This is a genomic window from Tenacibaculum sp. XPcli2-G, assembly GCF_024124505.1.
Classification (GTDB): domain Bacteria; phylum Bacteroidota; class Bacteroidia; order Flavobacteriales; family Flavobacteriaceae; genus Polaribacter; species Polaribacter mesophilus.
Map to the genome: position 1 here is coordinate 1 of NZ_JAMXSH010000006.1, position 107940 is coordinate 107940.

Sequence of the window (107940 nt, forward strand, 5' to 3'; positions counted from 1 at the left end):
CCCATAGTTTCTTTTTTTTGGGTTTAATAATTAATTTTAAAATACTTTTTAGAGCTTTCTCAATAAAAAAAGAGAAAGCTTTAAACAATATAAAACCTTCTCTTTTTTTATTTTTGGCGCCATTCTAAAAGAAGAAAGAAGATAACAAATATTGCCTTGTGTGGTGTAAATTTATACTATAGTTTTCTTACTACCAAATTTTTATGTAAATAAATTGTTACTTTTCTTAAAGTATTTTCTCAAGAAATCTTAACAATCTTAGCTAAACAAAGACTACTACTGATTAAATTGACTTTACGCTCTTTAAAGTTATTGGGCTTTTGAAAAGTGTTTTATTTTAAACCCCATATTTTCATATAAAGTAATGAGTTCATCTTTATCATTATAATCTTTAATATCTTTTACTTTCCAACTAACTTTTTCTTTTGTGGCTTTATCAATCAAGTTAAATAAATGCATCATTGCAACTTCTTCGAAGCCCTTGTTTTTTCCATTTCTATCTTGTAAAAAAACTTCTTTACTTCTCATTTTGTCCCACATCTTCACCCATAACCCAGATTCTTTAACTGGAGGCGTGTTCATAGTATCAATATCAAAAACTTCTATTTCGTTTTCTTTAGAGTTTATTGCTACTAACACTTCTACACCTTTATTAGTTGTTTCTATTACACATTTTACTTCTTTACCTACTCGTTCATCTAATAAATACTTAACTTTTTTTAAACGGTTTCTTTCTAGCTCTATTCCTTGTTCTTTCTTTTTTAATTCTTTTAATTTTTTTCTAAATATCAGTTTAAAAATCATACATATAAATTTAATTGAAAAACTGCTACTAACACGTTTATAATTATAATGAAGAAAGAGTTGTATTAAATTTTAATTTGGTTACTACCATATTGTAATTTTGTAGTAGCTCTTTTTTCTTCTTCAAAATATAAGAATGTTAGATTTATCCTTTCTTTTTTAGCAGTTAAGCAAAAGTAGTAAGTTTTTTATATTGACTGACAGTAATTACTAATAATATACTTATGTAAGAAGTAAAGAGATTAAAGTTTAGCAACTAATTACAATGGTTCACCTCAGCAAAAACTAATCTTGCAGTATTGTTACCTCAGGTTTTTTAATATCCAGAGGTAATTTTTGTCCCATAATAATACACTTTTTACAGAGTTATCATTTCTTTCTTCTAAGTATGCCTTATCATTTTTACAAAAGCTATTAGAAAATAGTTTTATTTACCCTTCAAAACCTCCACAGTCACGAGTTTCTAGTTTACTCAATTCTTTTTTAGTTATAAAAAATGTATTGATTTTAAAATCTTCTATTTCTTGAAAATTTATATTTAACACATAATTATAAATCGGAACTTCTTATGTTTTTAGCTATAAATAATCTTATTTTTTTATTTTATTAAAATAACCTTGGGTATCTATTTTATACTTATTTATATATGTTACTTTTTCAATTTCTTTTTCTTCTTCTATATCGTAACAAGATTGTTTATCAATGATTGTAATTGTATAATCTTTATCAATTTCAAAGCTTCTATCCCATCCACATTCATAATTCCTTCCTCCCACAACTATAAGTTTATCAACAGTTTTGTTATTATTATCTATAGTCTGTAACTCAAAATATGGTAAATAATAATCTTGTTCTTTATTTGAATAAATAAAGAAAAGTACTTTATACTTATTTTTATCTGGAAACCTCTTATAAAAATATCCTTTCCCTTTATAAGGATAACTATCTTCCTCTTTAGCGTATAAATCCTCTTTTAATTTAAACTCAGTTTTATCCGAGAATAAAAAATTCAACTCAGATTTCTCTTTTATTTCATTTTTCTGTTTTAGGCTATCTATAAGAGCAAATAAAAAATCATTCTTATAATTATAAGAATACGTATAAGGTAACTTTTTAATAGAAATTGCATCTAAACTTTTATTCCCTTCTACCTTACATTGAATTAAAACAGTAGAAAAAACAAATAAAACAGTTAATGTTTGTTTAAAGTACATTGTTAATTTTTCAGTATCTTATTTATTTCTCTCTTGATTACATCAATTTCTTCTTGCTTGACCAACAACTCACCTTTAGACAAATGTCTATCTTTTATAAAAAGAATTTTATTTTCTTTTAAAAAAATAGTGTCTTTAACTAAAGTTACCTCAGACTCATCTTCGATATTATAATTAGTAATAGTATTAATTATTAAAAAAGCATTATCAAGATTATCTAGATAAAAAGAATATGAATTCGACTCTCTTATATCTTTATTATCAGAACTAATTGTATACTCAATATTTTTATCTCCTGTTTCCATTTCTTCTAAAACTTCGACAAAAATAGTTTGATCTCCTTTTTCTAAATCTCCTCCTCCATTAGGCTCAAGGTTTTCAGACATCCTTATTCTCTCTGCTTTTTTTATACATTCTTCTGAAACTTTCTTTTTATCTATATTTATTATAGAGTCATTTTCAACAATAGCATTTATACTATCAGATGACTTTAAGTTTGTTCCTCCTCCTAATTTACAATTAATAAAAAAATGTAGTGTTACTATAAAAAGCGTTATAAACTTATATTTTGACATAAGTTAAACTTTGTTAATTAAAAAGACTTCTTTTTATTAACTCAAACTTCCCTTTATTAATTCTATATTCATTCCATTCATCGCTATGAATCCCTTCTTCATCTTCATTAAATTTATACACAAATACCCTATCATTTTTCACATAGAAATAAGCTCCTTTAGTTACCAAGGCTTCAATATAATTTTCATAACTATAAACAATTAAAGAATCAATATTTTCTCCATCTTTTTCTGAACATAAACCTACAAACTTGTAATCGTCTGCGTCTGATTTTTTATTAGCTAAATCTAAAGAATATACAATCTTATTTCTTCTAAAAAATTGTTCTTTTTCCTCAACTCCTTTTAAAACACTATAATCATGTGTTATTTTGTAAAACCTACATCTACTATTAAAATCTTCTCTTTGTTCTTTATTATCTTCTAGAACTCCTTCAGTCCTAATACAACTATCTTCAATACTTTTAATAAACTTTAGGTCAGCAATTAATGAATCTCCTTCCTGAATATCCTTACTTTTTAAAACAACATTATCTTCCTGTTTATGATGGATTTTTTCAGGGACTATTTTTTTACAACCTAAAGGCAATATGGCTAAAAATAATATCAATGAATATCTCATGTATTTCTATCCTTCAAAATCTCCACAATCATGAATCTCTAGTTTTTCTAATTCTTTTTTTGTTATATAAAATTTATTGATTTTAAAATCTTCTATTTCTTGAAAATTAGCATCTAACTCAAAATTATAAATTGGAACTTCTTCTACTTTAGTTATAAATAACTTTATTCTTTTGTTTTCTTGAATAAAAAGTATTTCATATGTTTTCCCTTTTTTAACAATACTTTCTACCTCGAATTTTTTTTTCCTTCGAATCTTCACAAATATTAGTTAAAATTACTTCTTTGTTATTAAATTTAACATTAGCTATATCACATGAATAACAGGCTCCTGAAACATCATACGTATATTTTTTTAACACCTCTTTCTCTTCCTCATCTAGAGATAGTCCTATCATATCTTCGTTCAAAACCTCTTTAATATCAAACTCTAGTTTTTTTACATTCTCTATACTTTCTGAAGTATCTTCTTCTGTATCATTATGATTATTTCCCTCTACATTTACTGATTGTATCTCCTTTTTTTCTTGTACTACATCAGCATCTTGTTTTGTTGTTATTTTACAACTTATAAAAAGTAATAGAATAATTAATTTAGTGTATTTCATATTGAAATCTATTTTAGTTTTTTACTAATCTAAAATATTCAAGACTCTAATTCCTCTCCTAGTTGGAAACTTCTACTTTTGCTTTATTTTCATGAAACATTCCATCTTCTTTTAACATTATTTCTCTTCTTATAAATATAGATTCATCCTCCATTGAATTATAACTATAAACAATAATATTATTAGAATCTATTGTAAAACACTCATGATAAGAAACATCCTCTAACCCAATCCCAGATGTAATTAACCTTACTCTATCTATTAATTTATTCTGAATGTTATTATAAGTGAGTAATTCTAAATTGTAACCTATAGGGCTAATGTCTCCTTCTATAGTTTCATCAAATATTTTATTTAACAGTATAAAAAAGTCAATCTCTTTATAATTAGATTTTACTCTTTCATATAGATAGTTCTCTGAAAAAAAAGTCCTTTTAATGTCTTCATCTTTATTTTCCAACAAAAAATAATAATAAGAAGGCTGGTACTTTTTAGTTGAACTATTAATTTTTTCTATTGTTGTTTTATATAATAATCTATCTTCATCAGGACTTAAAACATTTAAACTATCAGTATTTAATTGAATATAGTATTCAATATTTTTAATAGTATTTTGCTCTTCTACAATATCTTTATCACAGTTATTTTCAAAAATTTTATTTTCTATAAACTTTACTTTATAAGCAAAACTTTTATTACCACTTTTCTTTACTTCCTCTTTATTAGCGTTCCCTTTATCTTCTTTTTTATTTACATTGGTAGTACATTGTGTTAAAAAAAGAAGCGAAAGAATAAATATACTTTTCATCATTTTTTATATTTTATTTTAACCCCTTGAATATGTAAGTGATCTTTATGATGTTTATCTGACTTACAATGATTCAAATCTTTATTTTCATGTGTTTTATTTGATAGATTTTTAATGGTATCCCCCCATCCAAACTTATGTAAAGCATCTAAAAAAGTATTTTGTCTTTCAATATCTAAATCTTTATTATTTACATAAATTACTGGAATTTTATTCCCTTTTGAATCTTTATCTATTTTAGCCCTTTTCTTATCTTTTCTTAAATATTTAAAATCCATATTAAACCCATTAAAGTGGCTAACACTATAAGCTCCCGTACCATCTGTTGCAACTGAACCATTAGAAACAACATCTACATAATTAACATCTGCCAACGCTCCTATTAAAGTAGCAAAAGCCTCTGGATTGAAATACTCTCTTGAAGTATCTTCATATAAAGCAAAATTGATATTTTTTGAATCTGAGTATTTAAAAACCTTCGGGCTACCTTTAAAAGGGGTTATTAATGGATTTTTTAAATTTCCATCTTTTTTATAATAACGAGTTCTTGCCCCTATTGTCACTTTTTTCCATTCTCCTCCTTTCTTTGTTTTCCACTCATGTTTTGTCCCATCAACCCACCTTTGAGACTCAATAACATCAAAGTTCCCTAAACTATGTTTGCCTCCTTCTTTATCATGATAGATATAACTCACTTCTTTCAATCCTTTAAAATCTAGTTTACTTATTTCTCCCGTATGATAAATATTTATGATATTTTGATTTATTAACTCAAACCATTTACCTTCCCCATAATACCAAAGATTAGGACGGTTATCAAAAAACTCTTCGTATTTTACTTCAAACCAATTTTGATTTTCAGGCTCTGCATCTACAACCATAAACAGCTTCGTTTTTTTATCTGTTGTTTTATTTAGAGCTTCTCTGTATTTTTTCTGATCTTTCTCATCCTTAGGTGATAGTGTAACTGCGTCTATCGCGAAGTTTCTAAAATCTTCGGCATTTGATATGTTCTTTTTATTTTGCTCTGCAAATCTGCTTACATACGTTTCTACAACACTAGTTTTTTACCATCCTGTTGTAAAACAATAGAACTATCTTTTTCTACTAAACATTTTTTTTCGGCTTGTTTTAAACTTAACTTTATGCGTTTATTAGCCATATTTTCGGTTTCAACTACCATATACACCTCATCTCCTAAATTAGCATTAGCTAGTTTTGTAAGCTCTATTTTTGGCAGAATTAAAGGAATATCAATACAATCTCTTTTTGTATATGAGTCTTTTTTAAGTACCTCTACTATGTGAGCAACTGTTGTTTGCTGTTGCTTTTTTTGTAAACCTCCTTTAATGTTTTTATAAATAATTGTTGCTATCTTTTCCTTACGAGCTTTTGTACTTGTATTATTGCTCCCTTTGAAAGTATAACTTTCAGTTACTCCTGTTTTCTCAGTACCTTTGATCTCTTTTTTTGCCAAATAAGCTTTTTTTACTCGTTGGGTTTTAATTTTCAGAGCATTACTTGGTTTTACAGTTAATGTTGCCATAGCTAATTAATTTTGTATTGTTTCTCTTTCTCCTTCTTGTTGAACAACTACACGTAACTTCAATTTATGTTCACTACTAGTTACCTTAAAATCTTTTATAATATCGTTTTCTATAACCTTGTCATTATATACAAAATCTTTGGTGTGGTTACTTAAATCAATATCTATTGTTTGTCCTATAGCATTTTCTGTTTTCAATACTAAGTACACTTCTTCTCCTGTATGTGGCTCTGCTTGTTTATTACCTTCAAGGTCGGTATAGTAACAAGTAAAGCGCGGTGTTGTATCTTCTTTAGCTTTGTATGGTGCAGCTTCTTTTATTGGTATAAAACTTTCTTGCCAGTGTTTTATATAGCGTGGGACTCTGATTTATACTAATTAGAGCTGTTATTAAAATTATTTTAACCTAACAATCTTTTTAAAGCTTTCTGTTAAGTATGGAGTAAGCTCGTTTATGGGTATTATCACATTTAAATTTGTGTCATGTTTTGCACCCCAATCTTTTTTTATTGCCCCTTTTCTTTCAATAAGCCTTAATTTTTCTTTTCTTTCTAAGCTTTTTAACGCTTCATCTTCTTCTACACCTATCATCATTTCTTTTTTAATTTTTTGACTTAAAAAACTTAAAAAGAAGTTATTATCCTTTAAAAAAACATCTTTAAAACTTAATATTTTCATTTGCTTTAAATCAATATTTATATAAGATATAGAAAAATTATAACCAGCAGAAGATATTGATGTACATGTTGTTTTTACACCTAATAATGAGTCTTCTATAAAACTTTTTTTCCAATTAATTTCTATTTCATCAGAAAAAAAATCTAATTCATTTTCACAATTCTTTTTTATTTTTTTTCGGAATAGTTTTAACTTATCTTTTATCGATATGAACTTTGTATCATCCTCTATAAAGTATAGAATACCATCCGCATCTAATTCATTTAGTATTTCATTATTAATTTTCTGTTCCTTTAACTTATTTTTATCAATTAAATAAGGAAGATTATACTTTAAAGAGAAATTAAAAGATTTATCACACTTAATAGAATCTTTTAATGTAAGTACTTCTAATTCTTTAGCTAGGACAGTTTGGCTTTTACAAGATTGAAAAACAATTAAAAAAATTGTTAAAATATATGTTCTTCTTAAAATAAGCATTATTCAACACCTACTTTCATTTTAAAATCTTCCTTTAAAAAAGGTTTAAGTTCTTCAAAAGAAAAAAACACATTAAATACTGAACTAAAATTTAGGTTAGCCCAACTGCTATCGATCAAAATATCTAATCCTTTTCCATTTTCATTTTCATTTGTTAAAAAAAAACGTTGTGATAAATTAGTTAATAAGCTTTTCTTTATAATCAATTGTTTTTCGTTTTCAGTCATTTCTTCTTCAAAAAAATCATTTAACTCAGATTCTATTTTATTATTTAAATAGTTTAAAAGTTCTTTTGACTGACTCTTGAAAATATCTTTTGAAGTAATCTCTAAGCCTGAGTCCAAGAAAAAATTATAATAATATTCTTCAACTCTAAGTGAACCTGAATATATCTCAAAAAACAACTTTAAAGAAATTATATTTTTGCTAGCTTCACCTATTTCATAATAAGAAGTAACAAAAGGAGCTAAAGAGTTTTCATTACATTTCTCTTCATTAATTAAAATAAATAAGTTTAAATTTTCTTGTAGGCCCTTCTCTTTATTGAATGTATCAAACCAATCAATATTAGCTTTAACATCTATTAAAATTCTATCATTTATCTTCTTAGAAGAAATTTTATCACCTAACTTAACATAGGGTAAATTATACTTTCTTTCTATTTTATTATTACAAACAATAGAGTCTTTAATGTTTAAAATTAAATCATCTTTGATGATTTTTTTTTGACTTTTACAAGATTGAAAGACCATCAATAATATTAAAATATATGTTCTTCTTAAAATAAACATTATTCAATATCTATTTTCCTTTTAAAATCTTCTCTCAAATATGATTTTAATTCTTCAAGTGGAATAAAAATTTCATAAAATAAATTAGGACTAGAGTTAATAAAATACATTCCTTTTTTACTACCTCGTTTATCTAAAAACCAAGTTTCAGGAAAATAATCTATTTCTAATTCTTCAGAATTAACAGAGTTTACTTTTCTTTCTAAGAACTTTAAAAACTCTATATCTTTAATAAAAATAGTTTCTGATTTTAAAAAAACTAAATTTTCAATATCATAATTATAAAAATATGAAAAAACCTGATTATAGGCGGTATAAGTTTCTATCAATATACCAAAGCTCACTATTTTATTATTATAAAAATAAACTTCAGATTCAGAATTATTAAATGAATAACATTTAGTACCACAACAGTTATCAGTAGAATATTGTACAAATTTTTTTAATCCTATTTTCAATCCATTGTTTAATATGAAATTTTCATTTTCACCAGAAAAAACATATTGATTTAACATTTTTGAGATAGAATCATTAACTATATCGCTTGATTCATCATTTATAAAATTAAAAAATGGCACAGAATATTTATTAACTATTTTTCCATTACAAAAGATAGAATCCCTAATTATTTCAATTGAATTGTTTGTATTATCATAAATTTTATCTTGACTTTTGCATGATAAACATTCAAATAATAAAATACTTAAAATTAATATTCTAATTATTTTATTCATTTCTTATAGGAATTAATTTTAAATCTGATTTTATTTTGAGTTGAAGTCCTCTAGGCTTTATACTATTAACTGGTTTTACCTCTTTCAGTTTTTTTAATAATTTCTCTGCCTCTATGTCTTTTAGATTGACATATATTTTTACGTTTTTCTTTTTTTTATGATCATATTTTGTTTGTTTAATACTCGTATCTTTAGATATGTTTACTAATTGATTCTCTATTGATTCTTTTTCTTCTTTACTACCTTTTTTATGCTTCTCTTCATAATGCTTATATACTTTAAATCCTTTTTCTGCTCTGGCTTTAAAAGTTTTATCTCTTCTATTGTCTAATCCATTAGTCCCTCCATTAATTCTTCTAGAGACACTTTCTATATCATCCTTCTCAGCATATTTATAAATAGCTCCATTACCTTCTATCCAAAACCATAAAGCCGACTGAACAGCATAAATAACATTACTGGTATCTGATATTAGATCAAAGTTTCCTTTATGATTTATAGTATCTGTGACTTTGGTAAAATCAATATAACCTTTGGGGTCATCAGGAAAAGGATTCTTTTTTCTAAAATTGGAAAAAGAAATATAATTGGTTTTTCCTGTAATTTGTTTTACCCCACGTCCACAAAACATAAAACCTTCTCTAGACAACTCATTACCATTGCCATTTCTGTCTGCATAAGCTCTAGATAAAAGTTCCTTACCAAAAGCCTTATGTTTCTTTAAAATGATATTGAACTTAACAACTTCTTTTCCATCTTTATTTTTATCTTTTTTTATAAATATATTCTCTTCTTTCTTCAAACTCTTAGTACTAGCATATAGTTTGCTTATTTTTATTTTAAGTTCACTTTTATTATCATTAATTATTTTCTTTATTTCGGAATTAGTTTTAGGTAAGATTTTGTTTTTATTATCTGTAATCTTAAAAATATCATTTAATTTATTTTCAATAGAATTAAGAATAGTATCATCTATAGTTTCAGATCCAAATCTTTTTTTCGCAGTTACCGAAAGGCTCAAAATTCCTATATAATTATAATTTGGGCTTTCCTTAAAATACTTTTTCCAAAACTTCATTTCAGCTCCTAATTGAGCAATAAAATGAGCTTTTCTAAGACAGGTATCTAATTTATAATCTTTTCTATACTTGTTAAGATAAACTAGTATTTTTTCGGTAATTTCCTTTTCCGCCTCAGGAACCACATGTTTAACTTGTTCAAAAGTTATTTCCTCTTTACAGTAAGGACAAAGTTCTGTTTCTTTTACTGTTAAAGGTGTTTCTTTATGGTTTAATAATTCTCCTCTGTAGTAAACTTTGGGAATATATATTCTTGACTTTTGAGTTTTTTCTTTTTTCATAATTTATTATTTTAACATTACTTCCCCTTTTTCATTAACAATTCCTTTTAGTTCAACATTACTAGCTGAGTTATCATCTGAATCTTCTAAAATTATTTTCACCTCTTCCCCTTCGTCTATATTAATCACCTTTATATACAATACAGAATTACTATTTACTTCTGCTTCTTTGATAGACTCTCCTTCTTGATTTCTCCACTCTTTTCTTATAATTCTTGGTGTTGTATCTTCTTTAGCTTTATATGGTGTAGCTTCTTTTATTGGTATAAAACTTTCTTGCCAGTGTTTTATATAGCGTGTGGTACTTTTTTTACTCCAGCTAGAGTTGTTAAAAAATCGGTAGTCTTGCATTGCTGGAGATATGGTCAGAGTTACCTGCATACCTGACTGATTACAAAACTTTTCATGGTAATTGATGAGTGTACCATCTTGAAAGTTGTATTCAAAAATTTCTAATCCGTCATAATCATCTTGATAAAAAACAATTTTACCGTCTCTTAACTGATATAAGTCAAAAGGATATGGTATTTTTTTGTTTTCGGTTCTGTCTGCGATTATCCACTCTAAAAAACTATCATCATACATTTGCGATTCAAATGTAACCGAGATGGTTCCTCCCATTAAGGCAGAGGTAGGTTTTCCGTTCCAATCAATAAGTCGATTGTAATTTAAATTTGTATTGAAAAGTTCTCGTTCTTCTCCACATACAAATAGCTTTGCTTTAACATTCATTTTTAGGCAATTTTCGGGGTTCTTCCTAACTATTAACTAGGGCAATAGTTCTAAAGGTATGAAGTACACTTCACTTCTATAACCTTCTTCTACTTTTTGCAACTTATTTTTTAAAAATAATTCTTCTAATTTATCTATTTTTTCATATTGTTGAAAATAAAACTTTTCAAAACCATTTTTTCCTACTCTTTTTCTTGGCAATTTATATATTCCTAAACAGTAATATCCTTCATGATTTAAAGGAATTCCTGATTTAAAGTAAAATAAATCTGCTATTGTTGCTTTTCTACTTAAAACATATCTATAGGCAGCTTTGTTTAATATTTTTATTTGTTTTTGGTACAATCGTTTTATTACTCTTCGCTTTTTTCTTGTAATGGGTTTTGCCATTTGAGGAAATGTGCTGCGATAATTTTCTATTAATTCTATAATTTCATCTTTATCTAAGACATAGCCTTTTTTTATTATACTATCGTTAAGTAATGATACTTTTTGGTACAATACTTCATGTAAATTGTTTCTGCTTAATTGAAAAAGACGTAAGCTGTCTGTATTTAACTCTTTATATCTTGTTTTTATCGTTGTGCTTGGTTCACTTCTTAAAACTCCTAGTTTTTTATTAAAGTAATTTAACGAGGATATAAGCTTATTATTTGTTAATGTAGATCTTTTTAAAACAGTATCTATCGCTTTTTCTAAAGATAGAGGAGTTAATGAACTTTCTATTCTTGGAAAAATAACGCCTCCATTAAAAAGGCTATTATCTGGAGCATCGTACACATAAATATTATCTTCATCTGCAGGCATCTTTTTTAAGATATTGTTTTCTACTATAATTTCATTATCCACAATAAAATTCTTGATAAATTCATTATAATATTTTCCTGTTTTATACAAAAACTCTTTGCTTCCTAATATATAATTCTGAGATCTTACACTTTGATTATTGTCTAATTGTGCAAAAATAATTTTAGGTGATTTTTTAGCTATTTTTTCAAAAAAAGTATCTTTTTGCCTTTTAATATCATTCGTGTTTTCTTTGCTTGAAGCAATGATGAAGAAATTGTTTTCAAAACGCTTATTTTCATCTGAAAAATTATCTATTACATAATTTACTGCTTTGGGAATAGACATTGTTTTTTCAACGTATTCTACAGCTAAATTGTTTTGATTACTTTCTATAAAAGATTCAACAAAGCTAATCCACTCTGAAAAAGAGCTTGTTTTTTCTAATATTGCTGTTCCTTTTTTATCGACTAAAATTGCAGAAAAACTGTATTGAGCTTCAGTAGGTTCTTGAAATAAGGTTATGTATAAACTTTGTAATGAGTTTAATATTTTTTTTAGATGTTCGCTTTCCTCATTTTTAGAAATAAAATGGAAGTTTACTACCTTCGACTCCTCTTTCATAAATTTTATTTCTTTTGTATAAAAGCTATTTCCTTTTACATTAATAAGTTTATTTTTATCATGATTCCAAACATGTACTGGAGCTATCAAGTCTTTAGTAACATCTGTTTTTAAGTTTTTATATCCTGTATATAAGTATTTAGACAATACATCTTCACCTGTAAGTTGAATTGTATCTTTATTACTAACTGCCAATAAACTATCAGTGTCATTTATAACATATACTTGACTTTGTCCAATACGTGTAATTAAGTTTGATGGTATCCAACCTACTGTTTGAGAAATAGAGTCTTTTAAAACGGGTTTATCTGACACAAATACTGCTTTCCCTTTTTCATCATACTTATAAGGGTATACAATTTGATTAGACACTAACTTTTTGTTTGACTTTGTTCTAAAAAAGGGATCTTTAAACACATTTACAGAGTCTACTTCCATATATGGTTTCAAATCAAAAAGTCGTAACGTTTTATCAGTACCTACTTTATATTTTATTGGCTTATTATTACACGTCTCTAAAAATGAATGATTATACTCTATTACATTACTTGTAGGAATCCATCCTAAATATTCTACTTGCTCTGAATCTTTAAAGTTAAACTTATCTCCATAGAACATAGAAAACAATCCTTTGGGCTTTCCTATTTGATCTGGGTTGGCTACTACTACTTCATACGAGTTTTCTTTTTCATCAATTACATACAACGGAGTAAGTAGTCCTTTCTTCTTAAACTTTTCTTGCACATATGGTCCTTTATAAAAAGAGTTTTCCTCTCTATCTGAAAAGACCATTTTTAACGAAGCATCGTGCTTCGTTTTTGCTTTTTTTAGATAGTTAAACCTATTAGTTTTTACTTCTTTTACTTTTTCATATTTTCCTATCGTTTGTGATACAATAGGGAAGGAATATAGCGACAGCAAAAAAATAAAAAGTGTTATTTTTTTTTGCATTATTATCTTAGTAAACTTTGTGTTACGTTTAATCTTTTGAAACATTTAATTGTATCTATTTCAACTTTATTTATAATTATTTTGCTTCTTTTTTTATTTTCTAAATAGTGTAAACCTTGGCAGTAACTAAAAAAGTCATTATACCTTCCTCCGTTAACAATTACGAGTATATCTTCTGCTTGATTACATGTATAGTTATTTTTTATATAATTTAAGTTTTTATAAAAAGTTCCTCTATCTGTAACCTTGCTATCTGCTATTGCTTGAAGTCTTTTTCTAATATCATTTTGCACAACCCCTAAAGAGTCTACTTTTTCTAATTCCTCAACTTTTTCAAATCTTGGTAAAATCTTTATATTATGAAATATTGGGTATTTTAATGTATTTGTTTGAAGTTTTACCCTGTAGTCTCCTGGTTTACTATATCTGTAAATTACTTGTTCTTCATAAGCATCAACTGTACCTGTTTCTCCAAACTCCCAATACCAGGTATTTATTCCTTTTCCCTCGGTAAAAAACACTAATTCTTCTCCTACATAACCTTCATCTACGCCATGCAATGTTACCAAAGAGTCTCTAGGTGATAGTTTTGGTAAAGAAACTATACCTATTTGTTTTGAAACAGTAAACTTATCATTTATTTTTATTGATACTAAATACTTACCTTCTTTACGGTATTTATAATCGATATTTCCTGGTTTTACTATAGAATCTCCATTTCCCATATGCCACACCACTTTTCTTCCTTCAACTAAACTCGTATCATTTAAAAGGAAAAACAGTTTTTCACCAACCTCAAACTGGTAATTACTATTAGATTCAGACACGTAAAAATCTAAATTACTGAGTCTTGATTTATAAGGTGCAAATATGGCCAGTATTAATACTAATAAAGCTATAAAAATTAAAGCTGATAATTTAAATTTATTAGACATATTCTTTTATTTAAATATTAGCTTTACATTCTTCTAAATTTTCTTTCAGAACTTTATTATTCCTTTTTAAAGCATTGTATTCTTCACTCAAATCGAAAAACATTTTAAGCGTTTTTGATGATTGAACTCCGAATATATATCTATTATTCATATCGTTATCTCTATAAATTTTTTTGTATTGTTGAATTTCCTTATCTAACTCGTCTAATACCTGAATTTGAATAACATCAAAAGGTATTTCTTGAATTTTTTTATGTGTATTTTTTATTTTTTTTGTGTATTCTTCCTGAATATCAAAAATTTCTTCTGAAGCGTCAATACTATTTAGCAGCTCTTTACTTTCTACTACAGGCACTTTAAATATAAATTTAGTTAGTATTATAAACACTACTGTAGAAATTATTATAAACAAAAGAGAAAACCTTATTTTTTCCCAAAAAATCTCATGTTTATCCATAGCTTACTCTTTATTTAAATTTTTATTTAAATCTTTATATTTCTCTCTGCACTTTTCTAATTGTTCTTTATTAGCTTCTCTTGTATTAACTTCTTTGTTATAATTTTCAAGAAGTGATTGTATATTCCTTATTTCAGACAAAAACTCACCGTAAATTTTGTAATAGTTGTTTTCTTTTTTTGTACTATCTATACTTTGTCTTATTTCTACTCTGGTGTTAGTTATAATCTTCTGCATTTGCCTATACTCTCCAATATTCCTTCTTTTATTTTTTAAACTATATAGGTTTTTAAAAAGCTCTTCCATTTTAAAATTTAACATAGCTTGTTTTTTAAAAACTTCATTGTAATGAGATTGTTTACTCTCAATTAAAACAACCCCTTTTTCTGCTATAATTAAAGTGACATATAAACAAAAGAATACGACTACTGCTGTTAAAGAGAATGATGCAAAAAACTTAAGTATTTGTTTTCTCCTTTCTTTGTGATTTAAAGCTTTCATAAGAAATTTATATTAATCAATTATACTCCAAGTACTATTTTTACCTCTATTTCTATTGAATTGCGCTCCAGACTCTTCATTAATTACGATATTATCTTTTCTTTGTCCTATATACTCTAGTTCACTCATCTTTTTAAATACGCGCTCCAACATAACTACAAACCTATTTAGCACATCAAACGTTTCTGCTATCTCAATATGGTTGTACTTAACGTTTACAGCATCAACTATTGCATCAAGGAAAACAGAAGGCTTAATGTCTGTCCATTGATAATAATATTGTAGTAATTGCTCTTTCTCTTTATCATCCATAATACTCAAGCAAATAGAAAGCTTATTTGCTAACACCACTAACCTATCAACCAAATACATAGGTGATCTACTAGTAGAAATATTTTCTAAATTAAAAATATTATCACTGTAGTACTCTTGCAGTTTACTGCAAATTGAAAAGGTATTGGCTACTAATTTATTACTGCTTTTTTGCCCATTATTTTTTTTGAAAATTTTAATCGAATAGTTTTTAGACTTAATAAGCATTTGTAATAACCCTTTTCCAAATCCTTCTAACCTTTCATTAGATGTTAAATTAACAACAGGAGGCACATAACTTTCATCAATAGAAAACAATCCATTTGTCCATAACACCTTTCCTATAACCAAAAAGTGTTCTTTTAAAAAGCTAGTATTAATTTTTGAAACTGGAAGTGTATGTAGTTCTAATTTAGGTAATACATTAGGATGATGTAAAGGTATAACTTCAGGGTCTGGAATACCTACTGGTAAATACTCAAATGGAGATAGCGAAAGCATTATATAAAACTCCTCGCTTTCTGTTTTATCAAAATCAGATGTTTTTAATGTTACTGATGGTGAATTTGCCCCATATAAATCTCGGTGATACATAATCCTGTATCCTTTTTCTGTGATCGCGTTACAAGATTTCAGTTTTATTACTAAAGAGTTATCTCCATCGTTTAAAACATCTAATTGTAGGTTTTCAAAATTAGTTCCTCCATCAACTAATCCATATTCATAATTTTTAAGAGAAACCGAATTGTAGTCTTTTATGGTTTCAATTGTGTTGTTATAATTTTTAAAAAAATGTTCTGCAGATATTTTTACTCCGTCAGTCCAATTTATTGGTAAGTAATTCATTTTATTATTTTTCTTATTCATTTTCAATGGTGTTTAATGCAGTTCTTCTTATATATATAGTTTGTTTATTCCTTATTTTATTAAACTTCCCGTCTTTTTCAGCGTCTAAGACTTTTGTAAAAAGAGGAAAATTAAACCATTTGTTTGTGTAAAAAATCCAACCAATTGGCTCTCCCTCCAAATAAGTATCAATCATTCTATCAGGAAATCTAAAGTTTTGATCTTCTATAAATCGATTAAACCACATACCTACTGATACCTCCATGGGTAACTTTACTGAAAAAGAACTGTAGTTTTTATCTTCTGGATTTCTTTTAATTTTTACTGTTACTTGTATTAATTTAAAAACGTCTACATTATCCCAATACATATCACTAACTCCATTATCTGAAACATTCCAGGCTTTATAAAATGGTTTTGATATGTTTAAAAAGTATTCTAAAGACATTGTGTATAGTAATGGTAACACAAACCAAATTATTGATAACATTGCCCAAAGTGCGTAAGGTAAATTACTTATTTTTTCAAAAATTAGATAATACAGCCACCCTGAAAGAAGCATTACTATAAAAGCAAAAAATAGTGTATGGAATTTATTATCTAGGCCTATAGATTTGTAAAACTTTGTATTTTGAAAAAGCATGAAAAACACACCTATAAAAAGATAACACAAAACTGTGAGTATCAACCCTACCCAAACAAATTCATATTTTAATAAACTAATTAAAACTGGGGCTACTAGAACTATAGTTAGCAATAAAACCAAGACTATTGCCTTTTTTATATTAAACGATTTTTTTGCCTTTACTATGTTATTTAATACCATTAAAGAAACAATAGCTATTAATGGTGCTAAAAGAAATTTTAAAAAATATACTATTATTATGTTCATAACTTTTTCTTTTCTTATTTAGTTAAATATGAATCATACCCTAAAAATCTTTCTGATAAAACAAAAGATTGATCAGAGTTTGTTTTATAAGTGATATGGATTTTTCTTGAGGAAATTAAAAAGAAGTTTAACACTTCCTTTATTTGTAAAACACTTTTTTCTAAAACTTTAAAGTTTTCTACTTCTTTTTCTAATACCACAACTACTTTAACATCATCTATCTCACTATAAACCTCACCACTTAAACCTAGATCTACTCCTAAAACAGCATCTCCTAAACTTAAAAAAGGAGATTCTTTTATAGCACAAGGTATATAACTAAGCTCTACTTTTAAGCCTAAAACAATTTGTATTAGTTTTTCTAACTCGACTAAATTCTCTTTAAAAAACTCAGACTTACATAAATTAAGAAATAGTTTATACAATGACTCATCTGATATTTCTATATCAAAACCTATAATTTGTTTAAAAATATTTAATAGGTTTTGTTTTGATTTTTTGTCTGAAAAAAAGTTTAAGCTTCTATTATTAATCCTAACTCTTTCTTTAAATATTTCTGTATCAAATAGTGTAAAAAAATTAATATCTCCTTTTTCTTTTTCCCTATTTCTACGAATTGTATCAACTACTTCTTTCTTATTATCTGAATTAACCCCTAAGGAAAGAGGGTAAAATAATATTTCTGGTAACTGATGATATATACTATTTCTACTTAAATTTACTACTAAGTTCTCTTCAAACCCTGTGTCTTTAGCAATAAAATTTGAATTAATAGACAAAACATCTTTAGATTGAGCTCTAGTATTCATACCGTGATTTTTCACAATTAATACTTCTGAGACATCTTTTTTTAATAAAAACTCTAATTCTTCAATAAAAACCTCACCTATAAAATTAGATGTCATATTACGAACAAGCTCGTCTATAACGGTATCATTTTCATTTACACTAGCTCCCATACAAGATTATTGTTTTTATAATCTAATAGTACATGATCTCCTTTATTTACCTGTTCAGAAACTATCATTTTAGATATTATCTTTTTCACGTATGTTCTTACAACTCCTGCAATGGGTCTGGCTCCATACTTTTGAGAAAATCCTTTTTTTGACAAGAACTCTAAAGCTTCATCAGAAATATCTAACACTATTTGTTTTTGTTGTTCTAATTGCTTTCTTAGTTTATTAAAGTGTATTACTAAAATATCTTGTGCTACTTTTTGATTTATTGGCGCAAATGGAACTACTTCTGTTAACCTCCCTAAAAATTCTGGTCTAAAGTGTTGTGCCATTACCTCTATTAACTCATTTGAGGTCGGAATTTTTCCTCCTGTTATTTGCTCAGCAATCCATTGACTACCTATGTTAGATGTAAAAATGACAATCGCATTAGAGAAATCTCCTTCTCTTCCTAATTTATCATGAATTACTCCTTCATCCATTAATTGTAGAAAAACATCATACACAGAACTGTGAGCTTTTTCAATTTCATCAAATAAAACTACTGAATATGGACGCTGTCTAATTTTTGTTACTAACATCCCTCCTTCTTCATATCCTACATAACCCGGAGGAGCTCCATAAAGTAGTGCTGCTGAATGTTCCTCTTTAAATTCAGACATATCAAAACGAATCATTGCTGTTTCATCATCAAATAGTAACTCTGCTAATGATTTAGTTAATTCAGTTTTTCCTGTTCCAGTAGGCCCTAAAAAGAAGAAAGAACCAATTGGTTGTTTAGGGTTACTAAGTCCACTTCGCGATTCAATAATAGCATCAGAGAGTGTTTGAATAGCGTTTGACTGCCCTTTAACTCTTTCTTGTAACTTTTTATCTATATTTAAAAGACGTTCTTTTTCTTCTGTTTGAATTTTTCCTAAAGGAATACCTGTAATTTCAGAAACAACAGCTTCAATATCTATTTCACTTACAGTATCGATTGGAGTCTTAGCTAGCTCTTTTAGCATAGATAAGAATTCATCTACCTTAGATATTTCTTCTTGTAAATCTGGATTATCAGATACTAAATTAAATGACTTGGTTACTTTTGAGGTTTGAATTACACTAACTTTTCTGTAAATGGTATTATAGATTAATTGTAAATCTGAAAATTCAAACTTTTCCGAGTCCTTAACTTCATTAAACTCTTTTTCTATTTTTCTAACCTCTGTTAATACCGTAGCGTTGCTCATCTTTACAGCTGCCACAGTTTTATCTATTAAATCTATTGCACCATAAGGTAACTTCTTTTCCTTAAAATACCTTTTTGAAAGATGTATAGATTCCTCAATTGCTCTATCTGAAATTTTAATATCAAAATGTAGTTCCAACCTTTTTTTATGTCTATGTAAACACTTTAACATCTCTAGGCTACCTAATTCCTCTAGCTTCAATATTTCTAACTTACCATCTATAGGGTGTCTTTCAAGATTTTTCCTGTATGAATCTGAATTAATTGTAAAAATCATATTAATACGCCCTTCACTTAATTGAGCGTTTAAAATATTAACAATAGCATTGGTTTTTCCTGATGCGTTTTCAAGCAATACATGAAGATCATCAATAACTAATATGGAAGGAGCATCAATAGACTCTAATTTCTCAAATAGTTCTGATATTTTCTTATTTACATCATTTTCAGAGCTTGCTCCTGCTAATAATTTTGGGACATTGAGTTTGAATACTAAGTGACTTTTCAAATACTCATCTGTACTATTACTCAATTCTCTTACAAAGTAGTTTACTGTTGCTGTTTTTCCTATGCCTGAATCTCCTACTAAAATAACTCCCTTGCTTTCTGATCTTTCAAAATTTTCTAAAATCAATCGAACTTCTTTTTCTCTACCTAAGATTAAGTTTCCTTTTTGTATTACCTCTTCTGTTTGAAGGTCTTCGATATAGGAACTTATTGCAGAAATATTTTCCTTAACATTTGATTCTAAAAAAGTAGGAGTATTAGCATTGTAATGATTTAAAATATCTTGTTCTGTTATACCTAATGTTTCTATTTGTTGTCCAGAATACACAACTCCCTCTCTTACAACTGCTGTAAAAATACATAAGGCATCAATATTTTCCGTTCCTAATTTAATTTTTGAACGTTCAGACTCTTCGAAAACCTTAGCAACTTCATGGTCTGGATTTACATCTCCAGAAGCTTTTAGCGGAGTTGACTTATACATTTCTTTCATTACCTCAAACCACTCAAGAATATAGTTAGCATCTTTACCCATGCTATCAATAATCTCTTCTAAACCAGTTGGTTCATTAATTAGCGATGTTATTAAATGACTAACACCATAGGTACTTTGATTTTCTCTGTAAGCAATACTTTTAGCTCTTTTTATGCTTGATAAAGCACTTGAACTGTAATCTTTTTCTATCATTTTTTTATAAAAAATACTTTATATGTTATATTTGATATTGATCTTTTTTCTAATTCTTTTTCAAGATAATAACTGAAAAGGTTTTGTTTTTCTTCAGAAATTAACTCTCTCTTAGTTTTTATGTATATATCTGTAGTTCTAATTAATCCTTTTTTCTTTTCTTTTGATATTGCAACACCATCTTTTATAGAAAGGCTCTCAACAAAATGCCCTATTTTATTGTTTATAAAACTTTTTACATCTTCTCTAGTTACAATTCTTTCTCTAGTAAGTAACCCATAGCGCAGTCCATTTATTTTGTCGTGCTCCTCTTTTCTTATATGCCCACCTATTGTATCTGTTTTGAGTTTTATTTTACTATCAATAAACTTACCTGTTCTATACTGATTAAAAGTATAACTAGTATTAATATCATTTGCGTGGTTTGCATTAGTTAGCCAATACTGAAATTCATAATTAAAGGCATCTTTATGTGGATAGGTTAACAAAAATGTTTTGTTATTATTTGCATTAACCTCACCAAATTCTAAATGAATTTTCTTATCAATCTCATCTAGTTTTTCATGCAAATCATCTAAATATGCTTGAATAATATCATACCCTATTGCAGAAAAAGCACTACCTTCTTCTCTTACAGTTTGAGAAGTTTTACTTAACATCATCTTAGCACTTCTTGTATCAAACCTTCCTATGTCTCCAAAGTAGAGAGAATAACCTCCTTCAAGACTTTCTGTAGAGTTTTCTATAACGTTACTATAACTATTTCCTTTATCATCACTTAAACTTTCTATATTTAAAAAGTAGTTTTCACCTTCACTCAGTACCGATAAGATCCTTCCATTTTTTCTAAAGTTATGTTGTTTATACTCTAACTTTCTGTTAACTACTGGAAAAGTATTTAAACTTACCTCTATTCCTTGTAGTTTCTCTCTAGAAAAAACTTCTGGTAACTTTACTTTAAACCATAAAAGCTTTTTATCTAAATCTTCAGGCTCAATAAAAAAATCCGTTTGCTCTCCAAATAATTCATTTATTGTTTTTTGTTGTCTACAAGACTCATTTAAATTTAAAGTATAAAAACAATCTTCATAAAAAGAAATTACATCTTCAAAGTAGTGAACTTCTTTGTTGTTATTTATTAAAACTTCCTTATCTAGAAACATTTCATTCTCATCAACATCATACACCTTCATTGTTTTTAAAAAAGGTAAAAGCGAAGTATCTTTTAGTATAAAACAAAGAGATAGATTATTAGTTTCTTCCAATAAATCATCTAAAATTTCAACACCAAACCAAAGTTCGTAATCTTTAATTTTCTTTTCTTCAGATAAATAAAGAGCATCCTCCATGTTACCAAATCGGTTTTCACAAACCAACAACTTATCATCGTACCCTAAATATTTAACAGATGCATTTATTAGCTTTTTTGTAATAATTGGAGTAAAAAAAACATCTAACTTATCTTCTCCAAATCTTCTCTTTGAGCAATAAAAATGATCTGAAACATTTAATTGTGTCGTATCGTCTTCCGGCTGAGCTTTTAATAAAGCATGTGAAGGTGATGGTAAGGACCACTTGTTACTTACCAAAATTCTAGATAACCTATCTAATAATTCTTTATCTGAAACATCTATTTGTTGGTGTAATTTTGATATTTCATAAGCAAAAGTATGTAAAAGCAAGTCTAAAATAGGATCTACACTTCTTTTATCTTTAATGCCCCATAATTCCATCGAACGCAATAGCATTCGATTTTTAATTTTCATAAAATATTCGTCTCTCATTGCTATTTTTATTTTTTTTATTGTGATAAAGGACTAATGTAAAAAAGTGTAGCAAAATTAAATGGCGCATCGGTTTCTATAATTGTACCAAATACTTTAATTTCTGCTTTTCTTCTTACATGAACATCCGTAGTCTCAGCATCATCATCTATTTCAGATAACCTTACACTAACTCTAATATCCTTGAGTCTTGGCTCATACTCAACAAAGGCATAATATAAAGAATCTTTAACTTTTTCTTCCCATTTATTAATTTTAACCAATTGGTTAAATTCTAAATCCCAAATATCGGAACCATAATTCGGTCTTCCAAAAACCTCACCTTGTTTTGAAGTAGCAATTATCATGAGGTGTTGAGCTATGGATTCTTCAAGTGTACACCCCAATCTATTATTTTCTTTATTTCTTTTTGTTATACTGGAAAAGTCTAGGGGGATCTTCAAATAATTCATTTTTCCTTAATTTTTTTCTGTAAAAATAATTTTTTTTATCAAATATTTAATAGATTCGTAGCAGAATAAAAAAAATTATTATGGCAATGTACAATTACGGAATTGGAGGCAATGAAGTTAAAGTTGATGCTAATGAATCAATCGCAAACATTTCTTCCAACAAAACTTTATTAATCCAAAAACTTACCGACGAAGCTCCTGCAACCCCCGAAGCTATCTATGGTTTAGACACAATCGAAGCTGTATTCGAGAAGTTTTCACCTTCAGTGAATCTTGAACACACCGATGAAAATGGCGCCGACGTTAAAGAATCTTTAAATTTCAACAATTTAGGTGATTTTAATGTTGAGAACATTAAGGCTAATAGCTCTTTTTTAAATAAGCTAGATATAGAAAAAGACCAGTATCTAAGAATTTCAAGACAACTATCTTCTAACAGAGCGCTAATGAAAGCACTTAGTAACCCTGAAACAAAAGATACCTTTATCAAAATTTTAGAAGAGTCAATTAAAGAAATCGAGCAAGCCGAACAATAAAACCAAAAAAAAACATAATTAGCTATGTCTACAAAAGTAAAAACGCAGCAATCGGAAGTAGTTAAACAACAATCCCCTAGTCAAGAAGTAGCTAACGCTATTGATGGCATAAAAGAGTACGGTGGTTTCTCTTTTATCGAAAACATCGTTGATGGTTACTCTAACTTGAACCCAAAAAGAAAAGCTAGAAAAAGTCTATTTTTAAACGACGAGCAGTGGAAAGGAGAAAGAAAAAACTTAAAAAACAGACTTTCTGTTTGGTTAGAAATTCTTAAAAGTAGTGACAGTATCGAATCAATGTGTGATACTGCAAAAGAAAAATCTACCAGCATAGAAAGTGTTTTAAATTACAATCTTAAGAAAACCTTAGAAAAAACAAAAGAACTAGAAACCTCTTATAGATCAGTAGCTTTATTCTACAAAAACACCGAAAAAGACAAAGTAAAAAACATCACCATCTTAAATGCCGATTTAAGTCAATTAAAAGATTTAGAAAATCCTCTTTTTATAGACTATGTATCAAATGAGTTTAAACAAAACTTTGATAGATTAGATTTAAAAGACAACTACTCTATATTAGTAGTTCCTGGTTATTTAGGATCTAACGTAGTCTTAGACAAATGGTCTAAAATAGCACATGACAACAAAGCTGTTTTATTAACAGACTTCCAAGATCTTGAAACACCTGACGACATTGTTGACATGTTCTCAAATGCAAATCACTCTGGTGGCGAAATTCACAAATCAAACACTTTAATGACTTGTAACTGGCTACTAGGAAGAAAAAAAGAAGATGCCGTGGGTGAAGAAGACAACCTATACGTTCCGCCATCTTCTGCTTTGGCTGGTAAAATATATCACACATTAATGTCTCAAGTAGTAGCAGGTAAAAAATTTGGAGGTATTAATGAGGTAGAAAGTGTACGATTCGATCTTAAAAAGAGTGAAATTTCAGAAATTGAAAAAATGGGACTTGTTCCTATGGTTAACGAATATAGTAAAGTAATGGCTTTTTCAGCCAAGACTTTATTTAACGGAGACAACTTAGGTTTACAAACTTACTCTGTTGTAAGAGTATTCGATCACATAACAAAGGTTTTATTTGACTTTTTAAATAGAAGAGCTTTTGAAAACTGGAGCTCTAGAACTGAGGCTGATTTACGTCGCCAAATAGTTAAATTCTTAGACGATATTCAAGGACCTACTAAGCTAATTGAGCGTTTTAAGGTTATAAAAATAGAACAAGATCAAAATCAAAAAGACCGTGTTTTATTAGATATTCATATCACTCCTTATTTTCCTGCTAAAAGCTTTGTTATCCAACTAGATGGACACAAAGGAGATGGTCCTGAAGATGCTGTTTGGCATAGTGAATACGTTCAACAGTAATTTTATACTACAGAGAAAAATAAAAAAGCAAAGGTTTTTAACTTTTGCTTTTTTTATTGAAAATATTTTAGCTATCACATAACTTTAAACTCATTCTTTTTGAAATTGTATCGTCTTTCACAAAAAAACACTTAAAACCTCTTGTCTAAGCTATAAAAAATAAAATTCAGTTTTTTATCACAATCCTTACAACTATTTTTGTAAGCTTTAAGCACTCTTTACGAATAAGATAAAAAATATTTTCATGAACATACAAGAACTAAAAAACAATATAGACTTAATAGTTAGTAATAATTCTTCTAAAGAAGAAAAACTACAACAAATCTGCGATTATTTAGCTTCAGAAATCTCTTACTATGACTGGGTTGGTTTTTACTTTAAAAATGGTGATAAAAACGAGTTAAAACTAGCTCAATTTAACGGTGAACCTACAGAACACACAATCATCCCTTTTGGAAAAGGTATTTGTGGACAAGTAGCAGTTAGCAATAAAAACTTTGTTGTACAAGATGTTAGTGAACAAGACAATTATATTTCATGTGGTTGGAAAGTAAAATCTGAAATTGTAATTCCCATCTTTGTAAACGGCGAAAACATCGGTCAAATAGATATTGACTCTCATACTGTTAACCCTTTTACTAAAAACGACGAAGATTTATTGGAATATATTTGCAAAAAAATAGCTAATTTTGTATAATTATTTTATAATCACTTGATTATTAAGTTTTTTTTTACTTTATTTGATGTGATTTTAAACAACCCCATTAATCCCCTTAAATATGAGCAATAGAGAACATCCTTCTTATGCAGCATTAGGCAGTGCTAATGCTCGTTCAAAATCTCAACAATCTTTAATAGAAAAATTCACAATCTGGTTTCGAAACTTCTTAGAAACAGCAGAGTAATTTATATTTATAGTTTTGTTGTATTAAAACACCACCAAAGAATATTTTTGGTGGTGTTTTCAATCTTAAAAGCTAAAAAAATATTGTGTGTCGACTACTCTTTTACTAGCTTTGCAAGCTTAACAACACAACAATAATGAACAATATAAAAACTATTAAATCAGCGTTAATTTCTGTTTTTCACAAAGACGGATTAGAGCCTATTGTTAAAAAACTTAATAATCTAGGTGTTACTATATACTCTACGGGAGGTACTGAAAAATTCATCAAAGACTTAGGTGTTAATGTAGTACCTGTAGAAGATGTTACTTCGTATCCTTCTATCTTAGGAGGAAGAGTAAAAACGTTACACCCTAAAGTTTTTGGCGGCATCTTAAACAGACAAGATCACGAAGGCGATATTACTGAGATGGAAGAATATAACATTCCTCAGTTAGATTTAGTAATTGTAGATTTATACCCTTTTGAAAAAACAGTTGCTTCTGGAGCTTCAGAGCAAGATATTATTGAAAAAATTGATATCGGTGGGATTTCGTTAATCCGTGCAGCTGCAAAAAACTTTAAAGACACTGTTATTATTTCTTCAATGGAACAATATGAAGATTTCTTAACTATTATTTCAGAAAGCAACGGAGAAACTTCGTTAAACGATAGAAAAAAGTTTGCTGCTAAGGCTTTTAATATCTCCTCTCATTATGACACTGCCATTTTCAATTATTTCAATGAAGATGAAGTTGTATATAAAGCTAGTGAAACTACATCTAAAGTATTACGTTATGGAGAAAACCCTCATCAAAAAGGTTTTTTCTTTGGCGATTTAGATGCTATGTTTGATAAGCTACATGGAAAAGAATTAAGCTATAATAACTTATTAGATGTTGATGCTGCTGTTAATTTAATAGAAGAGTTTAAAGGTGAAGATCCAACATTTGCTATTTTAAAACATAACAATGCATGTGGTTTTGCTCAACGTAAAACAATTCATCAAGCTTATATAGACGCTTTAGCTGGTGACCCTGTTTCTGCGTTTGGAGGGATTTTAATTTCTAACACGAAAATTGATAAAGCCACTGCCGAAGAAATTCACAAATTATTCTGTGAAGTAGTTATTGCTCCTGCTTATGATGCTGATGCTTTAGAAATTTTAAAAGGTAAAAAGAATCGAGTAATATTGATTCAAAAAGAAATTGAATTACCTAAACAAACAGTTAGAACTGCTTTAAACGGAGTATTAGTTCAAGATAAAGATTATATTACAGACAAATTAGATGATTTAACTTACCCTACTAACAATAAACCATCAGAAAATGAGTTAGAGGATTTGTTATTTGCATCTAAACTATGTAAAAACACTAAGTCTAATACTATTATTTTAGTAAAGGACAAGCAATTATTAGCTGGGGGAACAGGTCAAACAAGTAGAGTTGATGCTTTGAGACAAGCTATTGAAAAAGCTAATAGTTTTAACTTTGACTTAAACGGAGCTGTTATGGCTAGTGATGCTTTTTTCCCTTTTCCTGACTGTGTAGAAATAGCAGATAAAGCAGGTATAAAAAGTGTAATTCAACCAGGGGGATCTATTAAAGACCAATTAAGTATTGATTATTGTAATGATAATAATGTAGCAATGGTTTTTACTGGAACTAGACATTTTAAACATTAATTATATTGAGTGTAAAATACCCACAGATTTTTATTAGATTTGTGAGAATACATTAAAATTAAATATAAATAACGAAATCTTTATGGGTTTTTTCGATTTCATGACAGAAGATATTGCAGTAGATTTAGGTACTGCAAATACACTTATAATCCACAATGGTAAGGTAGTTATTGACAACCCCTCTATTGTTGCTAGAAATAGGCTCACTGGTAAAATTATCGCTACAGGTCACGAAGCCAGTAGAATGCAAGGAAAAACCCATGAAAACATCAAAACTATACGCCCCTTAAAAGACGGTGTAATTGCTGATTTTCAAGCTTCTGAAGAAATGATCAAGGAATTTGTAAAACAAATTCCTGCTATAAAAAAGAGATTATTTCCACCATCATTACGAATGGTAATCTGTATTCCTTCTGGAATTACTGAAGTTGAAAAACGAGCAGTTATTGATTCTGGTCGTCACATGAATGCTAAGGAAATCTATTTGATTTACGAACCAATGGCAGCAGCTATTGGTGTTGGTGTTGATATAATGGAGCCTAAAGGAAACATGATTATTGATATAGGTGGTGGTACAACTGAAATTGCTGTTATAGCACTAGCTGGTATTGTCTGTGATCAATCAGTAAAAGTTGCTGGAGATTTATTTACCAGCGATATTATGTATTACATGCGTACGCAACACAATTTATATGTTGGGGAAACTACTGCCGAAAAAATAAAACTACAAATAGGTTCAGCTACAGAAGATTTAGACACACCTCCTGAAGACATGATGGTTCAAGGACGTGATTTATTAAGTGGAAAGCCTAAACAAATACAAGTTTCTTATCGTGAAATTGCAAAAGCTCTAGATAAATCAATTTTACGTATTGAAGATGCCGTAATGGAAACACTATCTAAAACACCTCCTGAATTAGCTGCTGATATTTACAATACAGGTATTTATTTAGCTGGGGGTGGATCAATGCTTAGAGGTTTAGATAAGCGTTTATCTAGAAAAACAGATTTACCAGTATATGTTGCTGAAGACCCGTTACGTGCTGTAGTTCGAGGAACAGGTATTGCACTTAAAAATTTAGAAAAATACAAAACTGTATTAATCAAATAAATTTGAATGATTATTTATGCAACAGCTTATTTATTTCTTACAGAAGTATAAGTATTTCTTATTTTTTCTATTCCTAGAAGTTATAGCTGTTGCATTAATCATTAACAACCATTCTTTTCATAAAAGTAAATTTATTAGCTCTACTAATTTCATTACAGGTGGGCTATATCAAAAATCATCTAACATATCGGGGTATCTTGACTTAAAAGAAACAAACTCTGTACTTGTTGAAGAAAACTTAGCGTTAAAAAATAAATTAGAAAAAATTAACACTTATCTTGATAGTGTTTCTGCTAATCAGATAATAGATACAATAAATCTCTATCAAAATTTCAACTACATTTCTGGAAAAATAATTAAGAACTCTTTTCACAAAGCTGACAACTTTTTAACAATTAACAGAGGTAAAAATTATAATGTTTTTCAAGAAATGGGAGTAATAAATAGCAAAGGGGTTATTGGTATTACTGACAATGTTTCTAATAAATTTGCTAGAGTACAATCTATTTTAAATTCAAAAAGCAATATCAACGCTAAGTTTAAAAATAACAATCATTACGGTACATTAACATGGGACGGTAAGGATTACAATATTGTACAACTAACCGACATTCCACGTCAGGCAGCTTTTAAAAAAGGTGATACTGTAGTTACTGGAGGAAGATCTACCATTTTTCCAAACGGGATACCTATTGGAACAGTCGTAAAAGTACCTGAAGAATTATCTGCGGTTAATAGTATAAACATTAAACTCTTTAACGATATGTCTAACTTAAGTCATGTTTATATAATAACCAACCTAAATAAAAAAGAAATAAAAACTGTAGAAAATAACAATGAATAAAACAGTATACTTAATATTTTTATTCGTTTTCCTCTTGTTACTACAAGTGTTGATTCTAAATAATATTTTATTTTTAGGCTATGTAAACCCTTACATTTATATTGTTTTTATTTTTTTATTCCCTATTAAAGAAAACAGGTTTTCTCTTTTATTAGTAGCTTTTTTATTAGGTTTATGTGTAGATGCTTTTTCTAACTCTGGCGGAATTCATGCTTTTTCTACTGTATTTATGGCTTATATCCGTCTATTTGTTTTTAAGGCTGTTTTCAAAAAAACATCATCAGATTATCTGCTCTTTAACCTAAGACATGAATCTTTTGATAAAGTATTTAATTATACAGCAATTTTAACATTAGTTCACCACTTCATTTTATTTAGTTTAACTAACTTTAGCTTTTATAACATTTCAAATGTGCTTATCAATACACTTTTTTCTAGTGTTTTTACGTTACTGTTGTATTTTTTAGGAAGTTTTATATTTAGGAAAAAACTCACATGAAAAGAAGTTTCTTACTTATATTTTTAATTACTCTTATTGGAATTGTTTATATCTGTCGACTATTTCAATTACAAGTAGTACACGGAGGTGAACAAAGCCTAACCAATAGTGCTACCATAAAAATTGAATACGATTATCCTGAACGTGGTTATATTTATGATCGTAATGGAAAATTGTTAGTCGCTAATCAATTATCTTACGATGTAATGATTACTCCCAAAGAAGTAGAACCTTTAGACACTTTAGAATTCTGCTCTCTTTTAAAAATCGACAAGGAAGATTTTATAAAACGTTTTAAAAAAGCTGAAAACTATGCGCGATGGCTTCCTTCGGTATTTCTAAAACAACTAGCCAAAGAAGACTATGCTTTTTTACAAGAGAAACTACCTAAGTATAAAGGATTCTATATACAAAAACGTATTATCCGAAACTATCCTATAAAATCTGCAGCCAATGTACTCGGATTTATTAGCGAGGTAAACGAATATGTAGCTAAGAATAGTGATTACTACGAACAAGGAGAATTAATTGGTAAGCTTGGTGTTGAAAAACAATATGAGAAAGAATTAAGAGGTATTAAAGGGAGAAAATACTTTAAAAGAAATAACCTAAATAAAATTACTGGTTCTTATAAAGATGGAAAATATGACACACTTGCTGTAGCTGGTAAAGATTTGACATTAACTATTGATAGTGAGTTACAACAATATGGAGAATTATTAATGTCTGGAAAAAGAGGAGGTATTGTTGCAATAGAACCTCAAACAGGCGAGATTTTAGCATTAGTAACCGCTCCTTCATATGACCCGAATTTATTGGTTGGAAGGCAACGCTCTCCTAACTCTGTAAAACTTTTTAACGACAGTATAAACATGCCAACTTTTGATAGAGGGCTGCAAGCAATGTATGCTCCTGGTTCGCCTTTCAAAATCCTAACCGGTTTAATTGGCTTACAAGAAGGTGTGATTGATGAAAACTCAGGCTTTTATTGTAATCACGGATATCGCTACGGTAAACGACCAAATGCTTTTATGGGATGCCACTGTAGAATTGTTGGACGACCTGTACGTCTAAAAACAGCTATTGCTAAATCTTGTAATACTTATTTTGCTAACACCTATAGGAAAATTATAGATAACTATGAAAACCCAACAATAGGAACTAATGCTTGGAGTGAACATGCAAAAAGCTTTGGGTTAGGTAACTATTTAGGTTACGATCTTCCTTCTGGTCAAAAAGGAAGAATACCAAATGGAAGATTTTACGACAGAAGTTATGATTTTAGATGGGGAGCTACTACAACAATTTCAAATGCCATTGGACAAGGTGAGGTAGAAACCACACCTATTCAGTTAGCAAACATGACTGCAGCTATTGCTAACAAGGGCTATTTTTACACCCCTCATATTGTTAAGAAAATTGAAGATAAACCTAATCTTGATTCAATATATACAACTCCTAGAAAAACAACAGTTTCCCCTGAACATTTCCCTATTGCTATTGAGGCAATGTATGAAACATTTACCAGAGGTACAGCTAGATATAGTCAAGTTAAGGGAATAGATATTTGTGGGAAAACAGGAACGGTTGAAAACTTTATTAGAGTAAATAAGAAAAAAGTTCAGTTAACAGATCACTCTATTTTTATAGCCTTTGCTCCAAAAGAAAACCCCAAAATAGCCATAGCTATTTTTGTAGAAAACGGAGGATATGGATCTACAATTGCGGCCCCTATTACCAGCTTACTAATTGAAAAATACTTAAACAAATCTATATCAAGAAAACATCTTGAAAACCGTATGATTAACCTAAGTCTTCAAGAAAGATATGACAATCAATTATTAATTCAAAAAAGCGATACTATTGCGACAGGAACGAAATAATATTTTTGCTGGAGTCGACTGGCTACTTGTTTTTCTCTATATACTATTAGTTGGTTTTGGATGGGTTAATATCTATGCTGCATCTTCTACAGAAGAATCGAGAGAAATTTTTGACTTTTCTACAAAATATGGCAAACAATTAATTTTTATAGGACTTAGTTTGCCAGTTATCATCTTCATCCTTTTTTTTAATTCAAAGTTTTACGAACAATTTTCCAGTGTTATGTACATTTTTTCTCTGGTTTTATTAGCTGGAGTACTTGTATTTGGTAAAAAAATTAATGGGGCTACTTCTTGGTATAATTTTGGAGGTATAGGATTGCAACCTTCTGAATTTGCAAAAGCTTTTACCGCACTAGCATTGGCTAAGCTAATGAGTGATCGTCAATACAATCTTAAACTAATAAAAAATCAGGCCAAAGCTTTTATAATTATCTTTTTACCAGCTTTTTTCATCGCATTACAACCCGACATGGGATCCGTACTAATATATTTCGCTTTCTTTTTTGTTTTAAACAGAGAAGGGCTTACGTTAGCATATATATTATTCGGAACAATTTCTATAATTCTATTCTTACTAACTATATATTTTGGAGCAAAGTGGGTTCTTATTTCATGTTTACTTGTAATAACACTTGTTGTTTTTTATGGAATCTATAGAAATAAGCGATTTTTTCGCTTCAATGTTATAAAAATAATTGGTTCTTACCTTTTTTCTATTTTTTTTATTTTGGGAATTAGTTATACTTATAATAATATATTAGGTCAACATCAAAAAGACAGGTTTGATATTTTATTAGGAAAGATACAAGACAACAAAGGTATTGGCTATAACTCTTATCAATCTGAAAAAACAATTAGTTCTGGTGGTTTTTCTGGAAAAGGCTTTTTGCAGGGAGATAGAACTCAAGGCAACTTTGTTCCTGAACAACACACAGATTATATATATAGTACAGTTGGTGAAGAATGGGGCTTTTTAGGGAGTTCTCTTGTCATAGTTTTATTTATGTTTTTGCTCTATAGGATAATCTACTTATCAGAAACACAAACTAATAAATTTGCAAGAATATATGGCTATAGTGTAGCTTCTATTTTCTTTTTTCATATTATTGTTAATATTGGTATGGTAATAGGGCTACTACCTACTGTAGGAATACCACTACCCTTTTTTAGTTATGGAGGATCATCTTTATGGGGATTCACCTTACTGCTATTCATTTTCATTCGTTTAGATGCTCATAAAAAATATGATTGGTAAATAAATTAAAACCATCTTTTTAAACATTAAAAAGAGAAATTGTAGTCTTTTTACTTACTTAAAGAATAAAAGTCAAATAATGGATCTCAAAAGTTGTTGTGGACTTGGATTTATAACATTATTTTTATTTCAAACGGTTCCAATAAAGAAGTCATAATTCAAACTTTCACTTTTCGTGTAAGCGTGTTTATTTACATATTAGGGACTAACGATAGATAGAAGAGATCATCTTAATAAATCGTGCATCAGAATTAGGATTTTGTAGTATAGGGAACTCATAGAAAAATAGAATTAGTTACTTTTTTAAAAGCACTTGTTTACCACATCAAGGATTACTACTCCATAGCAAATACGATAATTATTAATTATAATTTTATAAATAGGATTACCTAATGCTAGGACTAAATCTTTTAACACTAAAATAAAAGCGTTAAAAACATAATGTAGAGAGGTAAAAAAACAAAATTCTTCCTTTATAAATTAATAACAATCTTTGTATAAACACAATAATTGTGAATGCTACTAAATGGCTCTTTGTATTTAATATAAAATAAAAACGCTTCGATATTTTTATCGAAGCGTTTAACTATTAACTAACCTTAAAACTCTTATAAAGCGGCAACATGCTTAGCCAATTTAGACTTTAAATTTGCTGCTTTATTCTTATGAATAATGTTGTTCTTTGCTAACTTATCTAACATAGACACAACAGTCGAAAACATTCCTTCTGCTTCCTTCTTATCTTCAGTAGCTCTTAATTTTCTTACAGCATTACGAGTTGTTTTATGCTGATATTTATTTCTTAAGCGCTTTGCTTCGTTACTTCTAATTCTCTTTAATGCTGACTTATGATTTGCCATTCTATTAATACGTTAATTGTTTATAAAAAACTTGTAGTCCGTACGGGAATCGAACCCGTGTTACCAGGATGAAAACCTGGCGTCCTAACCCCTAGACGAACGGACCAAAACAATCGTTCTGATTGCGGGTGCAAATATACAATTCTTTTTGTTATCTGCAACTAAATTTATTTTTATTTTATTTATTTCAAAAAAAACAAATAAAAAGAACTTGTAGTCCGTACGGGAATCGAACCCGTGTTACCAGGATGAAAACCTGGCGTCCTAACCCCTAGACGAACGGACCAAAACAATCTTTTTGCGATTGCGGGTGCAAATATAAAAACTGTTTTTTATTACACAAAGCTTTTTTTTATTTTTTTAATATGCTTTTGCAAAAAATACTCTTTTTGTTGATGGTTTTCCTGTTAACACACATACTCCATTCTCTTCTTTTACATCATTAGGAATACATCTTATTGTAGCTTTTGTTAACTCCTTTATCTTATCTTCTGTTTCAATTGTACCATCCCAATGTGCTGATACAAACCCTCCTTTATTTTCTATCACATCTTTAAACTCTTCAAAAGAGTTTACTTCCGTAATATGATCGTTTCTGTAAATTAATGCTCTATTATATAAGTTCTTTTGAATTTCTTCTAATAAATTAGCTACAATATCTACCACCTCATCTCTAGAGACTGTTTGTTTCTCAAAAGTATCACGACGCGCTACTTCTACTGTTCCATTTTCTAAATCTCTTTTTCCCATTGCAACTCGTACGGGAACACCTTTTAATTCATACTCAGCAAACTTAGCACCTGGTCTAAAAGTGTCTCTATCGTCAAATTTTACTGATATTCCTTTAGCTCGTAATTCTTTTACAATTACATCTACTTTTTCAGAAATAGCATTTAATTGTTCCTCTCCTTTATATATAGGTACAATTACAACTTGAATTGGCGCTAGCTTTGGAGGTAGTACTAAACCAGCATCATCAGAGTGTGTCATTATCAATCCACCTATTAAACGTGTTGATACCCCCCAAGAAGTAGCCCATACATATTCTTGCTTTCCTTCTTTCGAGGTATACTTTACGTCAAATGCCTTAGCAAAATTTTGTCCTAAAAAGTGTGAAGTTCCAGCTTGTAATGCTTTACCATCTTGCATTAAAGCTTCTATTGTTAAGGTATCATCTGCCCCAGCAAAACGTTCACTCTCACTTTTAGCTCCTTTAACAACAGGCATTGCCATAAAGTTCTCAGCAAAAGTTGCATACACCTCTTGCATTTGCTTTGCTTCAGCTATTGCTTCTGCCTTTGTTGCATGTGCTGTGTGACCTTCTTGCCATAAAAACTCAGCAGTACGTAAGAATAAACGTGTACGCATTTCCCATCTTACAACATTTGCCCATTGATTTACTAGCAATGGTAAATCTCTGTGTGATTGAATCCATCCTTTATAAGTATTCCAAATAATTGCTTCAGATGTCGGTCGAACGACTAACTCTTCTTCCAATTTAGCCTCAGGATCTACACGTAGCTTTCCTTCATTATCTGGGTCATTTTGTAATCGGTAATGTGTAACTACCGCACATTCTTTTGCAAATCCTTCAGCATTCTTTTCTTCTGCTTCAAACAAACTTTTGGGCACAAAAAGAGGAAAATAAGCATTTTGATGTCCTGTTTCTTTAAACATTCTATCTAATTCTTTTTGCATGTTCTCCCAAATTGCAAATCCGTAGGGCTTAATTACCATGCAACCTCTTACTGCTGAATTCTCAGCTAAATCAGCTTTTACAATCAATTCGTTATACCATTTAGAGTAATCTTCGGCTCTTTTTGTTAAATGTTTGCTCATAATCAAAAGTTTGGCATAAATATTGTTATTTTTTATGCGTAAATTGTATCTGCAAAACTACATTAAAAAGGTAACAAGCCCAACAAAGAACTAATTTTTTGCAGCTCATAAAAAAACAATTTACTTTAACATAAAATAAAAAGTCATGAAGCTACATTACACCAAAACCAAACTCTCTTTTTATACCTTATCATTTTTGATAGCAGCTACCTTTATATCTTGTGGTTCTGCGCAAACGGTTACTGGTAGTGATGACGGTATTTATGCTGATGAAATAGAACAACCACAAAGTAAAGTAGTTGTTACTGATGATCGTGCATATGATAAATATCAAGAAAATTATTTTACCAAAGAAGTGGAACGTTTAGACGCTTTAAATGGTACTGATATTTTTACTGATATAGAAAATTATAAGTCTGAAAACGATGATTCTTATAATGATGAAGATATTATTTATGAAGAAGAACCTGAAACAAGAATTACATACAATGGTAATGAACCATGGGGTTATTCTGACAATAATGATGTAGTTATAAATATTAATACTTATCCAAGATGGGGTTATTACAACGATTGGTATTGGAATTATGGCTATGATTATTACAGACCTTGGTGGAGGCCTCGTTACTATGGTGGTTGGGCATATAACTCTCACTGGCACCCTTACCACTGGAACTCTGGGTTTTATGTAGGTTTAGGAGGAGGTTTCTATAACTCTTACTGGAACTCTCCGTATTACAGGTACAACCATTACAGACCATATAGATACTATAATAATCGCTATTATAGACGTCCTTACAGAGGTGCCAACTACTATAGAAGTCACAGAACTGCAACAACTTCTAGAAGAGGTTATACTACAGGTCGTAGAGGAACTACCACTTCTAGACGCTCTTCTGATGTTTACAGAAGAAGTGATAGTAGAACTTATCGTAACAACAGAAATACTCGTTCTACAAGAAATACGAGAAGCTATAATACTAGAAGAGGAAGCAACTCTAACAATAGAAGTATAAAACGATCAACTAGAACAAGAAGTTATAATTCTAACGGTAGTAGATCTACCCGTAGTTATAGAAGTACGCCTCGCTCAACAAGGAGTTCAAGAGGATATTCTACTAGAAATCATAGAGCTTCTAATAATGACGGTGTTCGTAAATCTTCATCAGTTAGAAATTCTAGAAGCTATACCAAGAGAAACCAATATTCTAATAGATCTGTTAGAAAGTCGTATTCTCCAAGAAACTCTAAAAGTTATTCAAAACCTTCTAGAAATTCTCGTAGTTACTCTGCTCCATCAAGAAGTACAAGAAGTTCTTCTACCAGAAGCTCAAGAGGAAGTAACAGAAGCTCATCAAGAAGCTCTAGAAGATAATCTTACATCAAAATTTCAAGATAAGTTTTAACGAATTAATGAAAAAATGAAAAGAATTTTAACTTTCGCGATAATTATCGCTAGTACGTATACTGCCTACTCGCAATCTTTGGGGTACAATGATTTAGGAATCTTATTTTCAAGAGACAATAATTATGGAACTGCTCGTTTTGAAGCAATGAGTGGAGCCTTTGGAGCATTAGGTGGAGACATATCTTCTTTTGGTATTAACCCAGCTGGTAGTGCCGTTGCCATTAAAAGTACTTTTGGGGTAACTTTAGGTAATAGAAACACTACATATACAGCTAAGTATTACGGAAACACAACAGAAACAGAAGATGATTTTTTTAACATTACCCAAGCTGGTGGTATTTTATCTTTTGACTCTGCTCATAACTCTGACTGGAACCGTTTTGCATTAACCTTTAACTATAGATTAAAAAGTGATTTTGAAGGTTTGTTTTCTTCACAAGGTAATAGTGGCCAGGCATTATTCAATGAACATCCTGATGATATTACCAATCAGTACGACAATGGACAAGAACAACGTTTTTTTAATTCTACCTACGGAGAGAGTAGCATTTTTGAGATGGGATTCTCTGCTGTACATCTAAACAAATTATATGCAGGAGCTAGTATAAAGTTTCATAACTTAAGCTTTGGTCAAGTTACAGAACTTAGAGAAGTTAATGAAGATAATAATGGTAACACATTAAACGCTTTTAATGTTCAAGATAGTTACTTTGAAGGTAGCGGAGTATCTTTTAGTGCTGGTTTTATTTACAAAGTAAATCAAAGCTTCCGTTTCGGGTTAGCTTATGAGACTCCAACATGGTATAATGAAGTTTTTGAAGACAGCAACTTAAACGTCTTCGACCCGAATGACTCTAGATATGATGATTGGATAGGTTACACTGAAATTTCAGCAACAAACCAAAATACCGATGTTAACAGTGGCGAAGAATTTAACTCAAACATTTTCAGACTAAGAACACCAAGTAAACTTACAGCCAGTGCAGCATTTGTTTTTGGTAAACAGGGTTTAATAAGTGCTGACTATACTTATAAAGATTACAGTGGCACAAAATATAGAGAGAACGCCCCTTATTTTATAGAAACTAATCAAAACTTTGATAATGATTTCAAAGGTACTCATTCCTTAAACATTGGTACTGAGTGGCGTTTTGACAAAATGAGTGTTCGTGGTGGTTATCATTATGAAGAAAGCCCTTATAAAAATGCTCTAGACGGTGATAATATTTCTGGTTTTTCATTAGGACTTGGTTATAATTTCGGAAACGTTAAGTTTGATTTATCATATACTAACTCAGAAAACAACAGTCCGTACCATATTTATAACTCAACTGCTGTAAATGTAGATCCTATTGAATTAACAACCGATACTTCTAGAATCTCTGGAACAATCACTTTCAGTTTATAATATATAAAAAAACATACAAGAAGAGTCCTGCTATATGCAGGACTTTTTATATATACATATCTCAGTTTTTTACCTTAATTTTGCTTCTTATTTACAACTTATGAGTTCAATAAAAATAAACATACAAGAAACTAATAACGAAACCATTCTAAAATTTGTTAGTAATAAAATATTAGTAAACGGTGGTAGTTATGAATACAATAATATAGACGAGGCTAAAAACTCTCCGTTAGCACAACAGCTATTTTATCTTCCTTTTGTAAAGAAGGTATTAGTTACAGCTAACTTCATTGCTATTCAACGATATGATATTGTTGAATGGAGCGATGTTGAAGAAGAGGTTCGCGAGCAAATAGAAGCTTACATCCAAGATGGTAATTCTGTAGTAAAAGAAGAAACTACCAAAAAAGATGCTGTTGAAGTATATGCTGAAGTTACACCAAATCCAGCTGTAATGAAATTCGGAACCAACAAAGCTTTAACACAAACTGATGTTGAGTATACTAATATTGAAGAAGCTAGCAAATCTTCTCCTCTAGCTCAAGCCTTATTTAGTTTTCCTTTTGTAAAAGAAATTTTTATTTCTGAAAACTACATTTCAATCACCAAATACGATATGATTGATTGGAATGAAGTATACCAAGAAGTACGTACTTTTATTCGTAGTTATATACAGGAAGGCAAAAAAATTATATCTGAATTACCAAAACAGCAAACTAAGCAAAACGTTGAAGTTCCTAAAGAGAATTTAACCGATACTGAAGCTAAAATTGTTGATATTTTGGATGAATATATAAAGCCTGCCGTAGCCTCTGATGGCGGTAATATTGCTTTTCAAGCATATGATGCTGATAGCAAAAGAGTAAGCGTTATTTTACAAGGAGCTTGTAGTGGCTGTCCATCATCAACAGTAACATTAAAAAACGGTATTGAAACTATGCTTAAAGAAATGTTACCTAATCAAATTAATGAAGTAGTTGCCATTAATGGGTAATTTACCGTAAACCTAACAAAAACATATGTCTGAAAAGATTAAACCATATAAAGATTCTGAATTAGGAAAGAAAGAGCAAGTAGCTCAAATGTTTGACAATATTTCTGAAGATTACGACGGCTTAAACCGTGTAATTTCTTTAGGAATTGATGTTAGCTGGCGTAAAAAAGTGGTAAAATTAGTAGGAGAAAATAAACCCCAACAAATTTTAGATATTGCTACTGGTACAGGTGATTTAGCCTTAATGATGTCTAAATTAAACCCTGAAAGAATTGTAGGGTTAGATATTTCTGAAGGAATGCTACAAGTAGGAAGACATAAAATAGCCAAGGCTGATTTATCTAATAAAATTAAAATGATTGTTGGAGATAGTGAAAACATTCCTTTTCCTGATAATACCTTTGATGCAATTACTGTTTCTTTTGGTGTTAGAAACTTTGAAAACTTAGATAAAGGCTTAACCGAAATATTACGTGTATTAAAACCTGGAGGTAAGTTTGTTGTATTAGAAACCTCAAATCCTACCAAGTTTCCTTTCAAACAAGGATATAAATTGTATACTAATTATATTTTACCTATTATTGGTAAACTCTTTTCAAAAGACAAGGTTGCTTACTCTTATTTATCAAAAACAGCAAATTCCTTCCCTTTTGGAAAGGCTTTCAACAATATTTTACAAAAAAACGGGTTTAAGAATGCAAAGAATATACCTGTAACGTTTGGTGTTGCATCAATTTATACCGCTTTAAAATAATATGTTAAAAAAGCTTTTACTTTTCGGAATTTTAGTAACGTCGTTTTCCACACAAGCGCAAAAAGAAAAAATATTGAAACTTCCTAGTTTTGACAAACCTCTTTTTCACTATGGTTTTTACTTAGGAGCTAATAATAATGGTTATAAAATTTCTTATGCTCCAAGTGATTTTGATAATGCTGAAATCGAAGTAGAGTCCTCTATTGGTTTTAATGTAGGTTTAATTGCTGACTTAAGGTTACATAATAATATTAACCTACGTTTTGAACCTGGTTTAATGTCTAACACCAAAACATTACGTTTTAAACATATACCTGGAGCAGAAAACGAAAAAACACGTGAGGTTGGAGCCACATACTTACACTTACCACTGCTGTTAAAATTTAGCACAAACAGGCTTAATAATATGAGACCTTATGTTATTGGAGGAGTTTCATACGATCATAACTTTTCAAGTAATGAAAAAAACAGTGATGATAATTTTGCTGGAGAATTTAGAACATCAACCACTAATTTCATGTACGAAGTAGGTATTGGTGTTGATTTTTACTTAAGTTATTTTAAATTCTCACCTTCTATAAGAGGGGTTTTTGCCATAAATAATGAGGCTATATACGATAACAAATCTCCTAGTCAATGGACAGACCCAATTAATTTCTTAGGAACTAGAGGAGTGTTTTTGCACTTAGCTTTTGAATAAGATTTCTTAAACATATATTCACAATAAAAAAAGGCTTTCTAAATTAGAAAGCCTTTTTAAGTTTAAAAATAATATGAAGTCCCCCGAAATCCTATTACTCTTTATTATTTAGACACAAAAAATTTTATTTGGTCACTTATTTTATAAATTATTTAATAATTTATTCAAAAACACAATAGATGTAAATGATTTATTTAAATTTTAAAATAAAAAAAGCCGCAAAAAGCGGCTTTTCATAAAGATTTCTCTTTATCAATCGGATAGAAGTCCCCCGAAATCTATCGTACTGTTAAAAACATTGTTTTTAGCGTTTTCAAAGATATAAAAAAATGTTAATTTTTATTATTTTTTATAACTATTTTATTGTCAACTACATTTTTAATTGGTAATATAACCTTTCCTGTATCTGTATTAATCGTAATACAAATATTATCTATTGCCACAACAACACCTTCTACTTCATCTATTATAACTTTTTCTCCTATTGATATATTCTTTCTTGAATAATAGCCAAAAAGTAATCTAGCAACAGCATCTCTAGCTCCAAAACCAAAAGCTAAAGTAAACGCTAGTAGTACAGAACCTATTAGTAATGTTAAATTACTTTTTATTACTGATGTGTCTACACCTGCTTGATCAAGAGCTGTTATAGATAAAAATATTACAATTAAATAAAAAGCAATATTTCCTACTAAATTTCCACCTGAAATTTCAAGAGACTTAAACATGGTTTGAATGGCTTTTTTTACCATTGTTCCTAAATATGCACCTGCCACAAAAATACCTACTGCTGTTAGTAGTTTTGGCAAATAAGCAAAAAAGCTTTTTATCCCATCAGAAACGACATTCATACCAAATACCTCTGCCCCAACCATTACAAAAATGAAAATTAAAAACCACTTTAAAACAGCTAAAATCACATTAGTTAAAACAATATTAATGGTACTGTTCCCAAAAATCTCTGTTTTGTTGAGTTTTTTAGACCATTCATCTATTTTAGTTTTTGATAAAGCCTTTCTAACGATATATAGAAATACTTTTATTGCCAGCCAAGAAACAATTACAAAAAGAATAAACATCGCTACAGTTGGTAATGTTTTAGCTATGTCTTGAAAAAGATTTAAAAAGGGGGCTAAAATATCTATTTGTAGAGTAATCATAATTTTTTGTAGTTAGAGTAGTTAAAATTTAGTTTTTAATCTTTTTTAGATTCGTTTTTGTTATGCGAACTGCTACTAAGCAAATCTACAATAGTACTCGGATATTTCACAACAAATAAATCTGCTATATCAATTGATAGCTTTATCATTGCTACATCATTAAGCACTTTATCTTTTAGCACTTCCGGTAACTCCTCGTTATGTAATATTTGTTTAAATGGATTATCCATAATTTATTACAGTTCGTTATACGCTTTCACTACTTTATCTTTAGCCCTTTTCAATCGCATCTTAACTGCACTTTCTCCTAAATCTAAACCTATAGAAATATCTTTAATACTCATATCATCCTGATACTTCATTAACAAGATCATTTTCTCTGAAGGAGAAATTATTTCAAGTGCTTTAGCTAGTTTATCTGATTTTAATTCAAATAGTGTAGCGTCTTCAATATCATCAATATTGCTTTCTTCTCTTATTTCATCAGTCACTAAGGTAACTTTTTCTTTTTTTTTCTCTTTGTTTCTTTGCACGTAATTAACACAAAAATTATACGTAAAAGAATACAACCAAGTAGAGAATTTAGATTTTCCTTTAAAAGTTCTCAATTTAACAAATAATCGTATAAAAACATCATGTGTTAAATCTTGTGCCTCTTCTTTACTTTTAGAAAAACTATAACACTTATTATACACCACACCTGCGTAACGGTCGTATAAAATAGCAAACAAATGAGTATCATTTTTTTCTACTATTTTACGAACCAAATCTTCGTCGTTTATTTTCTTTACATCAATACTCTCCAAGGGGCAGTATAGTTAGTTTTTCCTTCTTAGTTACGAATAAATTTAGACACTACTTTAATAATATGGTCACTTTAAAAAACATTAATACAATTCGTTTTAACATTTATTTAACAAATAGACGATTTTTTTTAAGAAACACAAAAATTTTGTAACATTATTGCAACCTCTTACGTATAAGTTAATGCAGAGTGATTGATAAATTAAAAATATATTTGAAGTAGATGAGACAACTTAAAATTACAAAACAGGTTACCAACAGAGAAACAGCCTCTTTAGACAAATACTTACAAGAAATTGGAAAAGTAGATTTAATTACTGCTGATGAAGAGGTAGAATTAGCGCAAAGAATTAAAGCTGGTGACCAAAGAGCTCTTGAAAAACTAACCAAGGCTAACTTACGTTTTGTGGTATCGGTTGCAAAACAATACCAAAATCAAGGATTAACACTTCCTGATTTAATTAATGAAGGAAATTTAGGTTTAATTAAAGCCGCTAAACGTTTTGATGAAACTCGTGGTTTTAAATTTATCTCTTATGCAGTATGGTGGATTCGTCAATCTATTTTACAAGCATTAGCTGAACAATCTCGTATTGTTCGCCTACCTTTAAACAAAATTGGTTCTATTAATAAAATTAATAAAATGTATGCTTTCTTAGAGCAAGAAAATGAGCGCCCACCAAGTGCTGAGGAAATTGCTAAGAAACTAGACATGACTGTTAATGATGTTAAAGAGTCTATGAAAAACTCTGGACGTCATGTATCAATGGATGCTCCTTTGATTGAAGGTGAAGATTCTAATTTATATGATGTATTAAACTCAGGTGAATCACCAAACCCTGACAAAACATTATTACATGAATCTTTACGTATTGAAATTAACCGCGCACTAGAAACATTAACTCCACGTGAGGCTGATGTTGTAAAATTATACTTTGGTTTGGGAGAGCATCAACCAATGACTTTAGAAGAAATAGGTGAAACATTTGATTTAACTCGTGAACGTGTACGTCAAATCAAAGAAAAAGCCATCAGAAGATTAAAACACACATCTCGTAGTAAGATTTTAATGACTTACTTAGGTTAATAACATAAACAACAACAAATAGTTATCGTAACTATTCGTTTTTTGATTAATGAATGAAAGCTCTCTAATTAGAGAGCTTTCTTTTTCATTTTAATGCCCTTAGTTTTAACTATATTTGCACATAATAACAACACAACAACTTATATATTAATGGAAAAACTTGTAGCCCCATCAATTTTAGCGGCTGATTTTGGAAATCTTCAACGTGATGTTGAAATGGTAAATGATAGTAAAGCAGATTGGTTTCATATTGACATTATGGACGGTGTTTTTGTACCAAATATTTCTTTTGGAATGCCTGTTTTAAAATCAATTACAAAACACGCTAATAAAACTATTGATGTGCACTTAATGATTGTAGATCCTGATCGTTACATTCAAACTTTTGCTGATTTAGGCGCCGACATTTTAACAGTACATTACGAGACTTGTACACATTTACACAGAACAGTTCAAGCAATAAAAGCAGCTGGTATGAAAGCAGGAGTAGCTTTAAATCCGCATACACCAATTGCAGTTTTAGAAGATATTATAAAGGACTTAGATGTGGTTTGTATTATGAGTGTTAACCCTGGGTTTGGAGGGCAATCATTCATTGAAAATACGTACAAAAAAATTCAACAGTTAAAGAACTTGATTGAATTTAGTGAAGCTTCTACTCTAATTGAAATTGATGGTGGTGTAACTGATCAAAACGCTAATAAACTTGTAGAGGTAGGTGCTAATGTATTAGTTGCTGGCAGTTTTGTTTTCAAAAGTGACAACCCAACCGAAACAATTGAAAATTTAAAAACTATTATAAATTAAAAGTCAAAGCGTATTTAGAAACGAATCTAAGTACGCTTTTGATTTAACAGCCCTTTAATCCCTTAAAAGGTACTATAAATATAATATAGACAATATTAATGTAATCTTTTTGAGGTTAACTTATTCTCCCCCACAAATAACATCATTCATACAAACATAGCCTCGAGGAAGTGGTTCACAGCTATGACACAAAACGTAAATCCATCCTCCATTAATTGATTTTTGTTCTGCTTTATTTAAAGCAATACCTAAGTTTGAAATGTTTTTAAACATAATAAAGTGTTTTAAGTTTCTCAAAAATAAATTCTAGAAAACAATTTAACTCACAAAAAACCATAATAAAAGTATGGTTTTATCGTAAAATTAAACTTTTCACACGGCTTATATTGAAGAAAAAGCTAAAACTGCTCTAATAAGTAATAAATTAAATCCGTGGTAGTTACAATCCCGACTAATTCATTATCATCAACAACTGGCAAAGCATGAAACTCTTTTTTAGCTAGAATTTCTGCTACCTCTTTAATTGTAGTACTAGAATTTACAGTTTCTAAGTTTTTTGCCATTACTTGATCTATTGTAAACATATTGTACACCACAGTATCAACGTCAGTTTCATTTTCATCAATTGCATCTGCAAAACTTATTCGTAAAAGGTCTGTATAACTTAACATTCCTTTTATTTCATTTCCGCTAACTACCGGAATATGTCTTATATGTTCTTTTTTAAATATTTTTTCTGCTGTCATTAAATCATCAGTACTACTTAATGTAATTACATCTTTAGTCATTATAACTGAAACTGGTGTTCTTTTTTTCATTTTAGTAAAGTTTTGTGTTATTATCTACTTCAAATTTCAGTAATAAAAACAAGTATAAACCTGATTAAAATCATAGATTATCATCTATTTTATTTCTATCTAAAATGTAATTATTTAACTATTTTTACAAAAACATTTTATCTTGATAGAAGATTTACAGAAATACTATGGTTATTTATTTGAAGAAGCATTATTAAAAGAAATAACTGATGTTGCAATAGCTAAAGAATTTAAAGCCAATGAAGTTATTATTGATATTGGAAGCTACATTACTTCTATTCCTTTGTTATTAAGTGGTGCTATAAAAATTTTGCGTGAAGATAAAGAGGGAGACGACTTAGTCTTATATTATATTGAAAAAGGTGATACTTGCGCTATGACACTTTCGTGTTGTATGGGACAGACTAAAAGTAAAATTAAAGCCGTGGCTGAAACTGATGTAAAGCTATTAATGATTCCTAAACAAAAAATGAGTGAATGGCTTAGTAAATATAAAAGCTGGCAAGAATTCATCTTACATAGTTATCACAGCAGATTACAAGAGTTTATTGATGCTATTGATACTATTGCTTTTCTAAACATGGATGAACGTTTATTAAAATACCTAAAAGACAAAGCCTTAGTAAATCAAAATGAAACAATTAGCGTAACACACCAACAAATAGCTAACGATTTACACACTTCTAGAGTGGTTATTTCAAGACTTTTAAAAGCTTTAGAAAAAAAAGATAAAATAGAACTAAATAGAAATCAAGTTAAAGTGTTAGAACTTTAACCCTGTAACTTAAGTTACATTTATTACAAGAGAATCGTTTTACCTTTATAGTAAAAAACGATGGGTAAATTTTCTAAAATAATTAAAGGCAACAAACCTGTTTTGATTGATTTCTTTGCCGAATGGTGCGGTCCATGTAAAATGATGGCTCCTATATTAAAAGAAGTAAAAAAAGATTTAGGAGAAAATGTTATTATTTTAAAAATAGACGTTGATAAAAATCAACAAATAGCCAATACCTACCAAATTAAGGGAGTTCCTACCTTTATGCTTTTTAAAGAAAGGAAGCTATTATGGAGACGATCTGGGACGTTACACAAGGATGATTTGATTCAAATTATTAATAGTCATGTGAAATAATATCATTATTTTTATTCCACCTTATTGCTACTAAAAAAACGTTCTTATTTAATAACCTCATAAACAATCTTCGGTATGGAAGACATGCTCTTTTATGATAGAATGCAGTTTGCTTTCACAATAACTTTTCACTACTTATTTCCACAACTAACCATGGGACTATCGTTGATGATAGTTTTCTTCAAATGGAAATTTTTAAGGACTAAAATTGAAAAATACAACGATGCTGCTAAGTTTTGGATGAAAATTTTTGCTTTAAATTTTGCTATGGGAGTTGTTACTGGAATCCCTATGGAATTTCAATTCGGAACTAACTGGGCTAAGTTCTCCGAGCTTACTGGTGGTATTATAGGTCAAACATTAGCTATGGAAGGAATGTTTTCTTTCTTTTTAGAATCTTCCTTTTTAGGGCTGTTTTTATTTGGAGAGAAAAAACTAGGACATAAGCTTCATTTTTTAACTGGATTCCTTGTCTTTTTAGGCTCTTGGGCGAGTGGTTTTCTAATTATAGCTACACATTCTTGGATGCAAAATCCTGTAGGATATGAAATACTAGCCAATGGTAAATTTGTACTAAATAACTTTTCAGCCTTGTTCTCAAACCCATGGTTATGGCCTTCTTATTTGCACAATCAGGCTGCTTCCTTGGTAACGAGTTCTTTCGTAGTAGCTGGCATTGGAGCTCTTTATCTTTTAAATAAAAAACACGTAGAATTTGGAAAATTATTTTTAAAAACTGGAGTTGTTTTTGGAGTTATAGCATCTATCTTAGTTGCTTTTCCTACAGGCGATTTAGCCGCTAAAAATGTCGTCAAATATCAGCCTATAACCTTTGCTGCTATGGAGGGTATATTTGAAACAGAAAAAGGAGGCTCTGAAATAGTGCTGATTGGACAACCAAATATGCTGGAGAAAAAACTAGACAATAAAATAGCCGTCCCTAACATCTTAAGCTTTTTAACCTATCAAGAATGGAATGCTGAGATTAAAGGACTCAATGAATTTGATGAAAAAAACTACCCAACAAATATACCTGGACTATATTATGCATATCATATAATGGTAGGTTTAGGAACTATTTTTATTGCATTAATGTTAGCTAGCATTGTACAGTTATTCAGAAAAAAATTATATCAAACAAAATGGATTTTATGGTCTTTACTCTTCATGATTCCATTTCCATATATTGCCAATACTACTGGCTGGTATACCGCTGAATTAGGACGCCAACCTTGGTTAGTTTATAACTTATTACGAACATCCGCTGGAGCATCTCCTACAGTATCTTCAGGAAACACTTTATTTACTCTTTTAGGGTTTATAGGTTTATACTTACTATTAGGAATGTTATTTCTAATTTTAGTAGGAAAAATCATTAACAAAGGACCTCAAACAACACATTAAATTATGGAACTTTTCTGGTATATAGTATTAGTTACGATGTTAACCATTTATGTTATTTTAGATGGTTATGATTTTGGAGCAGGAATTATTCACTTATTCTTTGCTAAAAAAGAAGAAGATAAAAAGAAAGTCGTAAAAGCAATAGGTCCTTTTTGGGATGCGAACGAAGTATGGTTAATCGCTGCAGGCGGTGTCTTATTTTTTGCTTTCCCCACTTTATATGCTTCTTCATTTAGTGGTTTTTATCTTCCTTTAATGATGGTTTTATGGTTACTAATTTTTAGAGCTATTGGATTAGAACTTCGCGGACAAATACATAATAGGATATGGGAAAGTATTTGGGACAAAGCTTTTGGGATTGCAAGTTTGCTTCTCGCCTTATTTTTTGGAGTTGCATTAGGAAATGTGGTACGTGGTGTTAATCTAGGAAATGTAGTAGATGGTGTTTCTACTCATGAAGCACATTACTTTTTCCTCCCTTTATGGAATTCGGAATTCTCTCCTCACTCTGAAACACTTGGAGTTATTGACTGGTTTACTTTACTTCTGGGAATTATTGCAGTGGTATCACTAACTATCCATGGTGCCAATTGGGTTATTTTCAAAACCAATGCTAGTATTAACAACCAACTAAAAAAAGTTGTTTTTACTCTTTCTTTTGTTTTATTAGGTTTAGTAATTATTTCATTAATCGCTTGGCATGTTATAGAGCCTAAACCATTTCATAATTTCATAGAGCATCCTTTTTTATGGATTTTCCCTCTGCTAACTTTTGTAGGGTTATTTGGTTTATTCAACGTAAAAAAGCACAAAAAACACATCACTGGTTTTTTATATTCTTCTTTGTTTTTATTAGGAGGTTTGGCAACTACAGTCGCTTCAATTTTCCCTAAAGTTTTACCTTCAACCAATAACATAAATCCCGATTTAACAATTTATAATGTAGCTGCTAACGAGTATGGTTTGTCCGTAGGTTTAAATTGGTTTTTTATAGCTGCAATCCTAGTAGTTGTTTATTTTGTTATTCAGTATAAAGTTTTTAAAGGAAAAATGGATGATGTAGACTATGGTGAACATTAGCATATTCTCTTTTGTATATTCTACATATCCTCTTTACTAAAAAACACACCCTGTGTAACTAAAGTTACTGACTACCGTATATGTTGCCACTAAATTTGCTGTTATAAAACAGTAAAAATGGAAACATCATATATTCGTTTATTTACGTTAGCACTTTTTATAACTGCTACTACCCTAGCTCAAACTAAAGTTTCAATTTCCAAAAGTGAGGTTTTGAAAAGAGTTCAGGAAAATAATACCTCTTTAAAAATAGCTGAACAAAACTATCAGCAAGCACGTGCCGATTACAAGCAAACCAACGTGTTCTTGCCAAATATTACTGCTTCTCATACAGGAATTGTAACTACGAATCCACTAATGGCATTTGGTAGCAAATTGAATCAAGAAATTTTAACGCAAGCGGATTTCAATCCAGATTTATTAAACAATCCAAAACGAACACAAAACTTTGCTACTAAAATTGAAGTACAACAACCTTTAGTAAACTTAGACGGTATTTACCAACGTAAAGCCGCTAAAACTAAAATGGAAGCAACCAACTTGCAGACGCAACATACTCAAGAATATTTATTACTTGAAGTTGAAAAAGCCTACATGCAATTGCAATTAGCTCACAAGGGAGTTTCGGTATTAGAAAAAGCCTTAAAAGCTACGGAAGCTAATCAACAAATGGCAGAAAATAGCTTTAAGCAAGGGTATTTACAACGTGCTGATGTATTAGCCGTTAAAGTTCGAGTTACCGAAGTAAAAAATCAATTACAAACAGCAAAAAGCAATATACTAAATGTTTCTAACTACTTGTCTTTTTTAATGAATGAAAAACAAAACAACATTTATGAATCCTCAGATAGTTTACAAGTACACTTAACGAATCAAGTTGCTGACATTACTATTTCTGAAAATCGTTCAGATATTAAAGCAATGGAATTAGCTTCTGAAGCCTATCAAAAAATGCACAAAGCTGATAAAATGGATTTTCTTCCTCGTTTAAATGCCTTTGGTAGTTACGAGTTGTATGATGATAAAATTTTCAACGCAGATGCTAGTGGTTATGTAGTAGGAGCTCAATTAACTTGGGACATTTTTAAAGGTTCTAAACGCTACGGAAAAGCACAGAAAAGCAAAGCTCAGTATGAAAAATCAAGATTAGAATACGAGCAGTACAAATCTAAAAGTCAATTAGAGTTAAACAACACTAAACGATTATTAAACGATGCTGAGGAACAATTAAAGTTAACCGAATTAGCCTTACAACAATCGGAAGAAGCCTTACGAATCAGAAAAAACAGATTTAAAGAAGGACTAGAAAAAACATCCGATTTATTAACCGCTGAAACACAATACGCTCAAAAACAATTAGAATATTACCAAACCGTATATCAATATAACTATACCAAAGCTTATTTAGATTTTTTAACTCACTAAGTGAGATTTAAAATGCTCCGACACTTGTGTCGATTTTTTAAAATCAATTTCCTTTGGATACCTCGTAGGTTTGCTTTGAGGTAGTAAACTAAAAAATAATCAATAGTAAAAACGAACAAATGAAAGCTATATATACAATCGCCCTTGCCATATCACTTTTAGTAGTAAGCTGTGATAAAAAAGAAACAACAAACAATAACAACAAACCAACAGTAGCTGTAAAAGTTGCTAAAGTAACTGCTAATGATACCAATCCGTTTATCACTGCAAGCGGAAAAGTAGCAGCTACCAACAGTGCTGAATTAAGTACTCGTATGATGGGTTATGTAACCAACATACATGTAAAAGTTGGTGATAAGGTAAATAAAGGTCAATTATTAGTATCAATCAATAACAGCGATTTACAAGCTAAAAAAGCACAAGTAGAAGCTAATGTAATTAAAGCACAAGCAGGATTTTCAAGCGCTGAAAAAGATTACAATCGCTTTAAAAACTTATTTGAACAAAATAGCGCTTCTCAAAAAGAGTTTGATGATATCACTGTTCATTACAATGTTGCCAAAGCGAATTTAGAAGCTGCTAAACAGCTAAGAAACGAAATCAATTCTCAGTTTGCTTATACGAATATCAGAGCCCCATTTTCAGGAGTGGTAACCAACAAATTTATCGATAAAGGTGCAATGGCGAATCCTGGAATGCCTTTAATTTCTGTAGAAGGAAAAGGCGGTTTTGAAGTAACTGCGTTAGTACCAGAAAGTGACATTTCTCAAATTAAAAAAGATACTAAAGTTGATGTTACTATCAAATCAATCAATAAAATGGTTACAGGTAACGTATCAGAAGTAAGTACCTCAGCAAAAAATACGGGTGGACAATACTTAGTTAAAATTGACCTAGATAAAACAGATAAAAAGTTGTTATCAGGAATGTTTGCAACAGTTCAGTTTCCTGTTGAAAAAACACAAAAAAGTACTGACATGGTTTTAATTCCGTCAGAAGCTTTAGTACACAAAGGACAATTATCAGGAATTTATACGGTAAGTCAAAGTAATACTGCTGTGTTGCGTTGGTTACGCTTAGGAAGAACTTTTGGAAATCAAGTAGAAGTATTATCAGGTTTATCAGCCGATGAAAGTTATATCATTTCTTCTGAAGGTAAACTTTACAACGGAGCGAACATTACAATTCAATAAAATCAATTTGAAAATTTGAAAATGAACCAATCACACCATTTTCAAATCATCAAATCAACAAATTTTCAAATTATATAAAATGAAAGAAGGTATAGCAGGAAAAATAGCCAAAGGGTTTATAGGCTCTAAACTTACCATACTATTAATGGTCGTGTTTATGGTAATTGGAGTGTACAGTTCTTTTTTAATTCCGAGAGAAGAAGAACCACAGATTGATGTGCCTATGGCTGATATTTTTGTGGGATATCCAGGAGCGAGCCCTACAGAAGTAGAATCGAGAGTTATCAAACCCTTAGAAAAAATAATTTCGAACATCAAAGGAATAGAGTACGTATACTCTACTTCAATGAAAGAACAAGGAATGGTCATTGTTCAGTTTTATGTGGGCGAAGACATTGAACGTTCGTTCGTAAAACTATACAATGAGATTAACAAGCATATGGATCAAATGCCGAAAGGGGTTACCATGCCTTTGGTAAAGACGCGTGCGATTGATGATGTGCCTATGTTAGGGTTAACATTATGGAGTGAAAACTACGACGATTATCTATTAAAACAAATAGCACAAGAACTTACCAATGAAATTGAAAAGGTAAATGATGTAGCGATTACTCAAAAAATTGGAGGTAGAAATCGTGAGGTTCGTGTGGTAGTAGACAAAGATAAATTAGCTGCAAGTGGATTAGACTTTCTATTGGTTACTGAAATGTTAAAATCCAGCAATCAGCAACTAAGTGCGGGGAGTTATGATAAAAACGATACCGAGTTTTTAGTAACTACAGGAAAGTTTTTACAATCTGCTGAAGATGTTAAAAACTTAGTGGTTGGAGTACAACAAAATCAACCGATTTATTTAAAACAAATCGCGAACGTAATAGACGGACCAGAAATTCCTAAAAACTATGTAAGTTTTGGTTATGGACAAGCAAGTAGTAATGCTTCAACGTATCAATCAGAATACCCAGCAGTAACCATTTCGGTAGCAAAACGAAAAGGAGCGGATGCTATGCAAATTGCCGATGTAATTTTAGCGAAGGTTGATCATTTACGTACCAACTTAATTCCTAATGATGTACATGTTGAAATTACCCGTAACTATGGTGAAACAGCATCACAAAAAGTATCAGAATTATTATTACACTTAATCGGTGCCATTATAGCTGTAACTTTAGTCGTAATGTTAGCCATGGGATGGCGCGGTGGTTTAGTGGTTTTCTTATCAGTTCCCATCACCTTTGCGCTTACCTTGCTAAGTTACTACATGTTAGATTACACCTTAAACAGAATTACCTTATTTGCTTTGGTATTTGTAACAGGTATTGTGGTAGATGATTCCATTATTATTGCAGAAAATATGCACAGGCATTTTAAAATGAAACGACTGCCGTTTAAGCAAGCTGCCTTATATGCTATTAACGAAGTAGGTAATCCAACTATATTAGCAACCTTTACCGTAATTGCTTCAGTATTACCAATGGCATTCGTTTCTGGATTAATGGGACCTTATATGAGTCCGATGCCTATTGGAGCTTCTATCGCCATGATTTTGTCATTATTTGTTGCATTAACAATTACTCCATATTTAGGATATATTTTCTTACGCGAAAAAGACAAGCACGGTGTGGAGGAAAAGGTAGAAGAAGATGAAACCAAAGCAATGCAAAGTACTTTGATTTATAAGTTGTATGAACGATTCGAGCGTCCGCTTATTGAAAATAAAACCAAACGTTGGGCATTCTTAGGAATCACTATTGCTCTACTGCTAGGTTCTATGTCGTTATTCTTTACCAAATCAGTCGCTGTAAAAATGTTGCCTTTTGATAACAAAAACGAATTTCAAGTAGTCATTGACATGCCTGAAAGTACTACTTTAGAACGTACCGATGCGGTAACTAAAGAAATAGCACAATACTTAGCTACAAGACTAGAAGTAGTAAACTACCAAAGCTATGTGGGTACTTCTGCACCTATTACGTTTAACGGATTGGTTCGTCATTACGACTTACGCGGGGGTAGCAATATGGCGGATATTCAAGTTAACTTAACTGATAAACATGATAGAAGTGAACAAAGTCATGATATTGCAAAATTGTTCAGACCAGAAATTCAAGCTATTGCAGCTAAATTTAATGCCAATGTAAAATTAGTAGAAGTTCCACCTGGACCACCTGTACTATCTACTATTGTTGCGGAAGTATACGGACCAGATTATGACAAGCAAATTGAAATCGCCAATGAAGTTCAAAATATCTTACACAATACAGACGATGTGGTAGATATTGATTGGATGGTAGAAGACAATCAAACTGAATACGAATTTGTAATCGACAAAGAAAAAGCAATGTTATATGGCGTAGCTCCTCAACAAATTGCTTACACTTTAAACATGGCACTATCTAACAGAGCGGTTTCAACTTTATATGATGAAGATGCTTCTAATCAAGTAGGAATTGTATTTGCTCTGGATGAAAAAGAAAAATCTTCTGTGCAAGACATTGCTCAATTGCAAATTAAATCGAAACACGGCAACCTAGTTTCTATAAGTGATTTGGTTTCTGTTGAAGAAAAAAACAGTGCAAAAAGTATTTATAGAAAAAATCAAAAGCGTGTAGTATATGTGATGGCTGATATGGCTGGGGAATTGGAAAGTCCCGCTTATGCTATTTTAGGAATGGAAGAAAAATTAAAAGAAATTCTACTTCCAAAGGGATATGAATTGAACGAATTATACATTAAGCAACCCGATTTTGAAGATGATTACACCGTAAAATGGGATGGTGAATGGCAAATTACGTTAGAAGTTTTTAGAGATTTAGGGATTGCCTTTTTAGGAGTTATCATTATTATTTATATGTTAATTGTAGGATGGTTTCAAAACTTTAAAGCTCCAATTGTAATGATGGTTGCCATTCCCTTATCAATGGTAGGAATTATTTTAGGACACTGGATGATGGGTGCTTACTTTACTGCAACTTCATTTATTGGAATGATTGCCCTCGCAGGAATTATGGTACGAAACTCCGTCTTACTTATTGACTTTGTCAACTTACGTTTGGCAGAAGGAGTTCCGCTAAAGCAAGCTGTGATTGAAGCTGGTGCAGTACGTACCACTCCTATCCTATTAACAGCAGGTACGGTAGTTATTGGCGCATTTGTAATCTTATTCGACCCTATTTTTCAAGGGTTAGCCATCTCTTTAATGGGAGGAACCATTACAGCTACTGTGCTTACCTTATTAGTCGTACCACTAGTATATTATTTAATTGAGCGTAAAAATTATAAGTAACATGAAAAATAGAATTGTACGTGGTATTGCAGGAACGTTTATACTTATCAGTTTAATCCTAGCAATCAAAGTAAATAATAATTGGTTATGGTTTACTGCCTTTGTAGGTGCAAACTTATTACAATCATCATTAACCAAATGGTGTTTACTAGATGATATTTTAACCAAGGTTTTTAAAGTAAAAGATTAATTTATTCTATAGAATAATTCAACATAAGTTGATTTTCTTATACAATTTTGGGAATTGTTGCTGTAAATCTGCTGGAGCTTCAAAAAAATGCTCCATAATTACAGCAACACATTTCTATTTATAGTTTAGTAACAAACCTTCTTCCTACTATTTAATTCTTTCTCATAAACCCATTTTTTCTTTCGTAAAATACTGATAATTATATAACGTACTATCCCTATATTTGTTTTTATGGATGAAATTAGAGCAATCCTTATTGATGATGAACAAAGTGCTAGAAATGTTTTATCTAACTTACTAGAGAGAGCATCTATCAATATTACTGTTCTCGATTCTTGTAATAACTTAGAGTCTGGTGTTCAAAAAATAAAAGAACTACAACCCAATGTGGTGTTTTTAGATGTACAGATGCCTAATTATGCGGGCTATGAAATCGCAAGGTTTTTTGATGTTATATCATTTGAAATTATCTTTGTTACTGCATATGATCACTATGCTATTAAAGCTTTTGAGTTAAATGCTATTGATTATTTAGTAAAACCTATTGACAGAAATAAACTAGATATAGCTCTTAAAAAACTAGAGCATAAACTACATCAAGAAGCTTCGCTAGTTGACTATCAAGCACTTCTTGAAACTATAAAAGATAAAAACTATAAAAAAATTGTTATTCCTGAATTAGGAAATAGACATATTCTCAATTTAACAGACATTGTTGCTATTGAAGCTGACGGAGCTTATAGTAAAATACACGTTGTAAATAAAACAACTATTATCGCTAGTAAAAATTTAAAATTTTTCGAAAACACACTGTCTGAGGAGCCTTCTTTCTTCCGTTCTCATAGAGCGTGGATTGTTAATTTAACTTACATTGAGTTTTTAAACAAAACAACTTTAAACCTCACTCTAGATAATGGAGCTATTACTGCTAAAATTTCTAGATCAAGAATAAGTAGCTTTGAAAGTAGTATTTAGTCATAAACCATCATTTCTTTTAATAAAGTATTTTCTTTTATTACTTATTCTTTGTACTTCAATAGCAACAAAAGCACAAGATCCTGTATTTATACAATTATCTGAAAAAAATAAACTTCCCGATAATGAATTCTATAACATTCATGAAGATCGTAAAGGTTTTATATGGCTATGTGCAAACAAAGGATTGTATAGATACGATGGTAAAACCTTTAAAAACTATAGCAACCCATTACAACGTGGAGCTTCTGTATTTAATACTCAAGAAGATAACTTAGGACGAATTTGGTGCAATAATATTTCTGGTCAGTTTTTCTATATCCAAAACGATGAGCTACATTTATTTAAAGACTTAAGTGGTTATTTAAATGGTGAACTGGGTGATTTTGTAATACAAAATGATTTTTTATGGGTTTTTACTGTAAAAACGATCTACAAAATAGATTTAAAAACTAAACAAATAATACAACAACACACTACTAAAAAAGGTTTTGGAACTCCGTTTTCTTTTAACAATACGATTTATTCAGGAGCCATCGATTCTATTATTTCAATAAACAAAGACAACAGTATAACTTCACTAATAGAAACCAATCTTCCTTATAAAGGAAAAAAAGGTAACGCTATAAGTTTGGGAAAGTCTATTATCTTTAAAACAAGCTCAACTTACATATACTCCCAAATAAGAAACAAAAAAAACAGCTTTTATAAATTAAACTTCTCTCAAAAAAAATTAGAATCTGTAAAAGGGCTAAAATCTCTTGAAAAAATAAAGCTCTATACTATTTTTGAGCATAACGATGAAACTTGGATAGCAACAAATCAAGGAGTATGGGTTTTTGCTTTCAAAAACGCTGCTTTTCAACTAAAAAAAAGATTTTTAACAGACAAACACATTACCAAAATCATTAGAGATAAAGACAATAATTATTGGCTTACTAGTTTAAATAATGGTGTTTATATTATTCCAAATATTCATATAGAAACCTGTAATATTCCTCTAAAAGAGGAAAATATAAAAACATTAGACAAAATAAACGATAGTACCTTGGTTATGGGGAGTAACCGTGGAAATGTTATTTTTTATAATACCAACTCCCATACTTCTAAAACTATTAATTTACCTGTTAACGAAGGAAAATTATCTAAACTAAAATACAACCCTAATCAGCAAAAAATTTACCTTAGTAAGGGGTTTAGAAGTTATATTTTAGATTATAAAAATTTAACCCTTGAAAAAACTAGATTTTTTGATGCTGCAAAAAGTTTTTCATTCTTAGCTCACAACGATTTACTATATACCAACCATAACAAAGTTGTTTTATTAAAAAATGCTAATTACAACGGTAAAGAAAAATTTATTTCAACAAATAAAAGAACTTACGATTCTTTTTATGACGAAATAAAACACCAAGTTTATGTTGCCTTTGTTGACGAATTAGCTGTATATGATAGCCTTTGGAACAAACAAATAATTGTAAACAATAAAAAACCCATCTATAGTAAATCGATAACCCAAACCGCTAATGGTATTATTTGGGTTGCCACATTTAAAAATGGCCTTTTGGGAATTAAAAATGGCAAAGTAATTCGACATTATACCACACGAAATGGCTTAACCTCAAATATTATTGAAAAAATTAAAGCTGACCAAAATAACCTATGGATTGTAGGTGTAAACAGTATTCAAAAACTCGATATCCTCACCCACAAATTCAAAACACTTACCAAGCGAGACGGTATTAAATCATACAATATTTCTGGTATTGAAATAATTGGTAACAAAATCTATTTCTCATCTGACAAAGGGTTATTTTCCGTTGATAAAAACAATGCTTTTAAAACATTACATCCTAAAGTATATTTTAGTGCTGTAGAAATTAATGAAAAAGACACCCTAATTACTTCAAATTATACCTTAAGGTATAATCAAAACGCAATAAGAATAAATTTTAATGTTAATGGTTTTTTGTTTAACCAAAAAGGAACGTATAAATATCGTTTAAAAGGATATAACGATGCTTGGTTAACTACAGCTATTGGTGAAAACTCAATAAAATACAATAGTTTACCCGCGGGTGAATACACCTTTCAAGTACACCCATTTTTAAATAGTACAAGTACTAACTATGAAATAAAAGAGCTACACTTTTTTATTAAAAAACCATTTTGGAGAACCTTGTGGTTTATCTTATTTATTGTTTCTATTATTTTAGGAGCTACTATTTTATACTTTAAACAAGCAATGCTAAAAAAGGAAAAAGAGCGCATTGCCCAACTTGAAAAAATATCTTTAGAAAAAGAACTGATCGCTATTAATTTAACTGCTTTGCGTTCACAAATGAATCCGCATTTTATTTTTAATGCGTTAAACTCTATTCAAGATTTAGTTTTACAACAAGACACTGATGCTTCCTACGACTGTATTGTATTATTTGCTAAACTTATACGAAGCACCTTAAACTATACAAATCAAGATTTTATTCCTATAGAAAAAGAGTTAGAATTTTTAAATGTATATCTCCAACTAGAAAAACTTCGTTTTGGTGATGACTTTAACTACACCATTACCTACGATTCTCATGAAGAATTAGAAGTTCCTTCTTTATTAATTCAACCTTTTATTGAAAATGCTTTAGTACATGGTTTACTACATAAAGAAGGAGAAAAAAAACTAGACATCACCTTCAATCTATCAGAAAACACCTTACAATGTATTATTACTGATAACGGTATTGGAAGAAAGAAAAGTAAAGAAATTAATCTCCGCCAAGGAAACCGTCATGAATCTTTTGCGTTGAACTCCATAAAAAAACGTTTAGAAATTTTTCAAAAACAATATGTTACTAAAATAGGTTTTGTTATTGAAGATATTTATAAAAACAACAATCCTAATGGCACAAGAGTAATTGTAACCATGCCTTTTAAGTATCTATTCTAAATTAACATCGCTTTTTACCTGCTTGTAAAAAACTATTCATAAACTCTTTTTACTGTTCACAAAACATTTTCTTACAAAATAATCCTTTACAACTACTATTGCATATCTAATACTAAAAAATAGTAAAAATGAAAAGTTTAAAAGAAAGATTATTTATTTTAATGATTGGACTACAATTAATATCATGTGGAAATAATGATGACAATGTAGTTGATACTCCTAAAAACAAAAGTATCACAAAAGCCTATTTCACAAAAACGTTTGCTAACTTCAAAGACACCTATTTCATTTATGATTTAGGAGATGTAATTAATAATTTTTGGGTTCCTGAAGTTTCGGTTGAAGGATATAATAGTGATTACAATTATGAAATAAAAATTAAAGGAGATGTATTAAAACAAGAATATACATTACCTCTTGAGTTTTCAAAAGTTGATGATGCTAATGCAAATATTAGTATCTTAAATTTTATAAAAGAACATTTTAAAGCTAAAACAGACATTTACAAAGCTTTTATTGTAGAAAAAGAAAGTAACACAGAATTAGAAATAAGCATACCTCCTACTTCACCTAACAGACCTTATATTATGGTTGATGGAGATGAAGATGATTTTTTATATCACTTCTTTTTCCTAAGCAATAGAACTTCAACCTCAACAGTATTAACCGAATTAGGTTTAAGTACCCGTCAGCAATTCGATTTTCACTTTGGATCATCTGCAGCTTCTGCTATTGCTAACAACTTAACTATAAGTATGGAAATATATGATTTAAGTTTAAATAAATTAGGAGAAGTTGCTACTACTCGTTTCTTATCAGGAAACACCTGGGCATACTCTTTTATTACTTCAAATTTTTCAACCTATATTCCAAGTACAGGGAATTACTTTTTAAGATTAAAAGGTTTTACAACAGGTGAATTAAGATACAGTCCTTATCAGAAAATCAATATAATAAAATAATAGATGAAAAAAATATTCTTACTAAGTGTATTAACTTTGTTAACAATAACAATACAAGCACAACAAACTCTTTTTGAAGCACTAGAAAACAATGGAGATGGAGCTACCTACCAAGGTTTTGGTGGTTTAGTAGCTAAAGGCGATGGTACTTATAATTTTAATACAGACTATCTGCCTGTTAAAATTGAATTAGAGCGCACCCCATCGGGCATTCCTGTTGGTTTTGAAGCTAGATTTATTAGTGAAAACAAACGAGCTTTTCGTGAAACCGAACTAAGTGATTATGGCACCATAGACAATTATGTGTATCCTATGAGTATAAAACACGGTTATACAAAAAAAGGTTATATGGTAATTGATGATTTACTATTTGAATTAAGAAAAATATACGACGGAAGTGCCCCTCGTATGGAAAATGTAACTTCGGTTTATGTGCTTGTAAAAGACAGAAAAGCTACAGCTAAAACTCCTAAAAAGAAAAAGGGAGGGTTCCTTTCTAGAATGAAAGCTAAAATTAAATCAGCCAGAAACTCATCAGTACCTTCTTCACCTACTTACAAATATCTTACATCTTTAAACCTCGATAAAAAGTTTAACGACTATGTAGTTGCTATGAAAAAAAAGCAAGCAATACCTTTAACAGCAAAAGACAAAGCTAAAATAGGCGCTATTAAAAAAGCAAAAAAAATGGATGCTGATGAAATAAAACGTTACAATGATTCTATCAGAGCCACTCCTGAATACAAAAAATTGAAAGAGCATCAAGCTCGTATGAAAGCTATGGATGAGGGAAATGCTTTAACAACCGTAACTTTTATAAACCGAACTGGTAAAGATATTTATGTTTTTAAAGCGGGTAGTAAAAACTCAACCACTATAAGAGCCAATAGCTCTTCTAAATTTAATTGTTCTTACAGTTATTCTTATAAATTTAATCCAAATAGTGGTGGTTCGGGTTTACAATTGTACAATGCTAATTCTGGCTGCGAAAGGTCAGTAATCGTAAAATAACATGAAATTTTTCAACTATATTCTCGTATTTATATTCCCTATTACAGTCTATACTCAAAATGAAGTACCTACTAAAAATATTAATGGTCTTTATCATTTACTTGAAGGAGAAAGAACTGTTGGAAATAAGCAAACCAAAACTAAGTTTTTTCAATATAGCTTATTAGGTACTACAAAAACAGTAGCCGTAGCTGCTTGTAAAAAATGTATCCCTGCAATTTACAAATATCAAGAAGCAGAAAGTAAAGAGCTGAACAGGCCAGTTTTTTATAATAATATTGGTCTTTTTTTAATTTCATATGATAAAGAAAGTTTTGTTATGGTAATGGCAGCCAATAAGCAAGATGCAGATTGGACTAACTTTGCATACAGTAATTTTTATAGTAAAAATTACACAAAAGTAAAAGCAATGTCTCAAAAAAAAATTAAAGAATTTATTGTACGAATAGCAAATTAGTAATCGTCTTTCATAAAACATGCCCCCTAAAAATCAATTGATTTTTAGGGGGTTCATGGTTTATCTTGAATTTACATTTTCAATTTACAAACTCAATTTACTCTTCGTAAACTGTTTTTTTAAAATATCTACATATAAAAGTACTCTTGTACTATTAATTAAAAAAAGATCAAAATGAAATTATTTAAAAAAGGGATATTACTAAGCTTTATTGCTATTCAGCTTATTTCTTGTAGTAAAGACGATGAACCACAAAATACACCTCCTGTAATTAAAGCACAAAGCTTCGCCGTAGCTGAAGATAAATCAGCTAACACCAAAATAGGTATTATTACTGCTACCGATGTTAATAAAGACGACTTAACATTTAAAATTACTAAAAATGACAACAACTTATTTGCTGTTAATGTTTCTGGAGAACTAAGCATTGCTGCTAACAAAAGTTTAGACTATGAAACCCAAACCAAACACGAAATTACAGTTGAAGTAAGTGATGGTAAAGACAAAACCTCAGCAGTAATAACCATTAACGTTACCGATGTAAACGAAAATAGTCCTATTACCATTAACGATCAAAGTTTTACTGTTTCTGAAGATATTACAGATGCAGATTTGATAGGAACGTTGGCGATTAACGATACTGATGGTGATCTATCAAGTTTTTCAATAGAAAGTGGAGATGCTACTAATTTATTTGTTCTTAGCAATACAGGAGAATTACGACTTGCATCTGGTAAAACATTAGATTATGAAAATAATACTACGCATACATTAAATATAAAAGTAAGTGACAGTAATGGTAGTTCAGACAACGCTACTGTTACTATAAATGTAACGAATATAAACGATGTTCCACCTACTTTTACTGCATTTGGTCCCTTTGGCGTTCCTGAAGATATTAATGATACCTTAATTATTGGGCAAATACAAGCTACTGATGCAGAAGGCGACAACATTAGTTATAGTTTGCCAGGGTTGAGCACAACAGGAAACTTATTTGAAATTGATGCCAATAATGGTAAAATATCATTAATTACAGGTAAAAGTTTAGATTACGAAACCTCTACGTATCACATTTTAACAATAAGAATTTCTGATGGTGTACACAATGTAGATAAACAAATACGAATTAATGTTTCTGATGTAGTTGAAACCGGAGGCAACGTTGTAAACATACCAGACGCTAACTTTAAAGCAGTTTTAGTAGCAAATACTGCTATAAATACAAATGGAGATAACGAAATACAAGTAACTGAAGCTAATAACTTTACAGGAACTCTTAAGGCAAATAATAAAAACATTTCTGATGTAACGGGTATTGAGGAATTTATTAATTTAAATGCATTATTCCTAAGTTCAAATCAAATTTCTAATATAGATTTAAGTAATAATACTAAACTAAAAATCATAAATATTTATAATAATCAATTAACCTCTCTTGACGTTTCTAAAAATATAAAACTAGAAACCCTAACATGTTCTTACAACAATCTCTCAAATATAGATCTTACTCAAAATACTTTATTGGAGGGATTATATATTACAAATAACAAATTAAGTAATTTAAACCTACAAAATAATTCTTCTTTAATTAATTTAATTTGTAGTGAAAATCAAATTACTTCAATAAATTTGGGTAGTTTAACTGAAATTAAAGACTTCAACATTAATAGAAACAAACTCTCAAGTTTAGATGTGAGTAAACTTGTAAAATTAACGCAATTACAAGTCTATAATAATAACTTATCAAGTATTGATTTAAGTAATAACATAAATTTAAAGAGTTTTATGGCTTATAATAATAACTTAACAAGTTTAAATATAGCTAATGGCAACAATGCTAATATGACTTATATGAATGCATCATCTAATCCAGATTTAACTTGTATAAAAATAGATGCTGGTTTTACCCCACCAAGCACTTGGACAAAAGATAGTACTGCTAGCTATAATACTTCTTGCCCTTAAAAATCATGCTATTAGAAGAAGGTCAAAACATACACTTGTTTTGACCTTTTTTACAGCACCTAAGCTTCTTTATAATTTCTACCTGCTGTTTATCAAATAACTTTTAATGGCCTTCATAAGAAATTGTGTGCCATTAGAAATTGTCCAAAAAGATCTATTAAATGAAACAAATAATAGGAATATTCCTGATTTTAATCACTTTAATCGCTTGTTCTCAAGATAGAAAAAAAGTAAGCGAACAAAAAGAAACAATACTAAAAGAACCAAAAGTAGATAAACGTATAGAGTTATTAAGCATTGTTTTTAGGCTTGCAGATAGCCATGAATATAGTCAAAATCTTTTTCCTAAGTATGTTGAAAGCATTGAAAATCATTTTGAGAAATTTAAAAGTCACGATTTAATTAAGTATGTAAAAAGTGAATTACATAAAAAAGGAATTGGTTTTAGTTCAGTTATGAGTATGGCTATACATATAACTGAACCTCCAAATATAAAAACTTTGATAGTACCTTTTTCAAATAAATCACTTGAGAAATCGTGGACTGAAAAAAACTCTACACAGTTTTTAAAACTGTTAAATGAATTTTATACTGATGCCGACTGTGAAACTTTTTTTAATGACAATAAAGAACTCTACAAAGCTGCATCAAATAGATTTAAAAAAGTTTATCAAAATTTAGACCTAGAATGGTATCAAAAATTTTATGGAGAAAACCCAAAAGGAGAATTTAAAATTATAAATGCCTTAGGAAATGGAGGAGCAAGCTATGGTCCAAAAATAATTTATCCGAATGGAAATGAAGTGGTCTATGCTATAATGGGAACGTGGAGTGTTGATAACTTAGGTATGCCCAAATATGAAATGAAAGATTATTTCCCAACTATTTTACATGAATTCAATCATTCCTTTGTAAATCATGTTATAGAAAAACACCGCTCTGAACTACAAGAAAGCGGGACAACCATCTTTGATAAAGTAAAAGATGAAATGAATAAACAAGCATATGGTAATTGGAAAACTATGTATGATGAAGCGTTGGTTAGAGCGACTGTTATTAAATATATGAAGGACCATAATTTTGATAAAAAAACAATCAAAAAGGAATTGAATGAGCAATTAAATAGCGGTTTTTTATGGACTCATGAGCTGGTCAAAGAACTAGAAAGATATGATAATAATAGAGATAGATATCCAACATTAGAGAGTTTTATGACAGAGTTAATATTTTTTTTCAATAAAACAGCTTCTGAAATAAGCAAACAAAAAATATAAACCCTAAAAATAAAAAACAGTTAAAATTATTCAACAAAGAAATACTTATTACTCTCCATAACGCTACAACTAATTTATTATATCATAATAATTATTATACAATTAAAAATTCAGTAGAAATTAAGGAAAATATTTTAAGAGAACATTTAACTAGTATTGATTCCTTATACTAAATTAATAAACCTACCTACATTCTTATTAACTTCTATAATTAGAATAAATCAAAATAGTAACCTCTATACTATTTATTAAATAAAACAAGATTAAAAAACTCCAAAACAGTAATAGATTCTGAAAAACAACATCTTAAGGTAAAAAACAATTAAAAAGAACAAAACTTAAACTATTATAACTAATAACAATACTATATTAACAAAACAATAATAATAACAATTTGTTTTTTATTTATTTACAAAATAAACTTAATTTTTTTAAAAATATGAAAACAAAATTGTTACTACTGTTCTTTCTTGTTACATCAATTGTAATTGCTCAAGAAAAAACAGTATCTGGGGTAGTTTCAGATGAATCCGGGGGGCTTCCAGGGGTAAGTATACTCATTAAGGGTACCACAAAAGGTACAGAAACAGACTTTGATGGTAACTACTCTATCAAGGCTAAAGAAAATGATATCTTAATATTTAGTTTTGTAGGAATGACAACTATTGAAAAAACAGTTGGATCCTCTAACGTGATAAGTGTAACTATGTCTACAAACGAAAATGTTTTAGATGAAGTAGTTGTTACAGCTTTAGGTATAAAAAGAGAAAAAAAATCTTTAGGATACGCTACACAGGAAATCAAAGGAAACGACCTAACTAAGGTAAATTCAGGAAACATAGCTAATTCTATTTCTGGTAAAATATCTGGAGTACAAATTAGACGAAATGGTAATATTGGAGGATCCACCAATGTAATTATAAGAGGGACAACATCTTTAACTGGCAACAACCAAGCTCTTTGGGTAGTTGACGGAGTCCCGTTAAATAATGATAACACAAATACTGCTGATCAAAAAAGCGGAGGTAACACAGGAGGATATGACTTTGGTAATGCTGTGGCTGACATCAATCCTGATGATATTGAAACTATGAATGTATTAAAAGGAGCTGCTGCTTCTGCTTTATATGGTTCAAGAGCTACAAACGGTGTTATTATAATTACCACTAAAAAAGGAGGAAAAAGTAAGGGTTTAGGTATTACAATTAATAGTGGCGTAACAATTGGAGCTGTAGATTTTAAAACCTTACCTAAATATCAAAAAGAATATGGTAGTGGTTGGTGGAATTCTTTTTCAGACCCTTCAAGAAATATCGATTTAGGCAGTGGTTCTCACCCTTATGAGCCTACAGATGATGCTTCATGGGGCCCTGCTTACGACCCTAATTTACTAGTATACAGGTGGAACTCTTTTTTTCCTGAACTTTCTACCTACGGTAAAGCAACACCATGGACGGCTCCTAAAAATGATGCTAATAGCTTTTACACAAAAAGTATTACTTTTAACAATAACATTTCTATTTCTGGTAATAATGAAGTTGGAAGTTTTCGTTTTAGTTATTCTAAATATGATTTAAATCAAGGAATATTACCAAACAGTAGTTACAAAAGAGATAATTTTAACTTATCAGGAAGCTATAAGCTAAGTAATAAAACTACTGTTACTGCATCTGCTAACTACAATAAAACCCATGGTAGAGGTCTTAATGAAACTGGATATGGTGCTGGTGGTAACAATTACCTCAGTAGTGTAAGACAATGGTACTCTTCTAGTGTTGACTTTGCTGATTTAAAAACAGCTTATAAAGAAACACAACTAAACACAACTTGGAGTGTATATGGACCTTACGATTTAAATGTTGCATTTCATGACAATCCTTATTTTCAAAGAAAGAATAATATAGGAAGTATAAGAAGAAACCGCTTTTTCGGTAATTTTAGTTTAACAACTGAAATAAAAGACTGGTTAAGTGTTACCGGAAGAGGTGGTATTGATTCTTATAATCAAACTCAAGAAGAAACAATAGCTGTTGGCTCTAAAAGACAACCTGAACTTAAAGGGCAATACTCTAGATTTGATAAAAACTTTAGGGAGTTCAACTTAGATTTAATTTTTAATGCTCAAGGAAAAATTACCAACAATATAAGTTTCACTGCATTATTAGGAGGAAACGTAAGAAGAACAAAAAGCAATTATACTTACGCTATTACAAAAGGCGGCTTAGTTATACCTAACATCTACGCTATAAACAATTCTGTTCAAAATCCAGACCCTTTATCTGAGTCTATATCATCAATTGGTACTAATAGTATTTATACAAACGCTTCTTTGAGCTTTTATGATACTTATTTTTTAGAAGCTACCTACAGAGTTGATCAGTCTTCTACTTTACCTAAAGAAAATAATGTTTATAATTATCCTTCTCTAACTGCTACATATATCTTTAGCAAACACTTGAAAGCTAACTGGCTTTCATTTGGAAAACTGCGCCTTAATTATGCTGAAACAGGTAACGATGCTCCTTTTGCTGTACTTAACTCTCAGTATATTAAATATTCAAACTTTGGAGATGCTATACAATTTTCCACAGAAAACAGCAGAAAAAACCCAAACTTAAGAAGCGAAAAAACTAAAGGTTATGAAATTGGTTTAGAAACAAAAATGTTTAATAATAAATTGGGGTTAGATCTTTCATTATACAAAACCAACACTACAGACCAAATAATGTCTGTTGGTGTAACGGGAGCTACAGGAAGTACATCTGCATGGGTTAACGCTGGTAATGTCGAAAACAAGGGTATTGAAGTCAGCTTAAATGCTACCCCTATAAAAACAGATAATTTCACATGGGAATCTCAAATTAATTGGTCTACCAACAAAAATAAAGTTATTAGCCTTAATGAAAATGATAGTCGTTTTGAAATTGGAAGATTTCAAGGAGTGTCTCTAGTTGCAGAAGTAGGTAAACCTGTTGGACAAATGGTTAGCTCAGGATTCAAATACATTAACAATCAAAAAGTTATAAAAGAAAACGGCTACTACGATATTGAAAACAGTAAAATCATAGGCGACATAAATCCTGATTGGATTGGTGGTATAAACAATAAGTTCAAATACAAAGATTTTTCTTTTAGTTTTTTAATAGACGTTAAAAAAGGAGGAGATGTATGGTCTTTAGATCAAAAATACGGAGCACAAACTGGTATTTACCAAAGTAGTGTTGGAAATAATCACTTAGGAAACCCTAAAAGAAACTCTGTTACAAACGATGAAAATAGTGGAGGAATTATATTAGATGGAGTGCTTTCAGATGGCACTAGAAATACCAAAATTGTTCCTGTTGATTATGATTTAGGTGCAAATACCCCAGATGAGGGGTATGTATATGATGCTTCTTTTGTTAAATTAAGAGAAGTTTCTTTTAGTTACAATCTTCCTAAGAAATTTTTAAAAAACACTTTTCTCAATAGCCTTTCTTTTACAGCAAGTGGTAGCAACTTATGGATAATACATAAAAATTTACCATATGCAGACCCTGAAGCTGGTGCTTCTTCTGGTAACCTACAAGGTTTCCAAACAGGTGTATTACCTACTACTAAAGAATATAGTTTTAACATAAAAGCTCAATTTTAATAGATATGAAAATAGTCGATAAAATAAAAAGAACTGTAATATTAGGATTAGGAATAACTTTATTATTTTCTTCTTGTAATGATATTGAAAACCTAAATACTGACACTAAAGGGTATGAAACTGTATTACCTGAAGCTCTTATGACGCAATCTCAAGTGAGCTACATGTATTTCTTAACAAATACAAACCCTAACTCTAATAATTTCAGAAAATATGTTCAGTATTGGACTAATACCGAATTTGTTGATGAAGACAGATATAATCAAACAAAAAGAAATATTGGTACAGGTTTCTGGAATCTACTTTATAGAGATGTTTTAACTGATTTTAAAAACGCAAAAGAGATAATAATATCACAAAATGTAACACCTAACAAAGAAGCTGAAAAGCAAAACAAAATTGCTATTGTAGAAATACAAATGATTGCCGTTTTTCAAACACTTGTTGATTTATATGGTGATGTACCATATACTGAAGCTTTAGATTTTGTAAAATATCCAAAACCTAGATATGATGATGCTCAAGAAATTTATTTAAGCTTAGCAGATCGTCTTAATAAAGCCATTAATCAGCTAAACACGAATGAATCTAGTTTTTCTTCTGGAGATTTAATTTATGGAGGAAATGTTAATCTATGGAAAAAACTAGCTAACAGTATTAAGCTAAAGTTAGGACTTCATTTAGCAGATATACCTGAACTTAACTCTGATGCTAAAGATTTAATTGAAAGCGCCTTTAAATCTGGAGTAATATCTAATAATTCTGAAAATGCACTATTACAATATTATTCTGTCTCTGGTCAAAGGAATCCTATTTTTCTAGCTCTTACAACTGAAAATCATTATGTTCCAACAAAGTTTTTAGTAGATGAGTTAAATTCAAAAAAAGACCCTAGAAGAGATATTTTTTTTAATTCTAATTCAAAAATAAATGGAGAATATGTTGGTTATCCATACGCAATAGGTCCCAGTGGAGGTGGGTATCAAAATACATCTAATACAAATATTGAAATATTTAGAGATCCTTCTTTGCCTGGTGTTTTGTTTGATTTTGCTGAAACATCATTTTTATTAGCTGATGCTGCTAATAGAGGTTTTGATGTTGGAGGAACAAGTGCCACCTATTATATGCAAGGAATTGAAGCTAGCATGGACTATTGGAATGTAAGTTCTTTAGATAAGCAAAACTACTTAAATAGACCTGATGTTTCTTTTAATACTGCGTCTGGTACCACAAAAGAAAAAATCGCGTATCAATTATGGATATCTTATTACAATAGAGGCTTTGAAGCTTGGACTGAATATCGTAGACTGGACTTTCCAAACATAAAAGCTCCTGATAATGCTGTATCTGAAGCAGATGGCAAAGTACCTGTTAGGAATATCTATTCTCATTTAGAAGCAACACTTAACAAAACGAATTATGAGACTGCTTCAGCAAAAATAGGAGGAGATTTAATGACTACTAAAATATTTTGGGATAAGTATTAAAACATAGTAGGTAAAAACTAAACTTTGTTCTCATAAAAAGATTGTTTTTATCAAAAAGAGATTGTTACTATAACAATCTCTTTTCTATTTTTAGTGACCCAGAGAGGACTCGAACCCCCAACCCTCAGAGCCGAAATCTGATGTTCTATCCAGTTGAACTACTGAGTCTATAAAATAATTGTTATGCCAATTTAGCTTTTACAATTGCTGAAATTGTTTTCCCATCTGCTTGTCCTGCTAATTGCTTCGATACAATTCCCATTACTTTTCCCATATCTTTCATTCCTTCAGCACCAACATCAGCAATAGTTTTCTCTACAATATTTCCAATTTCTTCTTCACTTAAAGCTTCAGGTAAAAATTGTTCTAAAATAGCCGCTTCAGCTAATTCAGGTTCAGCCAAGTCATTACGTCCTTGTTCTGTAAACACAGTAGCACTATCTTTACGTTGTTTTACCTGCTTTTGAATAATTTTTAATTCTTCTGCTTCTGTAAGCTCTCCTGCTCCCGCTTCGGTATTTGCTAGCATAAAAGCTGACTTTAATGCTCTTAAAGCCGTTAAAGCTACCGTGTCTTTAGACTTCATAGCTTCTTTCATTTTATCCATTACCTGCTTTTGCAAACTCATATTTTTATGTTTTAAAGTATTAAAAAATCCCGATAAATCGGGATTTTAAAAATAAGTGTTATTCTTTTATTAATCTACATTATCGTGTAAAAACGAATTATTAGAACGTAATAAATCGTTATTATCTGTATTCAATGCTGTATCTGATTTACTAATATCTGATCCTGCTTCAATATCAACTCCTAATCTTTTATATGCTGGTTGACGTTCTATTTCATCTATATTTTTACTAACCTGATCATTAAATTTATAATTAAAACCCTTCATTTTCTCTCTTCTTTCCTTAGCTCTTTTCTGCAATTCAGAAATTGTTAAATCTAATGGAGAAACTTCTTCACTTGTAGTGTTTATATTATTAATTTTTTCTTGTGTTTGAGATTTTACCTCAAATTGTAACTCCTCTTCTACTTGGTCTTTAATTATCGGAGTAGAGCTTTTACCAATTGTTGGTTGTGCACTGAAGTCATCTAATACATAGCGCTTTTCAACCTTATGATACTTTACTTCTTCGGCTTCTACTTCGATATTTTTAATCTCGTTAGACGTTTCAACTAGATGAGATGCTGGTTTTATTTCTTCATAAGAATTTAATGGTAAATCAAACAACAAGTCTTGTTGTGTTGATTGCTCTTTTACTTCTCTTTCTTCTACTTTAGGTTCGGCTATATTAGTAATAATGAAATCGTCTTCAGAAACTGTTTCTATTTCAATTTCATCGTATGTAACATCTATATTTTTTATTGCTTGTGTTGTTGGAATAATTTCAGCTCTTGGTTCAACTTTTTCTTCCTCTAAAACATGAATAACTTTATTTGATGGCTTGTTTTTTATAGGCTCATTAATTGGTGTAGAAGTTTGTACTTGTTGATCTCCAAAATTATAAGTTGCCTTTTGTTCATCTTCTAAAGTATGAACTATTTTTTTCACCTCAGTATTGGTTATATTCCCTTGCTGATCAGCAGCAAAACCCGTAGCTACAACGGTTACAGCTATTCCGTCTTCTAATGATTCATCTTCTCCAATACCCATAATAATATTGGCGTCATAACCTGCTTCATCCTGAATATAATCATTAATTTCTCCTATTTCATCTAGCGTAACTTCATTTCCTCCCGAAACGATTAATAGTAATACATTTTTAGCTCCTGTAATTTTATTATCGTTCAACAAAGGAGAGTCTAATGCTTTTACAATAGCATTTTTAGCTCTGTTTGCTCCTGTTTCTTTTGCAGATCCCATAATTGCTGTACCACTGTTTGATAGTACTGTTTTAGCATCGTGTAAATCGATGTTTTGCTTATAATGATGGGTAATTACCTCTGCTATACCCTTGGCTGCTGTTGCTAATACTTCATCTGCCTTAGAAAAACCTGCTTTAAAACCTAAGTTACCATAAACTTCGCGCAGTTTATTATTATTGATAACAATTAATGAATCTACATTATCACGTAAATCATCAATTCCTTTTTGAGCTTGTTTTGAGCGCATTCGTCCTTCAAATTGAAATGGCATCGTAACGATTCCTACCGTTAAAATATCCATATCTTTAGCTATTTTTGCTATAATAGGAGCTGCTCCTGTACCCGTACCTCCTCCCATACCTGCGGTGATAAACACCATTTTGGTATGTGTACTCAACATTTGTTGAATTTCCTGTATACTTTCAGCCGCTGCTTGTGCTCCAATTTCTGGATTAGCACCTGCACCTAAACCAGAAGTTAAGTGTGCTCCTAATTGAACCTTATTAGGTATAGGACTGTTTTCTAATGCTTGTGCATCTGTATTACAAATTACAAAATCTACTCCGTGAATTTGTTTACTATACATGTGGTTTACAGCATTGCTTCCTCCCCCACCAACACCAATTACTTTAATGGCATTCGATTGTGTTTTTGGCATGTCGAATGAAATGTTATCAAATTCTGCGCTCATAATAACTTTTCTTTTTTATTAATTCTTATTCAATTTTACACTCCTTTTTAGGGGATTAATTAGGAGTATTCTTATATATACTAATTACTCTGCGTTATCTAAAAATTCTTTGAATCGTTCTGTGAACTTATCAAAAAAAGATTTAGGTTTTTTCGCTTTATGTTCCTTCTCTTCTTGAACTTCTTCTATAATTTCTTTTTCTTCCTCAATAGTTTCTTCTACTAACACCTCTGGTGTTTCTTCAATAACTACTTTTTCTTCTGCTTCTTTTTGTAAACCTTCCATTAACAATCCTACAGCTGTTGCAAATGCTGGACTCGATAATACTTCATCAGAATCTCCAGCTAAATGTTCATTAGGATATCCAATACGAACGTCCATTCCAGTAATATATTCTACCAACTGACGTAAATGTTTTAATTGAGCTCCACCTCCTGTTAATACAATACCTGCAATTAATTTTCCTTTTTGAGTTTCGTGTCCGTAGTTCTTAATTTCTAGATATACGTGTTCAATTATTTCTTGAACCCTTGCGTGAATTATTTTTGATAAATTTTTAAGTGTAATTTCTTTAGGTTCTCTTCCTCTTAACCCTGGAATCGAAACAATTTCTGTTTCTTTGTTTTCTCCTGGCCATGCTGAACCAAACTTTATTTTTAATAATTCTGCCTGTTTTTCAATTATTGAACAACCTTCTTTAATATCTTCTGTAATAACATTACCTCCAAAGGGAATAACTGCTGTATGACGAATAATTCCATCTTTAAATATTGCTAAATCTGTAGTTCCGCCACCTATATCAATTAGTGCTACTCCAGCTTCTTTTTCTTCTTGACTAAGCACTGCCGAAGCTGAGGCTAGTGGTTCAAGTGTAATATCTGAGAGAGTTAAACCTGCACTTTTAATACACCTTCCTACATTTCGAATGGAAGATACTTGACCTACTACAACATGGAAATTAGCTTCTAACCTTCCTCCATACATTCCTATAGGTTCTTTGATATCTGGCTGACTATCTACCTTGAATTCTTGTGGTAATACATGAATAATTTCTTCACCAGGTAACATAACCAATTTGTGTACCTGACTCACTAAATTTTCTATATCAGTTCTGTCAATTACCTCTTCTGATTTTTCTCTAGTTATATAGTCGCTATGATGTAAACTACGTATATGTTGTCCAGCAATACCTACAACAACATTTTCTATTTTATATCCCGAAATACTTTCTGCCTCTTCAGCTGCTTGCTGAATAGATTGAATTGTTTGCGTAATATTATTGACTACACCTCTTTTTACACCTAAACTTTTCGCTTTACCAATACCTAAAACTTCAAGTTTACCGTATTCGTTTTTACGACCAATCATGGCAACAATCTTGGTTGTACCAATATCTAAACCAACTGCTATTTTATTGTTCTCCATCTTGATTTTGTTTTGTGCACACAACTTGGTTGTGGTATTTTACATTTATAGCTTTGTAATTATTAATGGTTTTGTCTGTAAATGCTTTGTTATAAAATGCTGTTAGCTTTTTAAACTTTATTGAGGCATCTATTAACTCTCCAAAAATTATCTTATAGTCACCACTACGAACTGTAAATGTATATTCGCTTTGGGCGTCTCTTTCTATAGCAATAATTTCTTTAGCAAAAAAACTACTACTATTTATGGTTTTTATTAACGTTGTTAATTCTTTGATTTCTTCTGGCTCCCTCACTCCTAAAACTAATGGTACTCTTGCTGAAAAATTTGTAGATAACGGAATTTTAACCCCATACTTATCTACATAAAAAGATTTGTATTTATCAACAATTCTAGCTATCGGTGTTCGTTGTTTTATGGTAGTTTTTAACACCCCATCTATGGTTAAAAACACAGCTATTTTTTCAACATACGGGTTCGCCGAAACATTAGTTTCTAGAAAATGTAAATCTACCAATCTTTTTGGTTGGTTTTTAACAAATTCATCATTTTGTATTAACATTTTATCAACCATACTGTGTGTCAAAAAGTTATTATCTCCAGCAGCAAACTCTACTACCGTGCTTTTTACTTTTTTTGATCCATTTCTATTAGTTGTAAAACCATACAAAAACATCAAAAACATCAGCAGCAAGAAAAAAGATAAAAATGTTGCTAATTTTTTCATTCTATTTTTTATATTTTTCTTCTAATTTGTTTTTTACCTTATTAACTAATAAACCAATATCCCCTGCTCCCAACATTACTATAATTTTTGACTCTGATTTTATAATTTCGTCACTTAATTTTTCTTTAGAGATTAGTTTTTTAGCTTCAATGGTAATTTTCTCTAATAACCAACTTGAGGTAACTCCTTTTATCGGTAATTCTCTTGCTGGATAAATATCTAATAACAACACTTCATCAAACAACGATAATGCTTTAGCAAAATCATCTGCAAAATCCCTTGTTCTACTAAACAAGTGTGGTTGAAATACAGCTAATACCTTTTCTTTGGGATACATTTCTCTAACAGATTGCGATACTGCTTTTATTTCAGTTGGATGGTGTGCATAATCATCAATCAACACAACATCTTCTGTTTTTATCTTATACGAAAACCTACGCTGTACCCCTTTAAAACTTCCTAATTGTTTTTTAGTTTTCTCTAAAGGCACTCCATATACATCTGCGATAGCTAATGCTGCCAAAGCATTCATCATGTTATGATTTCCTGGTAAATGAAATGTTATATTTTTAATTTCTGATGTTGGTGTTTTTACATCAAAAACATATTTACCTTCTTCTATTTTTACATTATAGGCTTTATAGTCTGCTTCTTCATTAACAGCATATGTTAAACCTTTTAAAGGCAACCCTTTTGCGACAATTAAAGTATCAGAAACTTTGCTTGCAAAATCTCTAAATGATTGTTGTAAGAATTCGTTTTCTCCATAGATATCTAAATGATCAGCATCCATAGAGGTTACACAAGCAATATTGGGTGATAATTTTAAAAACGAACGGTCAAATTCATCGGCTTCAACAACAGAGATCCTATCTTCTCCTAAAATTAAATTAGAATCATAGTTTTCTACAATACCTCCTAAAAACGAAGTTGCTTTCTCAGGTTGCATAATGTGTCCTAAAATTGAAGAAGTTGTTGTTTTTCCATGCGTTCCTGCTACAGCCAAACAAAAAGTATTCTTTGTAATTTCTCCCAATACTTCTGCTCTTTTCAAGACGGTATATCCGTTGTCTTTAAAATAGTTTAATTGTAAGTGATTTTTAGGAACTGCTGGTGTATATACCACCAATGTCTTTTCTTTATGTAAGAATGAAATTGGAATGTTTTTTACAGCATCTTCAAAACTTACTTCAATTCCTATTTCTTCTAAACCTTTAGTGATAGGTGTTGGTGTTTTATCATAGCCTGCAACTACTTTTCCATTGACAGAGAAATAGCGAGCTAAGGCACTCATTCCTATTCCGCCAATACCTATGAAATAAACGTTATGTATCGTTTTTAAATTCACTAACTAATTAATTTTTCTATTTCGTTAACGATATTACTTGTTGCATTTGGCAACGCTAACTCGTTAATGTTTTCACTTAAACTTTCTTGTTTCCCTTTGTCTTTTAATAAAGTTTCTAATACGACAGGAAAAGTGTCTAATTCACTCTCTTTAACTACTAGAGCTCCATGTTTATCGGCAATAGATTTTGCATTTTTTGTTTGATGATCTTCTGCCACATTTGGTGATGGAATAAAAATAGTTGGTTTCCCTACTATACATAATTCCGATACTGAACTTGCTCCTGCTCTCGACACAATGAAATCTGCAGCTGCATAGGCTAAATCCATTCTATTCAAAAACTGATGCACTTGAACATTTTCTAATTCATCATACTTTTTGTATTCTTCATAATACAGCTTACCACATTGCCATATCAATTGAACTCCTTGTTTTTTGAAGAAATCTAAATTTTCTTCTACCAACTGATTTATTTTACGAGCACCAAGGCTTCCACCTAATATTAAAATTGTTTTTTTTGAAGTATCTAATTCAAAAAACTCTTTCCCTTCTTCTATTTTAGTATGAATAAATAGTAAATCTTGACGAACTGGATTTCCTGTTTTTATAATTTTATCTTCAGAGAAAAAACGCTCTAAATTATCATATGCAACACAAATTTTTTGCGCTTTTTTTCCTAACAATCTATTTGTTATTCCTGGGTACGAGTTTTGTTCTTGAATTAAGGTCGGTATCCCTCTTCTATTAGCAACCATTAACGTTGGTCCACTTGCAAAGCCTCCAGTACCCACAGCAACATCTGGTTTAAATTTTCGTATAATTCTATATGCTTTCCATAAACTACTTAAGAGTTTAAAAGGAAACACTAAGTTCTTTAAAGTTAGTTTTCTTTGGATTCCTGAAATCCACAATCCTTTGATTTCATATCCTGCTTGTGGAACTTTTTCCATTTCCATTTTATCTTTTGCTCCTACGAACAAAATGTTAGCTTCTGGATAACGAACTTTTACTTCGTTAGCAATTGCTATTGCAGGATAAATATGACCTCCTGTACCTCCACCACTTATTATGATATTAATCGATTGTTTCATACAGTCTTTTTTATGTTAACAGTGTTGTATGTAACGCTCATAATAGTTCCTACCCATACATCTGTATTTTTAGTCCAGCGTTTCATGTAAAATATCTAAAGGGTTATCATCTAAAATTGTTTCTTCAGTTTCGTTTTTAGAAGCACTTACACTTAAAATCATTCCTAATGCGAAACATGTCATCCAAATTGAGGTACCTCCACTACTAATTAGCGGGAGTGTTTGTCCTGTTACTGGTAAAATATTCACTGCTACCGCCATGTTAATCATTGCTTGAAAAACAATGGGAATTCCCACACCTACAACTAATAAAGTCGCAAATATGGTTGTAGCCTTTTTGGCAGTTATTAAGATTCTGAAAAGCAACAAGAAATAAATAAATATTACCACTATCGCTCCAGCAAAACCGTATTCTTCAACTATAATTGCATAGATAAAATCGGATGAGGATTGTGGTAAAAAGTTTTTCTGTACGCTTTTCCCTGGCCCTTTTCCTATTACTCCTCCTGTTGCAATTGCTATTTTGGCTTTTTCTACTTGGTAATCTTCTTCACCATCAGACTGAGAAAAGCTTTCAATTCTACTTTTCCATGTGTTTACACGATTGGGCATTGCATCTGGAAATGCTTTAGCTACTAAGATAAAAAACAGAAAAGCAAAAAGTCCTATTCCTAATATATACCCTATATATTTTAGTGGATATCCTCCAATAAACGAGACCATTAAAATCATAAAAAACACCATGGCTGTCGTTGAGAAGTTTGCTGGCAATATTAACACCAATACTAAACCTACTGGAAGCCATAACTGCAACAAACTTTCCTTAAAAGAAATTACTTTTTCTTTATTTTTTGCCAAGTATCGAGCAACATATACCATCAATACCAAACCTGCCAATGTAGAGGTTTGAAATCCAATACCTACAAACGGAATACGAATCCATCTACTTGCATTTGCTCCTCCAATGGTAGTTCCTTGTGCTAAGGTAAAAACTAGCAGTAAAACAACTACAGGAAGCATTAATACTGAACCTCCACTAAAATATCTATATGGTATTTTATGTACTCCATAAATGACTGCAAAACCTGTAATTAATAATACAATATGTTTTACTAAATGCCCTAAGGTAGATCCATTACCAACTACGTATACCAAATTGGTACTTGCACTGTATATTGGCATAAATGAAAATATTGCCAACATCGCAACTATAGCCCAAATGGCTCGGTCTCCTTTAATATGTCGAAAGATGTTTTTCATCAATCTTTAGTGTACTTTATATATTTCTTACAGCTTCTTTAAATTTTCTTCCTCTATCTTCATAGCTATCAAATAAATCAAAACTTGCACATGCTGGTGACAACAATACTGTATCTCCTTTTTGCGCTATTTTATAAGCTACTTTTACTGCTTCTTCTGCTCCAGCAGTTTCTACCATAACATCTACTACATTCGCAAAAGTGTCTATGATTTTTTGGTTATCTAACCCTAAACAAACTATTGCTTTTACTTTTTCTCTTACTAAAGGTAGTAAATCTGTATAATCATTTCCTTTATCAACCCCTCCTACAATCCAAACTGTTGGATTGTCCATACACTCCAACGCATAAAAGACCGCATTTACATTTGTAGCTTTACTATCGTTAATGAATTCAATTCCATTTACTTTTTGCACTTTTTCTAAACGATGTTCTACTCCTTCAAAATCAGACAAACTTTCTGCAATTGTTTCTTTTCTTACTTTCAATAACCTTGCTGCCATTGATGTAGCCATTGCATTTTTAGTGTTATGCTTTCCTTGTAATGTTAGCTCAGAAACCTTCATTAATTTTTCTTCTGTATTAAATTTCATTATTATCGTGTCTTGTCTTAAAAAAGCCCCGTACTCTAATTCTTTTTCCATTGAAAATGGCACTAGCGTTGCTTCTGTTTTGTTATTTTTTAACCAATTTTGAATTGCTTCGTCATCGGCATCATATATTAAAAAATCATCTTTCGTTTGATTTTTTGTAATTCTGAATTTTGAGTTTATATAGTTATCAAATTCATATTCATATCGATCTAAATGATCTGGTGTTATATTGGTGATTATTGCAATATGTGGTTTAAAATTTTCAATTCCATCTAACTGAAAACTGCTTAATTCCAATACATATTCGTCATACTTATCTTCAACCACTTGTTCAGCGAAACTATCACCTATATTCCCTCCAACTCCCACATTTAAACCTGCTTTTTTTAACACATAATGTACCAGCATGGTTGTGGTTGTTTTTCCGTTTGAGCCTGTAATCCCCACAATAGTTGCTTCTGTAAACTGAGCAGCGAATTCTATTTCTGAAATCACTTTAACTCCTTTTGAAACCAACTTTTGCACAAGTGTAACTTTCTCTGGAATTCCAGGGCTTTTCATTACCACATCAGCATTTAAAATTTTATCTTCTGTATGCTGATTTTCTTCAAAATCGATTGAGTTATGTAAAAGAACTTTTTTATACCGCTTTGCTATACCTCCTTTATCTGAAACAAAAACCTCATATCCTTTTTGCTTCCCTAAAAGCGCTGTTCCTACACCACTTTCTCCTCCACCAAGCACAACTAATCTTTTCATTTTTAATTAATGATTTTAGATTTATTGTTTGATGATTTACTTTTAACTGTTTTTATAGAAGCTACAATAATTGAAATCAACTCGTTTGCCTCATTATGCAACCTTTTCAATTCTTCTTGATTATTTTCATGGATTGACATAAAAACCTCTAAAAAAAACATACTTTCATCTACTTCTTCTTCAACAATTTTTAATTTATGAATAAAGTCAGCTGAAGATTTTGCCCTACAAGCAGCTCTATAATTAGCTCCAACCGAACTAGAACATCTTATCAATTGTCTACAATATGCATCAAATTCTCTTGTTTTAGGATACTCTTTACATAACCTCCAACAATCAATAGCAAATTGTTTAGTTCTATTTTTAATCTGTTCTTTCATTCAGTCTTATATCTTAAATCACAACTCCAAAGTCTCCTTTATCTTAACTTCAATGTTACTATGGTAAATACCGCTAATAAAATTCCTACAATCCAAAATCGTACTACAATTTTACTTTCATGATAATTTAGTTTTTGATAATGATGGTGTAGAGGAGACATTTTAAAAATTCGTCTTCCTTCTCCAAACTTCTTCTTTGTGTACTTAAACCATGAAACTTGTAGTATTACCGATAAATTCTCGACTACAAATATTCCAGCCAAAACTGGCAGTAACAACTCTTTCCTTATGGCAATAGCTATTACAGCTATGATACCTCCAATAGTTAAACTTCCAGTATCGCCCATAAACACTTGCGCTGGATAAGTATTATACCATAGAAAACCGATTAAAGCTCCTGCAAACGCTAAAATGAAAACAGTCATTTCTCCAGACTTCGGAATGTACATTACATCTAAATAGTCTGCAAAAATGATGTTACCAGATACCCATGCAAAAATTGCCAGCGTTATTACCATAATTGCTGATGAACCTGCCGCTAATCCATCAATACCATCTGTTAAATTCGCACCGTTTGAAACTCCTGTAACGATAAAAACGGTAACAAAAATGAAGATTATCCATCCAAATTTTTCATATCCATCTCCTAAGAAACTTAATGCTTTTGCATAATCTAACTCGTTATTCTTTAAAAAAGGAACTGTTGTTTTTGTCGATTTATGAGCCTCACCAAACACCTTCTTTTTACCATCATCTACTTGCACAACTTGTTCTGAAGTTGGCAGTTGTTCTTTGATGGTTACATCTTGGTGAAAATACAGCATAGAACCTACGATTATACCTAATCCTACTTGTCCTAAAACTTTGAACTTTCCTTTTAAACCAGCCTTATCTTTTTTAAATACTTTGATGTAATCATCGGCAAAACCAATAAGCCCCATCCAAACAGTCGTAATCAATAAAATAACGATATATATATTTTCTAGCTTTGCTAAAAATAACACAGGAATTAATGTTGCAAGGATTATAATTACACCTCCCATAGTTGGTGTTCCTGCTTTTTGTACTTGACCATCTAAACCTAAATCTCTTACTGTTTCACCTACTTGCTGCCTTCTTAAGTAGTTAATGATTTTTTTACCAAAAATGGTTGAAATCAACAGAGATAATATGAATGCCATTGCAGATCGAAATGTGATGAATTGAAACACACTTGCTCCTGTTAAGCTAAATTCACTTTCTAAATATTGAAATAAATAATACAGCATTCGTTAGTGTTTTTTTAGTTGATTAAAATAGTTGGTTACTTCTTCTAAATCATCAAAATGATGCCTAACACCATTTATTTCTTGGTAAGTTTCATGTCCTTTTCCTGCAATAAGTACAATATCTCCTGAAGTTGCTAGTTTACAAGCTGTTTTTATAGCCTGTCTTCGGTCTACAATTGATAGTGTTTTTTTATAATTTTCTGCCGCAACTCCAGTTTCCATTTCATCAATTATTGACTGCGGATCTTCTGTTCTAGGATTATCTGAAGTAAAAATAGCTTGGTCGCTCAACTGAGAAGCAATTAATGCCATTTTAGGACGCTTTGTTGTATCTCTATCTCCACCACAACCTACAACTGTAATCACAGTTTCATTTCCTGTTCGGATGTCGTTAATAGTTTGTAATACATTTTTTAGTGCATCAGGTGTATGTGCATAGTCTACTATGGCCGTAACTCCATCATCTGAAACTGTGTATTGAAATCTTCCACTCACACTTTCTAACTCACTTACAATACGTAAAATTTCTATTTTCTCTAGTCCCAACAACTCTGCTACTCCATAAATAGCTAACAAGTTGTACGCATTAAATTCCCCTATTAACTTCGTCCAAACTTCTACTCCATTGATTGTTAACAAGGTTCCTGAAAGACGTTTTTCTAACACTTTTGCTTTAAAATCTCCGATTGTTTTAAGCGCATAAGTTTGTTTATTTGCCTTTGTGTTTTGTAACATTATTTGCCCGTTCTTATCATCAATATTCACCAAGGCAAATGCTGTTTTTGGTAACGAATCAAAAAACGATTTTTTAACATCCCGATACTCTGCAAATGTTTCATGGTAGTCTAAATGATCATGCGATAAGTTTGTAAACACTCCTCCTGCAAACTCTAAGCCTTCAGTACGTTTTTGATGTATTCCATGAGAACTTACCTCCATAAAACAATAATCAACTCCAGCTTCTACCATTTTTGATAAATAATTATTTATCGCTAGTGAGTTTGGTGTTGTATGTGTTGCTTTATATTCTTCTTCATCAACCATTACTCGCACAGTTGATAACAACCCTACTTTATATCCTGCTTTTTTAAACAGTTGGTACAATAAGCTTGCAATTGTAGTTTTACCATTTGTTCCTGTTACTCCTACTAACTGCAAGCTTTTTGACGGGTTGTTATAATAATTTGTTGCTATTATTGCTAATGCCGCATTAGAATCTTCTACTTTAATATAAGTAACCTCTTCATTTTTATTTTCTGGTAAAGACTCACAGATAACAGTCTTAGCACCTAACGATACTGCTTTCGCTATAAACTGATGCCCATCTACTGTCACTCCTTTTTGAGCTACAAAAACATCTTCTTCCTGCACTTGTCTACTATCAAACTGAATATTGCTTATATCAATATCAGTGTTCCCGTAAACTTCTTTTACCGCTACCTTATATAATATGTCTTTTAATTTCTTCAACTATGATAATTTTAAATATATCGTTGCACCTTTTGAGACTTTTTGCCCCCTATCTACGGACTGTTCTGTTACTTTTCCTACTCCTGAAAATTTAACTTTTAACCCCATATTCTCTAATAATGCAATTGCATCCATTCCACTCATACCTAAAACTTTAGGCATAATTGTTTTATACTTCCTTAGTTTTTGATAGTATTCTTGATACTCCCTTTCAAGAACCTCTTCTGAAATATCATCAGAAACAAGCTGATTATTAATTGCTGTTGACGTATAAATTTTTTGAGCTATTTCTTTAAATATAGGAGCAGCAACCGTAGCCCCGTAATATCCTTTTTCTTTTTTAGGACTATGAACTACTACAATGCAAGAGTATTTTGGTTCATCTGCGGGAAAGAAACCTGCAAAAGAAGCCACATACTTTTGATTTGAATAATATCCTCCTTCATATTCCCCCTTAGCATTTTTAGTTCTAGGAATGTATTTTTTTGCCGTTCCTGTTTTTCCTGCCATAGAAAAGTTTGGTGAATAAATTCCTTTACCTGTTCCGTATTTTATAGTATTTTCCATCACTTTTCGTACCTTGTCTAAGGTTTCTTGTGATGCTATTTTTTCTTTTACTACTTCTGTTCCAAAGCTTTCTTCAACTTTACCTCCTACTCTTAGCTCTTTTACAAAATATGGCTTTACCAACTTTCCGTCATTTGCGACTGCATTGTAAAACGCTAGTGTTTGTAACGGTGTAAGAGAAACCCCATAACCCCAAGCCATCCACTCTAATGAAATAGGGCTCCAACTTTTCTCTGTTGGTTCTGGTATATAAGGCTTTCCTTCTCCTTTGATTTTAACACCTGTTAATTGATCCAACCCAAAAGACTTAATTCTATCCGTGAATTTTTTAGGATTTTTATCGTAGTACTTTTGTATTGTTTTCACAATTCCAACATTTGAAGAAACCTCAAATACCCTTCCTAATGATATTTTTCCGTACCCTCCTCTTTTACTATCTTCTACTTTACGATTATTAATATAAATTCTTCCTTTTTCACAATCTACCACAGTTGAAGTATCTACAACTTTATCTTCTAAAGCCACCATTAAGCTAGCTAACTTAAAAGTTGACCCAGGCTCGTGACTCTCCCAAACAGCATAGTTTCTTTTTTCGTAATACCTACCTTTAGAAGTCCTCCCTAAATTAGAAATCGCTTTAATCTCTCCTGTTTCAACTTCCATCACTACAGCACAACCATGATCTGCTTCAAAATACTCCATCTGTCTTAACAGAGCATGATGCGTTATATCTTGAACATTTACATCTATTGTAGTAATTACATCACTTCCATCTACAGGCTCCTTCTCATTTACATCATTAATAGGCTTCCATTGCCCTTTAGCTATCTTTTGTTTTAAACGCCAACCGTTTTCACCTTGCATATAATCCGCAAAAGCACCTTCAATTCCTGCCCCACCTCTGTAATCATCGTAACCAATTGTACGTTCAGCTATTTTTCCTATTGGGTGAACTCTCACTGTTTTTTGTTCCGCGATAAAGCCTCCTCGATACACCCCTCTATTAAAAATGGGAAAGCTTTTCATTTTCACATAATCATTATATCCTACATTACGGGCTATTAACAAATATCGGTTTCTACGTTTTTTTGCATTACGCAACTTCTTTTGATAGTAACTAGCTGATTTCCCTAACAATCCAGAAAGCGACTCAGAAAGTGCTCGGATATTTTTTTCAAAAATCTCAGAATCTACCGCCACCACATCCATTCGAATGGTAAATTTTGACATAGAGGTTGCTAACAAATTTCCATCTGCCGCATACACATTTCCCCTATTTGCAAAAATAGTATCGTTTTTAACTGTTTCTTCTTCAGAAAGATTCCTATACTTATCTCCTTCTACATATTGAAGTTTAAAAAGCCTAAAAATGATAACTACAAAGAAAAGCGTCATTAAAACAACAATCACGTAGAGTTTGTTTAATATGCCTTTTTTTACTACCATTTTATATTACTCTTTATTATATGTTACTTTTATTTTTTGGGGCGGTTTTTTTGCAGGATACAACCCTTTGTTTTTTACTTTATCTCGAATACTACTCTCTAACTTCATTCGCATTAATTGAGTACTCGTGTCCACATCTTCAGCCCGCAACTCTCTTTTCTTCTTATTAAGCACTGCTATTTGCACCACTTTTGCATCGGCACTATGTGAACTATAGATCATCACTAATAGTAAAACAACTGTAAAAATCAAAATTCGCCAATTCTTAAACGAGCTTTCATCCGTAAGAAAACTACCTCTTAAAAGATCGTATATACCCTTTCTTACTATTGACATTACTTTAATGTTGCTATTCTTAGTTTCGCACTACGTGCTCTATTATTTTCTTTTATCTCCTCTTTTGTTGGCACAATCATTTTACCAACTTTTTTAAGTGGTTCACTGGTATTACCATAAAAATCTTTTTCTGGTTCACCACTAAACAATCCGGTCCTTATAAATCGTTTCACCAACCTATCTTCCAAAGAATGATATGAAATCACACTCAATCTACCTTCTTCATTTAACAAGTCTGGGATTTGCTGCAAAAATTCTTTCAACACCTCCAACTCCTGATTCACTTCTATTCGTATTGCTTGAAAAATTTGCGCTAGTATTTTATGTTCTTTTGCTTTCGGAAGAAATTTTTGCAACACTTCTTTTAACTCAAAGCTCGTTTTAATTTCTCTATCAACTCTTGCCTCAACAATAGTTTTCGCCAAGGTTCGCGCATTCCGCAATTCTCCATACAAAAACAACACATCCGCCAAATCTTCCTCACTGTAGGTATTGATTATTTTTTTTCCTGATAATTCAGATTTCTGATCCATTCGCATGTCCAAATCTGCATCAAAACGAGTAGAAAAACCTCTTTCTGCTTCATCAAACTGATGTGAAGACACTCCTAAATCAGCCAGCACCCCATCTACTTTCCTAACACCATAAAAGCGCAAAAACCTCGATATGAATCGAAAATTCTCTCCAATCAAAACAAAACGCGGATCGTCAATTTTATTTTGTTGCGCATCAGGATCTTGATCAAAAGCAAACAATTTTCCTTTTTCACCTAATCGACTTAATATTTCTCTAGAATGCCCCCCTCCTCCAAAGGTAACATCCACATAAACTCCATCTTCCTTTATACTAAGTGCATCAACACTTTCTTTCAATAAAACTGGATTATGATAACTCATCTGCTTCCGTATTACCCATTACTTCTTCTGCTAACTCAGCAAAATCAACAACAGCATCATCAATTACTTTTTCGTACTTATCCTTATCCCAAATTTCAATAATATTCACTGCAGAAGAGAGCACCACTTGCTTTTCAATACCCGCAAACTGACATAAATCTTTCGGAATCAAGACTCTCCCTGAAGCATCTACATCCACCATTTTCACACCGGCAGTAAACCTTCTGATAAAATCATTATTTTTCTTTACAAATCGATTTAGTTTATTGATTTTTGCCATTACCAGATTCCATTCTTGCATTGGATACAACTCCAGACAAGACTGAAAAACAGAACGTTTAATCACAAACCCTTCTTGCAACACAGAAGACAATTGCTTCTTGAACGCTGACGACATCATCAACCTCCCTTTAGCATCTACCTTGCACTCATATGTTCCAATTAAACTTACCACGTAAAGAATCTATAGTTTGCATCAAAAATAAAAAATATTTACCACTTTTTACCACTTTTTACCACTTTGTTGATAAGTTTTACTTCTGGAGATAAAAAACTCAAAATAAACCACTTAAAAGACTCGCCTACACAGTAAATAATAAAAATGAAAAAGTGATAAAAAAGAACTACATTTGTGGTTAAGTCAAATCAAAAACATATATGACTGAATTTTTAAAGAAAGAAGACAAATTTACATATGCTGAAGCAGGAGAAGGAAGCCCAATTATCATTCTTCACGGGTTAATGGGAGCTCTTAGTAATTTTGGTTCCACTTTTAATCATCTTTCAAAAAAAGGATATCAAGTTTTTATACCAGAGTTACCCTTATACACATTACCCCTCCTTAAAACTAATGTAAAAAATTTAGCCAAGTTTTTACATGATTTCATAGAGTATAAAGGGCTTAAAAATGTTACTCTACTAGGAAATTCTCTAGGCGGACATATAGCTTTATACTATACAAAACATTATTCTGAAGATGTTAAAGCATTAGTTTTAACAGGTAGTTCTGGATTATACGAAAACTCAATGGGAGATAGCTATCCTAAAAGAGGTGACAAGGAGTTTGTTAGAAAAAAAGCACAAGATGTTTTTTACGATAAAGCTATTGCTACAGACGAACTTGTTGATCAAGTGTACGATGTTATAAATGATAGAAATACATTGATTAGAACACTAGCCATTGCTAAAAGTGCCATTCGTCATAACATGGCTAAAGATTTACCCAACATGAAACAACCTACCTGTTTAATTTGGGGAAAACAAGACAGTGTTACTCCACCTGAAGTTGCTGAAGACTTCAAAAAACTTTTACCTGATGCCGATTTATTCTGGATTGACAAATGCGGACATGCAGCTATGATGGAAACACCAGAAGAATTTAATAAAATTTTAGAAGGGTGGCTTTCTAAACGCGAAATATAACAGCTAAACTAGCTTAATTATAGTATGAAAATAAAATCTGCTGAATTTGTAATGAGTAACAGCAATGTTACCAAGGCTCCTAAAGACAGAATACCTGAGTACGCTTTTATAGGTCGATCAAATGTCGGAAAATCTTCATTAATCAATATGTTGATGGAGCGTAAAGATTTGGCAAAAACCTCTGGTAAACCAGGGAAGACACAACTTATTAACCATTTTAAAATTAATAACGAATGGTTTTTAGTAGATCTTCCTGGATATGGTTATGCACAGGTTTCTAAAAAAAAGCGTCAAATTTTTCAATTTTTTATTGAAAACTATTTTAAAGAACGTGAACAGCTGGTTTGTACTTTTGTTTTAATCGATTCTCGCCACGATCCACAAAAAATAGATTTGGAATTCATGCAGTTTTTAGGTGAAAACCGCATTCCGTTTTGTATTGTTTTTACCAAAGCTGATAAACTAGGGAGCTCTAAACTCAACAAACAAATTACCACTTACAAAAAGAAATTATTAAATTACTGGGAGGAATTACCAATTTCTTTTGTTACCTCATCTTCTACAGGAATGGGGCGAGATGAGTTTTTAAACTTTATTGATCAAGTTAACGAAGATGTAGCGGAGAATTTTAAATAATTTTCACCATACCTTAAGGGAAGTATTAATAATGCACTCTACAAAAGAAAACTTACAAGTTTTACATGAAGACAATCACATTATAGTGATTAATAAGCGGGCTGGTGATATAGTGCAAGGTGACAAAACAGGCGACAAACCACTTTTAGATGTTGTTAAAGAATATATTAAAGATAAATACAACAAACCTGGAAACGTATTTTTAGGAACCGTTCACAGGCTAGATCGCCCTACTACAGGTATCGTTATCTACGCACGTACTTCAAAAGCCTTAGAACGACTAAATAAAATGTTACGTGACAAAACCATTAAAAAAACATACTGGGCAGTGGTTCAACAGCAACCTAAAAAAGCAACCGATACCTTAACAAATTACTTAAAAAAGAATCCAAAAAATAACAAATCGACCGCTTACACTAAAGAGGTTAACGGAAGTAAAAAAGCTATACTTCACTACAAAACGCTTAAAAAACTAGATAATTATTCATTATTAGAGGTCGACTTGGAAACTGGACGTCACCATCAAATTCGCGTACAGCTTTCTAACATTGGCTCTACTATAAAAGGAGATTTAAAATACGGTGCTAAAAGAAGCAACAAAGACGGAAGTATTCATTTACATGCTCGAAAAATTCAATTTACACACCCTGTTAGCAAAGAACCTATTAAGGTTACCGCTCCAACTCCTTCTGACCCCGTTTGGGATGCTTGTTTGTAATTTGTATATTTAGACAAATTTCACCCAAGATGAAAGCTCTTAAATTTTTAACGATTTTAACACTCCCTATCACTGTTTACATTTCGTTTACAAATATGGGATGGTTAACACTTTTACCTTTACTTGTTTTCTTCGGCTTAGTTCCTCTTCTCGAATTACTTTTTAAACCTGATAAAAATAATTTCAATAAAGAACAAGAAGCGCAAGAAAAAGAAAATAGACTCTACACCTATATTCTATACGCAATGGTACCTATTCAATTAGTTTTCCTAGTGTGGTTTTTATGGATAATGAAAGACACACAATTAACTATCTTAGAATATATAGGAAAAATCTCAGCTATGGGCTTGCTATGTGGCGTTATTGGTATTAATGTTGGGCATGAATTAGGACATAGAAACAACCGTTTTGATGAGCTTTTAGGAGAAATTTTACTACTAACTTCATTAGACACCCACTTTCTACCCTACCATAATGCAGGACATCATTTTAATGTAGCCACTCCAAAAGACGCCGCGACTGCAAGAAGAAATGAAATTGTTTACCTGTTTTGGATTCGTTCTCATTTTCAAAGCTATTATCAAGCTTGGGAAGTGGAAAATACACGTTTAAAAAATTCAGAAAGAAGCTGGTTTCACTTACAAAATAGAATGCTCATTTACACACTCTGTAACATTCTTTTATTAGCTGGTATTTTCTTTTTATTCGGATTAAAAACATTACTAGCTTTTATCACCGCTGCTGTTTTTGGAATTTTATTACTTGAAACTGTAAACTATATAGAACATTATGGGCTACTACGTAAACAGAATGAAAAAGGTCGTTATGAGCGTGTAAAAAGAACGCATTCATGGAATTCTGATCACAGAATTGGTATGTTAATGTTGTTTAATTTATCCCGTCACTCCGACCATCACTATAACGGAAGCAAACATTATCAGCTCTTAAAATCATTACCAGAAAGCCCACAAATGCCAACAGGATACCCGGGTATGATGCTGGTAGCCTTGGTTCCTCCATTATGGTTTTCAATAATGAATAAAAAAATACAAGACTTATAGCTTATGAATATTCCCGAATTAGTTCAGTCGCAAAAAAACTATTTTGCTACTCAACAAACCAAAGATATTTCTTTTAGAAAAAGTACCTTAAAAAGATTACAAAAAGAACTTGTTGCAAGAGAAAAAGACATCATAAAAGCACTACATGATGACTTTAAAAAACCAGAATACGAAGCAGTAATGACCGAAACTTCTATTGTTTCGGCTGAATTAAAAATGGCCATAAAAAATATACACTCTTGGAGTAAACCTCAACGTGTATTACCGTCGTTACTAAATTTTCCGTCCTCTGCAAAAATTTATAAAGAACCTTACGGAACTGTACTTATCATTGCTCCTTGGAATTACCCGTATCAACTAGCATTCGCACCATTATTAGGTGCTATTGCAGCAGGTAACACTGTAGTATTGAAACCTTCGGAACTGACACCGCATACAAGTAAAATTACCAAAGAAATTATTGAAGCTGTATTTGATAAAAACCATGTAGCTGTGGTTGAAGGTGGTATCGATGTTTCTACAGAATTGCTAGCACAACGTTGGGATTATATTTTCTTTACAGGCAGTGTTCCTGTTGGTAAAATTGTCGCCAAAGCAGCTGCTAATAATTTAACTCCTGTTACCCTAGAACTTGGAGGAAAAAGTCCATGTATTGTTGACGAAACTGCCAATATTAAATTGACTGCAAAACGTTTGGTTTGGGGAAAATTCATTAACGGTGGGCAAACTTGTATTGCTCCTGATTATTTATTGATACACAAATCAGTAAAAGAGCAATTTATACAACAATTTAAAGATGAAATTTTTAGAACTTACGGAAAAACCCCTCAAAACTCTCCAGATTTTCCACGTATTGTTAACACTCGTAATTTTGATCGTTTAGCTTTGATGCTAGAAAATGAAAAGTGTGTGATTGGCGGACAAACTGATAGAGACGATTGCTACATTGCTCCTACATTAATTGACGAACCTAATTTAGATAGTGAAGTCATGAAAGGTGAGATTTTCGGACCTATTTTCCCGCTAATCTCTTACGAAAATGAAGCTGACATTGAAAAAATCACTACTAAATACGACAAACCTCTGGCTTTATATGTGTTTACCAATAGAAATTCATTTGCTAAAAAGATGATTCAACGTTATTCATTTGGAGGCGGAACCATAAATGATACCACTGTTCATTTTGCCAATCACAGACTGCCTTTTGGTGGTGTAGGTGAAAGTGGTATAGGTGCTTATCATGGAAAGAAAACTTTTGATACGTTTTCTCATCATAAAGGAGTGGTTTCTCGCGGAACTTGGTTAGATGTTCCTACTCGATATGCTCCATACAAAGGAAAACTACAACAATTAAAAACCTTAATGAAACTGGGATAGTTTTGTTAGATAAAAGACAATCAGACACAAGAATCAAGACACCATAATAAATGACTGAAAAAACAGTATCAGAAGCAGTTAACTATCGTCGTTCAGTAAGAGTATATGACCCTAAAAAACCGATAGACACTGCTGTTGTAAAAAAATGTTTAGAGCAAGCTATTTTAGCTCCTACCAGTAGCAACATGCAACTGTGGGAGTTTTATCATATCACTGATAAAGAAATTATAAAAAAAATGGCTCCATTATGCTTTAATCAAAATGCAGCTAAAACTGCTCAGCAACTAGTGGTTTTTGTGACTCGTAAAGATTTGTGGTGTAAAAGAGCCAAAGCTAACTTAGCCTTTATGGATGAAGTTTTTGGTAAAAACAATCCGAAATCTGAACAACGAAGTAGAGAAAAAGTAGCGCGTAACTACTACGGAAAATTAATTCCGTTTACCTACTTTGACATCTTCGGAATTGTTGGTTATCTTAAATACTTAATGATTCTTGTTGTTGGACTTTTCCGACCTATTTACCGTGAAGTTCGCAATAGTGATATGCGCATTGTAGCTCACAAAACTTGCGGATTAGCAGCACAAACATTCATGCTCTCAATGGCCGCTGAAGGTTACGACACCTGCCCTATGGAAGGCTCTGATACTTGGCGTGTAAAGCGTTTGCTAGAACTACCTTTTGGTGCAGAAATTAATATGATTGTTTCTTGTGGTATTCGTAAACCAGAAGGTGTATATGGAGAACGTTTTAGAATTCCTTTTGAGGAGGTTTATAAAGAGGTTTAACCCAGAAATAAACCAATTTCTCATTATTTTATGAGTGTTATAACAAATTTTAATATCCTCTTCTATTAAATCAACCACCTTCAAGAAGAAATTAGCTTAACGATTTATTACGAAAAAATTAAAAAGCTATACGTTTTTAGCTTAATAACTTTTCAAAAACAAAGTTTTAAATCTTACCTGTTACAGAAAGTAATTTTTATTATATTAGTTTCCTATTAAATTCAAAAAAAATTAAAAAGCTGTAAAAATTGACTATAACTAACTATGATATTTCTTTGTTCCCAAGATAATTTATTCTAATTAAAAGTTAGTTCGTTTATTTTTTCATATCTATTGAAATAAAAAACAGACATAGACCTTGAGTGTCTTTAAATGTTCAAGGAATGTATAAAAATTTAAATTATTTTGAAAATGAAAAAATCAATTTTAACCTTAGGTAAAGTGTTAAACAAAACTGATCAAAAACAAATAAAAGGAGGATTAACTTACCCACGCCACTATGATGAATATTGTGACAATCTAAATGAAACTCAATATGACCCTTCTTGCGGCTGTTCTTTTAATAGTCAATGCGCCAATATGGCTGTACCTGCCAGTGATGGTTACGGATATGTTTTAAGATCAGGAACATGCTCTAATGGAACATGTGTTGCTTAACAAGATTCTTATATTATAAAAAAGGAAAAGAGGCTTAAGCCTCTTTTCCTTTTTTTTAATAATATTTTCTTATTTATAATCTACACATATCTTCTTTTTTCTTCACATGCTTCTACTATCATACCGTCACGAACAAAATGCTCGCGCTAGCGGGGTGAAAGTTTTAGAATTCCTTTTGAGGAGGTTTATAGAGAGGTTTAATCAGTTATAAACTACTCATACTTATTTTTTAAATAGTTTAAAAACTCTTTCCAAACTTTCAACTTAGAAAAAGAACCTATAAGTCTTAAATTTGTTTTTCTATCATTTTCTTTCCTAAAGACAATTTCCCCTCCACTATGAAAACTATAAATAAAGTTTGGTTCACCAACTGACAAGCCATCTCTTTTTATCTTCTGCTTTTCATTTTCTTGACTAAAAAGAATTAAACACTTTAATAATTTTTCCCAAAAAACTTCTTTTATTGTTGTATCTTTTTCTACAGAAACTTTACTAAGAGCGTCAGTCAAATCTCTATAATCTCCATTAAACAAACTAACAAGGTCATTAATAATGCCATCTAAACTCCTCCCTGTATTAAAATCTTTTATTGATAATTTATTTATTTGCCTAAAATTTAACTGTTTATTGTTAAACAACAATACAAGCAAATTTACTTTTAACTCTATAAACTCAAAAACTGAAGACTCCCGCACATGATAATCTTTTTCTAATAAAATTTTTAAAGTATCATAAAAAGTTAAAAAATAAATCTCATTTGAATAAAATTTATTTATATACCCCTCAAAATCAGAATTTTTCCCATATTTATGATGATATATACTTTTTATGTTATAGTAATCAGCAACAATAATAACTTTATCTATTCCAAACTTATTAATTGAATATTCAGAATTATCAAAATTAGCCGAGAAAATATTTAGAAGTCTAAAGATATGTTCTGGTTCAATCCTGTCTAAATCATCTAATATTAAGACATTTTTCTTTTCCCTGTCCTCACCTTTTATCTCATTTAACTTATTATCAATATAAGTAGTAATAATATCATGTTCAAAAATACTTCCTTTCGTATTTTCTATACGACTAATAAAACTATTCACTTCGGGAGTTTTAAATTCCTTTTGATACAACTCCAGAATTTCCTTTTCAACTTTATCAAAAGCTTGTATTATTTCTTTTAAAGGCTTTCCTATTTCTGGAATTTTTTCGATAAAACTTAACAAGACAGCTTCAACATTCTTTTTTAAAATACCTCCTACTTCTTCTTTACAATTTATACTTGTTTCCTCCTTAACGTCATCTTTCTTTAATATTTCAAACAACAAGTCGTATTTGATTAATTCAAATACATCTTCATTTTTGTTTACTGCGTAATGAACAGGATATAAATGAAAAAAGTTATATTTTTTTTCTTCATTTCTTACTGACTCTATAAAGTCTTTTAAAAAAGTAGTTTTCCCAAAACCGAAAGGAGCTGATAAAAAAATAAAATCAGAATTATTTATATGCTCTTCAAAGTCGAAAAAAGAATTCGTCTGTAATTTATAGCCTTTTCCTCTTGTCATATTATTTTTTAAAATTAATTTTTCTTTTTATCTAGTCTTAGATTACTCCCTCTGGTCGAAATGACATATTTAATTTATTACTGTTTCGGTAAAAACACCAACTTATTTGCGCTCTTCTTTATAGCTGTCTCATTAAGGCTCATTTTTACAAACTCACCATCTACATATTTTTGTGCTTGGTCTTTGTAATATGGACTAAACACATTTCCTGATTGTCCTGTAGGTAAAATCGCAATGCTATTCTCTACATCTGAAAAATCAATGACTCTACGTGTTGATGGTCCACCATGAATTTTATACACACCTGTACTATCCAATTTAAAAATCTGGTTGTTAATCACCTCATTTCCTCCAATAGTTTCAAACGGACCTACATTGAAAAACTTACGCAACAAACCTCCCGCTTTACCAATAGCGTGTTCGTATTCCACTGAAATTACGCGATTCCACGTCCAATTATCTACATTCTCTCCTAATTGATTTTGTAAAAATGTGATGGATTTTTGAAAAGCTATGGTAATTATTTCATTTCTAGTTTCAACTTTATTTATTGTTAAAATATTATCCCACCAAACCGATTGCTCTCTTTTAGCTTGTTGTGCTAATACTTGATCTTGTAATTGCGTATCAATAAACAACTGAAAGCTATCTCCTAACTCATCTTTGTAAGTAGCAGTTAAAAATTCATACAAAAATCGATTATAAATAGTCGGAGCTACGTTGGTTTTTAAATACTCTCCATCCCACTTTTCTAACACTGAATATGCTTTTTTAGCTGAAGGAGATAGTGACGACTTATCTACACTTGCTAACAATTCTCTCCCAATTTCTGGAACTACAGGTGAGGTTACATCATAAATCATTTCAGCTACATCCTCTTTCGTAAAATCGTTTTTAGATTCTAATAACTGAACAATTCGTTTTGCTCTATCTTCTGGTTGGTAATATCCCGGATATAACTTACCTCTCACAGAATCAGGTTGATTATTTGCTGAATACACATAATTCCAACTAGGATTTTCCGCTTTCGGATTATCTTTAAAATCTAAATATTCTACAATTTCATCCTTCCCAGAAGTTCCATTTAAGTACGTTTTAGAAGACAAACTATCTCTTAATTGATATAATTTAGCCGATGCAAACCAACCTACATTCCCTTTCTTATCTCCATACATTACATTTAATCCTGGTGCATGAATTTTGGCGGTTCCTGTTTTAAAGTCTTGTAACGAATTTGCATGCGACATTTTATGTGATGCTTCTAATAATTGATTAGGTAGTTGCGTATAAATCCAGTTCATTGCAATTGGTCTTTCATCTGTTACATGCTCTATTAATCCGTTCATAATCGGGCCATGTTTACTAACTTTAACTTGATATGTAGTATCTTTTCCTCCTTTAACCTTTATACGTTTGTCCCATAACTCATATTTCTGGTATCCATTAGGTGTTTTGTACTCCATTGAATTTTCTGGATTGTTTTCTTCTATATAAAAGTTCAAATCGTCATTTGCTAACATTGTTAATCCGTAAGCATACTCTTTATTGTGTCCTAACAACGGAAATGGCATCAAAGCCAGATTAAATCCGTAGATTTCAAAGTCTGGAGTTTTTATATGATTTTGATACCAAACAGATGGTTGAGAAAATGCGATATGTGGATCGTTCGCAAAAATTACCTTACCGTTTTTGGCTTTAGGTGGTGCAATTACCCAAGAGTTACTTCCTATAAAAGGTGCAACTGGCAACTGATCTACAATCTTGCTTACCGCTATAGACATCTCTGCTTTAATTGTACCTTTATTAGTTGTCTTATTCAGTGTTAAATTTTTATCGAAAGAATTCAACAACTCATTTACATAAGACTCACCTAACTTTTCTTTTACTTCAGTTAACAACGGATCAGTTTTATGGGCAATTGCAAAACTAAATGCCATATAACCAAAAACATTATACACATCTTTAATTGTATAATTTTCTTTATCCAATCCTACTAAATAAAATTCTAACGGTGTTGCTCCTTCTTCTATGAACTGATTAACCCCATTTAAATATGCTTCCGTTAATTTATACGTTTCTGAATTTTTATCTAATTCTTGAATCGTTTTTTCAGCAGTTTCTTCAATTCCTAATCCAGAGAAAAATTTATCGACTCTTACCAAATCTTTTCCAAAAACTTCTGCTAATCTTCCAGCTGAAATTCTTCTGATAAGCTCCATTTGCCACAATCTATCTTGTGCATGTACATATCCTAAAGCAGTATAAGCATCTAGTTGATTTTTCGCGTTGATATGCGGCACTCCAACCTCATCATAATACACTGTAACTTTATCTGAAATTGAGTTAAGTTCTAACTCTCCTTTATAAGTTGGATGCAGAGTTTTTGTAAATAGCCAAATTCCAACACTTAATAACACTAAAAGTAGCAGAACAATTTTTAAAGACTTTTTTAATAACTTCATTAGGGATGATTTTCTTCAAAGATAACAGATTTATTTATTGTTCCTCTTTTTGGGTAAATAGTGTAATTTTTACACACTTCTACTCTTTACTTATACACTTTTTACACATAAAGCTATTATCTACCCAAACCTAAAAAAACAATATACTATTAAAAATCAATACGTTAAAGTTTTTAAAGATTTAATTAAAGCCGATGGCATATTTATTTCTATACAATAAACAAATATGTAAATAACTTAAAAACTTAATATCATGAAAAATTTAATTTTAGCAGTAGCGATTTTAGCAGGAGCTTCAACTTATGCAACAGTAAATAACACTCTTACACCTATTACTCCAACTCATACAGTTATAAAGAACGGGTTTCAAGAAATATCTTTAGATAAGTTACCTTCAGCTGTAGTGAATGCTGTAAAAGAGAGTTTCCCTAAAGGTACACTAGGAAAAGCTTTTGTAAACAGTAAAGAACAATACAAGTTAGAAATTTCTTTAGAAAATGGCAACAAAACCGTTTTCGCCGACAAAGACGGAAACTGGTTAGACGCTAAAGAGGTAAAGTAAACACATAAATTTCCCTTGTAGTATTACAACAATTAATAATTATAACTTAAAAACTTAATATCATGAAAAAATTAATCTTAGCAGTAGCAATTTTAACAGGTGTTTCAACTTATGCAACAGTAAATAACACTCTTACACCTATTACTCCAATTCATACAGTTGTAGAGAACGGATTTCAAGAAATATCTTTAGATAAATTACCTTCAGCTGTAGTGAATGCTGTAAAAGAGAGTTTTCCTAAAGGTACACTAGGAAAAGCTTTTGTAAACAGTAAAGAACAATACAAGTTAGAAATTTCTTTAGAAAATGGTAACAAAACCGTTTTCGCCGACAAAGACGGAAACTGGTTAGACGCTAAAGAGGTAAAGTAAACACATAAATTTCCCTTGTAGTATTACAACAATTAATAATTATAACTTAAAAACTTAATATCATGAAAAAATTAATCTTAGCAGTAGCAATTTTAACAGGTGTTTCAACTTACGCAACAGTAAACAACACTCTTACACCTATTACTCCAATTCACACAGTTGTAGCTGATGGATTCCAAGAAATATCTTTAGATAAATTACCAGCAGCGTTGGTTAACTCTATTAAAGAAAGTTTCCCTAAGGCTACCTTAAGTAAAGCTTTTATTAATGAAAAAGAGCAGTACAAACTAGAGGTTAGTGAAGGAAGCACCAAGAAGACTATTTACATTGATAAAGAAGGTAATTTGTTAAATGAAAAAGAAGTAAACAATACTAAAAAGTAATTTTTTTATTTCCCTCCTCAATTTTATTAGCAAAAGAGCGTTTTCATATAAAACGCTCTTTTTATTTTTACAGAGAATTTTTATCTGAACAATTTAGAGCAACCTTTTTTATGAAAAATATCTTATTGGTAGAAGACGATGTTACATTTTCTAACATGTTAAAACATTTTTTAGAACGACACAAATATGTTGTTGAGGTTAGTTATACAATTAAAAATGCCTCTACTCTATTGAAAGAAAATTCATATAATTTGATTTTTACTGATTTACGCCTTCCTGACGGTAATGGTATTGATTTATTAAAGCAAAGTAAAAACACTGATAGCGACATCCCTGTTGTTTTAATGACGAGTTATGCTGAAGTATCAACAGCCGTTCAAGCTATGAAACAAGGTGCTTTTGATTATATTTCTAAACCTTTTAATCCTGATGAAGTTTTAGAAGTAATTAATAATGCTCTGGAAGTTAAAACCGAACAAATTACTGAACCTAAAAAAGAAGATAAAAAAGTTTCTAATTCTCATATCGTTACCGGTATAAGCGCAGCTTCTAAAAGCCTTTATGAACACATCCATTTAGTAGCTCCAACTGACATGTCTGTTCTTATTACAGGTGAAAGTGGCACAGGTAAAGAAGTTGTAGCTAGTACAATTCATACTCAAAGCTTACGTAAAGATAAGCCTTTTATTGCTGTGGATTGCGGAGCTATACCTAAAGAGATTGCCTCAAGTGAATTTTTTGGACATCAAAAAGGATCATTTACAGGAGCTATAAATGATAAAATAGGGCATTTTGAAGCAGCGAATGGAGGTACTCTTTTTTTAGATGAAGTTGGAAACTTAAACTACGAAAGTCAGGTACAACTTTTACGTGCTTTACAAGAAAGAAAGATTAAACCTGTGGGAAGCAGTAAGGAAATTATGGTAGATATTCGTTTAATTACTGCCACTAATGAAGATTTATTATCAGCTGTTGAAAAAGGTAATTTTAGAGAAGATTTATACCATCGTTTAAATGAGTTTTCTATTAAAGTCCCTAATCTAAATGATAGAAAAGACGATTTAATTCTTTATGCCGATTTCTTTTTAGAAAAAGCCAACAAACAACTCAATAAATCAATCGTTGGCTTTTCTCATGAAGTACTAACTTTATTTCAACAATATAACTGGCCAGGGAACTTACGAGAGTTATCTAATGTTATCAAAAGAGCTACACTTTTATCTCAGACAGAAATTATAGAAAAAGAAGTGTTGCCTGAAGAATTAAAAAACACTGAAGATCAATACAGCATCCCTAATGAATTTTCTACCAAGGAAAATGAAAAAAAACTTATTATTAGGGCTTTACATGAGGCTAAAAACAACAAAACTAAAGCTGCAAAGCTTTTAAATATTACTAGAAAGACTTTGTATAATAAACTGAAAGAGCATGAAATAAATTCTTAATTATTCAGCTTATACTGTACCTAAAGAATATAACTTTACGGTAAACTTATTGCCCTCCACTTTTTAAAATTGCATCGTTAATACAGGTAGTATGCCCCATTAAACCTACTTGTTTAAAATGCTTAAAAACCAATTTTCCATTTACATACAGCTCATAAAAACAACCACTTTGGTTCGCTTCTATAAAATATCTATTCATGCTTTTGTATTGTAGGGACTGTATGTTGCTGTATAGTTTGTCTATCGGTCTCATTTCTTTTGTTTGCCCACAAGCTGTAAACACCAACAACATACAAAACAAATAAACACTATATAAAAACGCTTTGTGCATTACCTTATAATTTCTAATTTATTGCTTCCTTTTGGTTTGTGTAGGTAAATATATCTAGAAGATCTAGTTTTTTTTAATTTCCCGTCTCTAATTTTGTTAACTCCAAAAGAAAAAGCAGCTCTACCTGTTCTTTCAATACTTTTTAAAGCTACAATTCTCCCTTTTCCTCCAAAAATCATTTTATATTTATCTAAAGGAACTTTTCTTTTAAAACTAGAATCAAAAATCTGTTTGAAACTTCTAATTCTATCCTTAATACTTTCCTCATTAACATCATTATACGCTTCAGATTTTAAAAATTCTAATTCTCTGTTTTTAACTAAGTCTACCCATTTAGCTTCGTCTTGATTATAAATAACATCTGATAGGTTGTTGTGAAAAGCTACTACTTCTTTTTCTAATTGTTTTTGATCCATTTTAGTTAAATCTTGCGACTCACTCCAACCTGTTACTTCATAAGGAACTTCTGCATAAAACGTAAAGGTATGCTCATAATAAGGTAAACCCTCTATTTTAATATCATTCTTACCTCTTGTACTTGCCTCTGGAATTTTAAATGTTACTACTTTTTCATCGCTGTCTTCTACCTGTACATCGTATTTTTCTATTTTTACTTCTATTCTTGCATTCTTGGTAAACGTGTCAAACCTTTTTACTTTTGTTTGTCCTAAAGGGTATAACTTTACGGTAACTTCTTGTTCTCCACTTTTTAAAATGGCATCGTTAATACAGGTAGTATGTCCCATTAAACCAGTTTGTTCAAAATGTTCAAACACCAATCTTCCATTTACATATAATTCATAAAAACAACCACTTTGGTTCGCTTCTATAAAATATCTATTCATACTTTTGTATTGTAAAGGCTGTATATTGCTGTATAGTTTGTCTATGGGTCTCATTTCTTTTGTTTGCCCACAAGCTGTAAACACCAACAACATACAAAACAAATAAACACTATATAAAAACGCTTTGTGCATTACCTTATAATTTCTAATTTATTGCTTCCTTTTGGTTTGTGTAGGTAGATATAAGCGTAATTTCTAATCTTTCTTTTACGTCCATCATCATAAGTTCTCTCATAACCATAAGAAAAAGCACTGTAGCCATCTTTAGTTAAATTCTTCAAAGCTATAATTTTACCATTTCCTCCAAAAACTATTTTATACTCGTCTAATGGTTCTTTCTTTTTGAACTTAGAATCAAAAACTTGTTTAAATTTCCTTTTCCTATCCTTAATGCTTTTCTCTTTAACATCGCAATATGCTTCAGAAATTAATACTTCTCGTTCTCTGTTTTTAATTAGCTCTACCCATTTAGCTTCATCTTGATTATAAATAACATCAGATAAATTATTATAAAAAGCTACTACTTCTTTTTCTAACTGTTTTTGATTCATTTTAGTTAAATCTTGCGACTCGCTCCAGCCTGTTACTTCATAAGGAACTTCTGCATAAAACGTAAAAGTATGCTCATAATAAGGTAACCCTTTTATACGAATGCTATTATTTTTATCTTCTGTATTAGGAATATTAAACGTAGCTACATGATCATCGTAATTTTCGTATTCTTTACTATTCGGCTTATCCTCCAATGCTTTATCCCATTTAGTTATTTCAATATTTATCTTTGCATTTTTAGTAAAAGTATCAAACCTTTCTACTTCGGTTTGTCCTAAAGGGTATAGCTTTACAGTAACTTCTTGCACTCCACTTTTTAAAATGGCATCGTTAATACAGGTGGCATGCCCCATTAAACCAACTTGTTTAAAAAGATTAAACACCATTCTTCCATTTACATACAACTCATAAAAACAACCTATTTGGTCTGCTTCTATAAAATATTGAGGCATGCTTTTGTGTTGTAAAGGCGGTATGTTGCTGTATAGTTTATCTATGGGTCTCATTTCTTTGGTTTGCCCACAAGCTGTAAGCACCAACAACATACAAAACAAATAAACACTATATAAAAACGCTTTGTGCATTATCTTATAATTTCTAATTTGTTACTTCCTTTGGGTTTGTGTAGGTATATATATTCATAATTTCGTATCTTACTTTTACGCCCATCTCTCGTAACCTCCTCATAACCGTGGGAAAATGCTCCATAACCTCTATCTATTAAACTTTTTAAAGCTACAATTCTACCATTCCCTCCAAAAATCATTTCATACTTATCTAATGGTTCTTTCTTTTTAAACTTAGAATCAAAAATCTGTTTGAAACTTCTAATTCTATCCTTAATACTTTCCTTATTAACATCGTTATACGCTTCAGATTTCAAAAACTCTAACTCTCTTTTTTTAACTAAGCTTACCCATTTAGCTTCGTCTTGATTATAAATAACATCAGATAGGTTGTTATAAAAAGCTACTACTTCTTTTTCTAATTGCTTTTGATTCATTTTAGTTAAATCTTGCGATTCGCTCCAGCCAGTAACTTCGTAAGGAACTTCTGCATAAAACGTAAAAGTATGTTCGTAATAAGGCAATCCCTCTATTTTAATATCGTTCTTACTTCTAGTACTTGCCTCTGGAATTTTAAATGTTACTACTTTTTCATCGCTGTCTTCTACCTGTGTATCGTATTTTTCTATTTTTACTTCTATTCTTGCATTCTTGGTAAACGTGTCAAACCTTTCTACTTCGGTTTGTCCTAAAGGGTATAGCTTTACAGTAACTTCTTGCATCCCACTTTTTAAAATAGCATCGTTAATACAGGTGGTATGCCCCATTAAACCAACTTGTTTAAAAAGCTTAAATACCATCCTACCATTTACATACAACTCATAAAAACAACCACTTTGGTTCGCTTCTATAAAATATCTATTCATGCTTTTGTATTGTAAAGGTTGTATGTTACTGTAAAGTTTGTCTATCGGTCTCATTTCTGTTGCTTGTTTTTTTTCTTTTGTTGTGTTGGTTTGCGCGCAAGCAGTAAACATAACTGCTAACAATGCTGTGATAAGAGGGGTAATTTTATTTGTTTTCATATTCAAATTGTTTTTTTGATTCAAAAAGTTCAAAAATATAGTCTTTGCCTAATGAGGCGTTTGATTTTTTCAATAAGGTAAAAGGCTCTTGTTTGTCACCCTCATTTGAATCATATTGCTTTTTATCCTTTACCTTTAGTTCAAGACTTTGCATATACGTTCCTTTCAATCCCCCAAAATATACCACTTTTTCCATATAAGGCCCTCTACCTTTGGTGTAGCCTATTTTTTGTATAATACCAATACTACTATTTAATCTTAATTCTCCTTTAATATCGACTTCTACTTTAACAGGCTCAAAAAACCAAAGCTTTTTAAACTCTTCCTGGTATTTTAAACGAGCATTTGCCTCAATACTAATATTAATAACTCCGTCTGTTTTAATTATATCACCTTTGCGTAATACCTTATTGTATTCGTTTTCTTGCTTAACGGCATTTTTGTTTAAAGTAAGCTTATTCGTATGAGTGTTGTAGCTTATATTTATATCAGAAACTATCCTACCTTCTGCTTTGGCTATTAATTCAAACTTTCCATTGGTTTTTTCTTCCATGCTTTTTACAAACTCTTTTAAAGGCCCTTTTAAAGAATCGGAATCTATTTTGTATTCAGTATTTAAAGCTAACAAAGGGTCGGCTTTAAAGGTAAAATCAAAAATAGTTGCATACGCTCCTTTTGGTTGCATTTCTTTTCTTAAGGCAGCGTTCATGGTTATTTTAGGGGTTGTTAAAGTAAGGTTGTATTTATCTAAAAACTTATTTACTTTATCTTTTCCTTTGTTAATTCTCTTAGCTACTTTTTGTGCTTTTTTTAATTGTTGTAATCCAGGTGCAAGCTTTCCTCTTGTTAGGTATATCATTAATACATCTATAGCCAAGGTAAGTAATACTACTCTAATTATTTGAAAATGTAAGTAGGCTTTGTAGGGTTGTATTTCGGCATAATTAATGAGTGACCCTACTTGGTTTTCTCCGTCGGGGATATCGTATCTTGCATGAAAACCAAGGTACATATCTGTTTTACTCTCTTTTATAAAATCACGTAGAACTTTTTCTAGCTCTGTTATGGCTGTTTTTGAGTTGTTATTTATAGATAATACGTCAAAAAGAGGTTTTATAAAGTTAAGTGTTTTTTCCAAAGCACTTGCTAAAACAGATATATAAGTGGCGTCTCCTTTTACTAATGGAAGCTCAATGTTATCGTGATATAAAATATCTTTTTTTTCTACATCTAAAGCTAAGTGTGATGCCCAAATTACATCTGGGTGTACGTTAAACCAAATGGTACGTTTGTACCTACAACTATTTACACTTATATAAAACTCAGCTGGGTTTGTATATTGAATCATGTGCATGAAAAGGTACCTCCATAAGAATTTACTTTCACTTGAAGCGTCGTAGGGGTATGCTGCTTTAAATTTTAGTATTTGATCTGTTTTATCTATAGTTTTATGGTAGGGTTGTACTCTTGGTAACGATTTTATATCGGTTAGGGCATTCCATATACCATCATCATCTGCAAAGGTGTATTCTTGTATTTCTTTTAAATTAAATACATTTTCCGTATGCTTATCTTCTTCGTTTAGTTCTGGGCAATTGGCTACATCTGCATTTGTTTGTATAGTAACTTCTCTTATATTGTTTTTATTGCCTAATACTAAACTATAAATTGGAGTTGTTCCCCTATCATCTGTTAATAACGCCCCATCCTTAGATTCTTTTAAAAATGTTTTTGGTTCAAAACCATCGCAAGAAACGGTAAGTTCTGTATAATTACATTCTTGCTCATATAACTGTGTTATTAATGGCGGTTGCCATACTTTTACAATATTAGGGTTGGTTACATAGTCTTTTTCATTTACTGTTGCACTAAAATCGCTTTTGTAATTTACCGTAAGGGTTACTTCACGTTTTATTGTTGGGTAATTATTGGTTATAGCATGTTTAGATACTGGTGTGAAAATAAACACCATTGTGTACTCTTGTAAAGAGTCTTCAGAATCTTTTGCTTCTTTATGATTGGTTTTACCTGCCCAACTTAAATTAACTACATGCTCATCTAAAATTGAAACATTATAATCTAAAGAAGGGTTGTGCTCGTCTTTGGGTATATTTATATCTATTAAAGTGCTATACCCTTTTGTCATAGATTCTTCTCCATAAAACACCTCTTTAGTTAGTTTATAATCTTCACTTAAAACATTATGTAAATGCATGTGTATGTCTAAAACATCGCCATATAGTAGCTCTTGTTCAACTGAGTCGCAATTATCCTTTTTAATAGGGTTGCTACGAACTATTTTTTCTGGCAATGTTCTTCTTTCTACTAAAAGTGACAGTACCTGAGGTTTATCTACCGCTAAAATAAAGGCTCCTTGTTCTTTAAATTCGGGCGTATAATTAATACCTTCTAACCAAATACCTTTACCTAATGTTCTTTGAACATATTTTAAATTACCAAAAAAGACTCCTTCTCTTTTTTCCGTATGGCTTTTGTACGGGTTTGTAGCTAAATATGCTCTTTTAACAAAACCTGTAGTTTTTAGAGTATAAACATGAAAATCAGGATTTAAAACCTCTTCTCCATCATTATTTAGGATATACCTTTTTCCATATTTAGTTCCTTTATTTAACTCATTTAATAGTACATGTAGTTCTTTTTGATTTTTTGGAGCACTTTTAAAAGTTCTGTATTTTCTAGTTTTAAACTTGTTATGTGATTGTGCAATCCAGTATACATTTTCTTTTGTTTCTTTTACATTTTTAGCTTTTAAAACTTTTAAATGGAAATTTACTCCTTTATTAAGAGGTATTTCAAAAACTTTTAAATCTCTATATATTCTCTCGGTAACAACATCTTTATCTTGTTCGTCTACAACAATTATTTTTTTAGCCATAATGCAGATTATTTAATTTCTAATAAATCAGTATCATCAGTGTCTTCTATCGCTTGCTTTGGGTTTGCAAGTGGATTCATTTGACTATGCACTGCTGTATTTGTCTGTGCGGCTTGACTTTCTGATGGCGCTCCTACCTGTCCGTGAAAAGTAAACTCTACACATGGTGCTCCTGCAATGGCACAAATAGCTTTACTTTTTTCTGTTAATATTTTTCCTTGGTTACTTAAAGTTACCTTTTCATAAAAGTCTTGCCACTGTGTTACGTTTGGCATACAAGGTAAATAACTACTTCCAGAGGGTTGTAGTTTACACTGTCCAAAAGTTTTTGCTTTAAAGGGTTGCCCTATATCCATAGTAGAACCTACCATTTTTTGAGAACCACTAGACTCGTTTATATAATGTTTATGTGTACTTACTACTGCAAAGGTGTCGGGTGCAAAACCATGTGCACATTTACACATAGCTCCATTGCAAATTACTGCTACATCACTCATAATAATTTTTTTAAATTTTAAATAGGTTGCTAAACCAATTATCTTTTTTCTGTTTCTTTTGTTTTCCTTCTATAACTTTACCATTTTTATTGCTAAAGCTTATATTGTCCTCTTTTCGTTCTTTAAGCTGAACTATACTACAATTTATTTCACTATCTAACTCCTTGTTATAATACATTTCTATACGTAAAGGCGTAAGACTTTGCTTTTCTACTAAATGATGTAGTAGCAAAGTGTTACCTTTTTCATCTGAGCCTTTAAAAGTTACATCGTGTATATTTTCTACTTTTTTAAGTGTTTGCATCCCCACAAAAAAAGCTTCGGATTGATATGGATGTATAGGTATATTTACCTGATAGTTATCTTGTATTGGTTTATATTGATATGCTACTGGTAAACCATAGAAAAATAGTGCATATAAAAAATCACTTTTTAAACGCTCTGTAAATATACTTTCATTACTTACCGATTTTTTAATTTCAGCAAAATAAGCATCTGTTACTTCACCTGTAAATTCTCTTTGAATATTTGGTAGCTGCTCATTAAAACGTTCTTGTATTTCTTTAAAATTAAAGAGCTTATAGTTGAAGCCAAATTTAGAAATATGTAGCTGTAACGGATATATAAGTGCTGCACAACGTAATGCTAAAACATCTAATATTTCTTTTGGTTCTTCCTTATTAAGAAAGAACTGTTTTCTGTTAATATGAACTATGTAGTCTTTTTGATTATAAGCCTGATAAGCAATATCAAATATATAGTTGATAGTAATTTGTTCTTTTAAAAAAGTACAGGTAACACCATAACTATTCTTAACACCATGATTTACATGATCGTACACACCAAAACTCATACTTTGCTATTTAAAAACAATACCTTCTTTCCCTGTTTCATTTACTAGGGTTTTAGATAAACTGTTTATGTTTTTAGCCTTTATAGAAATATCATTTTTAGTAGAAAGTATAATTTTCCCTTTGGCTATTTTTATAATAGTATTTTTCTCTTCCATGTTTAAAAAAGGTTGCTTTGTTTTCCGCTACTATTATTAATTTTTTGTTCTGCTTGCTTATTTATGTTGCCACTAGCTAAGAGGTCTATTTCTTTTCCTGCTTCTTGTATTATTTGCTCTGCTTCGTTCTTTATTTCTTCATCTGCTATTTGAATTATATTGGTAGCTTTAAGCTTGTGATTTCCTGAAATATTTTCTCTTTTGTCTTTACCAGTGGTAATATTTAAATTTTCTCTTACCACAATGTCTAAATTTTTAGACATAAAAGTCATGTTTTCATTTGCAGAAATAACTATAGAACTTTCATGCGTATTTAACTGTATCATGTTACTGTTCTTATCGGTAATCGTAATACTCTCTTTGCCCGCTGTATCATTTAACTCTACGATGTGACCGCCACGAGTAACAATACTTTTTATAACGTTGTTTTCATCTCCACCTGCTCCATTTTTACCTGTAAACATACTTCCCATTACAAAGGGACGGTTAGGATCATTATGCTCAAAACCTACCATTACTTGGTCTCCTACTTCTGGTATGAAAACAAAACCTCTATTAGTTTTAGTAAGATCACTGCTCCCTGCATCTGGGGTCATTACACGAATAAAATCTGTTTTTGCTC

At 30.7% G+C, this 107940-nt stretch carries 104 protein-coding genes and 3 tRNA genes; 45 read left to right on the plus strand and 62 right to left on the minus strand.

Annotation, left to right across the window (positions count from 1 at the left end; all coding sequences use genetic code 11):
• Positions 1-309: 309 nt before the first annotated feature.
• From NH341_RS13550 to NH341_RS13670, 25 genes are all read right to left on the minus strand, one after another.
• The gene (locus NH341_RS13550; protein ID WP_047790431.1) at positions 310-804 is read right to left on the minus strand and encodes a hypothetical protein; all 495 of its coding nucleotides are present in this window, start codon (positions 802-804) and stop codon (positions 310-312) included.
• Between the two features lie 590 nt (positions 805-1394).
• The gene (locus NH341_RS13555; protein WP_253057230.1) at positions 1395-2018 is read right to left on the minus strand and encodes a hypothetical protein; all 624 of its coding nucleotides are present in this window, start codon (positions 2016-2018) and stop codon (positions 1395-1397) included.
• Between the two features lie 2 nt (positions 2019-2020).
• Positions 2021-2593 (minus strand): hypothetical protein, encoded by a 573-nt coding sequence (locus NH341_RS13560; RefSeq protein WP_253057232.1) that lies wholly within the window; start codon positions 2591-2593, stop codon positions 2021-2023.
• A 13-nt stretch (positions 2594-2606) separates the two neighbouring features.
• Positions 2607-3215, minus strand: a complete 609-nt coding sequence (locus tag NH341_RS13565; RefSeq protein ID WP_253057234.1) for a hypothetical protein — start codon at positions 3213-3215, stop codon at positions 2607-2609.
• A 6-nt stretch (positions 3216-3221) separates the two neighbouring features.
• The gene (locus tag NH341_RS13570; protein ID WP_253057236.1) at positions 3222-3476 is read right to left on the minus strand and encodes a hypothetical protein; all 255 of its coding nucleotides are present in this window, start codon (positions 3474-3476) and stop codon (positions 3222-3224) included.
• On the minus strand, positions 3430-3822 hold the full coding sequence (locus tag NH341_RS13575) for a hypothetical protein (RefSeq protein ID WP_253057238.1): 393 nt from the start codon (positions 3820-3822) through the stop codon (positions 3430-3432). Before NH341_RS13575 ends, NH341_RS13570 begins: the two co-directional genes overlap by 47 nt.
• A gap of 58 nt (positions 3823-3880) precedes the next feature.
• Positions 3881-4633, minus strand: coding sequence for a hypothetical protein (locus NH341_RS13580; protein WP_125064400.1), 753 nt, complete (start codon positions 4631-4633; stop codon positions 3881-3883).
• Positions 4630-5511 (minus strand): hypothetical protein, encoded by an 882-nt coding sequence (locus NH341_RS13585; protein WP_073184358.1) that lies wholly within the window; start codon positions 5509-5511, stop codon positions 4630-4632. The genes NH341_RS13580 and NH341_RS13585 overlap by 4 nt, the downstream gene beginning before the upstream one ends.
• Before the next feature lie 170 nt (positions 5512-5681).
• Entirely contained in the window at positions 5682-6176 is a 495-nt protein-coding gene (locus tag NH341_RS13590; RefSeq protein WP_253057239.1) for a hypothetical protein, read from the minus strand.
• Positions 6177-6182: 6 nt separating this feature from the next.
• Positions 6183-6386, minus strand: coding sequence for a hypothetical protein (locus NH341_RS13595; protein ID WP_239178736.1), 204 nt, complete (start codon positions 6384-6386; stop codon positions 6183-6185).
• 186 nt (positions 6387-6572) lie between these two features.
• A complete protein-coding gene (locus NH341_RS13600; protein ID WP_253057240.1) occupies positions 6573-7334 on the minus strand; it encodes a hypothetical protein in 762 nt (253 codons plus the stop codon).
• Complete coding sequence (locus tag NH341_RS13605; RefSeq protein WP_253057241.1) at positions 7334-8086, minus strand: hypothetical protein; 753 nt, start codon at positions 8084-8086, stop codon at positions 7334-7336. Before NH341_RS13605 ends, NH341_RS13600 begins: the two co-directional genes overlap by 1 nt.
• A 38-nt stretch (positions 8087-8124) precedes the next feature.
• The gene (locus NH341_RS13610) at positions 8125-8859 is read right to left on the minus strand and encodes a hypothetical protein (RefSeq protein WP_239178732.1); all 735 of its coding nucleotides are present in this window, start codon (positions 8857-8859) and stop codon (positions 8125-8127) included.
• Positions 8852-10219 (minus strand): hypothetical protein, encoded by a 1368-nt coding sequence (locus tag NH341_RS13615; RefSeq protein WP_239178730.1) that lies wholly within the window; start codon positions 10217-10219, stop codon positions 8852-8854. The genes NH341_RS13610 and NH341_RS13615 overlap by 8 nt, the downstream gene beginning before the upstream one ends.
• 6 nt (positions 10220-10225) lie before the next feature.
• Complete coding sequence (gene tssD, locus NH341_RS13620; protein ID WP_159615062.1) at positions 10226-10951, minus strand: type VI secretion system tube protein TssD; 726 nt, start codon at positions 10949-10951, stop codon at positions 10226-10228.
• A gap of 36 nt (positions 10952-10987) precedes the next feature.
• Positions 10988-13312, minus strand: coding sequence for a type VI secretion system protein TssR domain-containing protein (gene tssR, locus NH341_RS13625; protein ID WP_253057243.1), 2325 nt, complete (start codon positions 13310-13312; stop codon positions 10988-10990).
• A 2-nt stretch (positions 13313-13314) separates the two neighbouring features.
• The gene (locus tag NH341_RS13630; protein WP_047790416.1) at positions 13315-14247 is read right to left on the minus strand and encodes a hypothetical protein; all 933 of its coding nucleotides are present in this window, start codon (positions 14245-14247) and stop codon (positions 13315-13317) included.
• Positions 14248-14257: 10 nt separating this feature from the next.
• The gene (tssO, locus tag NH341_RS13635; protein ID WP_047790415.1) at positions 14258-14704 is read right to left on the minus strand and encodes a type VI secretion system TssO; all 447 of its coding nucleotides are present in this window, start codon (positions 14702-14704) and stop codon (positions 14258-14260) included.
• 3 nt (positions 14705-14707) lie between these two features.
• Positions 14708-15205: a type VI secretion system TssO gene (gene tssO / locus NH341_RS13640; RefSeq protein WP_047790414.1), complete on the minus strand. Its 498-nt coding sequence runs from the start codon at positions 15203-15205 to the stop codon at positions 14708-14710.
• A 12-nt stretch (positions 15206-15217) separates the two neighbouring features.
• A complete protein-coding gene (locus NH341_RS13645) occupies positions 15218-16384 on the minus strand; it encodes a hypothetical protein (protein ID WP_047790413.1) in 1167 nt (388 codons plus the stop codon).
• A complete protein-coding gene (locus NH341_RS13650) occupies positions 16377-17255 on the minus strand; it encodes a TssN family type VI secretion system protein (protein WP_253057245.1) in 879 nt (292 codons plus the stop codon). The genes NH341_RS13645 and NH341_RS13650 overlap by 8 nt, the downstream gene beginning before the upstream one ends.
• Positions 17256-17269: 14 nt before the next feature.
• Complete coding sequence (locus tag NH341_RS13655; protein ID WP_073184337.1) at positions 17270-18214, minus strand: hypothetical protein; 945 nt, start codon at positions 18212-18214, stop codon at positions 17270-17272.
• Positions 18199-20640 (minus strand): AAA family ATPase, encoded by a 2442-nt coding sequence (locus NH341_RS13660; RefSeq protein WP_073184335.1) that lies wholly within the window; start codon positions 20638-20640, stop codon positions 18199-18201. The genes NH341_RS13655 and NH341_RS13660 overlap by 16 nt, the downstream gene beginning before the upstream one ends.
• Positions 20637-22424 (minus strand): type VI secretion system baseplate subunit TssF, encoded by a 1788-nt coding sequence (locus tag NH341_RS13665; RefSeq protein WP_156167107.1) that lies wholly within the window; start codon positions 22422-22424, stop codon positions 20637-20639. The genes NH341_RS13660 and NH341_RS13665 overlap by 4 nt, the downstream gene beginning before the upstream one ends.
• 17 nt (positions 22425-22441) lie before the next feature.
• Positions 22442-22876 (minus strand): GPW/gp25 family protein, encoded by a 435-nt coding sequence (locus NH341_RS13670; RefSeq protein WP_047790408.1) that lies wholly within the window; start codon positions 22874-22876, stop codon positions 22442-22444.
• Positions 22877-22956: 80 nt separating this feature from the next.
• Here NH341_RS13670 and NH341_RS13675 point away from each other — a divergent pair, with 80 nt between their 5' ends.
• The 10 genes from NH341_RS13675 (at position 22957) to rodA (ending at position 32964) form a co-directional block, all read left to right on the plus strand.
• Complete coding sequence (locus NH341_RS13675) at positions 22957-23412, plus strand: hypothetical protein (RefSeq protein ID WP_047790407.1); 456 nt, start codon at positions 22957-22959, stop codon at positions 23410-23412.
• 24 nt (positions 23413-23436) lie between these two features.
• Positions 23437-24801, plus strand: a complete 1365-nt coding sequence (locus tag NH341_RS13680) for a DUF5458 family protein (RefSeq protein WP_047790406.1) — start codon at positions 23437-23439, stop codon at positions 24799-24801.
• Between the two features lie 244 nt (positions 24802-25045).
• Positions 25046-25498, plus strand: a complete 453-nt coding sequence (locus NH341_RS13685) for a GAF domain-containing protein (RefSeq protein WP_047790405.1) — start codon at positions 25046-25048, stop codon at positions 25496-25498.
• Between the two features lie 82 nt (positions 25499-25580).
• Complete coding sequence (locus tag NH341_RS15375; protein WP_255724779.1) at positions 25581-25706, plus strand: hypothetical protein; 126 nt, start codon at positions 25581-25583, stop codon at positions 25704-25706.
• Positions 25707-25842: 136 nt separating this feature from the next.
• Complete coding sequence (gene purH / locus NH341_RS13690) at positions 25843-27369, plus strand: bifunctional phosphoribosylaminoimidazolecarboxamide formyltransferase/IMP cyclohydrolase (RefSeq protein WP_073184329.1); 1527 nt, start codon at positions 25843-25845, stop codon at positions 27367-27369.
• Between the two features lie 82 nt (positions 27370-27451).
• Positions 27452-28480, plus strand: a complete 1029-nt coding sequence (locus NH341_RS13695) for a rod shape-determining protein (protein WP_047790403.1) — start codon at positions 27452-27454, stop codon at positions 28478-28480.
• 16 nt (positions 28481-28496) lie between these two features.
• On the plus strand, positions 28497-29324 hold the full coding sequence (gene mreC / locus NH341_RS13700; protein ID WP_253057247.1) for a rod shape-determining protein MreC: 828 nt from the start codon (positions 28497-28499) through the stop codon (positions 29322-29324).
• The gene (mreD, locus tag NH341_RS13705) at positions 29317-29823 is read left to right on the plus strand and encodes a rod shape-determining protein MreD (protein WP_047790401.1); all 507 of its coding nucleotides are present in this window, start codon (positions 29317-29319) and stop codon (positions 29821-29823) included. Before mreC ends, mreD begins: the two co-directional genes overlap by 8 nt.
• The gene (gene mrdA, locus NH341_RS13710) at positions 29820-31706 is read left to right on the plus strand and encodes a penicillin-binding protein 2 (protein WP_073184324.1); all 1887 of its coding nucleotides are present in this window, start codon (positions 29820-29822) and stop codon (positions 31704-31706) included. Before mreD ends, mrdA begins: the two co-directional genes overlap by 4 nt.
• Complete coding sequence (rodA, locus tag NH341_RS13715) at positions 31687-32964, plus strand: rod shape-determining protein RodA (RefSeq protein WP_047790399.1); 1278 nt, start codon at positions 31687-31689, stop codon at positions 32962-32964. The genes mrdA and rodA overlap by 20 nt, the downstream gene beginning before the upstream one ends.
• 608 nt (positions 32965-33572) lie before the next feature.
• Here rodA and rpsT read toward each other — a convergent pair.
• The 4 genes from rpsT to proS all read right to left on the minus strand — a co-directional run bounded on the left by rpsT (position 33573) and on the right by proS (position 35663).
• On the minus strand, positions 33573-33824 hold the full coding sequence (gene rpsT / locus NH341_RS13720; protein ID WP_028891217.1) for a 30S ribosomal protein S20: 252 nt from the start codon (positions 33822-33824) through the stop codon (positions 33573-33575).
• A 34-nt stretch (positions 33825-33858) separates the two neighbouring features.
• A tRNA-Glu gene (locus NH341_RS13725) sits at positions 33859-33930 on the minus strand.
• A 108-nt stretch (positions 33931-34038) separates the two neighbouring features.
• Positions 34039-34110, minus strand: a tRNA-Glu gene (locus NH341_RS13730).
• Between the two features lie 74 nt (positions 34111-34184).
• Positions 34185-35663: a proline--tRNA ligase gene (proS, locus tag NH341_RS13735; RefSeq protein ID WP_073184319.1), complete on the minus strand. Its 1479-nt coding sequence runs from the start codon at positions 35661-35663 to the stop codon at positions 34185-34187.
• A gap of 145 nt (positions 35664-35808) precedes the next feature.
• Here proS and NH341_RS13740 point away from each other — a divergent pair, with 145 nt between their 5' ends.
• From NH341_RS13740 to NH341_RS13760, 5 genes are all read left to right on the plus strand, one after another.
• On the plus strand, positions 35809-37038 hold the full coding sequence (locus tag NH341_RS13740) for a hypothetical protein (RefSeq protein ID WP_167712377.1): 1230 nt from the start codon (positions 35809-35811) through the stop codon (positions 37036-37038).
• 46 nt (positions 37039-37084) lie between these two features.
• Positions 37085-38479: an OmpP1/FadL family transporter gene (locus NH341_RS13745; RefSeq protein WP_047790396.1), complete on the plus strand. Its 1395-nt coding sequence runs from the start codon at positions 37085-37087 to the stop codon at positions 38477-38479.
• A gap of 100 nt (positions 38480-38579) precedes the next feature.
• Positions 38580-39473: a NifU family protein gene (locus NH341_RS13750; RefSeq protein ID WP_159495183.1), complete on the plus strand. Its 894-nt coding sequence runs from the start codon at positions 38580-38582 to the stop codon at positions 39471-39473.
• A 25-nt stretch (positions 39474-39498) separates the two neighbouring features.
• Complete coding sequence (ubiE, locus tag NH341_RS13755; RefSeq protein ID WP_047790394.1) at positions 39499-40227, plus strand: bifunctional demethylmenaquinone methyltransferase/2-methoxy-6-polyprenyl-1,4-benzoquinol methylase UbiE; 729 nt, start codon at positions 39499-39501, stop codon at positions 40225-40227.
• A 1-nt stretch (position 40228) separates the two neighbouring features.
• Positions 40229-40927: a porin family protein gene (locus NH341_RS13760; protein ID WP_047790393.1), complete on the plus strand. Its 699-nt coding sequence runs from the start codon at positions 40229-40231 to the stop codon at positions 40925-40927.
• 332 nt (positions 40928-41259) lie between these two features.
• Here the strand turns inward: NH341_RS13760 and NH341_RS13765 are convergent, their stop codons facing one another.
• Genes NH341_RS13765 through NH341_RS13775 form a run of 3 tightly spaced genes read right to left on the minus strand, consistent with a single transcriptional unit; the run spans position 41260 to position 42893 of the window.
• Positions 41260-42087, minus strand: coding sequence for a hypothetical protein (locus tag NH341_RS13765; protein ID WP_047790392.1), 828 nt, complete (start codon positions 42085-42087; stop codon positions 41260-41262).
• 35 nt (positions 42088-42122) lie between these two features.
• Positions 42123-42317 (minus strand): hypothetical protein, encoded by a 195-nt coding sequence (locus tag NH341_RS13770; protein ID WP_047790391.1) that lies wholly within the window; start codon positions 42315-42317, stop codon positions 42123-42125.
• A 6-nt stretch (positions 42318-42323) separates the two neighbouring features.
• A complete protein-coding gene (locus tag NH341_RS13775) occupies positions 42324-42893 on the minus strand; it encodes an RNA polymerase sigma factor (protein WP_159494737.1) in 570 nt (189 codons plus the stop codon).
• A gap of 221 nt (positions 42894-43114) precedes the next feature.
• Here NH341_RS13775 and NH341_RS13780 point away from each other — a divergent pair, with 221 nt between their 5' ends.
• Both NH341_RS13780 and rpe read left to right on the plus strand, forming a co-directional pair.
• Positions 43115-43978, plus strand: coding sequence for an RNA polymerase sigma factor RpoD/SigA (locus NH341_RS13780; protein ID WP_028891227.1), 864 nt, complete (start codon positions 43115-43117; stop codon positions 43976-43978).
• A gap of 150 nt (positions 43979-44128) precedes the next feature.
• A complete protein-coding gene (gene rpe, locus NH341_RS13785; RefSeq protein WP_159615068.1) occupies positions 44129-44785 on the plus strand; it encodes a ribulose-phosphate 3-epimerase in 657 nt (218 codons plus the stop codon).
• A gap of 120 nt (positions 44786-44905) precedes the next feature.
• On the opposite strand, the gene NH341_RS13790 is transcribed toward rpe, so the two are convergent.
• Both NH341_RS13790 and NH341_RS13795 read right to left on the minus strand, forming a co-directional pair.
• Positions 44906-45058, minus strand: coding sequence for a hypothetical protein (locus NH341_RS13790; RefSeq protein WP_156167105.1), 153 nt, complete (start codon positions 45056-45058; stop codon positions 44906-44908).
• Between the two features lie 125 nt (positions 45059-45183).
• On the minus strand, positions 45184-45603 hold the full coding sequence (locus NH341_RS13795) for a CBS domain-containing protein (protein WP_047790388.1): 420 nt from the start codon (positions 45601-45603) through the stop codon (positions 45184-45186).
• 142 nt (positions 45604-45745) lie between these two features.
• Here NH341_RS13795 and NH341_RS13800 point away from each other — a divergent pair, with 142 nt between their 5' ends.
• The 8 genes from NH341_RS13800 to NH341_RS13835 all read left to right on the plus strand — a co-directional run bounded on the left by NH341_RS13800 (position 45746) and on the right by NH341_RS13835 (position 55316).
• A complete protein-coding gene (locus tag NH341_RS13800; protein ID WP_047790387.1) occupies positions 45746-46378 on the plus strand; it encodes a Crp/Fnr family transcriptional regulator in 633 nt (210 codons plus the stop codon).
• 60 nt (positions 46379-46438) lie between these two features.
• Entirely contained in the window at positions 46439-46738 is a 300-nt protein-coding gene (gene trxA / locus NH341_RS13805; protein WP_159615069.1) for a thioredoxin, read from the plus strand.
• A 75-nt stretch (positions 46739-46813) separates the two neighbouring features.
• Positions 46814-48142 carry a cytochrome ubiquinol oxidase subunit I gene (locus NH341_RS13810; RefSeq protein ID WP_047790385.1) on the plus strand — a complete coding sequence of 443 codons (1329 nt, stop codon included), beginning with the start codon at positions 46814-46816 and terminating at the stop codon, positions 48140-48142.
• 3 nt (positions 48143-48145) lie between these two features.
• Positions 48146-49222: a cytochrome d ubiquinol oxidase subunit II gene (cydB, locus tag NH341_RS13815; RefSeq protein WP_159494741.1), complete on the plus strand. Its 1077-nt coding sequence runs from the start codon at positions 48146-48148 to the stop codon at positions 49220-49222.
• Positions 49223-49339: 117 nt separating this feature from the next.
• Positions 49340-50647, plus strand: coding sequence for a TolC family protein (locus NH341_RS13820; RefSeq protein WP_253057249.1), 1308 nt, complete (start codon positions 49340-49342; stop codon positions 50645-50647).
• 119 nt (positions 50648-50766) lie between these two features.
• Entirely contained in the window at positions 50767-51840 is a 1074-nt protein-coding gene (locus tag NH341_RS13825) for an efflux RND transporter periplasmic adaptor subunit (protein ID WP_253057251.1), read from the plus strand.
• 79 nt (positions 51841-51919) lie between these two features.
• Positions 51920-55126, plus strand: a complete 3207-nt coding sequence (locus NH341_RS13830) for an efflux RND transporter permease subunit (protein ID WP_253057253.1) — start codon at positions 51920-51922, stop codon at positions 55124-55126.
• A 1-nt stretch (position 55127) separates the two neighbouring features.
• A complete protein-coding gene (locus tag NH341_RS13835) occupies positions 55128-55316 on the plus strand; it encodes a DUF2892 domain-containing protein (RefSeq protein WP_047790380.1) in 189 nt (62 codons plus the stop codon).
• An 18-nt stretch (positions 55317-55334) separates the two neighbouring features.
• On the opposite strand, the gene NH341_RS15400 is transcribed toward NH341_RS13835, so the two are convergent.
• Positions 55335-55412: a hypothetical protein gene (locus tag NH341_RS15400; protein WP_156167118.1), complete on the minus strand. Its 78-nt coding sequence runs from the start codon at positions 55410-55412 to the stop codon at positions 55335-55337.
• A gap of 135 nt (positions 55413-55547) precedes the next feature.
• On the opposite strand from NH341_RS15400, the gene NH341_RS13840 reads away from it, so the two are divergent.
• The 9 genes from NH341_RS13840 to NH341_RS13880 all read left to right on the plus strand — a co-directional run bounded on the left by NH341_RS13840 (position 55548) and on the right by NH341_RS13880 (position 70028).
• Positions 55548-56291, plus strand: coding sequence for a LytTR family DNA-binding domain-containing protein (locus tag NH341_RS13840; protein WP_053056758.1), 744 nt, complete (start codon positions 55548-55550; stop codon positions 56289-56291).
• Positions 56275-59232, plus strand: a complete 2958-nt coding sequence (locus NH341_RS13845; RefSeq protein WP_253057255.1) for a sensor histidine kinase — start codon at positions 56275-56277, stop codon at positions 59230-59232. Before NH341_RS13840 ends, NH341_RS13845 begins: the two co-directional genes overlap by 17 nt.
• A gap of 128 nt (positions 59233-59360) precedes the next feature.
• A complete protein-coding gene (locus NH341_RS13850; protein WP_159615075.1) occupies positions 59361-60194 on the plus strand; it encodes a hypothetical protein in 834 nt (277 codons plus the stop codon).
• A 3-nt stretch (positions 60195-60197) separates the two neighbouring features.
• Positions 60198-61205 carry a hypothetical protein gene (locus NH341_RS13855; protein ID WP_253057257.1) on the plus strand — a complete coding sequence of 336 codons (1008 nt, stop codon included), beginning with the start codon at positions 60198-60200 and terminating at the stop codon, positions 61203-61205.
• Position 61206: 1 nt separating this feature from the next.
• Positions 61207-61662 carry a hypothetical protein gene (locus tag NH341_RS13860; RefSeq protein ID WP_047790376.1) on the plus strand — a complete coding sequence of 152 codons (456 nt, stop codon included), beginning with the start codon at positions 61207-61209 and terminating at the stop codon, positions 61660-61662.
• Positions 61663-61836: 174 nt separating this feature from the next.
• Entirely contained in the window at positions 61837-63630 is a 1794-nt protein-coding gene (locus tag NH341_RS13865) for a cadherin domain-containing protein (RefSeq protein ID WP_253057259.1), read from the plus strand.
• Positions 63631-63791: 161 nt separating this feature from the next.
• Entirely contained in the window at positions 63792-64904 is a 1113-nt protein-coding gene (locus NH341_RS13870; RefSeq protein WP_253057261.1) for a DUF4932 domain-containing protein, read from the plus strand.
• Positions 64905-65343: 439 nt separating this feature from the next.
• Complete coding sequence (locus NH341_RS13875) at positions 65344-68538, plus strand: SusC/RagA family TonB-linked outer membrane protein (RefSeq protein ID WP_159615078.1); 3195 nt, start codon at positions 65344-65346, stop codon at positions 68536-68538.
• A 5-nt stretch (positions 68539-68543) separates the two neighbouring features.
• Positions 68544-70028 carry a SusD/RagB family nutrient-binding outer membrane lipoprotein gene (locus NH341_RS13880; RefSeq protein ID WP_253057263.1) on the plus strand — a complete coding sequence of 495 codons (1485 nt, stop codon included), beginning with the start codon at positions 68544-68546 and terminating at the stop codon, positions 70026-70028.
• Positions 70029-70122: 94 nt separating this feature from the next.
• On the opposite strand, the gene NH341_RS13885 is transcribed toward NH341_RS13880, so the two are convergent.
• The 16 genes from NH341_RS13885 to mraZ all read right to left on the minus strand — a co-directional run bounded on the left by NH341_RS13885 (position 70123) and on the right by mraZ (position 86607).
• Positions 70123-70196 (minus strand) — tRNA-Arg (locus NH341_RS13885).
• 13 nt (positions 70197-70209) lie between these two features.
• Entirely contained in the window at positions 70210-70656 is a 447-nt protein-coding gene (locus tag NH341_RS13890; protein WP_073184279.1) for a GatB/YqeY domain-containing protein, read from the minus strand.
• A gap of 69 nt (positions 70657-70725) precedes the next feature.
• The gene (gene ftsZ / locus NH341_RS13895; RefSeq protein WP_047790373.1) at positions 70726-72588 is read right to left on the minus strand and encodes a cell division protein FtsZ; all 1863 of its coding nucleotides are present in this window, start codon (positions 72586-72588) and stop codon (positions 70726-70728) included.
• 84 nt (positions 72589-72672) lie between these two features.
• Positions 72673-74013 (minus strand): cell division protein FtsA, encoded by a 1341-nt coding sequence (gene ftsA, locus NH341_RS13900; protein WP_047790372.1) that lies wholly within the window; start codon positions 74011-74013, stop codon positions 72673-72675.
• The gene (locus tag NH341_RS13905; RefSeq protein ID WP_047790371.1) at positions 74000-74740 is read right to left on the minus strand and encodes a cell division protein FtsQ/DivIB; all 741 of its coding nucleotides are present in this window, start codon (positions 74738-74740) and stop codon (positions 74000-74002) included. The genes ftsA and NH341_RS13905 overlap by 14 nt, the downstream gene beginning before the upstream one ends.
• 1 nt (position 74741) lies before the next feature.
• Complete coding sequence (gene murC, locus NH341_RS13910) at positions 74742-76088, minus strand: UDP-N-acetylmuramate--L-alanine ligase (RefSeq protein WP_159615079.1); 1347 nt, start codon at positions 76086-76088, stop codon at positions 74742-74744.
• Positions 76088-77179, minus strand: a complete 1092-nt coding sequence (gene murG, locus NH341_RS13915) for an undecaprenyldiphospho-muramoylpentapeptide beta-N-acetylglucosaminyltransferase (protein ID WP_159615080.1) — start codon at positions 77177-77179, stop codon at positions 76088-76090. Before murG ends, murC begins: the two co-directional genes overlap by 1 nt.
• Before the next feature lie 69 nt (positions 77180-77248).
• Positions 77249-78439 carry an FtsW/RodA/SpoVE family cell cycle protein gene (locus NH341_RS13920; RefSeq protein ID WP_073184272.1) on the minus strand — a complete coding sequence of 397 codons (1191 nt, stop codon included), beginning with the start codon at positions 78437-78439 and terminating at the stop codon, positions 77249-77251.
• 16 nt (positions 78440-78455) lie between these two features.
• Positions 78456-79790 carry a UDP-N-acetylmuramoyl-L-alanine--D-glutamate ligase gene (gene murD / locus NH341_RS13925; RefSeq protein ID WP_073184270.1) on the minus strand — a complete coding sequence of 445 codons (1335 nt, stop codon included), beginning with the start codon at positions 79788-79790 and terminating at the stop codon, positions 78456-78458.
• 2 nt (positions 79791-79792) lie between these two features.
• A complete protein-coding gene (locus NH341_RS13930; protein WP_253057264.1) occupies positions 79793-80170 on the minus strand; it encodes a four helix bundle protein in 378 nt (125 codons plus the stop codon).
• Between the two features lie 38 nt (positions 80171-80208).
• Positions 80209-81438 carry a phospho-N-acetylmuramoyl-pentapeptide-transferase gene (mraY, locus tag NH341_RS13935; protein WP_167712388.1) on the minus strand — a complete coding sequence of 410 codons (1230 nt, stop codon included), beginning with the start codon at positions 81436-81438 and terminating at the stop codon, positions 80209-80211.
• Positions 81439-81441: 3 nt separating this feature from the next.
• Positions 81442-82908, minus strand: coding sequence for a UDP-N-acetylmuramoyl-L-alanyl-D-glutamate--2,6-diaminopimelate ligase (locus NH341_RS13940; protein WP_253057265.1), 1467 nt, complete (start codon positions 82906-82908; stop codon positions 81442-81444).
• A complete protein-coding gene (locus NH341_RS13945; RefSeq protein ID WP_231128355.1) occupies positions 82909-84921 on the minus strand; it encodes a penicillin-binding protein in 2013 nt (670 codons plus the stop codon). It abuts the gene before it with no gap.
• A gap of 6 nt (positions 84922-84927) precedes the next feature.
• The gene (locus tag NH341_RS13950; RefSeq protein ID WP_047790362.1) at positions 84928-85257 is read right to left on the minus strand and encodes an FtsL-like putative cell division protein; all 330 of its coding nucleotides are present in this window, start codon (positions 85255-85257) and stop codon (positions 84928-84930) included.
• Positions 85257-86153, minus strand: coding sequence for a 16S rRNA (cytosine(1402)-N(4))-methyltransferase RsmH (gene rsmH / locus NH341_RS13955; protein ID WP_253057267.1), 897 nt, complete (start codon positions 86151-86153; stop codon positions 85257-85259). The genes NH341_RS13950 and rsmH overlap by 1 nt, the downstream gene beginning before the upstream one ends.
• A complete protein-coding gene (mraZ, locus tag NH341_RS13960) occupies positions 86140-86607 on the minus strand; it encodes a division/cell wall cluster transcriptional repressor MraZ (RefSeq protein WP_159494756.1) in 468 nt (155 codons plus the stop codon). The genes rsmH and mraZ overlap by 14 nt, the downstream gene beginning before the upstream one ends.
• A 203-nt stretch (positions 86608-86810) precedes the next feature.
• On the opposite strand from mraZ, the gene NH341_RS13965 reads away from it, so the two are divergent.
• The 7 genes from NH341_RS13965 (at position 86811) to NH341_RS13995 (ending at position 92809) form a co-directional block, all read left to right on the plus strand.
• A complete protein-coding gene (locus tag NH341_RS13965; RefSeq protein WP_073184256.1) occupies positions 86811-87575 on the plus strand; it encodes an alpha/beta fold hydrolase in 765 nt (254 codons plus the stop codon).
• A 24-nt stretch (positions 87576-87599) separates the two neighbouring features.
• On the plus strand, positions 87600-88211 hold the full coding sequence (yihA, locus tag NH341_RS13970; RefSeq protein WP_073184254.1) for a ribosome biogenesis GTP-binding protein YihA/YsxC: 612 nt from the start codon (positions 87600-87602) through the stop codon (positions 88209-88211).
• A gap of 31 nt (positions 88212-88242) precedes the next feature.
• Entirely contained in the window at positions 88243-88929 is a 687-nt protein-coding gene (locus NH341_RS13975; RefSeq protein ID WP_073184252.1) for an RluA family pseudouridine synthase, read from the plus strand.
• Between the two features lie 29 nt (positions 88930-88958).
• Positions 88959-89990, plus strand: a complete 1032-nt coding sequence (locus tag NH341_RS13980) for an alkane 1-monooxygenase (RefSeq protein WP_159615084.1) — start codon at positions 88959-88961, stop codon at positions 89988-89990.
• A 3-nt stretch (positions 89991-89993) separates the two neighbouring features.
• Entirely contained in the window at positions 89994-91367 is a 1374-nt protein-coding gene (locus tag NH341_RS13985; RefSeq protein ID WP_047790355.1) for an aldehyde dehydrogenase, read from the plus strand.
• A 50-nt stretch (positions 91368-91417) separates the two neighbouring features.
• On the plus strand, positions 91418-92152 hold the full coding sequence (locus NH341_RS13990) for a nitroreductase family protein (RefSeq protein WP_253057269.1): 735 nt from the start codon (positions 91418-91420) through the stop codon (positions 92150-92152).
• A 411-nt stretch (positions 92153-92563) separates the two neighbouring features.
• Positions 92564-92809: a hypothetical protein gene (locus NH341_RS13995; RefSeq protein ID WP_173360822.1), complete on the plus strand. Its 246-nt coding sequence runs from the start codon at positions 92564-92566 to the stop codon at positions 92807-92809.
• A gap of 212 nt (positions 92810-93021) precedes the next feature.
• On the opposite strand, the gene NH341_RS14000 is transcribed toward NH341_RS13995, so the two are convergent.
• Entirely contained in the window at positions 93022-94374 is a 1353-nt protein-coding gene (locus NH341_RS14000) for a P-loop NTPase fold protein (RefSeq protein WP_253057271.1), read from the minus strand.
• Positions 94375-94451: 77 nt separating this feature from the next.
• Positions 94452-96836 carry a penicillin acylase family protein gene (locus tag NH341_RS14005; protein ID WP_253057273.1) on the minus strand — a complete coding sequence of 795 codons (2385 nt, stop codon included), beginning with the start codon at positions 96834-96836 and terminating at the stop codon, positions 94452-94454.
• A gap of 253 nt (positions 96837-97089) precedes the next feature.
• On the opposite strand from NH341_RS14005, the gene NH341_RS14010 reads away from it, so the two are divergent.
• The 4 genes from NH341_RS14010 to NH341_RS14025 all read left to right on the plus strand — a co-directional run bounded on the left by NH341_RS14010 (position 97090) and on the right by NH341_RS14025 (position 99597).
• Positions 97090-97398: a hypothetical protein gene (locus NH341_RS14010; RefSeq protein WP_253057275.1), complete on the plus strand. Its 309-nt coding sequence runs from the start codon at positions 97090-97092 to the stop codon at positions 97396-97398.
• A 62-nt stretch (positions 97399-97460) separates the two neighbouring features.
• Positions 97461-97769, plus strand: a complete 309-nt coding sequence (locus tag NH341_RS14015) for a hypothetical protein (protein WP_073184239.1) — start codon at positions 97461-97463, stop codon at positions 97767-97769.
• Between the two features lie 62 nt (positions 97770-97831).
• Positions 97832-98152 carry a hypothetical protein gene (locus NH341_RS14020; protein WP_047790858.1) on the plus strand — a complete coding sequence of 107 codons (321 nt, stop codon included), beginning with the start codon at positions 97832-97834 and terminating at the stop codon, positions 98150-98152.
• Positions 98153-98262: 110 nt separating this feature from the next.
• Positions 98263-99597, plus strand: a complete 1335-nt coding sequence (locus NH341_RS14025) for a sigma-54 dependent transcriptional regulator (protein WP_047790859.1) — start codon at positions 98263-98265, stop codon at positions 99595-99597.
• Between the two features lie 46 nt (positions 99598-99643).
• Here the strand turns inward: NH341_RS14025 and NH341_RS14030 are convergent, their stop codons facing one another.
• From NH341_RS14030 to NH341_RS14070, 9 genes are all read right to left on the minus strand, one after another.
• Positions 99644-99796 carry a hypothetical protein gene (locus NH341_RS14030; RefSeq protein ID WP_253057277.1) on the minus strand — a complete coding sequence of 51 codons (153 nt, stop codon included), beginning with the start codon at positions 99794-99796 and terminating at the stop codon, positions 99644-99646.
• 131 nt (positions 99797-99927) lie between these two features.
• Entirely contained in the window at positions 99928-100905 is a 978-nt protein-coding gene (locus tag NH341_RS14035) for a hypothetical protein (protein ID WP_253057279.1), read from the minus strand.
• Positions 100905-101909 (minus strand): hypothetical protein, encoded by a 1005-nt coding sequence (locus NH341_RS14040; protein ID WP_253057281.1) that lies wholly within the window; start codon positions 101907-101909, stop codon positions 100905-100907. The genes NH341_RS14035 and NH341_RS14040 overlap by 1 nt, the downstream gene beginning before the upstream one ends.
• Positions 101909-102916: a hypothetical protein gene (locus tag NH341_RS14045; RefSeq protein WP_253057283.1), complete on the minus strand. Its 1008-nt coding sequence runs from the start codon at positions 102914-102916 to the stop codon at positions 101909-101911. The genes NH341_RS14040 and NH341_RS14045 overlap by 1 nt, the downstream gene beginning before the upstream one ends.
• A complete protein-coding gene (locus tag NH341_RS14050) occupies positions 102903-105812 on the minus strand; it encodes a hypothetical protein (protein ID WP_253057285.1) in 2910 nt (969 codons plus the stop codon). Before NH341_RS14050 ends, NH341_RS14045 begins: the two co-directional genes overlap by 14 nt.
• An 8-nt stretch (positions 105813-105820) precedes the next feature.
• Positions 105821-106309, minus strand: coding sequence for a DUF4280 domain-containing protein (locus NH341_RS14055; RefSeq protein ID WP_253057287.1), 489 nt, complete (start codon positions 106307-106309; stop codon positions 105821-105823).
• Between the two features lie 10 nt (positions 106310-106319).
• Positions 106320-107162: a hypothetical protein gene (locus NH341_RS14060; RefSeq protein WP_253057289.1), complete on the minus strand. Its 843-nt coding sequence runs from the start codon at positions 107160-107162 to the stop codon at positions 106320-106322.
• Positions 107163-107168: 6 nt separating this feature from the next.
• Complete coding sequence (locus tag NH341_RS14065; RefSeq protein ID WP_173361212.1) at positions 107169-107318, minus strand: hypothetical protein; 150 nt, start codon at positions 107316-107318, stop codon at positions 107169-107171.
• A 2-nt stretch (positions 107319-107320) separates the two neighbouring features.
• Positions 107321-107940, minus strand: a 620-nt coding sequence (locus tag NH341_RS14070; RefSeq protein ID WP_253057291.1) for a phage baseplate assembly protein V, incomplete at its 5' end; no start/stop codon positions are given.

Bases quoted from the DNA above. Each gene is read 5' to 3' on its own strand.
- NH341_RS13550 (WP_047790431.1), bottom strand. From the start codon at position 804: ATGATTTTTAAACTGATATTTAGAAAAAAATTAAAAGAATTAAAAAAG.
- NH341_RS13555 (WP_253057230.1), bottom strand. From the start codon at position 2,018: ATGTACTTTAAACAAACATTAACTGTTTTATTTGTTTTTTCTACTGTT.
- NH341_RS13560 (WP_253057232.1), bottom strand. From the start codon at position 2,593: ATGTCAAAATATAAGTTTATAACGCTTTTTATAGTAACACTACATTTT.
- NH341_RS13565 (WP_253057234.1), bottom strand. From the start codon at position 3,215: ATGAGATATTCATTGATATTATTTTTAGCCATATTGCCTTTAGGTTGT.
- NH341_RS13575 (WP_253057238.1), bottom strand. From the start codon at position 3,822: ATGAAATACACTAAATTAATTATTCTATTACTTTTTATAAGTTGTAAA.
- NH341_RS13580 (WP_125064400.1), bottom strand. From the start codon at position 4,633: ATGATGAAAAGTATATTTATTCTTTCGCTTCTTTTTTTAACACAATGT.
- NH341_RS13585 (WP_073184358.1), bottom strand. From the start codon at position 5,511: ATGGTTGTAGATGCAGAGCCTGAAAATCAAAATTGGTTTGAAGTAAAA.
- NH341_RS13590 (WP_253057239.1), bottom strand. From the start codon at position 6,176: ATGGCAACATTAACTGTAAAACCAAGTAATGCTCTGAAAATTAAAACC.
- NH341_RS13600 (WP_253057240.1), bottom strand. From the start codon at position 7,334: ATGCTTATTTTAAGAAGAACATATATTTTAACAATTTTTTTAATTGTT.
- NH341_RS13605 (WP_253057241.1), bottom strand. From the start codon at position 8,086: ATGGTCTTTCAATCTTGTAAAAGTCAAAAAAAAATCATCAAAGATGAT.
- NH341_RS13610 (WP_239178732.1), bottom strand. From the start codon at position 8,859: ATGAATAAAATAATTAGAATATTAATTTTAAGTATTTTATTATTTGAA.
- NH341_RS13615 (WP_239178730.1), bottom strand. From the start codon at position 10,219: ATGAAAAAAGAAAAAACTCAAAAGTCAAGAATATATATTCCCAAAGTT.
- tssD (WP_159615062.1), bottom strand. From the start codon at position 10,951: ATGAATGTTAAAGCAAAGCTATTTGTATGTGGAGAAGAACGAGAACTT.
- tssR (WP_253057243.1), bottom strand. From the start codon at position 13,312: ATGCAAAAAAAAATAACACTTTTTATTTTTTTGCTGTCGCTATATTCC.
- NH341_RS13630 (WP_047790416.1), bottom strand. From the start codon at position 14,247: ATGTCTAATAAATTTAAATTATCAGCTTTAATTTTTATAGCTTTATTA.
- tssO (WP_047790415.1), bottom strand. From the start codon at position 14,704: ATGGATAAACATGAGATTTTTTGGGAAAAAATAAGGTTTTCTCTTTTG.
- tssO (WP_047790414.1), bottom strand. From the start codon at position 15,205: ATGAAAGCTTTAAATCACAAAGAAAGGAGAAAACAAATACTTAAGTTT.
- NH341_RS13645 (WP_047790413.1), bottom strand. From the start codon at position 16,384: ATGAATAAGAAAAATAATAAAATGAATTACTTACCAATAAATTGGACT.
- NH341_RS13650 (WP_253057245.1), bottom strand. From the start codon at position 17,255: ATGAACATAATAATAGTATATTTTTTAAAATTTCTTTTAGCACCATTA.
- NH341_RS13655 (WP_073184337.1), bottom strand. From the start codon at position 18,214: ATGGGAGCTAGTGTAAATGAAAATGATACCGTTATAGACGAGCTTGTT.
- NH341_RS13660 (WP_073184335.1), bottom strand. From the start codon at position 20,640: ATGATAGAAAAAGATTACAGTTCAAGTGCTTTATCAAGCATAAAAAGA.
- NH341_RS13665 (WP_156167107.1), bottom strand. From the start codon at position 22,424: ATGAGAGACGAATATTTTATGAAAATTAAAAATCGAATGCTATTGCGT.
- NH341_RS13670 (WP_047790408.1), bottom strand. From the start codon at position 22,876: ATGAATTATTTGAAGATCCCCCTAGACTTTTCCAGTATAACAAAAAGA.
- NH341_RS13675 (WP_047790407.1), top strand. From the start codon at position 22,957: ATGGCAATGTACAATTACGGAATTGGAGGCAATGAAGTTAAAGTTGAT.
- NH341_RS13680 (WP_047790406.1), top strand. From the start codon at position 23,437: ATGTCTACAAAAGTAAAAACGCAGCAATCGGAAGTAGTTAAACAACAA.
- NH341_RS13685 (WP_047790405.1), top strand. From the start codon at position 25,046: ATGAACATACAAGAACTAAAAAACAATATAGACTTAATAGTTAGTAAT.
- NH341_RS15375 (WP_255724779.1), top strand. From the start codon at position 25,581: ATGAGCAATAGAGAACATCCTTCTTATGCAGCATTAGGCAGTGCTAAT.
- purH (WP_073184329.1), top strand. From the start codon at position 25,843: ATGAACAATATAAAAACTATTAAATCAGCGTTAATTTCTGTTTTTCAC.
- NH341_RS13695 (WP_047790403.1), top strand. From the start codon at position 27,452: ATGGGTTTTTTCGATTTCATGACAGAAGATATTGCAGTAGATTTAGGT.
- mreC (WP_253057247.1), top strand. From the start codon at position 28,497: ATGCAACAGCTTATTTATTTCTTACAGAAGTATAAGTATTTCTTATTT.
- mreD (WP_047790401.1), top strand. From the start codon at position 29,317: ATGAATAAAACAGTATACTTAATATTTTTATTCGTTTTCCTCTTGTTA.
- mrdA (WP_073184324.1), top strand. From the start codon at position 29,820: ATGAAAAGAAGTTTCTTACTTATATTTTTAATTACTCTTATTGGAATT.
- rpsT (WP_028891217.1), bottom strand. From the start codon at position 33,824: ATGGCAAATCATAAGTCAGCATTAAAGAGAATTAGAAGTAACGAAGCA.
- proS (WP_073184319.1), bottom strand. From the start codon at position 35,663: ATGAGCAAACATTTAACAAAAAGAGCCGAAGATTACTCTAAATGGTAT.
- NH341_RS13740 (WP_167712377.1), top strand. From the start codon at position 35,809: ATGAAGCTACATTACACCAAAACCAAACTCTCTTTTTATACCTTATCA.
- NH341_RS13745 (WP_047790396.1), top strand. From the start codon at position 37,085: ATGAAAAGAATTTTAACTTTCGCGATAATTATCGCTAGTACGTATACT.
- NH341_RS13750 (WP_159495183.1), top strand. From the start codon at position 38,580: ATGAGTTCAATAAAAATAAACATACAAGAAACTAATAACGAAACCATT.
- ubiE (WP_047790394.1), top strand. From the start codon at position 39,499: ATGTCTGAAAAGATTAAACCATATAAAGATTCTGAATTAGGAAAGAAA.
- NH341_RS13760 (WP_047790393.1), top strand. From the start codon at position 40,229: ATGTTAAAAAAGCTTTTACTTTTCGGAATTTTAGTAACGTCGTTTTCC.
- NH341_RS13765 (WP_047790392.1), bottom strand. From the start codon at position 42,087: ATGATTACTCTACAAATAGATATTTTAGCCCCCTTTTTAAATCTTTTT.
- NH341_RS13770 (WP_047790391.1), bottom strand. From the start codon at position 42,317: ATGGATAATCCATTTAAACAAATATTACATAACGAGGAGTTACCGGAA.
- NH341_RS13780 (WP_028891227.1), top strand. From the start codon at position 43,115: ATGAGACAACTTAAAATTACAAAACAGGTTACCAACAGAGAAACAGCC.
- rpe (WP_159615068.1), top strand. From the start codon at position 44,129: ATGGAAAAACTTGTAGCCCCATCAATTTTAGCGGCTGATTTTGGAAAT.
- NH341_RS13790 (WP_156167105.1), bottom strand. From the start codon at position 45,058: ATGTTTAAAAACATTTCAAACTTAGGTATTGCTTTAAATAAAGCAGAA.
- NH341_RS13795 (WP_047790388.1), bottom strand. From the start codon at position 45,603: ATGAAAAAAAGAACACCAGTTTCAGTTATAATGACTAAAGATGTAATT.
- trxA (WP_159615069.1), top strand. From the start codon at position 46,439: ATGGGTAAATTTTCTAAAATAATTAAAGGCAACAAACCTGTTTTGATT.
- NH341_RS13810 (WP_047790385.1), top strand. From the start codon at position 46,814: ATGGAAGACATGCTCTTTTATGATAGAATGCAGTTTGCTTTCACAATA.
- cydB (WP_159494741.1), top strand. From the start codon at position 48,146: ATGGAACTTTTCTGGTATATAGTATTAGTTACGATGTTAACCATTTAT.
- NH341_RS13820 (WP_253057249.1), top strand. From the start codon at position 49,340: ATGGAAACATCATATATTCGTTTATTTACGTTAGCACTTTTTATAACT.
- NH341_RS13825 (WP_253057251.1), top strand. From the start codon at position 50,767: ATGAAAGCTATATATACAATCGCCCTTGCCATATCACTTTTAGTAGTA.
- NH341_RS13830 (WP_253057253.1), top strand. From the start codon at position 51,920: ATGAAAGAAGGTATAGCAGGAAAAATAGCCAAAGGGTTTATAGGCTCT.
- NH341_RS13835 (WP_047790380.1), top strand. From the start codon at position 55,128: ATGAAAAATAGAATTGTACGTGGTATTGCAGGAACGTTTATACTTATC.
- NH341_RS15400 (WP_156167118.1), bottom strand. From the start codon at position 55,412: ATGGAGCATTTTTTTGAAGCTCCAGCAGATTTACAGCAACAATTCCCA.
- NH341_RS13840 (WP_053056758.1), top strand. From the start codon at position 55,548: ATGGATGAAATTAGAGCAATCCTTATTGATGATGAACAAAGTGCTAGA.
- NH341_RS13850 (WP_159615075.1), top strand. From the start codon at position 59,361: ATGAAAAGTTTAAAAGAAAGATTATTTATTTTAATGATTGGACTACAA.
- NH341_RS13855 (WP_253057257.1), top strand. From the start codon at position 60,198: ATGAAAAAAATATTCTTACTAAGTGTATTAACTTTGTTAACAATAACA.
- NH341_RS13860 (WP_047790376.1), top strand. From the start codon at position 61,207: ATGAAATTTTTCAACTATATTCTCGTATTTATATTCCCTATTACAGTC.
- NH341_RS13865 (WP_253057259.1), top strand. From the start codon at position 61,837: ATGAAATTATTTAAAAAAGGGATATTACTAAGCTTTATTGCTATTCAG.
- NH341_RS13870 (WP_253057261.1), top strand. From the start codon at position 63,792: ATGAAACAAATAATAGGAATATTCCTGATTTTAATCACTTTAATCGCT.
- NH341_RS13875 (WP_159615078.1), top strand. From the start codon at position 65,344: ATGAAAACAAAATTGTTACTACTGTTCTTTCTTGTTACATCAATTGTA.
- NH341_RS13880 (WP_253057263.1), top strand. From the start codon at position 68,544: ATGAAAATAGTCGATAAAATAAAAAGAACTGTAATATTAGGATTAGGA.
- NH341_RS13890 (WP_073184279.1), bottom strand. From the start codon at position 70,656: ATGAGTTTGCAAAAGCAGGTAATGGATAAAATGAAAGAAGCTATGAAG.
- ftsZ (WP_047790373.1), bottom strand. From the start codon at position 72,588: ATGAGCGCAGAATTTGATAACATTTCATTCGACATGCCAAAAACACAA.
- ftsA (WP_047790372.1), bottom strand. From the start codon at position 74,013: ATGGAGAACAATAAAATAGCAGTTGGTTTAGATATTGGTACAACCAAG.
- NH341_RS13905 (WP_047790371.1), bottom strand. From the start codon at position 74,740: ATGAAAAAATTAGCAACATTTTTATCTTTTTTCTTGCTGCTGATGTTT.
- murG (WP_159615080.1), bottom strand. From the start codon at position 77,179: ATGAAACAATCGATTAATATCATAATAAGTGGTGGAGGTACAGGAGGT.
- NH341_RS13920 (WP_073184272.1), bottom strand. From the start codon at position 78,439: ATGAAAAACATCTTTCGACATATTAAAGGAGACCGAGCCATTTGGGCT.
- murD (WP_073184270.1), bottom strand. From the start codon at position 79,790: ATGAAAAGATTAGTTGTGCTTGGTGGAGGAGAAAGTGGTGTAGGAACA.
- NH341_RS13930 (WP_253057264.1), bottom strand. From the start codon at position 80,170: ATGAAAGAACAGATTAAAAATAGAACTAAACAATTTGCTATTGATTGT.
- mraY (WP_167712388.1), bottom strand. From the start codon at position 81,438: ATGCTGTATTATTTATTTCAATATTTAGAAAGTGAATTTAGCTTAACA.
- NH341_RS13945 (WP_231128355.1), bottom strand. From the start codon at position 84,921: ATGGTAGTAAAAAAAGGCATATTAAACAAACTCTACGTGATTGTTGTT.
- NH341_RS13950 (WP_047790362.1), bottom strand. From the start codon at position 85,257: ATGTCAATAGTAAGAAAGGGTATATACGATCTTTTAAGAGGTAGTTTT.
- rsmH (WP_253057267.1), bottom strand. From the start codon at position 86,153: ATGAGTTATCATAATCCAGTTTTATTGAAAGAAAGTGTTGATGCACTT.
- NH341_RS13965 (WP_073184256.1), top strand. From the start codon at position 86,811: ATGACTGAATTTTTAAAGAAAGAAGACAAATTTACATATGCTGAAGCA.
- yihA (WP_073184254.1), top strand. From the start codon at position 87,600: ATGAAAATAAAATCTGCTGAATTTGTAATGAGTAACAGCAATGTTACC.
- NH341_RS13975 (WP_073184252.1), top strand. From the start codon at position 88,243: ATGCACTCTACAAAAGAAAACTTACAAGTTTTACATGAAGACAATCAC.
- NH341_RS13980 (WP_159615084.1), top strand. From the start codon at position 88,959: ATGAAAGCTCTTAAATTTTTAACGATTTTAACACTCCCTATCACTGTT.
- NH341_RS13985 (WP_047790355.1), top strand. From the start codon at position 89,994: ATGAATATTCCCGAATTAGTTCAGTCGCAAAAAAACTATTTTGCTACT.
- NH341_RS13990 (WP_253057269.1), top strand. From the start codon at position 91,418: ATGACTGAAAAAACAGTATCAGAAGCAGTTAACTATCGTCGTTCAGTA.
- NH341_RS13995 (WP_173360822.1), top strand. From the start codon at position 92,564: ATGAAAAAATCAATTTTAACCTTAGGTAAAGTGTTAAACAAAACTGAT.
- NH341_RS14000 (WP_253057271.1), bottom strand. From the start codon at position 94,374: ATGACAAGAGGAAAAGGCTATAAATTACAGACGAATTCTTTTTTCGAC.
- NH341_RS14005 (WP_253057273.1), bottom strand. From the start codon at position 96,836: ATGAAGTTATTAAAAAAGTCTTTAAAAATTGTTCTGCTACTTTTAGTG.
- NH341_RS14010 (WP_253057275.1), top strand. From the start codon at position 97,090: ATGAAAAATTTAATTTTAGCAGTAGCGATTTTAGCAGGAGCTTCAACT.
- NH341_RS14015 (WP_073184239.1), top strand. From the start codon at position 97,461: ATGAAAAAATTAATCTTAGCAGTAGCAATTTTAACAGGTGTTTCAACT.
- NH341_RS14020 (WP_047790858.1), top strand. From the start codon at position 97,832: ATGAAAAAATTAATCTTAGCAGTAGCAATTTTAACAGGTGTTTCAACT.
- NH341_RS14025 (WP_047790859.1), top strand. From the start codon at position 98,263: ATGAAAAATATCTTATTGGTAGAAGACGATGTTACATTTTCTAACATG.
- NH341_RS14030 (WP_253057277.1), bottom strand. From the start codon at position 99,796: ATGAATAGATATTTTATAGAAGCGAACCAAAGTGGTTGTTTTTATGAG.
- NH341_RS14035 (WP_253057279.1), bottom strand. From the start codon at position 100,905: ATGCACAAAGCGTTTTTATATAGTGTTTATTTGTTTTGTATGTTGTTG.
- NH341_RS14040 (WP_253057281.1), bottom strand. From the start codon at position 101,909: ATGCACAAAGCGTTTTTATATAGTGTTTATTTGTTTTGTATGTTGTTG.
- NH341_RS14045 (WP_253057283.1), bottom strand. From the start codon at position 102,916: ATGAAAACAAATAAAATTACCCCTCTTATCACAGCATTGTTAGCAGTT.
- NH341_RS14050 (WP_253057285.1), bottom strand. From the start codon at position 105,812: ATGGCTAAAAAAATAATTGTTGTAGACGAACAAGATAAAGATGTTGTT.
- NH341_RS14055 (WP_253057287.1), bottom strand. From the start codon at position 106,309: ATGAGTGATGTAGCAGTAATTTGCAATGGAGCTATGTGTAAATGTGCA.
- NH341_RS14060 (WP_253057289.1), bottom strand. From the start codon at position 107,162: ATGAGTTTTGGTGTGTACGATCATGTAAATCATGGTGTTAAGAATAGT.
- NH341_RS14065 (WP_173361212.1), bottom strand. From the start codon at position 107,318: ATGGAAGAGAAAAATACTATTATAAAAATAGCCAAAGGGAAAATTATA.